Origin of the sequence: Planosporangium mesophilum (assembly GCF_016863255.1) — a bacterium.
GTDB lineage: Bacteria > Actinomycetota > Actinomycetes > Mycobacteriales > Micromonosporaceae > Planosporangium > Planosporangium mesophilum.
Window position 1 is genome coordinate 1 of the sequence record NZ_BOON01000031.1, and the last position, 113,066, is coordinate 113,066.

At 71.7% G+C, this 113,066-nt stretch carries 110 protein-coding genes and 1 pseudogene (1 of these 111 running past the window's edge); 60 read left to right on the forward strand and 51 right to left on the reverse strand.

The features are described 5' to 3' along the window. Positions 1-35 precede the first annotated feature (35 nt). The 5 genes from Pme01_RS16150 to Pme01_RS16170 form a co-directional block, all read right to left on the reverse strand. Entirely contained in the window at positions 36-296 is a 261-nt protein-coding gene (locus tag Pme01_RS16150; RefSeq protein WP_168114311.1) for a hypothetical protein, read from the reverse strand. A 70-nt stretch (positions 297-366) separates the two neighbouring features. After that, positions 367-1,968, reverse strand: coding sequence for a rhamnogalacturonidase (locus Pme01_RS16155; protein WP_168114310.1), 1,602 nt, complete (start codon positions 1,966-1,968; stop codon positions 367-369). 360 nt (positions 1,969-2,328) lie between these two features. Continuing rightward, a complete protein-coding gene (locus Pme01_RS16160; protein WP_168114309.1) occupies positions 2,329-3,336 on the reverse strand; it encodes an ABC transporter permease in 1,008 nt (335 codons plus the stop codon). Beyond that, positions 3,329-4,897: a sugar ABC transporter ATP-binding protein gene (locus tag Pme01_RS16165; RefSeq protein ID WP_203935665.1), complete on the reverse strand. Its 1,569-nt coding sequence runs from the start codon at positions 4,895-4,897 to the stop codon at positions 3,329-3,331. The genes Pme01_RS16160 and Pme01_RS16165 overlap by 8 nt, the downstream gene beginning before the upstream one ends. Beyond that, complete coding sequence (locus tag Pme01_RS16170) at positions 4,894-5,931, reverse strand: ABC transporter substrate-binding protein (RefSeq protein ID WP_168114308.1); 1,038 nt, start codon at positions 5,929-5,931, stop codon at positions 4,894-4,896. Before Pme01_RS16170 ends, Pme01_RS16165 begins: the two co-directional genes overlap by 4 nt. Positions 5,932-6,151: 220 nt before the next feature. Between Pme01_RS16170 and Pme01_RS16175 the strand changes: the two genes are divergently transcribed. From Pme01_RS16175 to Pme01_RS16190, 4 genes are read left to right on the forward strand one after another with little or no spacing between them, the layout of a single operon-like run. After that, positions 6,152-7,336: a glycosyltransferase family 4 protein gene (locus tag Pme01_RS16175; RefSeq protein WP_168114307.1), complete on the forward strand. Its 1,185-nt coding sequence runs from the start codon at positions 6,152-6,154 to the stop codon at positions 7,334-7,336. Next, positions 7,329-8,387: a glycosyltransferase family 9 protein gene (locus tag Pme01_RS16180; RefSeq protein ID WP_168114306.1), complete on the forward strand. Its 1,059-nt coding sequence runs from the start codon at positions 7,329-7,331 to the stop codon at positions 8,385-8,387. Before Pme01_RS16175 ends, Pme01_RS16180 begins: the two co-directional genes overlap by 8 nt. After that, a complete protein-coding gene (locus Pme01_RS16185; protein WP_203935666.1) occupies positions 8,372-9,409 on the forward strand; it encodes a glycosyltransferase family 4 protein in 1,038 nt (345 codons plus the stop codon). Before Pme01_RS16180 ends, Pme01_RS16185 begins: the two co-directional genes overlap by 16 nt. Further along, entirely contained in the window at positions 9,406-10,167 is a 762-nt protein-coding gene (locus tag Pme01_RS16190; protein ID WP_168114305.1) for a class I SAM-dependent methyltransferase, read from the forward strand. The genes Pme01_RS16185 and Pme01_RS16190 overlap by 4 nt, the downstream gene beginning before the upstream one ends. Here the strand turns inward: Pme01_RS16190 and Pme01_RS16195 are convergent. Beyond that, the gene (locus Pme01_RS16195) at positions 10,161-11,678 is read right to left on the reverse strand and encodes a hypothetical protein (RefSeq protein WP_168114304.1); all 1,518 of its coding nucleotides are present in this window, start codon (positions 11,676-11,678) and stop codon (positions 10,161-10,163) included. The genes Pme01_RS16190 and Pme01_RS16195 overlap by 7 nt on opposite strands. Before the next feature lie 199 nt (positions 11,679-11,877). On the opposite strand from Pme01_RS16195, the gene Pme01_RS16200 reads away from it, so the two are divergent. Further along, positions 11,878-12,870 carry a glycosyltransferase gene (locus Pme01_RS16200; RefSeq protein WP_168114303.1) on the forward strand — a complete coding sequence of 331 codons (993 nt, stop codon included), beginning with the start codon at positions 11,878-11,880 and terminating at the stop codon, positions 12,868-12,870. 5 nt (positions 12,871-12,875) lie between these two features. Here the strand turns inward: Pme01_RS16200 and Pme01_RS16205 are convergent, their stop codons facing one another. Both Pme01_RS16205 and Pme01_RS16210 read right to left on the reverse strand, forming a co-directional pair. Further along, positions 12,876-14,771, reverse strand: a complete 1,896-nt coding sequence (locus tag Pme01_RS16205) for a discoidin domain-containing protein (RefSeq protein ID WP_168114302.1) — start codon at positions 14,769-14,771, stop codon at positions 12,876-12,878. A 222-nt stretch (positions 14,772-14,993) separates the two neighbouring features. Continuing rightward, entirely contained in the window at positions 14,994-15,878 is an 885-nt protein-coding gene (locus Pme01_RS16210) for a S1 family peptidase (RefSeq protein ID WP_239088265.1), read from the reverse strand. Between the two features lie 384 nt (positions 15,879-16,262). Between Pme01_RS16210 and Pme01_RS16215 the strand changes: the two genes are divergently transcribed. Continuing rightward, entirely contained in the window at positions 16,263-17,204 is a 942-nt protein-coding gene (locus tag Pme01_RS16215; RefSeq protein WP_168114301.1) for an aldo/keto reductase, read from the forward strand. A 468-nt stretch (positions 17,205-17,672) separates the two neighbouring features. Here Pme01_RS16215 and Pme01_RS16220 read toward each other — a convergent pair whose 3' ends face one another. After that, positions 17,673-18,785: an amidohydrolase family protein gene (locus tag Pme01_RS16220; protein WP_168114300.1), complete on the reverse strand. Its 1,113-nt coding sequence runs from the start codon at positions 18,783-18,785 to the stop codon at positions 17,673-17,675. Positions 18,786-18,814: 29 nt separating this feature from the next. Between Pme01_RS16220 and Pme01_RS31525 the strand changes: the two genes are divergently transcribed. After that, complete coding sequence (locus Pme01_RS31525; RefSeq protein WP_275408533.1) at positions 18,815-18,940, forward strand: hypothetical protein; 126 nt, start codon at positions 18,815-18,817, stop codon at positions 18,938-18,940. A gap of 42 nt (positions 18,941-18,982) precedes the next feature. Then, complete coding sequence (locus Pme01_RS16225; RefSeq protein WP_168114299.1) at positions 18,983-19,771, forward strand: SAM-dependent methyltransferase; 789 nt, start codon at positions 18,983-18,985, stop codon at positions 19,769-19,771. A gap of 8 nt (positions 19,772-19,779) precedes the next feature. Here the strand turns inward: Pme01_RS16225 and Pme01_RS16230 are convergent, their stop codons facing one another. Genes Pme01_RS16230 through iolC form a run of 10 tightly spaced genes read right to left on the reverse strand, consistent with a single transcriptional unit; the run spans position 19,780 to position 30,729 of the window. Then, positions 19,780-20,790: a Gfo/Idh/MocA family oxidoreductase gene (locus Pme01_RS16230; RefSeq protein WP_168114298.1), complete on the reverse strand. Its 1,011-nt coding sequence runs from the start codon at positions 20,788-20,790 to the stop codon at positions 19,780-19,782. Between the two features lie 15 nt (positions 20,791-20,805). Beyond that, on the reverse strand, positions 20,806-21,609 hold the full coding sequence (locus tag Pme01_RS16235; RefSeq protein WP_239088266.1) for an ATP-binding cassette domain-containing protein: 804 nt from the start codon (positions 21,607-21,609) through the stop codon (positions 20,806-20,808). An 8-nt stretch (positions 21,610-21,617) separates the two neighbouring features. After that, positions 21,618-22,670 (reverse strand): ABC transporter permease, encoded by a 1,053-nt coding sequence (locus Pme01_RS16240; RefSeq protein ID WP_168114296.1) that lies wholly within the window; start codon positions 22,668-22,670, stop codon positions 21,618-21,620. 2 nt (positions 22,671-22,672) lie between these two features. Then, on the reverse strand, positions 22,673-23,674 hold the full coding sequence (locus Pme01_RS16245; RefSeq protein WP_168114295.1) for a sugar ABC transporter substrate-binding protein: 1,002 nt from the start codon (positions 23,672-23,674) through the stop codon (positions 22,673-22,675). 19 nt (positions 23,675-23,693) lie between these two features. Beyond that, positions 23,694-24,611, reverse strand: a complete 918-nt coding sequence (locus tag Pme01_RS16250; protein WP_168114294.1) for a sugar phosphate isomerase/epimerase family protein — start codon at positions 24,609-24,611, stop codon at positions 23,694-23,696. Between the two features lie 28 nt (positions 24,612-24,639). Next, positions 24,640-26,151, reverse strand: coding sequence for a CoA-acylating methylmalonate-semialdehyde dehydrogenase (locus tag Pme01_RS16255; protein ID WP_168114293.1), 1,512 nt, complete (start codon positions 26,149-26,151; stop codon positions 24,640-24,642). 11 nt (positions 26,152-26,162) lie between these two features. Further along, the gene (gene iolD / locus Pme01_RS16260; protein WP_168114292.1) at positions 26,163-28,034 is read right to left on the reverse strand and encodes a 3D-(3,5/4)-trihydroxycyclohexane-1,2-dione acylhydrolase (decyclizing); all 1,872 of its coding nucleotides are present in this window, start codon (positions 28,032-28,034) and stop codon (positions 26,163-26,165) included. After that, positions 28,031-28,909 carry a 5-deoxy-glucuronate isomerase gene (gene iolB, locus Pme01_RS16265; RefSeq protein WP_168114291.1) on the reverse strand — a complete coding sequence of 293 codons (879 nt, stop codon included), beginning with the start codon at positions 28,907-28,909 and terminating at the stop codon, positions 28,031-28,033. Before iolB ends, iolD begins: the two co-directional genes overlap by 4 nt. Before the next feature lie 15 nt (positions 28,910-28,924). After that, positions 28,925-29,803, reverse strand: coding sequence for a Cgl0159 family (beta/alpha)8-fold protein (locus tag Pme01_RS16270; protein WP_168114290.1), 879 nt, complete (start codon positions 29,801-29,803; stop codon positions 28,925-28,927). Further along, a complete protein-coding gene (gene iolC, locus Pme01_RS16275; protein WP_239088267.1) occupies positions 29,800-30,729 on the reverse strand; it encodes a 5-dehydro-2-deoxygluconokinase in 930 nt (309 codons plus the stop codon). Before iolC ends, Pme01_RS16270 begins: the two co-directional genes overlap by 4 nt. Before the next feature lie 294 nt (positions 30,730-31,023). On the opposite strand from iolC, the gene Pme01_RS16280 reads away from it, so the two are divergent. Further along, on the forward strand, positions 31,024-31,767 hold the full coding sequence (locus tag Pme01_RS16280; protein WP_275408534.1) for a GntR family transcriptional regulator: 744 nt from the start codon (positions 31,024-31,026) through the stop codon (positions 31,765-31,767). A 7-nt stretch (positions 31,768-31,774) separates the two neighbouring features. Here Pme01_RS16280 and Pme01_RS16285 read toward each other — a convergent pair whose 3' ends face one another. Together Pme01_RS16285 and Pme01_RS16290 are read right to left on the reverse strand one after the other, a co-directional pair. Next, the gene (locus Pme01_RS16285; RefSeq protein WP_168114288.1) at positions 31,775-32,263 is read right to left on the reverse strand and encodes an SRPBCC family protein; all 489 of its coding nucleotides are present in this window, start codon (positions 32,261-32,263) and stop codon (positions 31,775-31,777) included. Between the two features lie 3 nt (positions 32,264-32,266). Continuing rightward, positions 32,267-32,635, reverse strand: a complete 369-nt coding sequence (locus tag Pme01_RS16290; RefSeq protein WP_168114287.1) for an ArsR/SmtB family transcription factor — start codon at positions 32,633-32,635, stop codon at positions 32,267-32,269. Positions 32,636-32,722: 87 nt separating this feature from the next. On the opposite strand from Pme01_RS16290, the gene Pme01_RS16295 reads away from it, so the two are divergent. Together Pme01_RS16295 and Pme01_RS16300 are read left to right on the forward strand one after the other, a co-directional pair. Beyond that, positions 32,723-33,349 (forward strand): alpha-ketoglutarate-dependent dioxygenase AlkB, encoded by a 627-nt coding sequence (locus Pme01_RS16295; protein ID WP_168114286.1) that lies wholly within the window; start codon positions 32,723-32,725, stop codon positions 33,347-33,349. 7 nt (positions 33,350-33,356) lie between these two features. Beyond that, entirely contained in the window at positions 33,357-34,499 is a 1,143-nt protein-coding gene (locus Pme01_RS16300) for an FAD-dependent monooxygenase (protein ID WP_168114285.1), read from the forward strand. Positions 34,500-34,569: 70 nt separating this feature from the next. Here Pme01_RS16300 and Pme01_RS16305 read toward each other — a convergent pair whose 3' ends face one another. The 8 genes from Pme01_RS16305 to Pme01_RS16340 all read right to left on the reverse strand — a co-directional run bounded on the left by Pme01_RS16305 (position 34,570) and on the right by Pme01_RS16340 (position 40,900). Then, positions 34,570-35,241, reverse strand: coding sequence for a response regulator (locus tag Pme01_RS16305; RefSeq protein ID WP_168114284.1), 672 nt, complete (start codon positions 35,239-35,241; stop codon positions 34,570-34,572). Beyond that, on the reverse strand, positions 35,238-36,431 hold the full coding sequence (locus Pme01_RS16310; protein WP_168114283.1) for a sensor histidine kinase: 1,194 nt from the start codon (positions 36,429-36,431) through the stop codon (positions 35,238-35,240). The genes Pme01_RS16305 and Pme01_RS16310 overlap by 4 nt, the downstream gene beginning before the upstream one ends. Before the next feature lie 77 nt (positions 36,432-36,508). Then, positions 36,509-37,345 carry an ABC transporter permease gene (locus Pme01_RS16315; RefSeq protein WP_168114282.1) on the reverse strand — a complete coding sequence of 279 codons (837 nt, stop codon included), beginning with the start codon at positions 37,343-37,345 and terminating at the stop codon, positions 36,509-36,511. Next, entirely contained in the window at positions 37,342-38,283 is a 942-nt protein-coding gene (locus tag Pme01_RS16320) for an ABC transporter ATP-binding protein (RefSeq protein WP_168114281.1), read from the reverse strand. Before Pme01_RS16320 ends, Pme01_RS16315 begins: the two co-directional genes overlap by 4 nt. Before the next feature lie 174 nt (positions 38,284-38,457). Next, positions 38,458-39,453 carry an NAD-dependent epimerase/dehydratase family protein gene (locus tag Pme01_RS16325; protein WP_168114280.1) on the reverse strand — a complete coding sequence of 332 codons (996 nt, stop codon included), beginning with the start codon at positions 39,451-39,453 and terminating at the stop codon, positions 38,458-38,460. Further along, positions 39,450-39,821 (reverse strand): hypothetical protein, encoded by a 372-nt coding sequence (locus tag Pme01_RS16330; protein ID WP_168114279.1) that lies wholly within the window; start codon positions 39,819-39,821, stop codon positions 39,450-39,452. The genes Pme01_RS16325 and Pme01_RS16330 overlap by 4 nt, the downstream gene beginning before the upstream one ends. Then, the gene (locus Pme01_RS16335; RefSeq protein WP_168114278.1) at positions 39,818-40,447 is read right to left on the reverse strand and encodes a GNAT family N-acetyltransferase; all 630 of its coding nucleotides are present in this window, start codon (positions 40,445-40,447) and stop codon (positions 39,818-39,820) included. Before Pme01_RS16335 ends, Pme01_RS16330 begins: the two co-directional genes overlap by 4 nt. Before the next feature lie 30 nt (positions 40,448-40,477). Further along, positions 40,478-40,900, reverse strand: coding sequence for a roadblock/LC7 domain-containing protein (locus tag Pme01_RS16340; protein WP_168114277.1), 423 nt, complete (start codon positions 40,898-40,900; stop codon positions 40,478-40,480). Positions 40,901-41,137: 237 nt separating this feature from the next. On the opposite strand from Pme01_RS16340, the gene Pme01_RS16345 reads away from it, so the two are divergent. After that, on the forward strand, positions 41,138-41,785 hold the full coding sequence (locus Pme01_RS16345) for an HAD family hydrolase (RefSeq protein WP_168114612.1): 648 nt from the start codon (positions 41,138-41,140) through the stop codon (positions 41,783-41,785). Here the strand turns inward: Pme01_RS16345 and Pme01_RS16350 are convergent. Then, on the reverse strand, positions 41,775-42,956 hold the full coding sequence (locus tag Pme01_RS16350) for a hypothetical protein (protein WP_168114276.1): 1,182 nt from the start codon (positions 42,954-42,956) through the stop codon (positions 41,775-41,777). The genes Pme01_RS16345 and Pme01_RS16350 overlap by 11 nt on opposite strands. Positions 42,957-43,219: 263 nt before the next feature. On the opposite strand from Pme01_RS16350, the gene Pme01_RS16355 reads away from it, so the two are divergent. Beyond that, positions 43,220-44,095, forward strand: a complete 876-nt coding sequence (locus tag Pme01_RS16355; protein ID WP_168114275.1) for a DMT family transporter — start codon at positions 43,220-43,222, stop codon at positions 44,093-44,095. A 274-nt stretch (positions 44,096-44,369) separates the two neighbouring features. On the opposite strand, the gene map is transcribed toward Pme01_RS16355, so the two are convergent. After that, a complete protein-coding gene (gene map, locus Pme01_RS16365) occupies positions 44,370-45,206 on the reverse strand; it encodes a type I methionyl aminopeptidase (RefSeq protein ID WP_168114274.1) in 837 nt (278 codons plus the stop codon). A 76-nt stretch (positions 45,207-45,282) separates the two neighbouring features. On the opposite strand from map, the gene Pme01_RS16370 reads away from it, so the two are divergent. Continuing rightward, entirely contained in the window at positions 45,283-45,549 is a 267-nt protein-coding gene (locus Pme01_RS16370; protein ID WP_168114273.1) for a helix-turn-helix domain-containing protein, read from the forward strand. A gap of 85 nt (positions 45,550-45,634) precedes the next feature. On the opposite strand, the gene Pme01_RS16375 is transcribed toward Pme01_RS16370, so the two are convergent. Next, the gene (locus tag Pme01_RS16375; RefSeq protein WP_168114611.1) at positions 45,635-47,509 is read right to left on the reverse strand and encodes a pectate lyase-like domain-containing protein; all 1,875 of its coding nucleotides are present in this window, start codon (positions 47,507-47,509) and stop codon (positions 45,635-45,637) included. A gap of 474 nt (positions 47,510-47,983) precedes the next feature. Next, positions 47,984-51,190, reverse strand: a pseudogene (fdh, locus tag Pme01_RS16380) (formate dehydrogenase); the annotation flags it as partial. A gap of 137 nt (positions 51,191-51,327) precedes the next feature. On the opposite strand from fdh, the gene Pme01_RS16385 reads away from it, so the two are divergent. The 11 genes from Pme01_RS16385 to Pme01_RS16435 all read left to right on the forward strand — a co-directional run bounded on the left by Pme01_RS16385 (position 51,328) and on the right by Pme01_RS16435 (position 63,685). Next, entirely contained in the window at positions 51,328-52,071 is a 744-nt protein-coding gene (locus Pme01_RS16385) for an IclR family transcriptional regulator (RefSeq protein ID WP_203935669.1), read from the forward strand. 149 nt (positions 52,072-52,220) lie between these two features. After that, on the forward strand, positions 52,221-53,717 hold the full coding sequence (locus Pme01_RS16390) for an MFS transporter (protein WP_203935670.1): 1,497 nt from the start codon (positions 52,221-52,223) through the stop codon (positions 53,715-53,717). Between the two features lie 82 nt (positions 53,718-53,799). Continuing rightward, complete coding sequence (gene mdlC / locus Pme01_RS16395) at positions 53,800-55,395, forward strand: benzoylformate decarboxylase (RefSeq protein ID WP_239088269.1); 1,596 nt, start codon at positions 53,800-53,802, stop codon at positions 55,393-55,395. 45 nt (positions 55,396-55,440) lie between these two features. Continuing rightward, positions 55,441-56,322: a LysR family transcriptional regulator gene (locus tag Pme01_RS16400; RefSeq protein WP_168114607.1), complete on the forward strand. Its 882-nt coding sequence runs from the start codon at positions 55,441-55,443 to the stop codon at positions 56,320-56,322. Between the two features lie 7 nt (positions 56,323-56,329). After that, a complete protein-coding gene (locus Pme01_RS16405) occupies positions 56,330-57,205 on the forward strand; it encodes a LysR family transcriptional regulator (RefSeq protein WP_168114270.1) in 876 nt (291 codons plus the stop codon). Between the two features lie 199 nt (positions 57,206-57,404). Then, positions 57,405-58,199 (forward strand): ABC transporter ATP-binding protein, encoded by a 795-nt coding sequence (locus Pme01_RS16410; RefSeq protein WP_168114269.1) that lies wholly within the window; start codon positions 57,405-57,407, stop codon positions 58,197-58,199. Next, positions 58,187-59,026, forward strand: coding sequence for an ABC transporter ATP-binding protein (locus tag Pme01_RS16415; protein WP_239088270.1), 840 nt, complete (start codon positions 58,187-58,189; stop codon positions 59,024-59,026). The genes Pme01_RS16410 and Pme01_RS16415 overlap by 13 nt, the downstream gene beginning before the upstream one ends. Then, positions 59,023-59,913 carry a branched-chain amino acid ABC transporter permease gene (locus Pme01_RS16420; protein WP_168114268.1) on the forward strand — a complete coding sequence of 297 codons (891 nt, stop codon included), beginning with the start codon at positions 59,023-59,025 and terminating at the stop codon, positions 59,911-59,913. Before Pme01_RS16415 ends, Pme01_RS16420 begins: the two co-directional genes overlap by 4 nt. Next, a complete protein-coding gene (locus Pme01_RS16425) occupies positions 59,906-61,036 on the forward strand; it encodes a branched-chain amino acid ABC transporter permease (RefSeq protein ID WP_203935671.1) in 1,131 nt (376 codons plus the stop codon). The genes Pme01_RS16420 and Pme01_RS16425 overlap by 8 nt, the downstream gene beginning before the upstream one ends. A 53-nt stretch (positions 61,037-61,089) precedes the next feature. Beyond that, positions 61,090-62,316 (forward strand): ABC transporter substrate-binding protein, encoded by a 1,227-nt coding sequence (locus tag Pme01_RS16430; RefSeq protein WP_203935672.1) that lies wholly within the window; start codon positions 61,090-61,092, stop codon positions 62,314-62,316. 307 nt (positions 62,317-62,623) lie between these two features. Beyond that, complete coding sequence (locus Pme01_RS16435) at positions 62,624-63,685, forward strand: MBL fold metallo-hydrolase (RefSeq protein WP_239088271.1); 1,062 nt, start codon at positions 62,624-62,626, stop codon at positions 63,683-63,685. Between the two features lie 27 nt (positions 63,686-63,712). Here the strand turns inward: Pme01_RS16435 and Pme01_RS16440 are convergent, their stop codons facing one another. The 4 genes from Pme01_RS16440 to cynS all read right to left on the reverse strand — a co-directional run bounded on the left by Pme01_RS16440 (position 63,713) and on the right by cynS (position 66,367). Then, positions 63,713-64,348, reverse strand: coding sequence for a GntR family transcriptional regulator (locus tag Pme01_RS16440; RefSeq protein ID WP_168114266.1), 636 nt, complete (start codon positions 64,346-64,348; stop codon positions 63,713-63,715). Positions 64,349-64,422: 74 nt separating this feature from the next. Next, on the reverse strand, positions 64,423-65,472 hold the full coding sequence (locus Pme01_RS16445) for a hypothetical protein (RefSeq protein ID WP_203935673.1): 1,050 nt from the start codon (positions 65,470-65,472) through the stop codon (positions 64,423-64,425). 121 nt (positions 65,473-65,593) lie between these two features. After that, entirely contained in the window at positions 65,594-65,854 is a 261-nt protein-coding gene (locus Pme01_RS16450; RefSeq protein WP_168114264.1) for a hypothetical protein, read from the reverse strand. A 66-nt stretch (positions 65,855-65,920) separates the two neighbouring features. After that, a complete protein-coding gene (cynS, locus tag Pme01_RS16455) occupies positions 65,921-66,367 on the reverse strand; it encodes a cyanase (protein ID WP_168114263.1) in 447 nt (148 codons plus the stop codon). A 135-nt stretch (positions 66,368-66,502) separates the two neighbouring features. On the opposite strand from cynS, the gene Pme01_RS16460 reads away from it, so the two are divergent. Continuing rightward, positions 66,503-66,865 (forward strand): DUF2203 domain-containing protein, encoded by a 363-nt coding sequence (locus Pme01_RS16460; RefSeq protein ID WP_168114262.1) that lies wholly within the window; start codon positions 66,503-66,505, stop codon positions 66,863-66,865. Positions 66,866-66,918: 53 nt separating this feature from the next. Here Pme01_RS16460 and Pme01_RS16465 read toward each other — a convergent pair whose 3' ends face one another. Together Pme01_RS16465 and Pme01_RS16470 are read right to left on the reverse strand one after the other, a co-directional pair. Beyond that, positions 66,919-67,545 carry a LysE family transporter gene (locus Pme01_RS16465; protein WP_203935674.1) on the reverse strand — a complete coding sequence of 209 codons (627 nt, stop codon included), beginning with the start codon at positions 67,543-67,545 and terminating at the stop codon, positions 66,919-66,921. Positions 67,546-68,008: 463 nt separating this feature from the next. Continuing rightward, positions 68,009-69,562, reverse strand: a complete 1,554-nt coding sequence (locus Pme01_RS16470) for an FAD-binding oxidoreductase (protein WP_168114261.1) — start codon at positions 69,560-69,562, stop codon at positions 68,009-68,011. Positions 69,563-69,579: 17 nt separating this feature from the next. Here Pme01_RS16470 and Pme01_RS16475 point away from each other — a divergent pair, with 17 nt between their 5' ends. Beyond that, on the forward strand, positions 69,580-70,239 hold the full coding sequence (locus Pme01_RS16475) for a TetR/AcrR family transcriptional regulator (protein WP_168114260.1): 660 nt from the start codon (positions 69,580-69,582) through the stop codon (positions 70,237-70,239). Further along, on the forward strand, positions 70,236-71,855 hold the full coding sequence (locus Pme01_RS16480) for a glycerol-3-phosphate dehydrogenase/oxidase (RefSeq protein WP_168114259.1): 1,620 nt from the start codon (positions 70,236-70,238) through the stop codon (positions 71,853-71,855). The genes Pme01_RS16475 and Pme01_RS16480 overlap by 4 nt, the downstream gene beginning before the upstream one ends. 20 nt (positions 71,856-71,875) lie before the next feature. On the opposite strand, the gene Pme01_RS16485 is transcribed toward Pme01_RS16480, so the two are convergent. Then, a complete protein-coding gene (locus Pme01_RS16485) occupies positions 71,876-73,291 on the reverse strand; it encodes an MFS transporter (protein ID WP_168114258.1) in 1,416 nt (471 codons plus the stop codon). A gap of 174 nt (positions 73,292-73,465) precedes the next feature. Between Pme01_RS16485 and Pme01_RS16490 the strand changes: the two genes are divergently transcribed. After that, the gene (locus Pme01_RS16490) at positions 73,466-73,969 is read left to right on the forward strand and encodes a ferredoxin (protein ID WP_203935675.1); all 504 of its coding nucleotides are present in this window, start codon (positions 73,466-73,468) and stop codon (positions 73,967-73,969) included. Between the two features lie 6 nt (positions 73,970-73,975). Here the strand turns inward: Pme01_RS16490 and Pme01_RS16495 are convergent, their stop codons facing one another. The 6 genes from Pme01_RS16495 to Pme01_RS16520 form a co-directional block, all read right to left on the reverse strand. Next, a complete protein-coding gene (locus Pme01_RS16495) occupies positions 73,976-74,323 on the reverse strand; it encodes an STAS domain-containing protein (RefSeq protein WP_168114257.1) in 348 nt (115 codons plus the stop codon). A 221-nt stretch (positions 74,324-74,544) separates the two neighbouring features. Then, on the reverse strand, positions 74,545-75,834 hold the full coding sequence (locus tag Pme01_RS16500) for an NAD(P)/FAD-dependent oxidoreductase (RefSeq protein ID WP_168114256.1): 1,290 nt from the start codon (positions 75,832-75,834) through the stop codon (positions 74,545-74,547). A 24-nt stretch (positions 75,835-75,858) separates the two neighbouring features. Continuing rightward, positions 75,859-76,758, reverse strand: coding sequence for a ferredoxin (locus Pme01_RS16505; RefSeq protein ID WP_168114255.1), 900 nt, complete (start codon positions 76,756-76,758; stop codon positions 75,859-75,861). 60 nt (positions 76,759-76,818) lie between these two features. Continuing rightward, positions 76,819-77,667 carry a DUF4142 domain-containing protein gene (locus Pme01_RS16510; RefSeq protein ID WP_168114254.1) on the reverse strand — a complete coding sequence of 283 codons (849 nt, stop codon included), beginning with the start codon at positions 77,665-77,667 and terminating at the stop codon, positions 76,819-76,821. A 195-nt stretch (positions 77,668-77,862) separates the two neighbouring features. After that, positions 77,863-78,612 (reverse strand): zf-HC2 domain-containing protein, encoded by a 750-nt coding sequence (locus tag Pme01_RS16515; protein ID WP_168114253.1) that lies wholly within the window; start codon positions 78,610-78,612, stop codon positions 77,863-77,865. Continuing rightward, complete coding sequence (locus tag Pme01_RS16520; RefSeq protein ID WP_168114252.1) at positions 78,609-79,196, reverse strand: sigma-70 family RNA polymerase sigma factor; 588 nt, start codon at positions 79,194-79,196, stop codon at positions 78,609-78,611. Before Pme01_RS16520 ends, Pme01_RS16515 begins: the two co-directional genes overlap by 4 nt. A 272-nt stretch (positions 79,197-79,468) precedes the next feature. Between Pme01_RS16520 and Pme01_RS16525 the strand changes: the two genes are divergently transcribed. Together Pme01_RS16525 and Pme01_RS16530 are read left to right on the forward strand one after the other, a co-directional pair. Next, the gene (locus Pme01_RS16525; protein WP_168114251.1) at positions 79,469-79,960 is read left to right on the forward strand and encodes a hypothetical protein; all 492 of its coding nucleotides are present in this window, start codon (positions 79,469-79,471) and stop codon (positions 79,958-79,960) included. A 115-nt stretch (positions 79,961-80,075) separates the two neighbouring features. Beyond that, positions 80,076-80,927, forward strand: a complete 852-nt coding sequence (locus Pme01_RS16530; protein WP_168114250.1) for a CAP domain-containing protein — start codon at positions 80,076-80,078, stop codon at positions 80,925-80,927. Between the two features lie 62 nt (positions 80,928-80,989). Here the strand turns inward: Pme01_RS16530 and Pme01_RS16535 are convergent, their stop codons facing one another. Further along, positions 80,990-82,495 (reverse strand): M1 family metallopeptidase, encoded by a 1,506-nt coding sequence (locus Pme01_RS16535; RefSeq protein WP_239088272.1) that lies wholly within the window; start codon positions 82,493-82,495, stop codon positions 80,990-80,992. Positions 82,496-82,784: 289 nt separating this feature from the next. On the opposite strand from Pme01_RS16535, the gene Pme01_RS16540 reads away from it, so the two are divergent. Beyond that, on the forward strand, positions 82,785-83,999 hold the full coding sequence (locus tag Pme01_RS16540; protein WP_168114248.1) for an ROK family transcriptional regulator: 1,215 nt from the start codon (positions 82,785-82,787) through the stop codon (positions 83,997-83,999). A gap of 33 nt (positions 84,000-84,032) precedes the next feature. Here the strand turns inward: Pme01_RS16540 and Pme01_RS16545 are convergent, their stop codons facing one another. Beyond that, positions 84,033-84,839, reverse strand: coding sequence for a DeoR/GlpR family DNA-binding transcription regulator (locus Pme01_RS16545; protein WP_168114247.1), 807 nt, complete (start codon positions 84,837-84,839; stop codon positions 84,033-84,035). A gap of 300 nt (positions 84,840-85,139) precedes the next feature. Here Pme01_RS16545 and Pme01_RS16550 point away from each other — a divergent pair, with 300 nt between their 5' ends. The 5 genes from Pme01_RS16550 to Pme01_RS16570 are packed head-to-tail and all read left to right on the forward strand — an operon-like array spanning position 85,140 to position 91,065. Beyond that, a complete protein-coding gene (locus Pme01_RS16550) occupies positions 85,140-86,963 on the forward strand; it encodes an ABC transporter substrate-binding protein (RefSeq protein ID WP_168114246.1) in 1,824 nt (607 codons plus the stop codon). A 10-nt stretch (positions 86,964-86,973) separates the two neighbouring features. Then, positions 86,974-88,038, forward strand: coding sequence for an ABC transporter permease (locus Pme01_RS16555; RefSeq protein WP_168114245.1), 1,065 nt, complete (start codon positions 86,974-86,976; stop codon positions 88,036-88,038). Further along, positions 88,038-88,949, forward strand: a complete 912-nt coding sequence (locus Pme01_RS16560; RefSeq protein ID WP_168114244.1) for an ABC transporter permease — start codon at positions 88,038-88,040, stop codon at positions 88,947-88,949. Before Pme01_RS16555 ends, Pme01_RS16560 begins: the two co-directional genes overlap by 1 nt. Further along, a complete protein-coding gene (locus Pme01_RS16565; RefSeq protein WP_168114243.1) occupies positions 88,946-89,977 on the forward strand; it encodes an ABC transporter ATP-binding protein in 1,032 nt (343 codons plus the stop codon). The genes Pme01_RS16560 and Pme01_RS16565 overlap by 4 nt, the downstream gene beginning before the upstream one ends. Further along, complete coding sequence (locus tag Pme01_RS16570) at positions 89,935-91,065, forward strand: ABC transporter ATP-binding protein (protein WP_239088273.1); 1,131 nt, start codon at positions 89,935-89,937, stop codon at positions 91,063-91,065. Before Pme01_RS16565 ends, Pme01_RS16570 begins: the two co-directional genes overlap by 43 nt. Here the strand turns inward: Pme01_RS16570 and Pme01_RS16575 are convergent. Beyond that, entirely contained in the window at positions 91,016-92,038 is a 1,023-nt protein-coding gene (locus Pme01_RS16575) for an N-acetylglucosamine kinase (RefSeq protein WP_168114242.1), read from the reverse strand. The genes Pme01_RS16570 and Pme01_RS16575 overlap by 50 nt on opposite strands. A gap of 160 nt (positions 92,039-92,198) precedes the next feature. Beyond that, complete coding sequence (locus tag Pme01_RS16580) at positions 92,199-93,221, reverse strand: N-acetylglucosamine kinase (protein ID WP_168114241.1); 1,023 nt, start codon at positions 93,219-93,221, stop codon at positions 92,199-92,201. 209 nt (positions 93,222-93,430) lie between these two features. Here Pme01_RS16580 and Pme01_RS16585 point away from each other — a divergent pair, with 209 nt between their 5' ends. The 21 genes from Pme01_RS16585 (at position 93,431) to Pme01_RS16685 (ending at position 111,048) form a co-directional block, all read left to right on the forward strand. Further along, positions 93,431-94,819, forward strand: coding sequence for a C39 family peptidase (locus Pme01_RS16585; RefSeq protein ID WP_168114240.1), 1,389 nt, complete (start codon positions 93,431-93,433; stop codon positions 94,817-94,819). A gap of 4 nt (positions 94,820-94,823) precedes the next feature. Then, the gene (locus Pme01_RS16590; protein ID WP_168114239.1) at positions 94,824-95,657 is read left to right on the forward strand and encodes a M55 family metallopeptidase; all 834 of its coding nucleotides are present in this window, start codon (positions 94,824-94,826) and stop codon (positions 95,655-95,657) included. Further along, positions 95,650-97,047 (forward strand): M20/M25/M40 family metallo-hydrolase, encoded by a 1,398-nt coding sequence (locus Pme01_RS16595; RefSeq protein WP_168114238.1) that lies wholly within the window; start codon positions 95,650-95,652, stop codon positions 97,045-97,047. Before Pme01_RS16590 ends, Pme01_RS16595 begins: the two co-directional genes overlap by 8 nt. An 84-nt stretch (positions 97,048-97,131) precedes the next feature. Continuing rightward, a complete protein-coding gene (gene frdA / locus Pme01_RS16600) occupies positions 97,132-98,871 on the forward strand; it encodes a fumarate reductase (quinol) flavoprotein subunit (protein ID WP_168114237.1) in 1,740 nt (579 codons plus the stop codon). A 5-nt stretch (positions 98,872-98,876) separates the two neighbouring features. Beyond that, a complete protein-coding gene (gene sdhB / locus Pme01_RS16605; protein ID WP_168114236.1) occupies positions 98,877-99,614 on the forward strand; it encodes a succinate dehydrogenase iron-sulfur subunit in 738 nt (245 codons plus the stop codon). Continuing rightward, entirely contained in the window at positions 99,611-100,015 is a 405-nt protein-coding gene (locus Pme01_RS16610; RefSeq protein ID WP_203935676.1) for a succinate dehydrogenase/fumarate reductase transmembrane subunit, read from the forward strand. The genes sdhB and Pme01_RS16610 overlap by 4 nt, the downstream gene beginning before the upstream one ends. Next, the gene (gene frdD, locus Pme01_RS16615) at positions 100,012-100,371 is read left to right on the forward strand and encodes a fumarate reductase subunit FrdD (RefSeq protein WP_168114235.1); all 360 of its coding nucleotides are present in this window, start codon (positions 100,012-100,014) and stop codon (positions 100,369-100,371) included. Before Pme01_RS16610 ends, frdD begins: the two co-directional genes overlap by 4 nt. A 34-nt stretch (positions 100,372-100,405) precedes the next feature. Continuing rightward, on the forward strand, positions 100,406-100,873 hold the full coding sequence (locus tag Pme01_RS16620) for a hypothetical protein (RefSeq protein WP_168114234.1): 468 nt from the start codon (positions 100,406-100,408) through the stop codon (positions 100,871-100,873). After that, a complete protein-coding gene (locus Pme01_RS16625; protein WP_168114233.1) occupies positions 100,870-102,099 on the forward strand; it encodes an NRAMP family divalent metal transporter in 1,230 nt (409 codons plus the stop codon). Before Pme01_RS16620 ends, Pme01_RS16625 begins: the two co-directional genes overlap by 4 nt. 2 nt (positions 102,100-102,101) lie before the next feature. Continuing rightward, complete coding sequence (locus Pme01_RS16630; RefSeq protein WP_168114232.1) at positions 102,102-102,470, forward strand: hypothetical protein; 369 nt, start codon at positions 102,102-102,104, stop codon at positions 102,468-102,470. Further along, positions 102,457-102,723 (forward strand): PRC-barrel domain-containing protein, encoded by a 267-nt coding sequence (locus Pme01_RS16635; RefSeq protein ID WP_203935677.1) that lies wholly within the window; start codon positions 102,457-102,459, stop codon positions 102,721-102,723. The genes Pme01_RS16630 and Pme01_RS16635 overlap by 14 nt, the downstream gene beginning before the upstream one ends. 29 nt (positions 102,724-102,752) lie before the next feature. Then, positions 102,753-103,421 carry a GntR family transcriptional regulator gene (locus Pme01_RS16640; protein WP_168114230.1) on the forward strand — a complete coding sequence of 223 codons (669 nt, stop codon included), beginning with the start codon at positions 102,753-102,755 and terminating at the stop codon, positions 103,419-103,421. A gap of 44 nt (positions 103,422-103,465) precedes the next feature. After that, positions 103,466-104,167 carry a (Fe-S)-binding protein gene (locus Pme01_RS16645; protein WP_168114229.1) on the forward strand — a complete coding sequence of 234 codons (702 nt, stop codon included), beginning with the start codon at positions 103,466-103,468 and terminating at the stop codon, positions 104,165-104,167. Beyond that, on the forward strand, positions 104,164-105,618 hold the full coding sequence (locus tag Pme01_RS16650) for a LutB/LldF family L-lactate oxidation iron-sulfur protein (protein ID WP_239088274.1): 1,455 nt from the start codon (positions 104,164-104,166) through the stop codon (positions 105,616-105,618). The genes Pme01_RS16645 and Pme01_RS16650 overlap by 4 nt, the downstream gene beginning before the upstream one ends. After that, positions 105,615-106,235 (forward strand): LutC/YkgG family protein, encoded by a 621-nt coding sequence (locus Pme01_RS16655; protein WP_168114228.1) that lies wholly within the window; start codon positions 105,615-105,617, stop codon positions 106,233-106,235. The genes Pme01_RS16650 and Pme01_RS16655 overlap by 4 nt, the downstream gene beginning before the upstream one ends. A 58-nt stretch (positions 106,236-106,293) precedes the next feature. Further along, positions 106,294-106,962 (forward strand): formylglycine-generating enzyme family protein, encoded by a 669-nt coding sequence (locus Pme01_RS16660; protein ID WP_168114227.1) that lies wholly within the window; start codon positions 106,294-106,296, stop codon positions 106,960-106,962. Positions 106,963-107,145: 183 nt separating this feature from the next. After that, positions 107,146-108,168 carry an ABC transporter substrate-binding protein gene (locus Pme01_RS16665; protein WP_239088275.1) on the forward strand — a complete coding sequence of 341 codons (1,023 nt, stop codon included), beginning with the start codon at positions 107,146-107,148 and terminating at the stop codon, positions 108,166-108,168. A 16-nt stretch (positions 108,169-108,184) separates the two neighbouring features. Further along, on the forward strand, positions 108,185-109,003 hold the full coding sequence (locus Pme01_RS16670) for a class I SAM-dependent methyltransferase (protein WP_168114226.1): 819 nt from the start codon (positions 108,185-108,187) through the stop codon (positions 109,001-109,003). Positions 109,004-109,035: 32 nt separating this feature from the next. Then, the gene (locus Pme01_RS16675; protein ID WP_239088276.1) at positions 109,036-109,755 is read left to right on the forward strand and encodes an ABC transporter permease; all 720 of its coding nucleotides are present in this window, start codon (positions 109,036-109,038) and stop codon (positions 109,753-109,755) included. After that, entirely contained in the window at positions 109,752-110,501 is a 750-nt protein-coding gene (locus tag Pme01_RS16680; protein ID WP_168114224.1) for an ABC transporter ATP-binding protein, read from the forward strand. Before Pme01_RS16675 ends, Pme01_RS16680 begins: the two co-directional genes overlap by 4 nt. A gap of 94 nt (positions 110,502-110,595) precedes the next feature. After that, positions 110,596-111,048 (forward strand): flavodoxin family protein, encoded by a 453-nt coding sequence (locus Pme01_RS16685; RefSeq protein ID WP_168114223.1) that lies wholly within the window; start codon positions 110,596-110,598, stop codon positions 111,046-111,048. Positions 111,049-111,089: 41 nt separating this feature from the next. Here Pme01_RS16685 and Pme01_RS16690 read toward each other — a convergent pair whose 3' ends face one another. Then, positions 111,090-111,845: an IclR family transcriptional regulator gene (locus Pme01_RS16690; RefSeq protein ID WP_168114222.1), complete on the reverse strand. Its 756-nt coding sequence runs from the start codon at positions 111,843-111,845 to the stop codon at positions 111,090-111,092. Between the two features lie 80 nt (positions 111,846-111,925). On the opposite strand from Pme01_RS16690, the gene Pme01_RS16695 reads away from it, so the two are divergent. After that, positions 111,926-112,306 carry a metal-sulfur cluster assembly factor gene (locus tag Pme01_RS16695; RefSeq protein WP_168114221.1) on the forward strand — a complete coding sequence of 127 codons (381 nt, stop codon included), beginning with the start codon at positions 111,926-111,928 and terminating at the stop codon, positions 112,304-112,306. Next, a protein-coding gene (locus Pme01_RS16700) for an amidohydrolase family protein (RefSeq protein WP_168114220.1) crosses the window boundary here: on the forward strand, positions 112,303-113,066 show its 5' portion. The gene runs 244 nt beyond the window's last position; the window shows 764 of its 1,008 coding nt (coding positions 1-764); the start codon lies at positions 112,303-112,305; its stop codon lies beyond the right edge, outside the window. The genes Pme01_RS16695 and Pme01_RS16700 overlap by 4 nt, the downstream gene beginning before the upstream one ends.

Here is a 113,066-nt window from a genome sequence, read left to right on the forward strand (position 1 = left end):
GGAGGGAATCCCCGCCCTTTAGGGCGGGGAGAACGTCAAAGATACGGACCCGTCGTATCCGCCTCGCCCATCGTCGTCACCCGTACGGACACGACGTTGGCAAGGTTGAGGACCATGGCGCTCTCGCTCGCCCCGAGACCCTCCTTGGTATGGGACAGGACGAGGCTGCGGCGCTCGTCCACGGCCCGCGCGATCGCCTCCAGGGCGTCTTCGGGCCGGGCGAAGTCGGTGCTCAGCAGGGAGACGTCGTCACCGCCGACCGGGTGGAACCGGATGACCAGTTCGTTGTCAGCCATGGCCGGCCTCCTTCCGTCCATCCCATCCTTCCGGTCATGCCCGGTCTACGGCTAGTGACACGGAATCCGCTCAGAGCTCCTTGTGGTCCACGTGATCGAGGCGGGTGTCCGCGATCGGGCGGCTGGTGGTGACGATGAAACCGTCGACGTCGTCGAGCACGAAGGTCGGTACGCCCGGTACCTTGTCCGCCCGGTTGTGGTGGAAATCGACATCGGCCACGTCCCGGAGCGCGCACGCCGGCCTGGTGTCCGTCTTGTCGAACCTGACCTCGACGTCGTCCAGGGTGATGCCCCTGGCGTGCCGGATGAAGAATCCGAAGGCCGGCAGCGTGCCGAACATGCTGGGCTCGGGGTACGCGTCCTCCCGCTCGGGCGGGTTCGCCGGGGCGTCGTTCATCGACAGGCCGCCGACCATGTGGTGGCGGACGTTGCTGATCCGGATGTCCTCGACCTGGTGGTCGGGGATGCCCGCGATCGTCGACGGGTAGCGGGGGTCGGCGTCGTGGGCGATGACGTTGCTGATGCTGACCCGGCGCAGGGTACCGACGGGCAACCCGGCCGGGCCACGCATCCGGGCGCCCAGCCGCAGGAAGATCGGCATCTGCACGTTGCGCATGGTGATATTGCTGATCGTGACGTCCTCGAGCGCCCCGCCGTCGACGGTCTCCAACGCGAGCCCCCGGCAGTACTCGAAGACCACGTTCGAGATGGCGATGTTCTTGAACCCGCCGTTGGACTCGGTACCGAACTTGATCCGCCCGGTGCGCCCATACGGTGCGGTCTTGAACGTACCGTCGACCAGGGTGCCGAGGTCGTAGCCGCTCACCAGGCAGTTGTCGATCGTCACGTTCTCGGTGTCGCGGACCTGGTTGAGCGCGTACGAACTCTTCAGCACGATGGCGTCGTCGTTGGGCGAGTTGACCGTGGTGTTGGAGATCCGCACGTTCTTGCAGCAGTCGAGGTTGATCCCGTCGCGGTTGGTGTCTATCACTACGCTGTCGATCCGGAAGTTGTCGACTCCGGTGGGCAGGATGCAGAAGTGGCCGCCGTTGACCATCGTGACGTCGCGGATGGTGACGTTGCGGCACCACTTCAGCGCGATCGCCTTGTTGCCCTGCAACGGTGCCGACTCCTGGCTCCCGCCGCTGACCAGCCCCTTCCCGTCGATCGTGCCCGGGCCGTAGATGGTGATGTTCGTCAGGCCCTCGCCCCAGATCAGGCTGTTGTGCCAGTGGCTGTGCCCGAAGTCCTGGTACGGGTTGCCCGCGCCCGGTTCGGCCGGGTCGTAGCCCTTCCCGTTGGCCGGGGCGGCGGCCAGGACGGTGGCGTTCTGCGCGAGGTAGAGCGCGACGTTGCTCTTGAGATGGATCGAGTAACTCGCGTACGTGCCGGCCGGGAAGTAGACGGTGCCGCCCGGCTTCCCTCCCGGTCCGGGCGCGGCGGCAGCCTCGATGGCCCGGTTGATGGCGTCGGTGTCGATGGTGACCCCGTCACCCTTCGCCCCGAAGCGCCTCACGTCGAAGACGCGCCCGAGCCCGTCCGGCGGTGTGCCGAATTCCGTCTCGACCGCAGCCGCCAGGGCCGGACCACCCCCGGCGAGCGGCAACGCGGCCCCGGCCACTCCGGCCGCTCCCAGCGTGACAACGCGACGACGACTCAACGACTCACTCATCGCGGCTCCCTTCGCCTCCCCTGCCGTCGACTATCAGCTTGCATCCATATTCATGAATGTCCACGGCACTTTCTCGCCGGGCGGAAGGATCAGTGACCATGAACGGATCGCACGCACGACAGGCCAACGGACACCGGCGTCCGTACATACGATCTCCGCATGGCGACCTTCCACGGCTCCGACGGCACGCGGCTCACCTACCACCAGACCGGCGAGGGTGACGCGCTGATCTGCCTTCCCGGCGGCCCGATGCTGGCCTCGGCGTACCTCGGTGACCAGGTCGAGCCGGTCGGGGATCTGGGCCGACAGGCAGAACGGGGGGGCCGGCCGTGCCGTCGGGCTGGAGTCGGCTGTCGCGGTTCAGCCACTCCTGGCGGCCGCCCGGGTGTTCCACTGGTCGAACGCGACCGCGACGATGATCAGTACGCCGATCGCGATCTGGAGATAGAAGGCGTTGATCGCGAGCAGGTTCCCGCCGTTGTTGAGTACGCCCATGATCAGTGCCCCGGTGGCGGCGCCGAGCGCGCTGCCCTTGGCGCCGAACAGGCTCGCGCCTCCGATGACGCAGGCGGCGATGGCGTTGAGCTCGAAGCCGGTACCGGCGGTCGGGATGCCCGCACCGAGCCGGGAGGTGAGCAGCACCCCGCCGAGCCCGGCGAGCAGCCCGGAGATCGCGTACACGGAGACGGTCACCGTCCGCACCGGTACGCCGGCCAGCCGGGCCGACTCGGGGTTGGAGCCGACGGCGTAGACATAGCGGCCGAACACGGTACGGGTGAGCACGAACCACGCCGCCGCGGTGACCCCTGCCGCGATGATGAGCAGGTTCGGTACCCCCAGGACGGTGCCGTTCGCGATGGTCTGGAACCCCTGCGGCAGTCCGCTCCCCTGCACCGTCTTCGCGTCGGTGATGACCAGGACGATCCCCCGCGCGATGCCGAGCATCCCGAGCGTGGCGATGAACGGCGGCAACTTGAGCCGGGTCACCAGCATCCCGTTGACCAACCCGAGGACGACCCCGACCGCGATCCCGACGCCGATCGCCAGCGGTACGGGTACGCCGGCCACGAGCAGTTGCGCGGTGACCGCGCCGCTCAGTGCGAGGACCGACCCGACCGACAGGTCGATGCCGGCGGTGAGGATGACCAGCAGTTCCCCGACCGCGATGATGCCGAAGATGGCCACCTGCCGGGCCAGGTTGGACAGGTTTCCACCGGTCAGGAACTCGTTGCTGACCAGCGCGAGGATACCGACGGCGACGAGCAGGACGACCAGGCCGCCGCTCTCGCGACCGGCGACGGCCCCGAGAGTGACGACGCGAGGGCCGGTAGCGGTCCCGACAGGCTCGCGCCAGAGCAGCTTAGGCATGGGTGGCCCCCTCCTCGTCGGTACCGGCCGGATCGGTGGATGCACTGCTCGCGAGGCGGAGAACGTCCTCTTCGGACGCACCGCTGCCGAGCTCCCCCGCGATCGCCCCGTCCCGCAGGACCAGCACCCGGTCGGCCAGCCCGAGCAGCTCCGGCAGGTACGACGACACCACCACGATCCCCAGGCCCTGCCTGGCCAGGTCACCGATGACGGTGTACAGCTCGCCCTTCGCCCCGACGTCGATGCCCTTCGTCGGCTCGTCGAAGAGCAGCACCTTCGGTCTGGTCAACAGCCATCGGGCGAGCAGCACCTTCTGCTGGTTGCCGCCGGACAGCGTCGACACCGGCTGGTCGTACGAGCCGGCGCGCAGCCGCAGGCTGTCGAGCAGCCGGTCGGCCTCCTCTGCCAGGTCGCGGCCCGGCAGCAGCCCGCGACGGGAACCGGCACGCAGACTCGCGATCGTCACGTTCTCCCGGATCGACAGCTCGGGCAGCAGGCCGAGCTCCTTCCGGTCCTCCGTGAGCAGGCCGACGCCGGCCTCCATCATGCTGCGCGGCCCGGACGGCTTGACCATGCGACCGTCGATCTGGATCTCGCCGGTGCTGATCGGGTCGGCGCCGAAGATGGACAGCAGGAGTTCGCTACGTCCCGAGCCGAGCAGGCCGCCGAGGCCGACGATCTCGCCGGCCCGGACGTCCAGGTCGACGCTCGGCGCGTCGGCGGTGCGGCGCAGCCCGCGTACCCGCAGCACCGGAACGCCGGCGTCACCCTGCGTCTGCGCCGACGGCGACTCCGGGTACAGCGAGGTCACCTCCCGGCCGACCATCGCGGTGATGAGCCGGTCCTCGTCGTAGTCGCTCATCGGCCCGGACTCGGACAGCCCACCGTCGCGCAGGACCGTCACCCGGTCCCCGATCTCGAACATCTCCTCGAGGCGGTGGGTCACGTACAGCACGGCCACCCCACCGTCGCGCAGCCGGCGGATGTGGTCGAGCAGCCGCGCCGACTCCTCCTCGGTCAGCGCCGTCGTCGGCTCGTCGAACACGATCACCTTGACCGATTCGGCGGTCAGCACCTTGGCGATCTCCACGAGCTGGCGGGTGGCGGCGGGCAGCCGCTCCACGACGGTGTCCGGGTCGACCGCCGCCAGGCCCACCCCGTCGAGCGCCTCGCGGGCCCGGGTCCGCAGCCCGCGCCGGTCCAGCAGCCCCCGGCGGGCCGGTAGCCGCCCCATGAAGAGGTTCTCCGCCACCGACAGGTGGGGCAGGAGGCTCAGCTCCTGGTACACGGCCTGCACCCCGGCCGCCCGCATCGACGCCGGGGTGGGTGCGACGACCGGCTCCCCCGCGATCTCGTAGTCGCCGCCGTCCCGGCGCAGCGCACCGGTCAGCACCCTGATCAGGGTCGACTTGCCCGCGCCGTTCTCGCCGGCCAGGCAGTGCACCTCCCCCGACAGCAGCCGCAACGAGACGTCGGTGAGCGCCCGGACCGGCCCGAACGACTTCGACACGCCCTTCAGGTCCAGGACGGGAGCCGAGCTCGTCAACGGCGCCGCGCTCACTTCCCCGCCTTCGCGGTCGGCGGTTCGAGCAGGGACTTGATCTCCGGCTGGTTCATGTTCGCCTTGTCTGCCACGACGGCGCCCGGGTCCATGTCGCGGGGCGGTACCCGGCCGACGCTCGCCATCGCCGCCGCGACCACGCCCTGATAGCCGAAGAAGTACGGGTTCTGCACCACCAGCGCGTCGATCGCGCCCTCGGCCAAGGCGGCGTTCTCCTGCGGGTCCGAGTCGAACGCCACGACCGGGACGGTCTCGATGGCGTTGTTGTCCTTGATCGCCCGCGCCGCACCGACCCCGGAGGTGTTGTTGTCGGCGAACACGCCCAGCAGTTCACGGTTGGCCGTCAACGCGTCGTTCACCTGAGCCGTCGCCGTGTTGATGTCGTTGTTGTTGAAGCGCTGGAGCGAGGCGTCGACGCCCGGACATCCCTCGGCCACCCCCTGCCGGAATCCGCGGTCCCGGTCGACCAGCGACTGGATGCCCGCCACCGAGGACTCGACCAGCACCGCACCGCTGGTCCGGCCCTTCGCCTTGAGCAGGTCGCACATCCGCCGGCCGGCCTGGGCGCCGGCCTTGACGTTGTCGGTACCGATGAACCCCTCCGACTCGGCGGTGACCCGGCTGTCCACAGTGACCACTTTGATGCGGTCCCCACGGGCCCGGCCGATGACCGAGTTCAGCGCGGTGGAGGAGTTCGACGCGATGACGATGCCCTGCACGCCACGGGAGATCGAGTTCTCGACCAACTGCACCTGCTCGTCGATGTTCGTCTCCGACGTCGGGCCGAACATGTGCACCTCGACCCCGAAGTCGGCGCCGGCCTGCTGCGCGCCGGCCAGCATCGCCTGCCAGAACGACGAATCGCTGGCCTTGATGATGACGTCGACCTTCTTGCCCGTCGCCGCACCACCCGGGCCGCCACCCGACGCGCTCGTCGTACCGGTCGCCCGTCCGGTGACCACCCCGACCACGAGCGCCACCAGCGCGACGACCGCCACCAGGGAACCAGCGAAGACAGTTCGGGTCCGGGCCATGTCGACCTCCCTACGTCAGCCGCGCGGCCACGCCCGGCGACACGATCTGCCAGGCGTGATCCGGGACGCGGCAGGGCGTCCGGTCGGCCGCTGGACGCTTCACGCTACGCCTCAAGGCCCCGCCCCGGAAGACGGTCGTCGATGGCTCGCCGCCCCGTGACGGCGGTTTATCGCTGGCAGCGGTGGGAAGAACGCGCTGCGGTGCGGAGGGAGGTGGGGTATGCGTGCTGGCGGCCGCGTCCGGGTGGCCATGGTCCACGGTCCGGGCCGGCCTGACCACGACGGGGTCAGCGACTACGTCCAGCACCTCATCACCGCCCTCGCCGACGTGGACGTACAGGTGGAGCCGGTGCCGGTACGACCGACGGAGCAGGAGTCGGGGCAGTGGCTACCGGCCACGCGCCGGGCCGCCGACACGGTACGGCGCCTGCACCCGGACCTCGTCCACGTGCAGTACGCGCCGTCGGCATACCGGTTCTCCGCGGTACCGGGGCTGTTGCCGGTGCTGCTTCCGGGGTGCATCCCGCTGATCACGACCGTGCACGAGTACGGTCCGTGGGCGGCGCCGAGATGGGTACCGGAGTCGTGCTGGCGGCCACTGGAGTGGGTCCGGCTGTGGGATCGCGGGACCGGCCGGCTGGTACCCGCCAGCGCGACCGTCCTGGTCTCCAACCCGGAGCACGCGGCGCAGGTGTGGGTGCGCACCGGCAGGCGTACGACCGAGGTGCCCATAGCGTCCAACGTGGAGGAGCACCCGGCCGCGCCGGACGCCCGGCCGGCGGTCCGCCGGCGCCTCGGTCTGGCCCCGGACGCGCGACTGCTCGCATTCTTCGGCTTCGTCCACCCGGTCAAGGGGCTGCGCTACGTGATCGAGGCGCTGCCCGCCCTGCGGGCGGCCTGTCCCGACCTGCACCTGCTGGTCGTCGGCGGGTTCACCTCGCAGGCGCTGCCGGAGCCGCAGGCCCGAGCGTACCGGCGCGACCTCGACAGTCTGGTACGCCAGCACCACGTCACCAAGGTGGTGACGTTCACCGGCCACCTGCCCGCCCCCGAGGTCTCGGAGGCGCTGCACGCCGCCGACGCGGCAGTCCTGCCGTTCACGTCCGGCGTGACGACCAGGAGCGGCGCCGTGCTGGCCGCCCTCGCCCACGGGGTGCCCACCGCCGTGACCGCCGCGGACGACCCCGACCCGCGCCTGCGCGACGGGGACACCGTCGCGGTGATCCCCGAACGTCGCGACGCGTCGGCGGTCGCCCGTACCGTCGAACGGCTCCTCGCCGATCCGGACCTGCGGCTGCGGCTCGCCGCCGGTGGACGCCGGCTGGCCGCCCGGTACACCTGGCAGCGGGTGGCCACCGCCCACAGGAGCGTGTACGACGGTGTGTTGAGGGCCGACCATGGCTGACCGGTACCGCGACATCCTCGTGGTCGAGCTGCTGGGCGGGATCGGTGACCTGCTGATGGTGCTCCCCGCCGTACACGCGCTGGCCCGCCGCAACCCCGGCGCGGCGCTGCGGTTGCTCACCGACGACCCCGGTGCCGATCTCGTGCGGGGCGACCCGGCGGTCACCGAGGTCCTCACGCCGCGACGCGGCCGAACCGGGTGCGAGCGGGCAGCGGTGGTGGCGGCCCTCGCCGTGCGACGCCCCGACCTCGCCATCACGACCGCCCGGTACGACGGCATCCCCGACCTGCTGGCCGCCTCCGGCGCCCGCTGCGTCACCGACCTGTGGCGCCGGCCGCCGCCGGACGAGCGCATCGGCGACCGGTACCTGCGGATCCTGTACGCCGAGGGCCTGGTCAGCGCGGAGGATCTCAGCGTGGCGCCGTGGGTACGGCTACGCCCGGACGAGCTGGCCCACGGCGAGCGGACCATCGCCGACCTGGTACCTCCGACCGCGGCACGGCCGCCGGTCGTGTTCGTCACCGACTCGGGAATGGCGGTGAAGCTGTGGCCGCGACCGCGCTGGCGCCGGCTCGCCGTGGCCCTGGTGCGGCGCGGTCACCCGGTCCTGAGCGTGACGCCGGTGGACGCCGCTCCTGTCGACGCCGCGGTCGTCGCCCTGCCCGGGATGACCCTCCGGCAGCTCGCGGCCTGCTTCCGGGCCGTCGCCCGGCGCGGCGGCATCGTCGTCGGGGGCGACACCGGACCGGTCCGGCTGGCCGCCGCCGCTGGGGCCCGTACCGTCGGGCTGTTCGGCCCCACCCTGGCGGTCAGGTACGGCGTCGGCGGCGGCGCCGACCTGCAGGGGCTGCCGGCGTGCCGGCACCGGCTCCCGACCCGGGTGACCGAGCAGGTGTGTTGGTGGGACGCCCGGTGCCCGCTGTCGGCCGCCGGGCCGGCCTGCATGGCCGACATCCCGGTGTACCGGGTCGTCTCGGCCGTCACCCGCCTGGCCGAGTCCGGTTCGACCGCGCCCGGCCGGCCCGGGAGGATGCGTTGGCCGGCCGGCTGAGGCTGGCGATGGTGGTCGACAGCGACGCCTTCGGCGGCGCGGAGGCCTACGCCCGGCACCTGCTGCACCGCGCGCCGGAATGGGTCGACCCCACGCTGCTGGTCGCCGCGCCGCTCGCGCCGTACTTCGGCCCGACGGCGACGCTCCTGCCCCTGGGCCTCAACGCCGACGAGGCGCCGGCTCTCGTGGACGCCCTGGCCGGGGTGCGGCCGGACGTGGTGCACGTCAACCTCGTCAACCCGGCCAGCAACCGGGCGGCGCTGCGCGCGGCCCAGGCGTGCGCGCCGACCGTGGCGACCCTGCACGATGTCGGCACCGGCCTGGCCGGGCTGCGCCGGCTGTACGCGAACCTGGCCGCCGTCGTGGCGCCCTCGGCGGCGATCGCGCAACGGCTGCACGACGACCTGGGGGTACCGGCCAGAGCCGTCCACCGGATCCGCAACGGCGTCGACCTGCCGGCACGGGTCGCGCGCCCGCACGGCCGGTACCCCCTGGCCGTCGGCGCGGTCGGGCGGCTCTCCCACGAGAAGGGCATCGACCTGTTCATCCAGGCGGTGTCCACGCTGGGCCGGAACGACGCGCGGCTGCGGGTGGTGATCGCCGGCCAGGGGCCGCAGCGGGAACGGCTGGAGCGGCAGGCCGGCGGCCTGCCCATCACCCTCCTCGGGCAGTGCCGCGACGTGCCGGCACTGCTGCGCGGGCTCGACCTGTTCTGCCTGCCGTCGCGGCGGGAGGGGTTGCCGCTGGCGCTGCTGGAGGCGATGGCGCACGGGCTGCCGTGCGTCGCCACCGCCGTGGGTGACGTCCCGGACGCGGTCGGGCCGGACGCGGTGGTGGTACCCCCGAACTCCGTCGACGCGCTCGCCACCGCCCTCGACCGGCTGCTCGACGACCCCGAGCTGCGCCGCGACCTGGGCCGGCGGGCGCGGCTGCGGGCCCTGCGTGACTTCGACGCCGAGCGGATGGTCACGCAGACGGTACGGGTACTGGCGGGAGCGGCCGGCCGGGTCCCCGGGGCATGAGCTGGCACTGGGAGGACCCCGACAGCTTCTGCCGGACGGCGGCGCGGGTCCACGCCGACCATGGCCGCCGGGCCCGGCTGGATCCGGTCGCCGCGGCGACGCCCGTGTTCACCCGGGCGGACCTGGTCGACCTGCCGGTGACCGGGGTCGAGTTCGGCACGCTCACCACCGAGCACCCGACCGGGCTCGCGGCCGACCTGGTCCGCCTGCACGCCGACGGCGTCTCCACCGAACCGGGCACGCTGTACCGGGTCGACGACGCCCGGTACTTCACCGCGCTGGACGTGACGGCACCGCTGCCGTTCGAGACCGGCTGCGTGGACTGGGTGTACGCGGAGCACCTCATCGAGCATGTGCAGCCGACCGCGGCGATCGCGTGGCTGGGTGAGGTCAGGCGGATCCTCTCCCCCGGCGGCCTGCTCCGGCTGAGCACGCCGGACCTCCGCCGGTACGCGGAGTGCTACCTGCGCGGCGGCGGGTTCTTCGCCGAGCACCGCCGCCGCATGGACAGCGTCATCGACGCGGAGGCCCCCATGCCGGCCCGGCCGGCGTACATGGTCAACCAGATCTTCTACCTGTACGGCCACCGGTGGATCTACGACGCGGACGAGCTACGCCACGCGCTGCGGGCGGGCGGGTTCGGCGACGGCACGATCACCCTCCGGGCGTACCGGGAGGGTGCGTCGCCGCAGGTCGCGCGCCTGGACCGGCCGCTGCGCAACGACGAGTCGGTGTACGTGGAAGCGATCAATCAGTAGGAGAGCCTGAGCAGCCGCGCACGACCGGGGCCGTCGACCACGGTGTCGGCGTACCGGTCCGCCCAGCGCCAGCCGCCGTGCAGGGCCAGCACCCAGCGGACCCGGTAGTGCCGCAGCAGGCCGAGCCGGTCGCTCAGCGCCCTCGCCGGCACCGGCCCTCCCCAGCCGGCCATCACCCGGCGGTCCGCCCACCGCCGTTCCTGGTCGACCAGGAACGGGTCCGGCCGCGGCGGGGCGACCAGCCGAAGACCGTACGCGAGCAGCGTCAGGTCGGCCTCCGGGACGTCGGCCACCACGGTGTCGCCCGGCGCGGTGTGCCGCGCGACCCAGGCCAGGTCGCGGATCGGCGCCGGCTGCGGCGCGGATCCCGGCAGGGCGACGACGACGTTCGGATACTGCCGGACGGCACCGCGTACGCACAGCCAGAGCGTCGCCGTCCACCAGAGCCGGGCCCGGGCGAACCCGAGGCGCGAGAGTTCCAGCGCGAGCGCGACCTGCGCCGCGAGCAGGGCGACCGGCCACAGCCGGGCCAGCGGCGTGTACCCGCGCCGCCAGCCGACCGCCAGCGGTACCGCGCTGAGGACGAAGAGCAGCACCAGCGGGTCGCGCCGGTCCCGGCGCAGGCGGATCAGCAGGGCCGGCAGCCCGATCGCGGCGTAGCCGTACCGCCGGGCGATCCGGTCGTACAGCGGCCGCTGGGTGTCGTGCAGGGTCCGCGCCGCCGACGCCAGCGTGGCGACGGAGAAGTACGGCCAGCTCAGCACCGTGCCGACGGCCGCCGCGGCCGCCAGAGCCGGGCCGTGCCGGTCGGTACGCCGCAATCCGCGCCCGAGCAGCGCGAGTACGCCCGGTGCCGCGCACAGCGCGGTGAACGGGTGGATCAACGTAATCGCGCCGCCGAGCACCCCGACCGCGATCCAGCGGGCCGGTGCGGGGTTGTCCAGGGCCGCGCGGAGCGAGGTCCAGCAGAGCAGCATGAGGCCGGTGGCGAGGGTGCTCGGGTACGGGGTGATCAGGGGCAGGCTCCGCAGGTTGAGGAAACCGCTCCAACACGGTGCGTCGGCGCCCCACAGCAGCGTCAGGAACGCGAGCGCGAGCACCGGCGCCCACGGGTCGTCGCTGAACAGCTCGGTGAACCGCCGCACCCCGACGAGCAGCACGGCGAGGCAGGCCGGCGCCGCGTACGTGAGGATCGTCAGCCCGCTGCACCCGGTCACCCGGGCCAGCAGTCCGAGACCCACCGTGTACGGAGTGTAGTCGTTGTACGGGCTCGGGGTGGCCGCGTCCACGATCGGGTTGCCCGGGCGGCGGAGGTTGGCGCGGATCCGTTCGATGCCGGCCGCGTGGACGCCGAAGTCGCTGTCCCACGGCCGGCGCAGCGCGATCGCGGTGAGGGCGGCGGTCAGGGCGCTCGCCACCACCCGGTACGGCGTGACCCGCACCCGCCGCGTCCGTACCATCCGCACAGCCCGGCCGAGCGCGCCCAGGATCGGCGTGACCGATCTCCGCACCGCTCTGATCAGGGCTGCTCCGGGTAGGGGCATGGCGCTCTGGTCCTCTCAGCCGGCTCCCACCGCCGATGGTGCCCGCCGTGACCGGGCCCGGCAACGCGACGGCCGCCCGGCGCGACAGCGCGGCGCCGCGACCGTAGTCGCACACGCCTGCCGGAGGTACCGTCGGCCTCGGGGGACCCTGAGGGGGACGCTGACCATGCCGCGCATCTCGGCCGTTCTGAACGTGCGCAACGAGGCGGCGCACGTGGCGGCCTGCCTGGCCTCCTGCGAGGGCGTCGAGGACGTCGTGGTCGCGGACATGGAGTCGACCGACGGGACGGTCGCGATCGCTGCCGCGGCGGGCGCCCGGATTCTGCGGCTGCCCGACGCCGGGTACTGCGAGCCCGGCCGGCAGCCGGCCATCGACGCCGCCGCCGAGGAGTGGGTACTTCTCATCGACGCGGACGAGCGGCTGTCCCCGGGTGGCGTGGAGCGGTTGCGGGCGCTGGCTGCCGCGGCAGGACCCGACGTCTCGGCGTACCTCCTGCCCTGCCCCACCTACCTCGGGTCGCGGTTGATCCGCGGTACCGGCTGGGGTCTCGACGTCGAACGCCACCCACGCTTCTTTCGCAAGGCCGATGTCACCTGGCCCAGCACGATCCACGTGCCGCCGTGCTTCACCGCCGCCGCGGTCGACCTGCCCCCGGACGTCGACGTCGCGCTCAAGCACCTGAAGTTCGACTCGTACGAGCACGCGATCGCCAAGTTCAACCGCTACACCTCGGTCGAGGCCGACGAGCGCCGGGCCGCGTCGCGGGGGTCCACGCCGGCCGAGGCCATCACGGACGCCGTCGCCGAGTTCGGCCGGCGCTACTCACCGGACGAGGACGGGTCGCTCTCGCTCGCCCTGAGCATGGGCTTCTTCGTGTACCGCTTCCTCACCCACATGAAGACGATCGAGCGCTCCGACTGGCCTTCCGACGGTGTACCGGCGGAAGCGTCGATGCGCACGGCGTGGGGCGCGTTCCTCGACACGCTCGGCGCGGCCGAGCACGAACAGGCGCGGGCCGCCGCCCGTTACGAGTACGCGCGGGGCCGGCTCGATGCCGCGGCGGCGCGCCTGCGCCAGGCCGTCGCCTGCTGGGGTTCCGACGCCGCGACCCTGTCCGACCTCGCGGCAATCGAGATGGCGCGGGGCCGCGGACACTGACGGCGTCACGCCCGGCTCGGGTACGCCCCACCGACCCACAGCTCGTCGATGCGCAGCTTCTTGTCGTACTCCGGAAGGGTCGCCGCCGCCCACGTGCTGGTGACGGTCAGCCGCACGTACCGGGCGCCGGCCACGTCGAGGTCGATGAACTGCACCGCGCGGGCGCTACGCATCGTGTCGGACCTGGCGGGCGTCCACGTGACGCCGTCGGTACTGACCTCCACCGTGTAGTCCTTGATGCGGGCGGAGTCCTCGGGATGGCCGAACGAGGTGCGCGGCTGGGTGGGCGACCACTCGCGCTGGTTGACCGCGACGTAGGCGACCTTGCGTACCCGGCCGAGGTCGAGGGTGATACTCGCAGGCACGGTGGCGGCGTTGTCCCAGTACTTCGTGTGGTCGCCGTCGACGAGCGCCGACGCGTCGTGGCCGGGCGCCGACACCGACGCGGTCGCGGTGACACCACGGTAGATGCCGGTACGGCCGTGGGTCTGCACTCTGAACACGGTGTCGTACGGGTCCCAGGCGGTGATGCCCTTGATGGTCAGGAACCCGTCGCGCTGGCTGAAGTCGAACTTCTTGCCGCTACGCACGTCGTGCACCGTCGTCACCACGTACCCGTTGTCGCGGACCTTCAGATCCGTCCCGGTTGCCGGCTTGTCGATGACGTGGATGTAGTGCCGGTCCCGGTCGTACCGGCCGATCGTGGTGTAGCCGTAGGCGCCGTCGTTGAACGCGCCCGGCTGCAGGCCGCCGTACAGATACCCGCCGCCCTCGACGCCGTGGACCGATTCCCAGATCGGTGTCAGGTACGTGCTCATGAAGGCGTTGAACTCGGCCTGGTTCGGCGGGAAGCTGCCGTCCAGTGTGGACGTCTCGGCTTCGAGTGCCTTACTGGAGGCGCCGACGTTGGAGATGAACCGGCCGACGTTGAGCTTCTTGTCGACCTCGGCGCCGCCGGCCCGGTTGGGCCCCTCGCCGTCGTACCACCAGGCTCCCCTGGCCGGAAGCTTGTAGCAGGACTCGGTCAGCCGCGGCATCGACGTCCACAGCGCCGAGTTGTAGTCGTACGGCGGGGTCATGCCCGTCTTCTGCTCGTTGCTGACGGTGTCCATCTCCGGCGTGTCCTCGTTGTTGTTGGACAGCAGCATGCGCGGCCGGAGCTGGTGGACCTGCCGGTAGAGGTCGTGGTCCTCCCAGTACTTGTTGTCGTTGTCGATCCAGAAGCCGGCCAGGTCCGGGTAGTTCCGCATGACCTCGAAGAAGTTGTCGTAGCTGAACTCGCCGAAGCCGTCCCGGGTGGTCAGGTTGACGGGCCTGCCCTTGTACGCCGAGTAGGCGTGCGAGTCGAACCAGTTCGGCCTGTCGACGTCGCCGGGGTCGGGATTCTTGGGATCCACCGGCCGCTCCCGCAGGCCCTCCCAGTACCACTGGGGATCGTCGGTCATGTACAGGATGACCTTCAGCCCCTTGGCCCTGGCCGCGGCGATCGTCTCGCCGAGGAAGTCCCGCCTGGTCGAGCAGCTACCGGGGATCTGCGACGGCCAGGCCCGGGCGTACCCGAGCCGGCTGTGGAAGCTCGCGAGCACGAGGTACTGGGCGTGCAGTTGCCGGGCGGCGGTCACCCACTTCCCGGCGCTCCAGCCGCTGCCGGTGACCTCGGCCTCCCACGCCGCGCAGTCGGCGTCGGTGAACGGCGGGGCTGCCGGGTCGCTCCTGGTGGTCCGCAGCCCCCAGTGCAGGAACAGGCCGGCGGTGGCGTCGCGCATCCAGAGCTGGCGCGGGTGGAACACTTCGGCGCGGGCGGGCGGGGCGCCGAGCGCGGCGAGCAGCATGCCCAGGATCGTCGTGAACACGCCGAGCCGAGTGATCCGACGTCTGCCGGATCGCAGGTTCCTGGCCATCGGTGCACCTCCCCCGCCGCGTGGCGAGTTCGTCCTTGACATCGCGCAGGTCGCTGGTGGTACGACCAGTGACATCGTCGCTGACGTTCCATGGAGACGACACAAAGATAGGATGTCTTTCGCCGCCGAGTCAACGCATCGACCATCCACGATGTCAGCCTGCGCGCGATGTCAGCCCGCCCTGCCGCGCGGGCTGACATCGTCACAGCAGAGATCGGACGGTCAGCTGCCCGGCTTGGTCAGCATGCAGCCCGGCACGTTCAGGTCGATCGTGTTGGAGGCGGTCAGGCAGGTGGTGAACCAGTACGTCTGCTGGCCGTAGCTCTGCCCCTTGGTGGCGGTGGTGCTGCCGTTCGGGGCGACCTCGCACGGGTTGTTCAGCGTGCACATCTCACCGTTGTCGTTACCGGTGTTGTTGATGCCGATGACCTGGCCGGTGGCGGTACTGATGATCGGGGAACCGGACGTCCCGTGGGTCGTGGTGCAGCCGGTGTTGTACCGGATCGAGTCGCGCCAGGTCCAACTGGACTCCCGCAGGGTGGGCACGAACCCGTTGATCGAGCACTGCCAGACCTGCTTCCAGTACCCGGACGGGACGAACATGGCGGTGCCGTTGGACGGGTGGCTGGCGGAGATGGTCTTCGCGGAGATGCCGGTGGCCGACCTGATCGACGCGAAGGTCCGAGTCAGCCGGTACAGCGCCACGTCGGTGCCGGTCATGGTGGCGTAGAGCAGCCGGTCCGCCCCGACGGTGGCGACGGCGGTGCCGGAGGCGTTCAGCAGCGAGCCGCTGCGGCTGCTGGCCCGATTCGTCAGCACGACGCCGGCGCCGGGCATGCCACCCTCGTAGCAGTGGCCGTTGGTCAGCATCATGGCCCGGTCGGTGTCGGCGGACCCGGGGAAGCGCACCAGCGAGGCGGAGCAGTTGTTCAGCTGGATGGTGGCGGTGAGGTCGGCCGCCACGGCGACGTTGGTTCGAGCCGGTGCGGCCGGGCTGGCAGCGGCGGGCGCGGCGGTGGCCAACCCGACGCCCATGGTCGATCCGAGGGCCATGGTCACGCCGAGCAGGACCAGCGTGCCGCGGCGGAGGGTGGTTCGAAGATGCATCAACGGCTCCAGACATGTCGCACGGACGGCTAGCGACCGACCAGGGGCGATGGCCACCGGTACCCGAGTGGGGCGGGGATGGCCGCGACCGTGGCACCATCTGCGGCGGCCCGGGTCACGGACCGGCAGGTCGCGATGTGGTGGTCCGAATTATCAGTAGATCTCGATATGTACGGCAATGTTTGAGCGGGTCGACGGCGGTGCGGCGAGGGTCCGGAGTGGGGTGGTGGCCGCATCGGCCGCCGTCACGCTCCGACCGTCCAACTGGTGACCGTCGCTTGCCCGGCCGGGCACACATCGCCGTGCTTGACCTGGTGCGCGCTCCAGATGCCAGCCTGCTGTGAGAGCGGCCGGTGCATGGCCGGGCGCGAAGGGAGTGTGGACATGGATCGGGCAAACCTCGTACTGGGTGCCATGTTCTTCGGCACCCGGCAGGACGAGCGAACCTCGTTTGCCCTGCTGGACAGGTTCGTCGACGCTGGCGGCACGATGATCGATACCGCGAACTGCTACTGCTTCTGGGAGGGTCCGAGCGGATGGGGCGGCGCGAGCGAGCGGGTCATCGGCTCCTGGCTTGCGGCTCGGCCCGGAATGCGGGACCGGGTGTTGCTCAGCACCAAGGTCGGCGCGGAGCCGACCGTGGCCGGGCAGTGGCCCCGACACCGGGAAGGCCTGTCGGCGGCGGTCGTCAAGGCGCAGTCGCGTGCCAGCCTGGAGCGGCTGAATACCGACCGCATCGACCTGTACTGGTCGCATATGGAAGATCGGTCCGTCCCGCTGGAGGAGACCGTCGGCGCGCTGGCCGAACTGGTCGAGGAGGGCGTGGTTGCCCGACTGGGCGCATCGAACCACCCGGTGTGGCGGGTGGAGCAGGCGCGGCAGATCGCCCGGGCCAACGGCTGGACCGCGTACACGGCGCTGCAGCTGCACCACACGTACGTGTCGGCCAGGCCAGGCATCCGTAGGGATCCCAATCACCGCTTCGGTGTGGCAACCGACGAGACCCTCGACTACGTCGAGGTGGAGCAGCTGTCGCTGTGGGCATACGGAACGCTGCTCAACGGCGGGTACACGCGGGCCGATCGGCCCCTGCCGGATACCTACGAGCATCCCGGCACGGCACGCCGGCTCGCGGTGCTCGCGGAGGTCGCGGATGAGATCGGCGTCAGCCGCAACCAGGTGGTGCTCGCCTGGCTGACAGGTGGCGTACCGGCGGTGACGCCGATCGTCGGTGTCAGCACGCCACAGCAGCTGGACGAGGCGCTCGCCGGGGTATCGCTGCGGCTGAGCGACGAGCAGCGCGCCAGGCTGGACAACACCCGGTAGAGGTCCGTCCGGGGTGAGGACCGGAGTCTGGTAGCCCTGTTCCGGGCCGCCGATCCTGATCCGGATGGCTTGAGGACACCAGGCTCCGGCCCACCACCCGAACCAGAGGGGGCTGGACCTGACCGTTCATACCGTCGAGCGGTCGCGGTCGCGCACTATGGACAGGTGAGCAACGGCTCGAAGCATGATGAACCGTCCCCTGCCGGAAGTACGGGCCGGCCGGAGACACCAGTCGAGATCGTGCGTCGGTGGCAGGAATCCGGTGCCATGTGGAGAGTGGTGGGGCAGGCCCCGTCAGGAATTTCGATCGCTTTGATGACGTGCGACGGCGGGGAGGAGGTTCACCGGTTGACGTCGAACGATCCGGAACTGCTCGCCTTCATCGGCACCCGGTCCAGTAGTGAGCTGTAGCAGAAATATTCTCGCCGTACCCGTCAGAGACTCAACGTTTGGACCGCAAGCGCCGCACTACGACTGCTTGGCCAGGCGGGCCGGGGTGTGCTCGATGCCATCGCACCAGACGCGGCTGATCGACCGCACGGCGCGGATGTCGTGCAGCGGGTCGCCGTCGACGAGCACCAGGTCGGCCCGCCGGCCGGGCGCGACGACGCCGCGGTCGGTGAGGCCGAAGTGTTCGGCGGGCAGCACCGTCGCGGCGCGCAGTGCGTCGATGGTGCTGAGGCCGGCGTCGACGAGCAGTTCCAACTCGTGGTGCAGGCTGTCGCCGAAGGTGAAGGTCCCCGCCGCCTCAGCGTCCGTGTTGGTGTCGGTGCCGGCCAGGACCGGCACACCGGCGCGGTACGCCGCGGCGACGCTCGCCCGCGCGCTGTCGTAGCTTGCGCCGGGCATCGCCCACTCCGCCAGCATCTCCGGGGGCGTCGACGGCGCCGTCAACGCCTCCATCATGACCAGCGTGGGGATCAGTATCCGGCCCGCGGCCGCCATCCGGTCCGCCGCGGTGCGGTCCAGCTGCCGGTCCAGCGGCGTGTGGGTGAGCGCGTCGACCCCGGCCGCTTGCGCCACCTCGGCGGCCTCGTACGAGAGGGCGTGCGCCACGACGAGCCGCCCGAGCCCGTGCGCGGTGGCGACGAGCGCATCGATGGTGGCCCGGTCGGGGCTGGGCCCGGGCAGATCGATCAGGATCTTCAGGAAGTCGGAGCCCTCGGCGAACCGTTCGGTCACGAACCGCTCCGCTTCGCCGGCGGTACGGATCAGGCCGCGCTCGCCGATCTCCGGGATGTGCGAGTGGACGCTACCCGGGGCGAGCGCAGCCGTGCCGGCGCTGCGGATGTCGGGTAGGCCCCGGACCCCGCGCATCGAGTCGACGAACTCCGGCGGGGCGTTGGCCATGTCCAGGGCGGTGGTCACCCCGTAGCGCACCAGACGTTCGAGCGCGGACCGCCCGTCGAGGTGCAGGTGGGCGTCGGTCAGCCCGGGCAGGAGCACCGCCCCCGCGCCGTCGACGACCATCGTGGCGCCCGAGGTGTCGGATCCGATGCGGTCGCCGTCGAGCACCACCGTGCCGGGTGAGAGGAGTTGCCTGCCGTCGAACACGCGGACGTTGCGCAGTGCAGTCTTCATGGGTCCGCAGATGCCCACTTTCCGCGCCGATGAACAGCCGTCGGGAGGACGCGACATACCTTCGCCCGAGCCTGAGCGTGGACCGGATCCTGGCGGCCGACGAGGCGGCCCACTGGCTGAGCATGGTCAAACCCTCGCAGCGCGAGCCGGGTTAATGCCATTGCCGTCGGTGACGGCAATCCCTACTCTTCGCCCGCATGACCGGCCTGTTCGACGCCGCGGCCATGTACGACGACGACTACCTCCACTTCTTCGCCGCGCCCCGGGGCGCGAGCGAGTTCGCGGCGCACGGGCCCGTCCTCCCCGGCGCTGACTCCCCTGGCGAGGCCGTCGCGGAGTTGACCTGGCGGTTGCTGGACCTGCGAGCCGGCATGAGGGTGCTGGACCTGGCCTGCGGGCACGGGGACCTGGCCAACCGGCTGGCCGCCCGCGGCTGCCGGGTCACCGGCCTCGACTCGTCGACGGTCTTCCTGGACCGGGCCCGCGCCGACGCGGCCGCCGCCGGAGTCAGCGTCGAGTACGTGGCCGGCGACATGCGCCGGATACCGTGGACGGATCGCTTCGACCGGGTGGTCAACTGGTCCACGGCGTTCGGGTACTTCGACGACGCCACCAACCGGGCCGTCCTGGACGGGATCGTGCGCGCCCTGCGACCGGGGGGCCGGCTGGCCATGGACCTGGACAACCTGACGGCGTTTCTCGCCTCGTACTGTCCCTCACGGGTGGTGGCTGCCCGCGACGACGGCGACATGCTCGTCGACCGGTACCACCTCGACGCGCTGACTGGCCGGTTCGAGGCGGAGCGGACGGTCGTCCGCGACGGCCGGACCCGGACGCTGACCTTCGTCAAGCGGCTGTTCGGCTTCCCCGAGCTACGGGACTGGCTGCTCGCCGCCGGCTTCGCCACGGTGAGCGGGTACGGCGAGGACGGGCGGCCGCTGACCGCCGACCACAAGCGGATGATCGTCGTCGCCGACCTGCGATAGCGCCTTCGTCAGGCGTACAGGGTGGGCCGGTCGACCAGCCCGACGGCGGTACGGGCGCCACTGGACAGCGACGCCACGCAGGCCTGGGCGACGGCGGTAGCGGCGTACCCGTCCCAGGCGGAGGACCCTCCCCCGCCGCCGTTGCCCGAGGCGACCCCGTCCACCCACTGCTGGAGTTCGTCGAGGTAGGCGGGCGCGAACCGGACCCGCCAGTCCTCGGGTACGGCCTGCTCACGCCGGCCGCTCCTGGTCAGCGCACCGGTCGTCGGGGTGTCCAGGCTGACCGTGCCGTTCGCGCCGACGACCTCGCAGCGCACGTCGTACCCGTACTGGCAGTGCAGGAACACCTCGACGTCGACCACGGCACCGCCGGCGGTCTCGAGCAGGACCAGTTGCGGGTCACGCATGCCGTTCGTGGCGAGCGGGCTGGGCCGGACCGCCACCACGGTGGCCGCGACGATCTCGTCGCCGAGCAGCCACCGGGCGGCGTCGATCTCGTGGATGACCGAGTCGGTCAGCGACATGTCGCTGGTGAAGCCGGCCGGTACCGACGCGTTGCGGTGCACGCAGTGCATCAGCAGCGGCTCCCCCACCGACCCGTCGTCGACGGCGACCTTGACCGCCCGGTACCCGGGGTCGTGGCGGCGCATGAAGCCCACCCGGGTCAGCCGGCGCCCGTGCGCGACCTCGGCCTCCAGTACCTTCAGCGCGGACTCGACCGTGGTGGCGAGGGGCTTCTCGCACAGCACCGGCTTGTCCGCCGCCACGCAGGCCAGGACCAGGTCGGCGTGGGTGTCGCCGGGCGAGGCGATCACGACCGCGTCGACCTGGATGTCCTCGATGACGTCGGCCGCCTGGCTGTGGACGCGGGCACCGACGCGGTCCGCGACCGCGCCGGCCCGCTCACCGTCCACATCGAACAGAGCAGCGACGCGGGCGCCGGACACCTGGGTGGCCAGCCGCCGGACGTGGTCACTGCCGATGTTGCCGGTACCGATGACCCCCACGTTCAGTACCACTGCCGATCCCCCCTCCTACACCTGCGCGCGGCGAAGCTCGGAGGTGAGCGCCTCAAGCTCGTCGCCGCCGGCCATCTGCTGGGTCAGCTCGTCGAGAGTGATCTCGTCGCGCTTGCCGTCCAGGCTCATCTGCCCCCGCTTGAGCACCACGAAGTGGTCACCGACCAGGTACGCGTGGTGCGGGTTGTGGGTGATGAGGACGACGCCGAGGCCGGCGTCGCGGGCCCGGGCGATGTACCTGAGCACCACCCCGGACTGCTTGACGCCGAGGGCCGCGGTCGGCTCGTCGAGGATGAGCACCCGCGCGCCGAAGTAGACGGCGCGGGCGATCGCGACGCACTGGCGCTGGCCGCCCGAGAGCGTGCCGATCGGCTGGTTGACGTCGTCGAGCTCGATGCCCATCTTGGACAGCTCGGCCCGGGCGGTCCGACGCATGCCCTCGGCGTCGAGCGGGTTGAACGGCCAGAGCCGCTTGCGTACCTCGGAGCCGAGGAAGAAGTTGCGCCACACCTCCATCAGCGGGACGACGGCCAGGTCCTGGTACACGGTGGCGATCCCCCGGTCGAGCGCCTCCCGGGGCGAGCCGAACCGGACCTCCTCGCCGTCGACCCGCAGCGCCCCCTCGCTCTGCTGGTGCAGCCCTGACATGATCTTGATGAGGGTGCTCTTGCCGGCGCCGTTGTCCCCCAGCACGCAGGTGACCTCGCCGGCGTTGACCCGCAGCGAGACGCCCCGCAGCGCCTGGATGACGCCGTACGACTTGCCGACGTCGACCATCTCGACCAGCGGCACGCCCGCGTCGACCGCCATATCGACCATCGCCGCCATCACCCTCTCCGGGTCGCGAGCCGCCGCACCCACAGGTTCGTCACCGTGGCCAGCAGCAGCATGATGCCGAGGAAGAACTTGAACCAGTCGGGGTCCCAGCCGGCGTAGACGATGCCCTGCGTCGTCATGCCGAAGATGAACGCCCCGATCGCCGAGCCGATGGTCGACCCGTACCCGCCGGTCAGCAGGGCACCGCCGATGACGGCCGCGATGATGTACCGGAACTCGTTGCCGACCCCCTCACCCGACTGGACGGTGTTGAACGAGTACAGCAGGTGCATGCCGGTGAACCAGGCCAGGAAGCCGACGGTCACGAACAGCCCGACTTTGACCTTGTTGACCGGTACGCCGACGGCGCGGGCACTGTCCGCATTGCCGCCGACGGCGAGGATCCAGTTCCCGATCCTGGTCCTGAGCAGCACGTAGCTCGACACGGCGACGAACAGCAGCCACCACAGTACCGTGACCCGGATCGCGACGCCCCCGATCGTGAACTGGGAGGCGAAGACGGCCCGCAGCGAGTCGTAGCCGTCCATGTCGGAGATGTTCCTGGTGGCGACCGTGCCGGTGATCATCTTGGTCACGGCGAGGTTGAGCCCCTGGAGCATCAGGAACGTGCCCAGCGTGACCAGGAAGCTCGGGATCCCCGTGCGGACCACCAGGTAGCCGTTGACCCACCCGATCGCCAGAGCGACCACGAGCGCGACGAGCGTACCGACCCAGAGGTTGAGCGACAGCTCGTAGCTGAGCATCGACGCGGTGAGGGCCGCGGTGACGACGGAGACGCCGGCCGAGAGGTCGAACTCGCCGCCGATCATCAACAGCGCCACAGCGATGGCCATGATCCCGATGGTGGAGCTGGCGTAGAGCACCGTCGCCGCCGACGTGAGCTGCCGGAACGGCGGGGCGACGGCGGCGAAGAAGATCAGGATGGCGATCGCGCCGACGAGCGAACCGGTCTCCGGCCGGACGAACGCGCGGTACAGCAGCGACGGCCGCGCGGGCCGCTTCGGTACGGCGGCCTCGGGCGGGCGTTCGAGAGTCTGGCTCATGTCTACCGCGTACCGTTGTTCGCATACGTGGCGATCGCGTCGACGTTCTTTTTGTCCACGAAGGCCGGGCCGGTCAGCACGGTCTGCCCGCCACCGATGGTGTTGCCGTTGTTCAGGTACAGCCAGAGCGCGTCGACGGCCAGGTACCCCTGCAGGTACGGCTGCTGGTCGATGGCCCACTGCACGTCGCCGGACCTGATGGCGTTGACCAGGTCCCGGTTGGTGTCGAAGGTGGCCACCTTGGCGGTGCTGCCGGTGTCCTTGGCCGCCTGCACGGCGGTCAGCGCGAACGGGGCGCCCAGCCCGATGACCCGGTCGATGCCGCGGTCCTGCTGGAGCTTGGCCGTCAGCGTCTGCTTCACCGAGGGCATGTCCGTGCCGGTCACCGTGACGTTCTCGACCGTACCGGCGCCGGCCAGGCCCTTGGCCACGCCCGCGCACCGGGCTTCGAGCGCCACGCTGCCCTGCTCGTGGATGACGCAGAGGACCTTCTTGGCACCCTCGGTGGCCAGCCGCCGGCCGGCGGCCTCGCCGGCGACGCTCTCGTCCTGGCCGAAGAACTCCATGGCGCCGACGTCCTTCCACTGTTGCTGCCCCGCGTTCAGGGCGACCACCGGGATCCCGGCGGCGACGGCGTTCTGGACCGCCCCCTTGAGCGCGTCCGGTTTGGACAGTGTCACCGCGATGCCGGCGACCTTCTGGTCGACCGCGTTCTGCACCAGCGTGGACTGCTGTGCCGCCTGCGGGTCGTTGGTGTAGACGAGCTGGACGTTGTCCTTGGCTGCGGCCGCCTCGGCGCCCTTGCGCACCAGGCTCCAGAACGTGTCGCCGGGCGCCTCGTGGGTCACCATCGCGATCTTGACCCGGGGGGTGTTGGCCTTGCCGGCGTTCGCCGCCGCGCCGCCGTTCTCCTCCTGCTTGCCGCCCGTGCTGCTGCAGGCCGCCGCCGCCAGGGCGAGCGCGGAGGCGAGCACGAGGGCGGCCGTCCGCCGATGACCGGACATGTGGGGGTTCCTTTCGTCGTCAGGACTGCTGCCGGGGGTCGGGGCGCAGCCCGCACTGGTTGAAGTACTGCCGGGTACGCATGGCGATCGGCAGCGGTGCGTCGGGCGCGCACGGGTACAGGTCCTGCTCGACGATCGCGAACAGGTCCCGGTCGAGCGCGGCGAGCGCCGCGAGGACGGGCGGCATCTCCGGGATTCCGGCGGGTGGTTCGACCATCCCGCCGCGCCGCACCGCCTCGGCGAACGACAACCCTTCGGCCTCTACCTGCGCCACGATCGCGGGGGCGGCCTGCTTGAGGTGGACGTACCCGATCCGTTCGGGGTACTTCCGGATCAGCGCGAGGTTGTCGCCGCCGCAGTACGCGATGTGCCCGACGTCGAGGCAGACCGAGACGGTCTCCGGGTCGGTGTCGTCGAGGAACCGCTCGACCCGCTCCTGGGTGTCGACGTGGGTGTCGGCGTGCGGGTGGAACACGAGCGCCACCCCGTACTCGTCGGCGAGCACACGCCCGAGCCGGCTCGCTCCGGTGACCAGGTTCTTCCAGGCTTCGGTCGACAGCTCGTACGGCTCCAGCCGCTGGCCGCTGATGTCATCGCGGTACAGCGCGGGCAGGTACACGACGTGCCGGGCGCCGGCGGCCGTGACCAGCTCGGCGACGCGGCGGAAGCGCGCGAGGGCGTCGTCGTACGCGTCGGGCCGGTGCAGGGCGGCGAACTCGGCCTGGCCTGACGCGCGGAGCCCGCGGGTGTCGAGCTCGTCGCGCAGCTGCCCGGCGTCGGTGGGCAGGTAGCCGTACGGGCCCAGCTCGATCCAGGTGTACCCGGCGACGGCGACCTCGTCGAGGAACCGGCGCCAGGGCAGCTGTACCGGGTCGCAGGCGTGCCAGACCCCCCACGAGTCCGGTGCGGTGCCGAGCGTGAGCTGCGACAGCGTCATGACGTCCCTCCCCTACACGACCGTTGGGCTATGAGGCTGTTGGAAAGTGGTAGCTGGCCCCCGCTGCGTGGTCGACGTGCGGCCACCGGGCGGTGACCACCTTCCCCCGGGTGTAGAAGGCGACACCGTCGGCACCGTGGACGTGCCTGTCGCCGAAGAGCGAGTCCTTCCAGCCGCCGAAGGAGTAGTAGGCCATCGGTACCGGGATCGGGACGTTGATCCCGATCATGCCGACGTCGACCCCGCGCTGGAACCGTCGCGCCGCCTCGCCGCTGCCCGTGAAGATGGCCGTCCCGTTGCCGTACGGGTTCGCGTTGACCAGGCTGATCGCGTCGTCGACGGTGTCCGCGCGCAGCACCGACAGCACCGGCCCGAAGATCTCCTCGCGGTAGACGTCCATGTGCGGGGTGACCCGGTCGAGAACGGTGGGGCCGACGAAGAAGCCGCCGGAGTGGCCGGGTACGACGAGCCCCCGCCCGTCGACGGCGGGCCGGGCCCCCTGCCGGACACCCGCGTCGATGAGGCCGACGATCCGGTCCCGGGCCTGCGCGGTCACGATCGGGCCCATCTCGCTGTCCGGGTTCCGGCCGGGCCCCACCCGTACCCTCGACGCCTTGTCGGTGAGCACGGCCATCAGGTCGTCCGCGGCCGCGCCGACCGCGACGGTGGCCGAGACCGCCATGCACCGCTCGCCGGCCGAGCCGAACGCGGCCGCGACGAGGTGGTCGGCGGCGAAGTCCAGGTCGGCGTCGGGCAGCACGATCGCGTGGTTCTTCGCCCCACCCAGGGCCTGCACCCGCTTGCCGGTCGCGGAGGCGCGCTGGTGGATGTACCGGGCGATCGGGGTGGAGCCGACGAACGACACCGCCGCCACGCCCGGATGGTCGAGCAGCGCGTCCACCGCCACCTTGTCGCCGTGCACCACGTTGAACACGCCGTCGGGCAGCCCCGCCCTCGCCCACAGCTCGGCCACCAGCATCGACGCGGACGGGTCGCGCTCGCTGGGCTTGAGCACGAACGCGTTGCCGCAGGCGATCGCCACCGGGTGCATCCACATCGGCACCATCGCCGGGAAGTTGAACGGGGTGATGCCGGCGACCACGCCCAGCGGCTGCCGGAACGAGTACATGTCGACCCCGCCGGAGACCTGGTCGGAGTAGTCGCCCTTGAGCAGGTGCGGGATGCCGCAGGCGAACTCCACCACCTCCAGGCCGCGCTGCACCTCGCCGCGGGCGTCGGAGACGACCTTGCCGTGCTCGTCGGAGATGATCCCGGCGAGCTCGTCGGCGTGGGCGTTGACCAGTTCGCGGAACGCGAAGAGAACCTTGGTCCGCGCCGACAGCGAGGACTGCGACCAGTCGGCGAACGCCACCGTGGCCGCGCGTACCGCCTCCTCGACGTCCTCGGGGCCGGCGAGGGCGACCTCGGCCTGCTGGGCGCCGGTCGCCGGGTTCCACACCGGGCCGTACCGCTCCGTCCGGCCGGCCGTCGCTGTGCCGCCGACCGCCTTGCCGCCGATCCAGTGGTTGATGGTGCGCACCGAACTGCCCCCTACAGGTGAAGCCGCTGGTTGGCCTTTTTGGTCTGGTACAGCTTGCGGGCCTGGGCGGTCGATTCCAGCCGCGACACCTCCGCGACCGGCACATCCCACCAGGACTCGCTGCCCGGCGCGGGTACCAGCGGGTCGGTCTCCACGTGGACGAGCACCGGACCGCCGTCGTGCCGCTTGGCCGCTTCGAGGGCGGCGCGCAGGTCGTCGACGGTGCCGGCGCGCAGGACCCGTACCCCCAGGCTCTCGGCGTTGGCGGCGAGGTCGACCGGCAGCACGTCGCCGTCGAGCCGGCCGGATCCGGGGTCGCGGAAGCGGTACCGGGTGCCGAAGCGCTGCGAGCCGAGGCTGTCGGAGAGTTCGCCGATCGAGGCGAAGCCGTGGTTCTGCACCAGCACCACGATCAGCTTCACCCGCTCCTGGACGGCGGTGACCAGTTCCTGGGCCATCATCAGATACGAGCCGTCGCCGACGAGGACGTACACGTCCCGATCCGGGCACGCCAGCTTCGCGCCGAGGCCGCCGGCGATCTCGTACCCCATGCACGAGTAGCCGTACTCGACGTGGTAGCCCTTGGGGTCGCGGGTACGCCACAGCTTGTGCAGGTCGCCGGGCATCGAGCCGGCCGCGCAGAGCACGACGTCCCGCGGCCCGGACGCCTCGTTGACCGCCCCGATCACCTCCGACTGGGCCGGCAGCGGCCGGTGGCCGAGCCGGTAGGCCCGCTCGACCGTGTCGTCCCACTCGGCGGCCAGCCGTCCGGCCTCCGCCCGCAGGCCCGGGTCGGCCTCCCAGCCGCGCAGCGCCGTCGTGAGGGCGGTCAACGCCTCCCGGGCGTCCGCGACGAGGGCGATGCCGGCCTGCTTGGCCGCGTCTCCGGCGGCCACGTTCACGTTCACGAACCGCACCCCGGGGTGGGCGAACGCGCTGCGCGACGCGGTGGTGAAGTCGCTGTACCGGGTGCCGATGCCGATCACCAGGTCGGCGTCGCGGGCGATCCGGTTGGCGGCGGAGGTACCGGTGGCGCCGACCGCGCCGAGGCTCAGCGGGTGGTCGTAGCGCAGCGACCCCTTGCCGGCCTGGGTCTCGGCGACCGGGATGCCGGTGGCGTCCACGAAGGAGCGCAGCGCGTCGGTGGCCTCCGAGTAGCCGACGCCGCCGCCGGCGACGATCAGCGGCCGGCGGGCCGACCGGATGGCGTCGACCGCTCGGGCCAGCGCGGCCGGCTCGGGTACCGGTCGCGGCACGTGCCAGACGCGCCTGTCGAACAGTGCCTCCGGCCAGTCGTACGCCTCCGCCTGGACGTCCTGCGGCAGCGCCAGGGTGACCGCGCCGGTCTCGACCGGGTCGGTCAGCACGCGCATCGCGGCCAACAGCGCGCTCGGCAGCTGCTCGGGCCGCCAGACCCGGTCGAAGTAGCGCGACACCGGCCGGAGCACGTCGTTGACCGACACGTCCTGGCTTCTCGGGTCCTCCAGTTGCTGGAGGACGGGGTCGGCGACCCGGGTGGCGAACACGTCGCCGGGCAGCAGCAGGACCGGCAGCCGGTTGATCGTTGCGAGGGCGGCGCCGGTGACCATGTTGGTCGCGCCCGGCCCGATCGAGGTGGTACACGCCAGCGTGGACAGCCGGTTGCGCATCCGGGCGTACGCCGCCGCGGCGTGCACCATGCCCTGCTCGTTGCGGGCCTGGCGGTACGGCATCGACCCCGGCTCGTACAGCTCGGCCTCCAGCAGCGCCTGCCCGATGCCGGCGACGTTGCCGTGGCCGAAGATGCCGAAGCAGCCCTCGACCAGCCGGTGTCGGACCCCGTCGCGTTCGCTGTACTGCGCGGCCAGGAACCTCACCAGGGCCTGCGCCACCGTCAGTCTCATGCTTGCCTCCTCCCGGTCGGCAGGCGCGGGTCGACCGGCCGGCCTTCCCAGGTCTTGCGGATCCAGGCGTGCACCGGGTCGTCGCAGATCAGCCAGGCCCGCTCCGCGCCCGGTCCGGCCATCACGTTCAGGTAGTACAGGTCGTAGCCGGGGACCGCCATGGACGGCCCGTGCCAGCCGTGCGGGATCAGCACCGCGTCGCCGTCGCGCACCTCCGCGAGGACGTCGGTGGTCCCGTACACCCGCTGGTAGGCGATCCCGTTGTCGCCGGCGATCTCGTAGTAGTAGATCTCCTCCAGGACCGACTCGCCGGGGCGGTCGGTGTCGTGCTTGTGCGGCGGGTACGACGACCAGTTGCCCGCCGGGGTGACCACCTCGCAGGCGATCAGCCGGTCGGCGTCGAGCGCCTCGGGCGTACCGAAGTTGCGCACCTCGCGCGAGCACACACCGGCGCCGCGCAGCTCGACCGGGATCTCGCCGGCCGGCACGTACCGGGGTTCGAGCCGCCGCCGGGCCCGCGCGGCAGGGAACGCGAACCGGCCGCCCTTGTCGCTGCTCACCGTGACGGTCGCGTCCCGCGGCGCGTACACGAGATCGGTCGGGCCGTCGAACACGCTCCCTCTGCCGGCCAGCTCGAACCGTTGCCCCTCGAACCGTTGCCCCTCGAACCGTTGCCCCTCGCAGGTGACGACGCACGAGCCGGCCAGCGGCAGCACGATCACCTCGTCCTCGCCGGTACGCAGCTCCTGCGAGCCGCCCGGGGGCAGGCCCAGCACGCGCAGCCCGGAGTAGTTCCAGCCGGCCGACTCGGGCGTGATCACCAGCGGGTACGGGCCCTCCGCGGTGCTGCCCGCCGTCAGGTGGAGCTTGGTCATCCGGCATCCCTCCCGTTACAGCAGACCGACCGCGGTGTCGACGGCGCTCGCGACGTCGTCGTCGGGCGGGTACAGCAGGGAGCGCCCCACCACCAGGCCCTTGACGGTGGGCAGTTGGAGCGCCTTGCGCCAGGACTCGAAGGCGGCCTCCGGGTCGGCCGGCACCTCGCCGCCGAGCAGCAGGGCGGGCAGCGTCGCGGCGGCCATCACCCGCTCCATGTCCGCGACGACGGGGACCTTGAGCCAGGTGTACGCGGAGGTGGTACCGAGGCCGGACGAGACCGTGATCGCGCGGATCATCGCCTCCGGGGCGAGATCGTTGTGGACCCTCCCGTCGACCCGGTACGAGATGAACGGCTCGACCATCGCCACCAGCCGGCGCTCGGCGAGTGCGCTGACCGCGCGGCCGCAGGACTCCAGAGTGGACGCGGTGGCCGGGTCGGCGGGGTCGACCCGCAGCAGCATCTTGCCGCCGTCGAAGCGCATCGCGGCGATGGCGGCCGCGTCGAGGCCGGTGAACCGGTCGTCGATCTCGAAGACCGTACCGGCGAGGCCGCCCCGGTTCATCGAGCCGATCGCCAGCCGGCCCTCCAGCCTGCCGAGCAGCAGCAGGTCCTCCAGGATGTCGGCGGTGCCGAGCACCCCGTCGACGCCGGGGCGCGACAGCGCCACGCACAGCCGTTCGAGCAGGTCGGCGCGGTCGGCCATGGCCAGCGGCCGGTCGCCGGCGCGCAGCGCGCCGCGGGCCGGATGGTCGGCGGCCACCAGCAGCAGTCGCCCGCGCGTGCCGGGGACCGCCGGTCGACGTACCCGCCGGGCCGCCGCCTCCGCGATGGCGTGCGGCCGGTGTACCCGGGTCTCGACCAGGTCGGCGAGCCGGTCGGCGAAGCTCACAGCAACTCCTCCACCTCGGCGGTGGTCGGCATCGCGTCCGAGCAGGCCAGCCGGGAGGCGACGATCGCGCCCGCGGCGTTGGCGAAGCGCATGACGCGCGCCGGGGGCCAGCCGGCCAGCAGGCCGTGGCAGAGCGCGCCGCCGAAGGCGTCGCCGGCTCCGAGCCCGTTGACCACGTCGACCGGTACCGGCGGTACCTCGACGGCGCCGGTACCGTCGACGGCCAGGACCCCGCGCGGCCCCTGCTTGACGACGGCGAGGTCGACCCCCAGGTCGCGCAGCGCCTTGGCGGCAGCAGACGGGTCGCGCTCGGCGACCGCCGTCTCGCACTCGTCGAGGTTGCCGACCGCGACGGTCACGTGGGCGAGGGCCTCGCGTACCCAGCGCCGCGCCTCCTCCCGTGAGGGCCAGAACATCGGCCGGTAGTCCAGGTCGAGCACGGTCGGCCCGCGCCGGCCGCGGGCGTGCAACGCCGCGAGCGTCGCCGAGCGGCTGGGCTCGGCGGACAGGCCGGTCCCGGTCACCCAGAACACGCCGGCCGACCGGATGGCGTCGAGGTCCAGTTCGTCCGGGCCGATCTCGAGGTCGGGCGCCTTGGGGAAGCGGTAGAAGTACAGCGGGAAGTCGTCGGGCGGGAAGATCTCGCAGAAGGTGACCGGCGTGGGCAGGCCGGCGACCGGGGTGACGAAGCGGTCGTCGACGCCGTACCCGAGCAGCGCCCGGTGCACGAAGCGACCGAACGGGTCGTCCCCGGTACGCGTGATGACGGCGGCCCGGCGGCCGTGCCGCGCCGCCGCGACCGCGACGTTGGTGGCGCTCCCGCCGAGGTACTTGCCGAACGTCTCGACGTCGCAGAGGCCGACGCCGACCTGGAGCGGGTAGATGTCGACGCCGACCCGCCCCATCGTCAGAACCTCGAACGACACCGTCATCGCTCCTCTCCAGCCGCTGCGTGGTGGGGCTCTTCCCGGACGTGCTCCGGTTACGCCGGCGGCGGATGCCCGCGGGCGTGAGAGGTGGGTCGTGGCTGCGTCACGTCGACACGGCGTATAGAGGGATGTAACCGTCCGGTGACCGGGGTGTCAATGGTTTGTCCTGACGTAATGACGAAGCTGCTCAATGCTGTTACCGTCGCCGCATCGGCACGACCGGCCGGGACGGCGGTGGTCCACTGTGGAAGACCCGACGATCGGCATCCGCCTGCTGAGCGAGGAGGTGTCGTGGACCGCGTGACCCCGTCGATCCCGATCGACCGGTCCAGCCCGGTGCCGCTGTACTTCCAGGTGGCGCAGCGGCTGGAGGAGTTGATCGAGTCCGGCGAGCTGCCGCCGGGTGCCCGGCTGGCGAACGAGATCGCGCTCGCCGACCGGCTCGGGCTGTCCCGCCCGACGATGCGCCAGGCGATCCAGCACCTGGTCGACAAGGGCCTGCTGGTACGCAAGCGGGGTGTGGGCACCCAGGTCGTACACGCCCGGCTGCGCCGCCGGGTCGAGCTGAGCAGCCTGTACGACGACCTCGTCCGGGCCCGCCGCCAGCCCCGTACCGAACTGCTGTCCTTCGGCCGGGTCGCCCCGCCCGACGACGTCGCGGTGGCGCTGCGGCTGCCGCCGGGTACCGAGGTCGTCGCGCTCGAACGACTCCGGTACGCCGGCGACGAGCCGCTCGCCCTGATGCGCAACTACCTGCCGGTCGGCGTCGCCGACCTGACCGCCGACAAGCTCGCCGAGCGGGGCCTGTACCGGCTGCTCCGCGAGTCGGGCGTGCAGTTGCGGGTGGCCGACCAGACGATCAGCGCCCGCAAGGCCACGGCGGGCGAGGCGCGGCTGCTGCACGAGGCGCGCGGCGCACCGCTGCTGACGATGCTGCGCACCGCGTACGACCACGCCAACCGGGCGGTCGAGCACGGCAACCACCTGTACCGGGCGTCGCGGTACTCGTTCGAGCTGACCCTGGTCGCTCGCTGACTCAGCGTCAGGCGTCGGCGAGCACGCCGTCGATCTGGCCCATCGCCAGGCGCAGGCCCTCCTCCATGCCCATCGCCAGCACCCGCTCCATCTGCTCGGTGTCGGCGAACGTGGTCACGGTCGTCATGCGCGTCCCGCCGCCGGTGGCCTCGAGCGTGACAACCATGCGCATGGGCTCCATGGTCGTGAGGGGTTCGCCGTCCTCGCCGGAGAAGCCGTCGTCGAACTCCAGCCGGCGCGGCGCCTCGATCGCGGTGATGGTCCACCAGCCACGCGCCTTCTCACCCTCGGGGCCGGTCATGTGGTAGCGGGACCCGCCGCCGACCACGAAGTCGTGCCGGTCGAAGGTGGCCGGCCACGTGGGCGGCCCCCACCACCGCTCGAGCTGGCGCGGGTCCTCCCACACCTGCCACACGCGTTCGACGCCGGCGTCGAACTCGGCGACGAGGGTGAACGTCAACGCCTGTACGTCCTTCTGCGAGCTGACCACGGTCATGGCTCATTCCCCTTCTCGGTCCGGTTCTCGGTCTGACTCTCGGCCCTCGGCCAGGATCTGCTCGATGCTCCGGGCACGGTGCCGCCACAGTTGCTCGTACGCGTCGAGCAGGCGGGCCGCCCGGCTGAGCACGGTCACGTCGATGTGCACGACCTGCTCCCTCCCCCGCCTCTCCTTGGTGACGAGCGCGGCCCGCTCCAGCACCGAAACGTGCTTCTGCACCGCGGTGAGGCTCATCGGGTAGTGCCGTGCGAGGGCGGACACGGACTGCTCCTCGCGGATCACCCGGGTCAGGATGTCGCGGCGGGTGGCGTCCGCGAGCGCGTGGAAGACGCGGTCGGCGTCCGCCCCACCCAGCAAACCTACAACCATGTGGTTGTACATTAGTGCCGGCGATCCCCGATCGCAAGACGTGCGGATAATCAGACATCTGTTCGAAGATCCGCTATCCTGGCCCGCATGACGGTCGAACTACAGGGCTCCCTGTTCGACACGGTCGAGACGGTCGGCCTCGGGCCGCTCACCGCGATCGGGCGCACGACGCTGCGCCGCGGCGCGTGGATCGACGTCCTCCCCGGCTGGCTGACCGGCGCCGACACACTGTTCGAGCGGCTCGACGCCGACGTGCCGTGGCACGCCGAGCGACGGCAGATGTACGACCGCGAGGTCGACGTGCCCCGGCTGCTGAGCTTCTACGGCGAGGGCGAGCGGCTGCCCCATCCGGTCCTGGACGAGGCACGGGCGGCGCTGACCGCCCACTACGCCGCCGAGCTCGGCGAGCCGTTCCGCACCGCCGGCCTGTGCTACTACCGCGACGGCCGGGACAGCGTGGCCTGGCACGGCGACACGATCGGCCGCGGCAGTACCGAGGACACCATGGTCGCCATCGTGTCGGTCGGCGCGGCCCGTCCGCTGCTGCTGCGCCCCCGGGGCGGCGGCGAGACCCTGCGGTACGCGCTGGGCCACGGTGACCTGATCGTCATGGGCGGCTCGTGCCAGCGCACCTGGGAGCACGCGATCCCCAAGACTGCGCGAACGGTCGGCCCACGGATCAGCATCCAGTTCCGTCCGCGCGGGGTGCGGTAGCGTCCGGTTGATGCGGGCTCTGATCATCGGTGGCGGCATCGCCGGGGCGGCGACGGCGATCGCGCTCCGCAAGGCCGGCCTCGACGCGGCCGTCTACGAGGCGTACCCGACCGGGGCGGACGACGTCGGTGCGTTCCTGACCATCATGGACAACGGCATGGACGCGCTGCGCGCCATCGACGCGGACGAACTCGTCCGCGCCGGCTCGTACGCCGCCACCGGCGTCGAACTCTTCAACGACAGTGGCAGTCACCTGGGACACCAGGACGTCGACGGGCGCACCCTGAGGCGCGCCACCCTGTACCGGCTGCTGCACGACGAGGTCACCGCGCGGGGCGGTCGCCTCGAACATGGCAAGAAACTGGTCGGCGCGCGGCCGGCGCCCGGTGGCGGCGTCGTCGCCTCCTTCGCCGACGGCAGCCATGCCGAGGGCGACCTGCTCATCGGCGCCGACGGCCTGCACTCGGCGATCAGGTCCGTCATCGACCCCGGCGCGCCCCGGCCGCGTTACACCGGGGTACACATCGTGTACGGGTACAGCCCCTGCGATGGTCCGGCCAGAACGGAGCCCGGCGCGTACCACATGATCTTCGGCAAGCAGGCGTTCTTCGGGTACACCACCGTCCCCGATGGACAGACATGGTGGTTTGCCCGCCTCCCGGGTGCCGAGCTGACCGATACCGAACGCACGCCGGATCAGTGGAAGCAGCAGGCGATCGAGTGCCTTGCCGACGACGACACGCCGGCCGCGGAGATCGTCCGGACCGCCGGCGACGACGTGGTCGGCGGCAACGGCTACGACATCCCGGCCACGCCACGATGGCACCGCGCGTCGATGGTGCTGGTGGGCGACGCCGCGCACGCCGCGTCACCCGCCGCCGGCCAGGGAGCGTCCATGGCCCTGGAGGACAGCGTCGTGCTCGCCAAGTGCCTGCGCGACCTGCCCGAGGTGGAGTCGGCGTTCCGGGCGTACGAGCGGCTGCGGCGCGAACGCACCGAACGGCTCGTGGCGGCCAGCGCGCGGCAGACCGACGACGCGACGCCGTCCGGAAGGGACCGACGCCGCCGCGAACCCGCCGCCGGCCCGGCCGAGTACCGCATCGACTGGGACACCCCGGTCAGGCCGGCGGAGACGCTCCACGGTCGGTGATGACCGATCCATAGCAAGCGTTTCACTAGTTGCCGAGCGGCGCCGCCTTCCTCACCTATGCCCGCGCCGCCTAGGACGGCTGGACCAGGCCGGTCTCGTACGCATAGACGACGGCCTGCACCCGGTCCCGCAGGCCGAGCTTGTTGAGGACCCTGCCGACGTGCGTCTTGACGGTGGCCTCGGACAGCACCAGACGCTCGGCGATCTCGGCGTTGGACAGCCCGGCGGCGACCTCCCGCAGGATCTCGCGTTCCCGGGTGGTCAGCCGTTCCAACTCCGGGGGCGACTTCCTCGGTTCGCCGCCCGTGGTGGGCAGATGGGGCATGACGGTGTCGAGCAGGCGGCGGGTCACGCTCGGGGCGACCACCGCGTCGCCGCTGGCCACCGCCCGGATCGCCGACAGCAGGTCGGACGGCGGCACGTTCTTGAGCAGGAACCCGCTGGCCCCCGCGCGCAGCCCTTCGTAGGCGTACTCGTCGAGATCGAACGTGGTCAGGATGAGGACGCGGGAGGCGCCGGCCGCGACCACGCGGCGGGTGGCTTCGATCCCGTCCATGCCCGGCATGCGCACGTCCATGAGTACGACGTCGGGGGCCAGTTGGGCGGTCAGCCGGACGGCTTCGGCGCCGTCGCCGGCCTCCCCGACGACGGTCATGTCGGGCTGGGCGTCGAGCACGAGATGAAAGCCCATCCGCAGCAGCGGCTGGTCGTCGACGAGCAGGATCGTCGTTGCGGTGGTCATCGGAGAACGTCGGCTCCTTGCAGGTGCAGGCGGGTGCTCACGCGCCAGCCGCCGCCGGCCCGTGTACCCGCGTCGACGGTACCGCCGAACACGGCGGCCCGCTCACGCATCCCGGCGAGTCCGTGCCCACCCGGTGCCGGTGTGCCCGAGGCGCCTCGGCCGTTGTCGGTGACCTCGACCTGCAGCACGTGCCCCGGACAGTAGTTGAGGCACACCTCGGCACCGGTGGCGTCGGCGTGTTTGAGGACGTTCGTCAGCGCCTCCTGTACGAGTCGGTAGACGACCAGTTGGGCGCTGGACGGCAGGCTGAACGGCTCCCCGGTGACGGTGAGCCGGGTGGGCAGGCCGGTGGCTCGGACCGTGTCGAGCAGCTCGTCGAGGTCGCCCACGGCCGGCTGCGGCGCGAGCGCGGGCTGGGGGCTGTTGTCGCGCAGGACCCCGAGGAGGCGCCGCATCTCGTCCAGGGCCTGGCGGCCGGTGTCGGACACCCGGCCCATGACCTCCTCGGCCTTGTCAGGATCGGTACGGGTGGTGAAGCCCGCGCCGTCCGCGAGGGCGATCATGACGGAGATCCGATGGGCGACGATGTCGTGCATCTCGCGGGCGATGCGGGCCCGTTCACCGGCCACGGCGAGCTGGGCTTGCTGGTCGCGGTCGCGTTCGAGTCGCGCGGCGCGGTCCTCCAGCGCGGCGAGGTAGGCCCTGCGGGTACGCATGTTGGTGCCGATGACGCCAGCGGCGGTGATCATGCCGGAGATGAGGATCCAGGCCCACGCCTTCGTGCCCTCCGGCGCGAAGCGTGCGGCGGCGAGCACCGCCCCGAGCTCCAGAACGCCGGCGGCGAGGAGCACCCGCCGGGCGGTGGCGTAGGTGGCCACCGTGTAGAACGAGATGAGCAGGGCGACGTCGGCCGCGAGCAGTCGATCCGTCAGCCACTGGGCTCCGGCCACCGCCGCGATCGTCAGGAAGACCGCCGTCGGGGCCTTACGCCGCCACACCAGCGGCAGGACCAGGGCCGCCTGGAGCGCCCAGGACAACGCCAGCGGCGGAGGGCTTATCAGTACCCGCGGAGCGGTGACCAGGAAGACCAGCGCGGCGAAAGCGGCGTCGGCGGCGACCGGGTGCGCACGCAGCGCCGCGGGTGCCGCGTCCAGTCGCACGGCCGCGACGGCTTTTCGTACCCGGTTCATGTCACCTCCGTCCCGGGATGCGCCGGCCCGCCGGCACTCGCGAGGAGTGCCGGCGGGAGCCGTACGCGCTGGTCAGGTTACGCGTCGCGGCGCTTGAGCAGGATCGCACCGGCGATGATCGCCGCCACGGCGTAGCCGCAGAAGACCGCGAACCCGGTCCACGGAGCCAGGTCGCCGGGTGCCTGGTGGACGGACATGACCGCCTGCCCGGCGTTGGACGGCAGGTACGGGACGATGTGCGTGGCCCAGTCCGACGGCAGGACCGCGCCGAGGATCGGCAGCACCAGCAGCACTCCGAACAGGGTCGCGATCGCGCCGGCCGTGTTGCGGATGATGAAACCGAGCCCGACCCCGAGCAGCCCCACGACGGTCAGGTACAGCCCGGCGCCGACGACGGCCCTGGTGACGCCGGCCGCGCCGAGGGTGGTGCCGTGCGTACCCAGCAGGGCCTGGCCGCCGAGGAACGCCGCGAACGACGCCGCGACCATCAGGACGGCCGCGACGACAGTGAACAGGCCCGCTTTGGCCCACAGCACCGGCAGCCGTTTGGGTACCGCGGCGAGGGTGGCCCGGATCATGCCGGTCGAGTACTCGCCGGTGATCAGCAGGACGCCGAGCACGCCGATGGCGAGCTGGGCCAGGAACACCCCGCGCAGGCTGACGCCCGTCGGATCGAAGTGCGCGAGCTCCCGCGGGTCGAGCCGCGACCAGCGGTTGGCCATCACGCCGGAGAACAGCATCCCCAGCCCGACGGTTATCACGATCGCCGCCAGCAGCGTGTACACGGTCGACCGCAGCGACCGCAGCTTGATCCATTCGGAGACCAGGACCCGGCCCTGAGTGACCTTGTGGTGCTCCGCGGCCCTGCCCTGCCCCGCCGAGTGCCGGGGCGCGGTGACGGTAGTGGTGCTCACGCCGCACTCCTTTCCGCGCCGACCAGCTCTCCGGCCGTGACGCCGTGGTACTCGACCGAGTCGCGGGTCAGCTCCATGAACGCCTCCTCCAGCGACGCGTGTACCGGGGTCAGCTCGTGCAGCGTCATGGCGTGCTGGGCCGCGATCTCGCCGATGGCCGCGCTGTCGAGGCCGTGCACCTCGAGGACGCCGGCTTCGCTGCTCGCGACCGTCACGTCCGGTCCGGCCAGCAGGTCACGCAGCTGGGCTGCCTGCGGAGACCGTACCCGCGTGGTCTGGCGGGAGGAGCTGCGGATGAAGTCCGCCACCGACACGTCGGCGATCAGCCGCCCGCGTCCAATGATGATCAGCTTTTCGGCGGTCAGCGCCATCTCGCTCATCAGGTGCGATGAGACGAAGACGGTACGCCCCTCGGCCGCCAGATCCTTGAGGAGGTTACGGATCCAGAGGATGCCCTCGGGGTCCAGTCCGTTGACCGGCTCGTCGAGGATGAGCGTGGCCGGATCGCCCAGCAGCGCCGACGCGATGCCCAGCCGCTGGCCCATGCCGAGCGAGAACCCGCCGGCCCGCTTGCGCGCCACCTCGCGCAGCCCGACGAGGTCGATCACCTCGTCGACCCGCCGGCGGGAGATGCCGGTGGTGGCGGCCAGGGCGCGCAGGTGGTTGTACGCCGACCGGCCGGTGTGGATGGCCTTCGCCTCCAACAGCGCGCCCACCTCGTGCAGCGGCGCGGCGTGCCGGGCGTAGTGGCGGCCGTTGACGGTGACGTCTCCGGCGGTCGGAGCGTCCAGTCCGAGGATCATGCGCATGGTGGTTGACTTGCCCGCCCCGTTGGGGCCGAGGAAGCCGGTCACGATCCCCGGTTTGATGGTGAAGCTCAGGTTATCGACGGCGACCTTGTCGCCGTAGCGCTTGGTCAACCCGCGCGCTTCGATCATGGTGAAACCCCCCGGTTGGTGGTGTATCCCCAAGCTACGGGCGGGCCGCCGCTGCCCTCGACCGCCGCGAGGGCGAATTCTCCCCGCCACGGTCTGCGACCACCGAGGTACGGAGTACGCCGCAGGTCGTACGCGGCGGGTGCTCACGGTCCCCGCGCGGAGGGCGCAGTCGCTCTAGCGAATTCCCGCGTCAACTGCGGCGGGATTCCGGCTCCAGGCCAGTTGGCGGCGTAGGCCCTCCGCTAGGCGGATGTGGGGTTGGTAGCCCAGCAGTCGGTACGCGGCGGACACGTCGTAGCTGGCTGTGGCCGGATCGCGCGGTGGTGGGGGTCCTGCGGTCGTGACGTCGATGCCGAGGTTGTCGCGCATGGTGTCGAGCAGTTGGGTCAGGTTCGCGGTGTCGGGGCCGCTGATGTTGACGACCGCCGAGGTGACGGGCGCGGTGGCGGCGGCGAGGGCGGCGCGGACGGCGTCGGTGACGTAGACGTAGCGGCGTGGGCCGGTGGGGGTGTTGTACAGCTCGAGCGGCGCGCCGGTGTGCGCGGCGGCCACGAGGCGGGCGATGAGGTGGTGCGGGGGTTGGCGGGGGCCGTAGATGCCGGCGTAGCGCAGCGCCACGACCGACAGTGGGCTGTGCGGGTCGCGGCCGTAGGAGCCCGCCAGTTGTTCGGCCATGGCGGTGGCCAGCGCGTCGACGGTGGCGGGCCGGGCGGGGTGGGTGTGGTCGGCGTAGCCGGTGGTGGGGCCGTAGAGGTCGGTGGTGGAGGCGTAGACCAGCCGGCGGACGTGGGCGAGGTCGCAGGTGACCAGCAGGTTGGCGGTGGCCGTGACGTGGGTGGTGACCGTGGCTTCGGGTATCGGATGGTCGGGGCCGGCGAGGTGGTAGACGGTGTGGCAGCGGGTGACCGCCGGGCTGAGGTCGTGGCCGTCGAGGTCGGCGTGGACGAACGTGAACCGGGGATGCTGGCGGGCGCGTGCGAGGTGGGCCGCGGCGGTGGGGTCGTGGTCGGGGTGGCGGCGGTCGAGTCCGCGGACGGTGTGGCCGAGGACGAGCAGGGCGTCGACGAGGTTCGAGCCGAGGAACCCGGCGGCGCCGGTGACCAGTACCGGCGTGTCGCGGTCGGGTGCGGTGGTGAGGGCGGGGCCGTAGAACTGGCTGTCTGCGCTCACGAGCATGTCCTTGTGGTTGTCTGGTTGAACGGGCACGTGGCGCACAGGGGGCTGGGTTTGTCGGGCCGGGGGTGCGCCTTCGTGGGGTCCTGGTGCGCGCAGTGGAAGCCGAGTTCGGCGTCGGTGGTGGCGCCGAGGGCGGCGCGGTAGTGGTCTTGTGGCCAGTGGCGCAGGCCGCGTTCGAGTCGTTTGATGTAGTCGGCGTCGCGGCAGACCACGATTCCGCTGGTGTGGTACAGCCACGCGTTGGCCGCGTCGGCCAGTTCCTGCCGTGACAGTGGCCGGCCCGATCCGGACGGGGACAGCAGGGCGCGTCTGGCCTGCCGGAGCAGGTGGTTGGGTTGCCCACGGTGAGCCGCTTGGGTCATCGGTCCTCGCGTTCTGGCTTGCTCGCAGTCCAGTGGGGTGGGCGCCGCATCGGCAACAGCGGTTCGCCGTCGTGGGGCAGCTCCAGGGCGGGGCCGCAGTCGACGTAGCCGTGGCGGGCATACAGCTGTCGGCTGCGGCCGGAGCCGGCCAGCAGAAAGGCCGGACGGTCGGCGTGGTCGAGCACGGCGTGGCGGTTGGCCAGCAGCGCGCTGGCCAGGCCCTCGTGTTGGCGTTTCGGCAGTACGGCCAGCAGCGCCAGACACTCGTGGTCTGCACGGTCGGTCGAGTACGCCTGGCGCATCGCCGTGTCCAGGGCCTGGAAGCGTGGTGTTGAGGGTCCGTAGACGGCGGCGAGTGCCGCGTCGCGGCCAGGGATGTCGGCCGCGTGCGAGGGCAGCCAGACCGCGACGGCGCTTCGGTCGGTGACGGTTTCGACCGTGCCGTAGGCGATGGCGTGGTCGACGATGATGCGCAGGTACCCGACCAGCATGCTGGCGCGGTCGTCGGGTTCGGGGATCAGCCACCGGCATACGTCCAGGTCACCGATGGCGGTGGCGATGACGTGGGTGACGGTGGTGGCGTCGGCGCGGATGGCGCGGCGGATGGTCTCGGTCGGCGGTCTCACAGCGTCCTCCGTTGGGTGGCGGGGTGCTCGCTACGGCTTGTCGGCGGCTATCGGTTGCCGGGCCGGCGTGGTCAGGTACGGGCGGGCGCTCTTGACCAACTGCGACATCTCGTAGCCGAGCACGCCGGCGTCGACGCCGCGGGCGGCCAGCACCGCCAGCACCGCCCCGCAGCCGGCCGTCGACACGAACAGCAGGGTGTCGTCGAGTTCGGCCACCACCTGCCGGACCATTTCGCTGGCACCGAAGCAGCCGGCGGCGCTGCGGGCCAGTGAGAACAGTCCGCAGGCGATCGCGGCCAACTGGTCGGCACCGTCGTCGTCCAGGCCGTGGGCGGCCTTCGCCAGCCCGTCCGACGACAGCAACACCGCGCTTCGGGTGTGGGGCACGCGCTGCACCAGACCGGCCAGCAGCCAATCCAGATTCGTCGCCTGGCCCGCGGCTTCGCTGAGCATGAGTTGACCCCCCGGCGAATGGATTCGCTATCTGTACGTGATCGACCATGACGGTTCGTCTCATGCCGGTCGATACCATCGATGCGGACAGCTGACCTGTCCGCATCGACCGTGCCGCGACGGATGCTGGACAGCACAGCCGGACCGGAAACAGGCTGGTGGCAGGTCCGGCCGAGGCGATGGTGTCGACGGTCGCCGTAGACCGGGCAGGAGAAGGGACGAATGGTCCGACCGGTAATGATCAGATCTGCGGTGTTCGACGTCGGTGAGACGCTGCTCGACGACACGCGCGAGTTCGCCGCGTGGGCAGACTGGATCGGCGTACCCCGCCACACGTTCTCGGCGGTGCTCGGTGCCGTGACCGCGCAGGGCCGGAACAACGCCGAGACGTTCCAGTACTTCCGGCCTGGCTTCGACCTGATCCAGGAGCGAGAGCGCCGGGAGGCGGCGGGACTGGGCGAACAGATCGACGCGGCCGACCTCTACCCGGACGTGATACCAGCGCTGACACGGCTGCGGGCCGGCGGGCTGTGGGTCGGCGTAGCGGGCAACCAGACCGCGCGCGCCGCTGCCCTGCTGCGCGCGCTGAACCTGCCGGTCGACGCTGTCGCCACCTCTGGTGAGTGGGGAGTCGTCAAGCCCGATGCAGCGTTCTTCGACCGGGTCGCCGAATACGCGCCGGGCAAGCGTGGCGAAATCCTCTACGTCGGGGATCACCGTGACAATGATCTGATCCCGGCGCACGCCGCGGGCTTCCGGACGGCGTTGATCCGCCGGGGCCCCTGGGGATATCTGTGGGCCGACGAGCCGCGGGTGCAGCAGACCGCGGACTGGGTGGTGGACTCGTTGACTGAACTCGCCGACGTGCTGGCGCCTACGACCTGAATTCAGCCACGACGCCGGTCCACCGTGTCAGTTCGCTCAACGCGAGCGGCGGCGAGCGAAACCGATGACTGAGGGACAGCAGCGTCGACTTGACCTGTGGGTGATAGCGGACGTGCTGCGGCGCGACTTTCCGCGCGACCTGGAGCGTCGTGACGGCATCCTCGTCCCGGCCGCAGCGGGCCTGAGCGTCGGCAAGGTCAACGAAGAAGTGAGAGCGTCGCTCGGCGGGCACCGCCAGCGGGGGTACCCAGCCGGAGGCTATGCGCAGTGCGTCAGCCGGATCACCGGCGTCCACCGCAAGCGAGACGTGATGAATACGCACCGAGGCCGGGCCGAACGCTGTGCCGGTGTAGATGTTCTCGTGTACATGCGTGGCAGCCGCTGCGGCCTCATCGATATGATCGCGTGCCCGGTCTGGGCGCCCGGCGCGCGCTGCCAACACGGCCGCCCGCATGTGCAGGGCTCCGTATGCGGCTGCGACAGGGCCGCCGCCATCCAGCGTCATCGCGGCCGCGGCTCGCTCCAACATGCGGCGACCGGTGTCACAGTCGCCGCTGGCGAAAAATAGCTCCGCTCGGACGTAGGCCGCGGCGGCGACAGTTGGTCCGTCGCCGGACTCCTCGGCCAGGAGGTTCAGGATGCCGATGATGCGCGCGGAGAGGTCGTAGAACCCAAACTTATCCGCGATCGCATCCGCAGCCCGGAATGTCTGGGCAAGCAGGCGAGCCAGGTCTGCCCGCCGCCGGCCATCGGCTGCGTGGTAGGCGCGCAGATACACCGGTAGCGCGGACGGCAACTCCTCGGCAAGCCCGACGTACTGCGGGGCCAGCCGCATCTCGACGAACCGCTCGACACCGAACCGCACCTCGGCGAGCGGAGGCAACGGCCCATCGTCGGGGAGATCGTAAGCGTCAAGTACTCGCCGCAACGCTGGCAAGTGCGCCACCACTATCTCCCGCTCGAAGGCACCGGGTGCGGCGCGGACACATCGGTCTTCAGCCTCGGCAGCGCACCACAGTTCGATGAGGTCGCCATCGCAGGCAAGCGTCTGATCGCAGCGACCGACGAGATCGTGATTCGCGCGGCGCTCACCCTTCTCCACCTTGCCGATGAGATCCCCGCTGACATGCACCAGCAGTCCGAGCGCCTGCTGGGACAGTCCGCGCTCCATCCGACGCTAGCGCAGCCGGGCGCCGAAGAGATGCATCGCCGACAGCGACGGCTGTAGCGACCGTGGCCTCTGTCCCATGGCTCCTCGCCTCGAGCCTCAGCTACGGCAGGTTCCGTGGACCTGTCCTGCCATCCCTAGAACACTGGTACCGATGGATGTTATGGCAGTTCAACACTGCATGGCTGCCCACATCGGACACGGTTGTGTCCGGCGGGTCCTGCTTAACTTAAAGGCGTGCATGGCGCTCATCGGACCTGTCGACGGTGAGCCGCCGCGCCTGGCTGCAACTGCTCACCCTCGCCGCGCTATGGGGCGCGGTCTACCCGCTCATCGCGGTCGCCCTACAGGGGTTTTCCCCAGTCGCGGTCGTCTTCGGCCGCGTCGCACTCGCCGCCTTGTTGCTCACTCCCCTTGCGGTCCACCGAAACGCGCTCCGGCCGTTATGGAAGCACCCCCGCGCGATTATCGAGACTGTGCTCGTCCAGTCCACCGCGCCACTGCTGCTGCTTGCGTTCGGCCAGCAACACGTCGGCTCGGGCCTGGCCGGGATCCTCATCGGCGCCCAGCCCCTGTTCGTCGCGCTGCTGGCCAGCCGCTACGCTCCCGAAGAACGGCCGCAGGGCTGGAAAGGCAGGGCCGGCCTCACCCTCGGGCTGCTCGGGCTGATCCTGATTTTCGGCGTCGACCTACGCGGTGGTCAGCTCGCTCTAGCTGGTGGATCCCTGGTATTGCTGGCGGCGGTCTGTTACGCGGGCGGCGCCATCATGATCCATCGCCGGCATGCAGATGCCCCACCCCTCGGCGTCGCCACGTCGGCCATGCTCGTCTCCACCGCTGCGCTGGCGATACCCACCGCGTTCAGCCTGCCCGCGCACATCCCGGGCGGCCGCGTGCTGGCCGCCCTGGCCGTCGTCGGCGTCGTATGCACTGGCGCGACTCTGGCCCTGTTCTATGCCCTCATCGTCCGCATCGGCCCGGCCCGCGCAGCCCTCGCCTTTTACCTGTCGCCCGGCTTCGCCGTCACATTTGGCGCCGTGTTCCTCTCCGAAACAATCACTCCGAGCGCGATCGCCGGCTTGTGCGCCATCGTTGTCGGGTCCCTCCTGGCCGCCCAACGGACCGAGCCCACGCCCCCGTAAGCCAGCCCGACCGGGCGGTTGCGTCGACCACCCCCAGCCGTCCTGACGACGGAACTCCTCGGGGCACTTGCTCTGCCGAGTGCACTCGATTCCTGCTCGGCAGGATGCCAAGTCAGCAGTTGCCTGGCCCCAGGGGGTCACTTCAGTTGAGCCGACCGTAGCAGCCCGTACGAGGGAGTCATACGTCTGCTGCTTGCCGCGTAGGCCTGCCCAACGCTGAGATCGCTCGGCGGATCGGGATGACCCGGCAGACGGTGATCTCGTGGCGGGCCCGCTATGAGGCCGGAGGTACTGACGCCCTGACCGATCTTGCCCGCTCGGGTCGTCCGCCGGTGGCGCCGTCCGTGGGGCGGCTGGTCAGGACCTGGGGGCCGGAAGCCGTGATGGCGACTGTGTGTTCGGAGTGGGCGGTGCGGGAGCCGTCGGCGGAGCGGATCGTCCAGCCGTCGTTATCGAACGTGATTTTGTCGGTGGAGCGGCAGAACCAGGGCTCGATGGCGATAGTGAGGCCGGGGTCGAGCTTCATGCCGCGGCGGGCGCGGCCGTTATTGGGGACGTGCGGGGCCTCGTGCATGGTGCGGCCGATGCCGTGGCCGCCGAACTCGGCGTTGACGCTGTAGCCGTAGGAGTGAGCGACCTCGCCGATCGCGGCGGAGATGTCGCCGAGGCGGCCGCCGGGCTGGGCGGCGGTGATGCCGGCCTGCAGTGCGACCTCGGTGGCCTCGATCAGCTTCAGGTCGGCCGGGTCGGGGGTGCCGACGATGACGGAGAGCGCGGAGTCGGCGACCCAGCCGTCGATGCCGACCGCCATGTCGATGCTGAGCAGGTCACCGTCCCGCAAACCATAGTCGTGCGGCAGGCCGTGCAGCACCGCGTCGTTGACCGACAGGCACAGCACGTTGCGGAACGGTCCGCGGCCGAACGAAGGGGCGTAGTCCCAGTAGCAGGATTCGGCGCCGCGTTCGGAGATCCGGCGGCGGGCGTGGTGTTCGAGGTCCATCAGGTTGACGCCGACTGCGGCGACACCGCTCAGCTCGGCGAGCAGCTCACCGACGAACTGGCCGGTCACCGCCATCCGGCCGATCTCCTCGGCGGACTTGAGCTCGATCACGACAGCCTCCCGCTCCGAATGCGGTATTTTTATACCACGCCCGGTCGGGAATGCTCCGGAGGGATATCCTGCTGGCATGGTTCGCCACCCACTCACCGCCGAACAGATCGCAGCGGGCCAGCGCCTCGGAACCGCCCTCCGGGCCGCGCGGACCGGCCGCAGCCTCGTCGAGGTGGCCCTGGCAGCCGGCATCTCCCCCGAGACGCTGCGCAAGATCGAGGCGGGCCGCCTTCCCGCACCGGCGTTCGGCACCGTGGTCTGCCTCAGCCAGGCCCTCGACGTCCCCCTCAGCGACCTGGCCGACGTCTGGCTGGCCGACATGCCCATCCGCCAGGCGTCCTAGAGACCAACCGCCGTGCCCGATACCCGGGAACGGACCGGCGGGCCGTTGCGTGAAGCTCCGACCCGCCGGACCTTGCAGGGGGTTCTTACGGGGCGGGGTACTCCGCGACGTACACGGGCTGGCCGATCTTCGTGGTGTCGGCCGGGCCACCCACGCCGTTGACGACGTGGTCGATCGTGCCGGCGCTGAGGTTGACCGTCATGATGTGGTGCAGCTTGACGCCCGGCGTCTGCGGTACCTCGAAACCGTTCTCCGTGTGGATCGACGGGTTGTTCTGGTTGAAGACGTACACGCCCGCGCCGTACAGATTGTGGTTCTTCACCAGGTCGCCGACCTTGTATCCGGCGTAGCCCTCGACGTCGCCGTTCATCCAGTCGGCCTGCGTCGGCGGGTCGTACGGCAGCTCGTTCTGGTACAGGATGGTCGTGCCCTTGTCGCCGTTCCAGACGGTGTTGTACCGCTGGAAATGCTCGACGAACAGGCCGGTTGCGGTCACGTTGTCGCCGTTGATGACGGCGCCGTAGCGGCCGGTGTTGGTGTTCCAGCGTTGCGTGTCGGTGAAGCCCTCGACGCCGTGGTCGCCGCGCCACACCCAGGTGTGGTCGATGAGCACGTTGTCGCTGTTGACCTCGAGCGCGATGTTCGCCTTGCCGACGTGCGGGCCGCCGACCCGGAAGTACACGTCGGACAGGGTGGTCGGGTTGCTGGCCTGGCTCAGCCCGTGGCCGTGCTGCTTGCCGACCCGCAGCAGGACCGGCGACTCCTTGAGCCCCGCGTCGATCGTGACACCGGCGACGATGACGCCGGGGACGCCGGCGACGTCGAGCGGGATCGAGCCGTCGACCGCGGTGAGGGTGGCGTGCCCGAGGCCGAGGACCACGGTGTTGGGGCGTCGCACCTCGATGCTCCGCGCGATGTCGTACACCCCGGGGGTGAGCAGCAGGTTCTTGCCCAGCGCGAGCTGGACGTTGATCGTCTTCACCGAGTCCGACGGCTTCGCGATGTAGAAGTCGGAGAGCGGAATGGTACGGCCCGGCGTCATGCCGTTGGCCCACGAGACGCCGCTGGTGTTCTTCTGGGCGGACGGCACGCGGACGTTGGCCGTGCCCTTCGCGTCGACGAAGAGGTACGGCTTCTCACGGCTCAGGGGGGTGGTGGCAAGCGTCGTGTACGGCGGGTTCGGGAAGGCGGCGTCGTTCGGAGCTCCGACGACGCCCGAGAAGACCTGGTTCCACACGCCGTTGGACCAGCCGGCAACCTCGCTGTTGCGGGTCAGCCATTGCTGCTGCGACCCGTTGTTGACGGACGGCAGCTTGGAGTCCGCGATGAAGCCGCCGCTGGCGTACTGCGGGCCGGCCGTGCAGTAGTCCATCAGCGACAGGTTGGCGCCGGTGATGTTGAGCCGGCGCAGCGACACCGCCTGGGAGACGGCCCAGAAGTTCGCCGTGGACCGGCAGCCGTCCTGTCCGGCCGAGTTTACGTTGATCGACACGTTGGACAGGGTGCGCCAGAAGTTGACGAGCGCCAGGCAGTTGCTCGTACCGCCGTCGGCTAGGCAGCGGTTGTAGACCTCGACCTTGCCGTTGATGACGACATCGGTCGGCGAGGCGCCCAAGCCGGCGATCTCGGTGTAGTACCCGACCTTGATCTGCAGCGGTCGCTCGGCGGTGCCGTAGGTGCCGGGCTTGAACAGGAAGGCGTACCGGTTGGTGCCCATCTCGTTGTTGACCTGTGCCGCGTGCGTCGCGTCGAGCGCCGCCTGGATCTGGCTGACCGGCATGCTCGGGTCGAAGACCGTGACGTTCGGCCCGAAGTCCCGGGTACCGGAGTGCGGCGGGGAGGCCGCGGCGGCCGTCACCGTCGTGGCGGTCACGGTCGTCAGTACGAGGCCGAGCACCATGGCCAGGCCGATGAGCCGGCGGCTGGGGTGCGGCCTCGCGGGGTACCGGCTGCCATGCATCTGGGTCGTCATGTGGTTCGTCCTCTCCGCCGGGCGAGCAGCGTCGGCTGGACAAGAAGCGTGGGGGTGGGACGGAGCAAGGGGGTTCGACGAGCGCTATCGCGGGCCGAGATGGTTCACGGTTGACATCGACCTGTCTCTCCGGGGACTCGGCTGACAAGTCGGGCAGTCGTGAGAGCGCTCTCCCTACGATGCCGACTCGGTTCAAGCCGTTGAAGATGTTGGATGGGATGTTTCTACCGTGTGAATCGGCTCCGCGCCATGCCCCCGGAGCTCTTGATTTCGGTACGGGCCGTGACTGCACGATATCGACCGGTTCACGCCAAGGACGGGTTCGGCGGTCCGGATCAGGCCGGGACGAAGTAGCGCAGCCACAGGTAGGGCGTGGCGGGCATTCGAGGACGCAGGCCATCCCCAGCCGGGACATCCGGCGGGGTCGTGTGCGGTTCCACGAGCCCTCTACGGGCCCCCCGCGATACCGGCCCGGCGCCGGTAGTCGGCCACGTACTCCAGCAGCGCCTTGCCGGTGGGCCGGCGCCCGGGCCGGATGTCGCAGGTGCCGACCTTGCTCTCCTGGATCAGCACGTTCGGATCGAGGGTGATGCCGAACAGGTCGTTGGCGGAGTCGCCGGTGGTCAGGCCCTCGCTGCCCCAGTGGTAGGGCAGCCAGATCTGGTGGATCACCCGGCCGTCCACCCGCAGCGGGGTGAGGCGGTCGGTGACGAGCACCCGCGCCTCGATGGCCGCCCGCGCCGTGACGACGTGCGCCCAGCCCAGGTGCTCCAGCCCCCGCTCGGCCGCCAGTTCCGGCGACACCTCCACGAACATCGCCGGTTGCAGCTCGGCCAGGTGCCCCACGGTGCGGCTCATGCCACCGGCGGTGTGGTGCTCGGTGAGCCGGCTGACGGCGAACACGTACGGGAACACCTCGGCGCGCCGGTCCGGCGCGCTCGGGTTGACCGGGTTGTCCTCCCGGTCGTACACCTTGCGGGTCGGATTGGCCTGCTGCTTGTACAGCGGATTGGACACCGGCGACTCGACCGGCTCGTAGTGCGTCGGCATCGGGCCGTCGATCAGCCCGGCCGGCACGAACAGCCAGCCCTTCCCGTCGCCCTGCATGATGAACGCGTCGTCACCGGCGATGCCTTCGACCCCGGGAGTGCCCGGTTCCGGCCGGTACGACGGCGGCTTCGTCTTCTCGAAGTCGGGCACGTCGTGGCCGACCCACTCGCCCTTCTCGGCGTCCCACCAGACGTACGCCTTGCGCTCGCTCCACGGCCGCCCGTCCGGGTCGGCGGAGGCGCGGTTGTACAGCATGCGCCGGTTCGCCGGCCAGGCCCAACCCCACTCGCCGGCCACATAGTCCTGCTCCGTGCCGGGCTTGCGCCGGGCCGCCTGGTTGACGCCGTCCTTGTAGACCCCGGTGTAGATCCAGCAGCCGCCGACGGTGGAGCCGTCGTCTTTGAGCTCCATGAACGTCGACAGTGGACGGCCGGTGCCGACCTCGTACCCGTTGATCTCGCGCAGCACCGCCTCGGCGCTCGGCTCGTCGTGCTCCCCGTGCGTCGGGTAGTCCCAGGCCAGGTCGAGGATCGGACGGTCCCGCCGCTCCGTCGAAGCGGCCAGCTTCTGCCGGATGATGCGGCCCAGGTGGTAGAAGAACCACAGCTCGGACCGGGCGTCGCCCGGCGGCTCGACGGCCTTCTCCCGCCACTGCAGCAGCCGCTGGGTCTGGGTGAAGGTGCCTTCCTTCTCCACATGGGACGCCGCCGGCATGAAGAACACCTCGGTGCGGCACTCCTCCGGTACGATCTCGCCGGTCTCGATCTCCGGGCTGTTCTTCCAGAACGTGGCACTCTCGATCATGAACAGGTCGCGTACGACCAGCCAGTCGAGGTTGGCCATGCCCAGCCGCTGCGCCTTGCCGTGCGCGGAGCCGACGGCCGGGTTCTGCCCCAGCAGGAAGTACCCCTTGATCTTGCCGTCGATCATGCTGAGGACCTGCTGGTACGTGCCGTGGTCGCCGGTCAGGCGCGGCATGTACCCGTAGCAGAAGTCGTTCTCCGGCGTCGCCTTGTCGCCCCAGTACGCCTTGAGCAGGCTCGAGCAGAACGCTCCCGCGTTGTGCCAGAACCCCTTCTGCTCCGGGTGGCGGATGCTTTCGACCCAGTCGGAGTACGTGGCGTGCTGCTCGTGGTGCGGCATCGGCAGGTAGCCGGGCAGCAGGTTGAACAGCGTCGGGATGTCGGTCGAGCCCTGGATGCTGGCGTGCCCGCGCAGCGCCATGACACCGCCACCCGGCCGCCCGGTGTTGCCCAGCAGCAGCTGGATGATCGCCCCGGCGCGGATGTACTGCACGCCCACGCTGTGCTGGGTCCAGCCCACCGAGTACACCAGCGCGGTCGTGCGCTCCCGGCCGGAGTTCTCCGCCCAGGCCCGCGCGATGTCGAGGAACTTCTCCCGCGGGATACCGCAGACCTGCTCGACCACCTCGGGCGTGTAGCGCGCGTAGTGCCGCTTGAGGATCTGGTACACGCAGCGTGGGTGCTGCAGCGTCTCGTCGCGGTCGGGGTCGCTGGGCACCCCCGGACCGTGCGACTCGTGCTGCAGCGCGCTGGCGGTCTCCCGCTGTGTCTGCGTGTCCTGCTGGTCGCCCTCGCCCTCGTGACCGTCGTAGTGCCAGCTCGACGGGTCGTAGGTCCGCGTCTCCGGATCGAAGCCGGAGAACAGGCCGTCGAGGTCCTCGGTGTCGCGGAAGTCCTCGCTGACGATCGACGCCGCGTTGGTGTACGCGAGCACGTACTCCCGGAAGTCCAGGTCGTTGCTCAGGATGTAGTTGATCACGCCACCGAGGAACGCGATGTCCGAACCCGCGCGGATCGGCAGGAAGGTGTCCGCGACCGCGCTGGTACGCGTGAAGCGCGGATCGACGTGGATCACCCGGGCGCCGCGCCGCTTGGCCTCCATGACCCACTGGAAGCCCACCGGGTGGGCCTCGGCCATGTTGGAGCCCTGGATGATGATGCAGTCAGCGTTGGCGAGGTCCTGCAGGAAGTTCGTGGCGCCGCCGCGACCGAAGCTGGTCCCCAGACCGGGGACGGTGGCGGAGTGTCAAATCCGGGCCTGGTTCTCGATCTGGATAGCCCCCACCGCCGTGAAGAGCTTCTTGATGAGGTAGTTCTCCTCGTTGTCCAGCGTCGCGCCACCGAGGCTGGAGATCCCGAGGGTACGGTTGAGCGGCCGACCCTCGTCGTCGACGTCCTCCCAGGTCGCGGCGCGGGCCGCGATGACCCGGTCGGCGATCATGTCCATCGCCGTGTCGAGGTCGAGATCCTCCCACTCCGTCGAGTAGGGCCGGCGGTACTTGATCGTGGTCTGCCGCAGTGGGCTGGTCACCAGGCTCTTGCTCGCCGAGCCCTTGGGGCACAGGCGCCCCCGCGAGATCGGCGAATCCGGGTCGCCCTCGATCTGGGTGACCTGGCCGTCTTTGACGAAGACCCGCTGGCCACAGCCCACCGCGCAGTACGGGCACACCGACCGGGCCATCGAGTCGGCCTTCCCGGTCCTGGCCGAAAGCTGCTCGGACCGCGGCGACCTGGCGGCCGTGCCCCGGCCGAGCGGGTCGGTGCCGGTCAGTTGACGATAGACCGGCCAGCCTTCGATCCAGGTACGCACACCCATGGATCATGAATACCACACAAGACTCGATGCGCCGAGCGGGTACGCGCCCTGGTCGGCATCGACTTGATCACCGACCCGGACGTACTGCTGGCCGGCGCGCTGCGGGACGCATGCTTCCAGGAGTAGAACGGACACCGATGAAGAGCGCGGACGAGACCCGGAGCGTGCTGGGCCGCGCGCTGGCGATCCTCGAGACGTTCAGCAACGAGCGGCCGGAGCAGACGCTAGGGATGATCACTCGGTCGACCGGCCTTCCCGCGGCGACGGTCCATCGACTGCTGGCCGAACTGGTGGGCTGGGGCGCGGTGGAGCGGGTGGGCCGGGGCCGCTACCAGGTCGGCATGCGGCTGTGGCAACTCGGCTCGCTCGCGCCGGGCGGCAGGGGCCTGCGCGATGCGGCGCTGCCGTTCCTCGAGGACCTGTTCGAGGCGACCCATCAGGTGGTGCACCTGGGCGTCCTCGACGGCCGGAGCGTGCTGTACGTGGAGAAGCTGATGGCGCGGCCCGAGGTGGAGGTCGTGTCCCGGGTGGGCCGGCGGCTGCCGCTGCACTCGACCGGCCCGGGCAAGGTGCTGCTCGCGTACGCCCCGCCCGTACTGTTCCACGAGGTCGTCGCCGCCGGCCTGCCCAGGCTGGCAACCAACACGATCACCGACCCGGACGTACTGCGGCAGACGTTGGCGGAGATCCGGAGGACCGGGTTCTGCGTGTCCCGCGACGAGATGACCCAGGGGGCGTCGTCGGTGGCGGCGCCCGTCTTCGGCCCCGGCCGCGACGTCGTCGCCAGTATCTCCGTCGTCGTACCGAGCAGCACGACGAACCTGCACTCGCTGGTGCCCGCGGTCCGGATGGCGGCCTCAGGCATCTCCCGCGCCCTGTAGTCAGTGCCGGGAGGTAACCCGCCCAGGGGCCACGGCCCATCTTCTTTTCCGTTGGGTGGGAGATCGGGTCGCGTGGATCCATGGTGCCCCGCACGCTCAGCCCAACACTCGTTCGGGGCGTGCCCCCCACTCAGATTTCGGGAGCGTCGATGCGGGACAACATGCGGACGGCCGACGCCACCGGCGAGCAACCCACGACCGGCTGGAAACCCTGGTACACGCTCTGGGGTTTCCTGTTCCTGGGGTGGACCTTCAGCGCCGCGGACCGGGCGCTCACCGGCCCGGTCGTCACCTACATGATCCAGCACAAGGTCGACTTCCTCGCCACGGCGCCCAACCCGCACGGACTGGGCGGGCTGATCGGCGGCCTGTTCTTCGCCGGGTACATGCTCACCCAGCTACCGGGCGGGTACCTGGGCGACCGGTTCGGCCACCGCAGCGTCATCGTGGTCAGCCTGGTCTGGGCCGGGATCGCGACCCTGCTGACCGGGCTGATCAGCGGCCTGATCCTGTTCATCGTGATCCGGGTGCTCACCGGCCTGGGCGAGGGCGCGTACTACTCCAACGACCGCTCGGTCATCAGCTCGTCCACCCCGGTACGACAACGCAGCATCGGCATGGGCGTGGCGATCACCGGCCTGGCCGTCGGCATCACGATCGCGACGGTCGGCACGCCGTGGCTGATCCAGTGGGGCCGGCCGCTGGTGTCGGCCGGCCAGGAGTGGCGCTCGCCGTTCCTGATCCTCGGCGTGGTCACCCTCGTCGTCGGGCTGGGCATCTACGTGTACTTCCGCGCCGGCGGCCACCGGATGCAGCTGGGCAAGGCGACGGTACGCCTGCTCGGCACCTCCGCGATCGCGCTCGCCGCCGTCATGGCGGTGTACTTCGCCGGCCGCGCCCTGCACTTCGGTGACATCGCGATCGCGGTCGTCGAGGTCGGGCTCGCCGTCGCGCTGATGGCGTACTTCCTGTTCGGTCGGGGCGCGGACCGCCACTCGCAGGCCACCCGCAGCCGGGACCTCTGGCTGGTGTACCTGTCGATGTTCGCCGTCCTGTGGAACCTGTGGTTCTTCGGCTTCTGGTCGGTGGCGATCATCGCCGATACGGCGAAGGAGCTCGGGTTCGCCCAGGCCGCCCTCGTCGCCGGGTTCAACGCCGGGGCCGGCATCCTCGGCTTCCCGACCGGCGGCTGGCTGTCGGACTACGCGGTGCGCCGTGGCTGGGGCCGCAAGCCGATGCTGCTCACGTTCACCCTGATCCAGGGCGTACTGACGGCCGTGTTCGGCTACACCGCCACCACCGGCAAGCCCAACGTCGTCCTGCTCGCCGTGCTGCTCTTCACCGCCAGCCTGTTCTTCAACGCCCTCCAGCCGATCTCGCACGCCCTGCTCGCCGACCTCGCCAGACCGGAGGTCCGGGGCACGGCCTTCGGCATGTCGAACCTCGTCGGCGAGACCGGTGCCGTGCTGTCCCCCGCGATCAGCGGGGTGCTGCGGGACGTGACCGGGAGCTGGGCAGCCGCGATCTACCTGGACGCGGCCATTATCCTGACCAGCTTCGTCCTGATCACGTTCGTACGCGAGCGGCAGTTCGCGCACCGTGAGGACGAACTGCCGGCAACGGACGCGGCGGTCGAGCCGGTGTAACGGCGCCGGCCACCGACAACACCGGCGCCCCGGAAACCGATGGACAGCACGACGTAAGGAAGATATGGCCACCGTCCGAGACGTGACGTTCGATCTGCTCCGCCGCCACGGCCTGACCACGATGTTCGCCAACCCCGGCTCCACCGAGATTCCCCTGCTCACCGACCTGCCCGACGACCTGAACTTCATCCTCGCGCTGCACGAGGGCTCGGTCATCGGCATGGCGACCGGGTGGGCGATCGCCAACGAGCAGCCGGCGCTCGCGATCCTGCACACCACCGCGGGGCTCGGCAACGCCGTCGGCGCGATCGCCACGGCCCGCCTCAACCGGGCCCCGATGGTCATCCTGGTCGGCCAGCAGGACCGCCGCCACCTCGCGTTCGAACCGTTCCTCACCGGGCACCGGCTCGACGACCTCGCCAGACCGTACCCGGTCTGGACCGGCGAGCCGGCCCGCGCGCAGGACGTACCCGGAGCGGTGGCCCGGGCCTGGCACGCCGCCCGCGACCTCCGCGGCCCGGCCGTGGTGATCGTCCCGATGGACGACTGGCAGGCGCCCGCCGACGACCTGGAGATCCCCGCCCCGGCCCGACTGCGGCGCGCCGACGCGGTCGCCGCCGAGACGGTCAGCGAACTGGTCGACCTGCTGACCGGTGCGCGCTCCCCCGCGCTGGTCGTCGGCGCCGGGGCGGACGGCGAGCGGGCGTGGGCCGCGCTGACCGCCCTGGCGGAGCGGCTGGGCTGCCCGGTGTGGCAGGAGGCGTTCAGCGCCCGAGCCGGTTTCCCGCAGGACCATCCGCTCTTCGCCGGCTTCCTGTCGCCGAGCCGGGCCGAGCTGCGCAAGCAGCTGGCCGGCCACGATGTCGTGGTGTCCGTCGGGGCACCGGTGTTCCGGCAGTACCAGTACGAGCCCGGCCCGCTGGTCGAGCCCGGTACCCGCCTCGCGATCGTCACCGACGACCCGGACGAGGCCCACCGCAGCCCGGTCGAGCTGGCCGTCCTCGCCTCCCCGGCCGCCGTGTGCGAGCTGCTCGCCGAGCAGGTCCCGGCCCGGTCGGGCGACCCGGACGCGGTCGGCCGGCAGATCCACCTTCCCGCGCCGCCGGAGCCCGGCGTACCGCTGCGCGGGCGGGACGTGCTGGCTGCGCTCGCCGCCCGGCTGCCGCGCGAGACGGTCCTCGTCGAGGAGACCCCGTCGAGCCGGCCGGACCTGCACGCCCTGGTACCCGCGCGGACGCCGCTCGGGTTCCTCAGCGCGGCGATGGGCGGGCTCGGGTTCGCCCTGCCGGCGGCGGTCGGGGTGCGCATGGCCCGCCCGGACCGCCCGGTGGTGGCGGTCGTCGGCGACGGCGCCTCGCTGTACGGGATCCAGGCCCTGTGGAGCGCCGCGCACTACCGCGTCGGCGTCCTGATCGTCGTGCTCGCCAACGGCCGGTACGCCGTCATGGACCAGCTCGCCCGGGGCCACAGCGCTGGCGGGTCGCCGGCCTGGCCCGGGTTCGAGGAGGTCAGCGTGCGGGGCCTGGCCCACGCCCTCGGCTGCCCAGCGGTCCGGATCAACAACTACGACCAGCTCGTGCGTATCCTCGACGACACGCTGCCCACGCTCGCCGACCGCGACGAGCCGCTCGTCCTCGACGTCGCGGTGGAAGCCGCACCGGGCACCTACAGTGGGTAGCATCAATATCGACTAGCGACGGTACCGACCGAGACAGTGGAGTCATTGGACGTACGGCAGGTCTCCTACTTCCTCGCCGTGGTCGAGCACGGCGGCTTCGGTCGCGCGGCCTCCGCTCTTGAGGTCGCGCAGCCGACCCTGTCGCAGTCGGTACGCGCGCTCGAACGGGAACTCGGCGCCGACCTGTTCCACCGGGTCTCGCACGGCGTGGTGCTCTCCTCGGCCGGCCGGGCCTTCATCGGCCCGGCCCGGCAGGTTCTGCGCGGCATCGCGGCCGCCCGCCAGTCGGTGGACTCGGGCGGGCGGTCCGGCCTCTCCCTCGACCTGGTCACCGTCCCGGTGCTGGCCGTCCACCCGGGAGCGGCGCTGGTCGGCTCGTTCCTGCGGGCGAACCCGACGATGTTTGTCCGCATCGACGAGCCGGACACCGACGACCAACTTCACCTGCTGGTACGCGACGGGCAGAGCGAGCTCGGGCTGAGCCACCTGCCGCTGCCCCACCTCGGGCTCGACGTCATCGAGCTCGGCGTACAGGAGCTGTGGCTGGCGTTCCCGCCCGGTACCGACGTCGGCACCGACAAGGCGGTGCCCTTGACCCGGCTCGACGGCCGCGACGTCATCGGGGTGCCGCGCAGCAGCTGGCAGCGCGGGTTCGTCGAGCGGGCCCTGCGCGACCAGGGCGTACGCACCCGGCTGGCGGTCGAGGCGGCCCCCCGGGAGGCCGTCGTGCCGCTGGTCCTCGGCGGCGTCGGCGCGGCCTTCGTGCTGCGGGAGAGCGCCGAGACCGCCGCCGGCCTCGGCGCCGTCGTACGGCCGACCGACCCGCCGCTGCGCCAGGCGTACGGGCTGGTGCACCGGCCGGGTCCGCTGTCCACGGCCACCCGCGCGTTCGTCGCGCACGCGCGCGCCTTCTGCGGGTCCGGGTAGGCGGCCCGTGGATCTGCGTCAGGTCGAGTACTTCCTCGCCGTCGTCGACCACGGCGGGGTGACCCGGGCCGCCGCGGCCATCTGCATCGCGCAGCCGTCACTGTCACAGGCGGTCCGGGCCCTCGAGCGTGAGCTGGGCTCCGAACTGTTCCACCGCACCGGGCGGGGGCTGGTCCTCACCGCCGCCGGGAAGGCGCTGACCGGACCGGCCCGGCAGATCCTGCAGGACGCCAACGAGGCCCGGTCGGCCGTCGCCGACGTCGCGGACCTGCGCGCCGGCCGGCTCGAGGTGGCCGCGCACGCCGCGCTCGCGGTGGACCCGCTCACATCGGCCCTCGCCGCCCTGCGGCGCCGCTTCCCCGGCGTGTCGGTACGCCTGCTGGAGCCGCGCGACGACGAGGAGATGGCCCGCCTGGTCCGCGACGGCAGTTGCGAGCTGGCCCTGACCTACCTGCCCATCCCCGACCTCGGGCTGCCGGTACGGGAGCTGGGCTCGCAGGAGGTGTGGGGGGTGCTGCCGCCCGGCACGTCGGTCCCGGACGGCCCCCTGCCGGTGCGCCTCCTGCACGACACCCCGGTGATCGGGATCCAGGGGCACAGCGCGCTGCGCGCCACTGTGCTGGCCGCGCTCGACCGGGCCGGGGTACGCATGCGTCGCGCGACCGTCACCCGGCACCGCGAGGCCGTCGTACCGATGGTGCTCGCCGGCGCCGGCGCGGCGTTCCTGACCCGGTGGTACGCCGACCAGGCGGCCCGCGGTGGCGCGGTGGTACGGACGCTCGCCCCGCCGATGGTCTGCAGGTATGGGCTGGTCCACCGGACGGGGCCGCTGTCGCCGGCCGCCGCCGCGCTGCTCGACCTGCTGCTCCCGGCGAGCGGCTGAGGCGGCTAGGCGGCTGAGGCGGCGATGCCGCGGTCACCCGGGCGGAGTGCCCGGCCGACTGCGCCGACGCGCTCGGGCCGCGCCTGTCCAGAGACGTCACCCACCCCATAGGCGCCGCTTATGGGGTGGGTGACGTCTCGTCTTTGATTTCCCCGGGCCGCCGGTCTTCGATCAGGTGACCATCGACGCGGGGAGTCACGTGGCCGAACCTGAACCGAGCCTGGAGATCCGGGATCTGTCCGTGCGGTACGGCGGGGCGGTGCACGCCCTGCGCGGCGTGTCGCTGCGGGTGCCCGCGCGCGGCGTGGTCGCGGTGCTCGGCAGCAACGGCGCAGGCAAGACCACCCTGCTTCGCGCCGTCTCCGGCACCCTGCCGATGCACCGCGGACGGGTCGACGGCGGTGAGGTGACCTTCGGCGGCCGGTCGCTGCTGCGCCGTGACCCGGCCGACGTCGTCGCGGCCGGCGTGGTGCAGGTACCCGAGGGGCGGCGGGTGTTCGGCCGGCTCACGGTCGACGAGAACCTGCGCGCCGGCGCCATCGGGGCGCGTGACCGCCGCGCGAGGGCAGCCGCCCGGGACCGGATGTACGAGACGTTCCCGCGCCTGGCGCAGCTTCGCGGCCAGCGCGCCCGACTGCTGTCCGGCGGCGAGCAGCAGATGCTGGCGATCGCCCGCGCCCTGATGGCCGGGCCCACCCTGCTGCTGCTCGACGAGCCGTCGCTCGGGCTGGCCCCGCGGATCGTTGAGCAGGTGGCCGAGGTGGTCGGCCAGGTCAGCGCGCAGGGCACTGCCGTGATGCTGGTGGAGCAGAACGCCGCGATGGCGCTCGCGGTGTCCGAGCACGCGTACGTGCTGGACCTGGGGCGGGTCGCGGTGGAGGGCCCGTCGGCGGAACTGTCCACGTCGGACGAGATGCGCAAGCTGTACCTCGGTGAGACCAGCGGTATCGACTCGTCGGCGGCCGCCCCGAAGCTGGCCCGGTGGTCGGGGTGAGCGCGCTGCGGGTGGACGGGGTGACGGTACGGTTCGGCGCGCTCGTCGCCCTCGACGCGGTGTCGTTCACCGTCGAGCCCGGCACCGTCCACGCCGTCATCGGGCCCAACGGCGCGGGCAAGTCGACCTGCCTGAACGTGCTGTCCGGGGTGTACCGGCCGCACGCCGGCAGCGTGTACCTCGGAGACCGCGAACTGACCCGGTTGCGGCCGCACCACATCGCCCGCCTGGGGATCGCCCGTACCTTCCAGAACATCGAGCTGTCGGGTACCCAGACGGTCGAGGACAACCTGCTGCTGGGCCGCCACCATCTGATGCGCGCCGGGCTGGTCGCCACCGCCCTGGGGCTGCCGTCGGTGTCCCGGGAGGAGCGCCGGCACCGGGCCAGGGTCCGGGAGATCACCGACTTCCTGGGCCTGTCGGCGGCGATCGACCGGCCGGCGGCGCTGCTGCCGTACGGGCTGCGCAAGCGTCTGGAGGTGGCCCGGGCGCTCGCGCTCGAACCGCGGGTACTGCTGCTGGACGAGCCGGTCGCCGGCATGGACACCGCCGAGACCGCGGAGATGGCCGCCGCCATCCTCGCCGTCCGCGCCGAACTGGACGTCACCGTGCTCCTCGTCGAGCACGACATGGGCCTGGTCACCCGGATCGCGGACCGGGTCACGGTGCTCGACTTCGGGCGGCGGATCTTCGACGGGTCGCCGGAGGCGATGACGTCCGACCCGGACGTGGTGGCGGCCTATCTCGGCGGGGCGCCGCCGTCGGATTCTCCACGCGCGGTTTCGCCCAGTGCCCTCTTGGGCGGAGCACCGGAAGGTGAGAAATGAGCAACCTCGTGGAGCTGTTGATCAGCGGCCTCTCGCTGGGCTCGATCTACGCGCTGATCGCCATGGGGTTCGTGGTCGTCTTCAAGGCGACCGAGGTGGTCAACTTCGCCCACGGGTCGATCCTGATGCTGGGCGCGTACGTCATCGCGGCCACGTACAGCCGGATCGGCTTCCCGGCCGCGGTCGTCGCCGGCCTCGCCGCCGCCGCGACCGCCGGGCTGCTGATCGACCGGCTGCTGGTACGACGGCTGCGACGGCGTACCCACACCGCGCTGGCCATCGTCACGATCGGCGTCGACATCGTGCTCGCCGCCGAACTTGCCCGCCGGGTCGGCACCGACGTGCTGAACATGGGCGACCCGTGGGGCGACGACACCTGGCGGGTGGCCGGGTTCACGTTCCCAGTGGCGCGGTTGGCGGCGATCGCGGTGGCCCTGGTCCTGATCGCGGCGTTCGGCGCGCTGGTCCGGTACACCGACTGGGGCGTGGCGATGCGGGCCGCCGCCGAGGACGCCGAGACCGCCTCCCTCATGGGCATCAGGCTGAGCCGGGTCTCGCTGGTGGCCTGGATGACCGCCGGGGTCCTCGCGGCCGTCGCCGGGCTGTTCCTGGCGACGTTCCCCAGTCCCGGGCTGTCCGCGACGGCCAACACGACCGCCCTCCGGGCGTTCCCGGCCGTCGTCGTCGGCGGCATGGACTCGCTGGGCGGCGCGGTCGTCGGCGGCCTCGTCATCGGGCTCGCCGAGGCGCTGACCGCCGGGTACTCCGATCACCTGCTGTTCCTGGGCCACGGACTGGGCGACGTTGCCCCGTACGCGGTCATGATCGCGGTCCTGCTGTGGCGGCCGACCGGGCTGTTCGGCACGAAGGAGCTGAGTCGTGTCTGACCGCCTGCGTCGTGTCCCCGTCGTCGCCGGCTGGGTGGCGGCCGTCGCGCTGCTGGCCGTCGCGCCGCTGTACGTCGATGCGTTCTGGCTGCAGGCCGGGCTGGTCACGATCGCGGCGGCGGTCGGCGCGGTCGGGCTGACGCTGCTGGTGGGCGCGGCCGGCCAACTGTCGTTCGCGCACGCGTTCTTCCTCGCCGTCGGTGCGTACGGGTACGCGTACCTCAGTGGACGGTCGAGCAGCGGCACGACCGTCGGGCTCGGCGTACCGCCGGTGCTCGGCGCCGTCGGCGCGGTCGCCGTGGCCGGCGCGCTCGGCCTGGCCTTCAGCCCGGTCGCGAGCCGCCTGCGCGGCATCTACCTCGGCGTGGCCAGCCTGTCACTGGTATTCGTGGGGCAGCACCTGTTGCAGAACCTCACCTCGGTCACCGGCGGCTTCAACGGGCGCCCCACCCCGGCGTTCACCGTGGCCGGGTTCGACTTCACCGGTACCGAGCCGGAGTTGACCATCGCCGGCGTGCCGTTCGGGGCCGTCGAGCGGCTGTGGTACCTGAGCCTGCTCGCGCTCGCCGGTGCCTGCCTGCTCGCCCGCAACCTGCTGCGCGGGCGGGCCGGACGCGCCTGGCGGATGATCCGCGACAGCGAGGTCGCGGCCGCCGTCATGGGCGTGGACGTGCGCCGGGGCAAGGCGAGCGCGTTCGTCCTGTCGTCGATGTTCGCCGGGGCCGCGGGGGTCCTCAGCGCGCTCGCCCTGGACCGGGTCGTCCCGGACTACTTCGGGCTGCTGCTGTCCATCGAGTTCCTCGCCATGATCGTCATCGGCGGCCTCGGTTCGGTCGCCGGTGCGGTGACGGGCGCCGTGTTCGTCACCGCGCTGCCGCTCGTGCTGGCCCGCTACAGCGGCGTCCTGCCCCTGGTCGCAGACGCCGGCAGCGGTGGCGTCGACGCCTCCGTACTCGCGCGGTTCTGCTACGGAGCCGCGGTCGTTCTCGTGATCCTCGTCCAGCCCGACGGACTGGCCGGGCTGGGCCGCCGCATCCGGTCGCGGTTGCGCCGCACCACCCCACCGCCCCCACAGTCCGGGCCCGACGCGTGCCCGGCCGGCGTTCTCCAGGAGACCCCATGAAACACCGTGCCGTGAAAAACCGCGCTTTACGTCTCACCCTCGTTGCCGCCGCGGTGACGGTCCTCGTCACGGCGGGCTGCTCCACCAAGGCAGCCAAGACGGGCGGTACGAGCGGCGCCGACGGCGTCAAGACCGGTGTCGGCGTCACCGCCGACACCATCACCCTCGGCGTCCTCACTGACATGTCCGGCCCGTTCGCCCCGATCGGCAAGCAGTTGGTCCAGATCGGTGAGCTGGTACGCACGGACATCAACAACTCCGGCGGCATCTGCGGCCGCAAGCTGGAGTTCCAGGTGCAGGACCACGGCTACAACGTGCAGAAGGCCGTCACCCTGTACAAGTCGATGGAGCCCAACTCGCTGGCGTTCCTGCAGATCCTCGGCGCCCCGGTCAACGCGGCGCTGGAGGAGGAGGTCAAGCGCGCGAAGGTACTGACGCTGCCCGCCACCTTCGCCCAGGCGCTGCTGGCCAACCCGTACGTGGTGCTCCCCGGCGCCACCTACGACCTGGAGCTGGTCAACGGGGTCTCGTACCTCGCCGAGCAGGGCAAGATCGCCAAGGGCGACGCGATCGGGCACATCTACCAGGAGGGCGAGTACGGTGCCAGCGCGCTCGCCGGCAGCAAGTACGCCGCCGAGAAGCTGGGGCTGCGGCTGGTGCAGCGGCAGGTGAAGGCCACCGAGGAGGACATGGCCGGCTACGTCTCCTCGCTGAAGGCCGAGGGGGTCAAGGCGGTCCTGCTGACCTCGTCGCCCAAGCAGACCGCGTCGGTGGCCGCGGTCGCCAAGTCGATCGGCCTGGAGGTGCCGCTGGTCGGCAACAACCCGGCGTTCACCCAGAGCCTGCTCGACACGCCCGCCGGGCCGGCGCTGCGCGCGAACTTCCTGTGGTCGAGCACGGTGGCGCCGCTGTCGGCCGACCGGCCGGGGCCCAAGGCCGCGCTCGCCCTGTACGCCAAGGGGTACCCGAACGAGAAGCCCAGCTCCTCCGTCGCGTCCGGGTACGGCGGCGCCATGGTCTTCATCGAGATCCTGCGCAAGGCCTGCCAGAACAAGGACCTGACCCGCGAGGGCATGGAGACCGCGTTCCGCCAGCTCGGCCAGGTCGACACCGGCGGGGTGTACCCGCCGCTGGACTTCAGCAAGCCGGGCAAGCCGTCGAGCCGCTCCAGCGGTATCGGCCAGCCGGACCCCGCACAGACCGGCGGCCTGAAGGAGCTGCGCGCCCCGTTCGTCTCCGACCTCGCCAAGGACTACCCGGCCGGGGCGGACGCCAAGTAGGACAGTCAACACCCCGTCATCCCCTCCCCCCGGCCCCGCGCCCGGACGGACTCCGTCCGGGCGCGGGGCGCTCCCGTCGGTTGGCCTCCTCGATCTGCGGCGTCCTCGTCGGTGGCGTCCTGGCGGCCCGTGCCCCGTGGAGAACGCCGGATACGTCACACTCGGAAAGTAATGATCGTCACTTAGCGCGAAGTTACGGCCGAGTATGGTTTACGACAATCGGCGGTCCCGGGCGTGCACCCGCGGGCCGCCGGCCTGATCCGCGCAGTGGTTACCGAGGCCGGACCGGGGCGCGCAGGAACAGAGAGTGACGGGGGACGACGCGGTGCTGGTGACCGGTGAGGCGCAACGCGAGGCCTGGCGGGCCAAGACCCTGCCCCCGGTCGAAGCGGTCCGCCCCGGCCTGTGGTCGGTACCGGTACCGATCCCGCTGAGCCCGCTCCGGTACACCCTGTGCTACCTGTTCGCCACCGACGCCGGCGTGGTGGTCGTCGACCCCGGCTGGGACACCGACGACGGGCGGGCCGCCCTCTCCGCCGGCCTCGCGGCGGCGGGCGCCGGGCTCAGCGACGTCACCGGCGTCGTCGCCACCCATGTCCACCCCGACCACCACGGGCTCAGCGGCTGGCTCCGCGAGACCAGTGGTGCCTGGGTCGCGATGCACCCGGCCGAGCGCGACACCCTGCCGGGCCGGATCTGGCGCGCCACCTCGGCCGGGCCCGGCGACCGCGAATGGCTGCGGGCCCAGGGCGTACCCGACGACGAGGCCGACGCCGTCGCCCTGGACCCCGAGGTGATGGAGCCGCTGTTCGACATGGCCGAACCGGACCGGCTCCTGCACGACGGCGAGCGGGTACCCGTACCGGGCCGCGACGTCCGGGCGGTCTGGACCCCCGGCCACACGCCCGGCCACCTGTGCCTGCACGACGCCGACGCCGGGGTGCTGCTCACCGGCGACCACCTGCTGCCCCGCATCAGCCCCAACATCGGGGTGAACCGGGCACAGGACGGCGACCCGCTGACCGCGTACCTGGAGTCACTGGAGCTCGTCGCCGGGTACGCCGGCAGCGAGGCGCTGCCGGCCCACGAGTACCGGTTCCGCCGGCTCGACGTCCGGGCCCGCAGCCTGGTCGACCACCACCGGCAGCGCTGCGAGGAGATCGTCAAGGCGGTGGATGACCTGGGCGAGGCCACCGCCTGGCAGGTCGCCGCCCGGCTGACCTGGTCCCGGGGCTGGCCCGCGCTGCAGGGGATGCTGCGCCGGATGGCCCTCGGGGAGACCGTCGCGCACCTCAACCACCTCCGGACCACCGGCATCCTGCGGTCCGACGAGGGCCGTCCGGATCTGTGGCGCCGGGCCGACGGCTGAGCTGCCGGGCCGCTGGCTGAGGAGCCGTTACGGCTCCTCCTGCGGCAGCTTCAGGTACTGCTGCTGATGGTCACCCAGCAGCCGGGCGCACTCCTCGCTGTCCCCGCGCCCGAACGCCTCCACGATCGGTACGTGTGACTCGGCGGCGGCGTGCAGGTCGACGTGGCCCCGCACCACGGTCGCAATGGTGCGCACCTCGAGGAGCAGGCTGTCCCAGATCTCGAGCAGCAGCCGATTGCCCGTCGCCACGATGACCGCACGGTGGAAGGCGACACTGCCCCGGGCGAATTCCCGCACGTCACCGGCGTCGGCGGCGGTACGCATCCGCTCCAGCGCCTGCCGCAGCGGGGACGGATCGGCGTGCAGCGTCTCCATCGCGTACCGGCCGGCGGTCTCCTCCAGAGCCATCCGCACCAGGTACACCTCGGCCAGGTCCTCCTGGCTGGCGGCGCGTACGAAGGTCCCCCGCCGCGGCGAGTTCTCCACCAGCCGGGTGGCGACGAGCTCGCGCAGCGCCTCGCGCACCGGGCCCTGGCTGACCCCGAACTCGCGCGCCAGCTGCAACTCCACCAGCCGGGTGCCGGGCGGGTACGTGCCGTTTATCACCCGCTCCAGGACGGCCTGCTTGACTTTCTCGCAGAGCGTCTCATGCGGCATCGTCATGCCATCACGGTGCCACATCAACTCGGAGATCCATATTCAATCGCGCCGATTCGTTGCTTCGTGTCGAACACGGCTCACGCTCCGCGGCCGTACCTGGTGACGGCGGCCTTGACGAACTGGAAGGTCGCGGGGTCGGCCGCCAGGTTGTCGTTGGTCATGAAGCTCAGCGCGAAGAGTCCGTCCCGCCGCACGTCACGCACGTAGTCGTCGGTGAAGATCTGGCGTACGTCCGAGGCGAACGTCGCCCGGCTGCCGTTGTTCGGCCGGTAGTGCGCGAGCATGACCGGCCCGTACCGTCCGAGGATCTTCGTCATCGCGCGGATCTGGGCCGGGTTGTGGCCGTTGTCGTCCATCGACTGGAAGCTCTGGAAGTCCGACATCCTCATCAGGTCCTCGAAGTGTCCGATGAGACTGCGCCCGCCGCCCTTCTCCGGATAGTCGTACGTTGCCAGCCAGCCGCCGAACCCCAGCGAGACCCGGGCGTTGGCGGCCTGCTCGTGCAAGATCTGGTACGCCGCCCGGTACTGATCCTTGAGCGCCAGGTAGTAGTTGGTCGACTGTGGATCGGAGCTCCACTCGTTGTCGACGCACGGGTACGTCGAGAACTCCGTGAACAGCGTGACGTACAGCGGCGGTCCGGCCTTCGCGCCGGCGAAGATCCGGGCCAGCTGGCGGATGTCGTCGAGGAACCGGCTCGACACCGGGTACCGGCGCCCGCACGCCGTACCGTACCTGGTCGACACCGGTCCCTCGGTGTCACCTGACCACACCACCACGTGCATCGCGTAGCCCGACCGGTAGAGCCGGGGCACCCAGGTGGTACGCCAACTCGCCATGAAGTCCCCGAGATCTTCGGGCTTGTTGTACCAGCTTGTCAGCATCCTGACCGGCGCCTGCCGGGTCAGCGGGAACGTACTCGCCCGGTCGGCCTCGTCACCGATGCCGATGAGCAGCCCGTCGCTGGTCCCCGATGCCGACGGTCCCGGCGACACCGGCCGCGGCGAGGGGGCGGCCGGGCTTGACGACGGGGCGGCGCGCAGCTCGGCCCGGGAGTCGGGGCGGAGGCCCCAGGCGGCGACGCCGACGACCGCGACCACCACGGCGGCCAGCCCGGCGACTGCCATCGGCGTTAACCGGCCCAGGGGGCGGCGGTGTCGGCTGCTCACCATGGGTCCGCACCCTAGCGGCCCGCCCGCCGCCGGTCTGTCCCGCCGTCGGCCGGTGCCCGGACCCTGACGTGGCGAGCTACTCGACCGGCCGCCGCAGCGAGTAGGTGACCGCGTGCAGGCGAAGCGGCTGACCGATCATCAGAACGGCGCGGTCGTAGGCCTGCCAGCCCTCGGCGCCGGCCCGGTTGAGGTGGCGCAGGTCGCCGAAGCGCTCGTCGGTCCCCCACCGTTGCACGCCCCCCGGGTGGTAGAAGAGGGCGTCCCAGTCCATGAACTTGTCGGTACCGAAGTCACCGGTCGCCTTGTACTCCAGGCGCGCGTACTCCCATCGCGTCACGGATTCATCATGCCGCATGTCCGCCCCGGTGCGGGTACGGCGTCCCCCGACCGGTTGGCTACCCCGTTACGACGGCCATTCGTACGACAGGAACTTGCCGTCCATCGTGATCACGACGCGGTCGCCGGCCGGGTGGTCCCGGCGGGCGATGGAGATGCCGAAGTTGATCGCGCTCATGATGCCGTCGCCGAACTGTTCGTGGATGACCTCCTTGATGGCCGGCCCGTAGACCTGGATCACCTCGTACAGCCGGTAGATCGTCGGATCGGTCGGCACCGCGGTGGGTAGCGCGCCGCGCATCGGTACGGACGCCAGTACCGGGATGGTCTCCCTCGGCAGCCCCAGCCGGCCGGTGACGATCTCCGCGTCGCCGGTGTCGAGCGGGTGCTGGCCGAGCAGGGCGGCCACCGTCCACACGACCGGCTTGCCGATGGCGTCGGCCAGGTCCTGCCAGGACAGCCCGCGCTCCAGCCTGGCTGCGAGCACCGCCTGCGTGATCTCGTCTCGGGTCACGGTCGCACCTCCGCTGCCGACATGACCGCGCCCGGAGCGTTGAAACCCGCTCGCCGTACCCTTGTACGCTGCCGCGCCGGTGGGCGACCGACCGGCACTGAGGTGACCGGCTCGGCCGGGTGGAAGGCTGGAGGCATGGGGTTGTTCACGCTGGCCGAGGCGCGGGAAGAACTGGCGCGGCTGCGACCGGTACTCGACGAGATCGTCGCCGTCCGGGCCGACGCCGCCGAACTGGCCGCGGCCCTGACGATCGGTGGAGCGCCGACCCGGCTCGGTGGCCTGCCCGAGTGGAAGGCCGCCGAGGCCAGGCTGGACGAGTTGATGGCCGAGGTACAGCAGACCGGCGCCGAGCTCAAGAGCCTGGCACCGTTGCTCGTCGACTTCCCCGCCGACCTCGACGGCGAGCCGGTACTGCTGTGCTGGCTGGAGGGCGACGCCGAGCTGACCTGGTACCACCGCTCGGACCTCGGCTTCGCCGGACGGCGTCGGCTGCTCTGACGCCCGTCAGCCCCGTACCGGGGCCGGGTCCACGCCGAGGCGCATCTGCCGTACTACGGCGTGCGCGACAGGTTGACGGCGAGCGCCACGATCAGCAGGCTCGACGCGAGAGCGGTCACCAGGCGCCCACGCGGCCCGGAGAGCGCCCGTCCGACCAGCGCCCCTCCGACTGCGATCAGTAGCTGCCAGCTCACGGACGCCAGGAACGCACCCAGGACGAACAACACCTCGCCCGGTACGGTCAGCCCGTCGGCGGCCTGCCGGCCGAGCACCAACGCTCCGAAGTAGACGATGGTCATCGGGTTGAGCAGCGTCAACCCGAGCAGCCCGCCGTACGCGCGGACGGAAGTGGCGAGCCCGGGGCCTGCCGGCGACGCGCTGTCGGGACCACGACGGTGCCGTAGGGCGCTGGCCGTGGTACGGGCGGCGATGCCGATCAGGACGACCACGGCCAGCCACCGCATGGGCGTGGCGACCGGAGCGATGAGGCCGGCGAGCGCGCCACCGCCGACGACCGCGAGCAGGGCGTAGAGACCGTCGGCCGTCGCGACGCCGAGCGCGGCGGCGGCACCGACCCGAAGCGACGTACGGGCGGTCAGGCCGATGATGAGGACGGCGACGGCCCCCACCGGGACGGCGACGCCGTACCCGGCGACGACGCCCGCCACGAAGGCGGTCATGATCGCAGCAGGGCGACCGGCGCAGCGCTGGGCAGCGTCTGCTGTCGCCGGCCAGGCTCGGCCACGGCGGCAGGGACGTTGACGGCAGCGAGCAACTCGATCACGGGAGCATTGTCGGCCGCCCCACGCCGCGGCGGCGACCGAATTTCCCACCGACACATTTCCCGACGCCACGTTTCCCGGCGCCACGTTCCCCGGCGACAACCGCAGGCGCGCCCGCGGCCGGAAGGTCCCGAGTCACCGTCCGGCCGCGGGTGGGCCTGGCTCCCCTACCAGCGGCGCGGGCGTCGACCACCAACGTCCGCCGCCGTCAGGCAACGGGCGTACCGGCGAGGGCGGTCGCCGGCAGCCCGGTTCGGGGGGTACGGAGCGCGATCCGCTCCGTTGCCTCACTGAAGCAGATCGGCCCCCGCCGCTCCAGGCATCTAAGCTTTTCTTCAGGCAGCGCTCACCGTGCTCTAACTCAGCCGAGCAGAATTCCCGGGTTGAGCACGCCGTGCGGATCCAGGACGTCCTTGACGCCGCGCAGCACCGCCGTCGCCTGAGGGCCGATCTCGGCGCCGTACCACGGCAGGTGGTCGCGGCCGATCCCGTGGTGGTGACTGATCGTGGCGCCGGTGGCCGCGATCGCGTCGCCCGCCGCCGCCTTCGCCGCCCCCCACTGCGCGACCGGGTCGGCCGCCTGGGCCGCCAGCACCGTGAAGTACAGCGAGGCACCGCTCGGGTACACGTGGGAGATGTGACACCAGACCAGGGCCGGGGTGTCGCGACCGGCCAGCGCGGTGGCGAGCGCGTCGCGGACGGCCGGGTAGGTGCCGGGCAGCGCGCTCCAGAACGCCGCGGTCTCGACCGTCTCGACCAGCACACCGGCGTCGAGCAGCGCGTCGCGCAGGTACGGCGCCGCGAACCGGTCCCGTAGCCACGCCCGTCCCGGCTCGGGGCCGAGCGGCCGGCCGCCGAGCCCCGTCAGCCGGTCGGTGAGCGCCGTTTCCGTGGCGGCGACGCGCTCCTCCGTACCCTCAAGGCCTGTGATCATCAGGCAGCCGCCGGAGTCGTCGCCGCCCGCGCCCATGGCGTTGACCGCGGTCTCGACCTCGTCGGAGCAGCGCAGTACGGCCGGCAGCGGACCGTCCTGCGCCAGCGCGCGGGTCGCCTCGGTGGCGGTCGCGAAGTCGGAGAACCGCCAGCCCAGGTAGCGGCGCGCGGCCGGCGTGGGCCGGATCTGCACGGTCACCTCGGTGATGATCCCGAAGACCCCCTCCGAGCCGAGCAACAACTGTCGCAGGTCCGGACCGGCAGCGCTGTGCGGCGCGCGGCCGAGGTGCAGCGTGCCGGTCGGGGTGGCGACCCGCAGGCCGACGACCATCTGGTCGAACCGGCCGTAGCCGGCCGACGCCTGCCCGGACGAGCGCGTCGCGGCGAACCCGCCAAGCGTCGCGTACTCGAACGACTGCGGGAAGTGGCCGAGTGTGAAGCCACGGGTGGCGAGCAACTCCTCGGCCCGGGGTGCGCGTACGCCGGCCTCGAACGTGGCCGTACGCGAGACCGGGTCGAGATCGAGCAACCGGTCGAGCCGGGCGAGATCGAGGGCGACGAGCCCGGCGTACCCGTCCCGGCGTGCTCGCAGACCGCCGACCACCGACGTGCCGCCGCCGAACGCCACGACGGCGATCCGGTTCGCATCGCAGGCCCGCAGCACGGCGACGACCTGCTCGTGATCGGCCGGCTCGACCACCGCGTCGGGGGCGTCTGCGGCCACCCCGGCGCGCAGCCGCAGCAGGTCGACGGTCGACTTCCCGGCGGCGTGGGACAGCCGCGCCGCGTCGTCGGTACGCACCCGCGCGCCGGACTCCTCGAGCGCGCGCAGGCACCGGCCGGGCAGCGCGGCGGGGGGCAGCGCGACGACCGGGACCGGCGGGCGCGGCTCGGGCAGGTCCAGCACGGAGGCGAGGAGGCCGCGTACGGCGTCGGGCAGCGTTGCCGCGCGGCTCGGGTCACCCCACCGGTACACATCCATGAGTTACACTGTGACACATGGCGTCCAGTCGTAACAACGTGGGTCGCGCCCAGGCCGGGCGGACCGAGGAGGACGCGCTGCTCGACGCGGCTCGAACCGCTGTGCTCGCGGTCGGCCTGCGGCGTACCACCCTCACCGACGTCGCGCGCCGGGCCGGCGTCTCGCGCATGACCATCTACCGCCGCTGGCCGGACATGAGCGCCCTGGTGGGCGACCTCATGACCCGGGAGTGGGGCGCGCTCACCCAGGCCGCGCTGGCCGCCGCCGAGGGCACGACCGCCGCCGCCGAGGGCACGACCGCTGACGACGCGACCGGCAACAGCGCAGACCGCGCCGCGCGGCAGCGCTTCGTCGCCGCGATCACCGCGGCCACCCGGGCCCTGCGCCACCACCCGGTGTTCCGCCGCATCGTGGAGCTCGACCCCGAGATCCTGCTCCCGTACCTGGTGGACCGGCGCGGCCGCAGTCAGGACCAGATGCTCGTGATGATGTCGACCGCGATCGAACACGCCGCCGACGGCTCGATCCGGGCCGGCGACCCCGGCCTGCTGGCGCGGGGCGTGCTGCTCGCGACGCAGGGGTACGTGCTGTCGCTTCCGACCATGACCGACGGGTACGACGAGGACGCGCTCGACGACCAGCTGCGACTCCTCCTCGACCGGTACCTGGCGCCATGAGTACCTCGCCGTCGAACACCTCGCTGTCGAACACCTCGCTGTCGGCCGCGCGCCGGTCCCAGGAGCTGGCCGACCTGGCCGACGGGCGCACGGTCGACGTGCTCGTCATCGGGCTCGGGGTCACCGGTGCCGGCGTCGCGCTCGACGCCGCCGCGCGCGGACTGTCGGTCGCCGCCATCGACGCGCACGACCTGGCGTACGGCACGTCCCGGTGGAGTTCCAAGCTCGTCCACGGTGGACTCCGGTACCTCGCGGCAGGCAAGCTCGGGCTGGCGTACGAGAGCGCGGTCGAACGTGGCATCCTGCTGCGGCACACCGCGCCGCACCTGGTCGCACCGCTGCCCTTCGTCATGCCGCTGACCACGGCGACCGGCCGCGGCACCGCGACCGCCACCCGGCTGGCCCTGGCCGCCGCCGACGTGCTGCGCACGGCCGCGGGTACGCCCCGGTCGGTGCTGCCGCCCAGCCGGCGGGTCAGCCGCGCCGAGGCGCGCCGGCTGTTCCCCGCCCTCCGCCCGGGCGACCTGCGCGGCGCGTTCGTGCACTGGGACGGCCAGCTCGTCGACGACGCACGGCTGGTCGTCACGCTGGCCCGGACCGCCGCCGGGCTCGGTGCCGCGATCCTGACCCGCTGCCGGGCCCGGCAACCGAGCTTTGACGCGGCGCCCGGCGTGGTGCCGGCCGTGGACACCCTGACCGGGCGGCGCTTCGATCTTCGCGCCCGCACGGTGGTCAACGCGACCGGCGTGTGGGCCGACCAGCTCGACCCGTCGGTACGGCTGCGCCCGTCCCGAGGCACCCACCTGGTCCTGCCCGCGCGGCTGCTCGGCCACCCGGCGGCGGCGCTGACGGTGCCGATCCGCGGTCACCGCAACCAGTTTGCACTCGTCCTCCCCCAGCCCGACGACCGGGTGTACGTCGGTCTCACCGACGAACCGGTCGACGGGCCGGTGCCCGACGTCCCCCGACCCGAGCCCCACGACATCGCGCTCCTGCTCGACGCCGTGAATGGCGCGCTCCAGACACCCGTCGGCCCCGGCGACGTGATCGGCGCGTTCGCCGGGCTGCGCCCGCTGCTGGCCGGCTCGGCGGCGCGCACCGCCGACCTGTCCCGCCGGCACGCCGTGCGCACCTCGCCGGGCGGCCTGGTCACGGTGGTCGGCGGGAAGCTCACCACGTACCGGCGGATGGCCCGCGACGCCGTCGACGCCGCGGTCGCGGCGGGGCGGCTGAAGGCGGGCCCGTGCCGCACCGCCCGCCTGCCGCTGGTCGGCGCGGGTGAAGCGCCGCCGGCCCGAGAAGCACCGTCGGCCCGAGAAGCACCGTCGGCCCGAGAAGCACCGTCGGCCCGAGAAGCACCGCCGGCCCGGCTGGTGGCGCGCTACGGCGCCGAGGCCGGCGCGGTCGCGGCCCTCGCCGACGGTGACCCGGACCTGCTGCGGCCGGTGGCCGAGGGCGTACCCGTGACCGGCGCCGAACTGCTGTGGGCGGTGCGCCACGAGGGCGCCCTCGACGTCGACGACCTGCTCGACCGCCGGACCAGGATCGGGCTCGTACCCGCCGACCGGGAGCGCGCGCTGCCCGCCGCCCGCGCGATCCTCGCAGCGGAGGGCTGACGCGACCGACGGTCACCGGATCAGGCCGCCGCCTCCTGCTGCTCACGTACGAGCTCGTGCGCCTCCTCCACGTCGGTGGCCACCGGGGGCGCGGTGGGCAGGGGCCGGCCCGCGCTCTCCGGCGTGAACAGCACCGTCACCGCGCCGACCAGTCCGGCGACGGCCAGGTAGTACCCGGGCGCCAGGAGGTTGTGGGTGGCCTGTACCAGCGCCGTGGCGATCAACGGGGTGGTGCCACCGAACAGCGACACCGAGAAGTTGTACGCGATCGACAACGCGCCGGAGCGCACGTCGGTGGGGAACAGCGCGGGCAGGGTGGCGGGCATCGTGCTGTCGAAGCACAGGTAAATCAACCCCAGGAGCAGGCAGCCCGCGAAGACCGAGGTGAGGGTGCGGCGGGTGATCAGCATGAACGTGGGCACCGACCCCGCGACGAGCAGCAGGCTGCCGGTCATCAGCACGGGTCTGCGCCCGACCAGGTCGGACAGGCGCCCGACGAGCGGCAGCAGCACCATGAGTACGACCATGACGGCCAGCACGATCGTCAGGGCGACGGGCTGCGGCAGGCCGAGCCCGGCCGACAGGTAGCTGGGCATGAACGACGTGAGGATGTAGCTGGTCACGTTGAAGACCAGCACCAGCCCGACGCACACCAGCAGCGGGCGGCGCTGCTGGGCGAGGATGCGTCGCAGCTCCCGCCGTGCCCCGAAGACGCGCTGGGGGGCCCGCCCGTCGAGCTGCTCGTACGCCGGGGTCTCCTCGAGCTTGAGCCGCAGGTACAGCCCGGCGAGGCCGAGCGGGCCGGCGATCAGGAACGGGACCCGCCAGCCCCAGGCGAGCAGGTCCCGGCCGGGTAGCGTCGCGGTCAGCACGGTGACCACCCCCGCGCCCAGCACGAAGCCGGCCATCGTGCCGAACTCGAGCCAGCTGGCCTGGAACCCGCGGCGACGATCGGGGGCGTGCTCGGTGAGGAACGTCATGGCCGAGCCGTACTCGCCGCCGGTGGAGAAGCCCTGGACAAGCCGGGCGACGAGCAGCAGCGCCGGGGCCCAGGCCCCGATCTGGGCGTAGCCGGGCAGGAGCCCGATGGAGAAGGTCCCGATCGCCATCATGATGACCGTGACGGCCAGCACCTGTCTGCGTCCGATCCGGTCGGCGAGCGGACCGAAGAAGAGTCCGCCCAGCGGCCGGACTCCGAACGCGACGGCGAACGTGGCGAAGGTCGACAACAGCTGCACCGGTCCGCTCGACGCGGGGAAGAAGACCCGGCCCAGGGTCACCGCGATGTAGCTGTAGACCCCGAAGTCGTACCACTCGACCATGTTGCCGACCGCCGTACCCGCGGTCGTGCGCCGCAGCATCGCCTCGTCGACGATGGTGGGCCTGCCCCACGGTCCGGTGGGGAGCTCTCGGTGCGCCGGCTGTCCTGAAGTCATGACCTTCGGTGGGGTCTACCCGTACCCGGGGGTCACAACCGCGTCAGGGTCGGTTGATCGCGGGCCGGTGAACCCGGCGGCCTCCGGAGACCGGTGCAGACTCCGGTGAAGATCGTCCTAAGTCCCGCTTAAGTGCCTCCTCGCCACCGGGCCGGGCGACATAGCGTGTCCGGCGTGTACTCGGACCCGGTTCTCGTACTGACGCTCATCACCGTCGTGCTCTGGCTGGCGGTGATCGGCTGGCGACTGTGGCGCCGGGAGCGGGCGGATGGCGAAGGCCGGAGCGCCCGTGGCTGGGCCGACGAACCGGACTGGGACGAGACCTACGCGGACGGGTTCGACGAGGCCGAGACCGACGAGGACGAGGCCCCGGACTGGGACGACGAGCCGCGGCCGGCCGAGCGGCCGCTCCCCGCGGCACAGCGCGCCGAGGTCGCGATCAACCCCGGCAAGTGCATGCGGTTCGCGTTCTGCGAGCACGAGGCGCCCGCGGTCTTCAAGCTGACGGGTGACCGGATCGACTACAAGCCGTCGGTACCCGCCGACCAGGTCGACGCGGTCGCGATGGCGGTGAAGGTCTGCCCGGCGCGCGCGATCACGATGAAGCTACCGGGAGTGAAGCCGTACCTGCCGCAGCCGCCGGTCGACGACGACGCGCGGCGGCCGGTGCGCCGGTAGGGGACGTCACGAGGAAGGAACGCCCGGCGCCCTGTCCGGCGCGGGATCGCCGCCGACGACCGCCAGCGCGCCCGTCACGTCGAGGACGCGGTACACCAGCCCGGTCGGGTTCACCACGCGAAGGCAGCAGTGCTCGCGGCGGGCGAGCCGCCAGAGCCGGACGATCACGCTGACCGCGGTCGAGTCGATGAACCGCAACTCGGCCAGGTCGAGTTGGACCGTTCCCGGGCGCCGCCGGGTGATGAGCCGGCGGACCATGGCCTCGAAGCCGTCCGCCACGCTGAGGTCCATCTCGCCGCACAGGGCGATGACCAGCCCCGATCCGTCCGCGCGTACCTGGTGCGTGAACGTCATGGTCCGCCCTTTCCCGATGGTGCGGTGGGGTCCCGCCACGCCCACCGACACTGCGCCCCCCTCGGCCCTCCGCCACCGGTGACGGACCATCCGCCCGGCAACGGACCAGGAATGCGCTGGGTCGGCACCCTACCACCGTGCGCGACGCATTGGTGCACACCGATTCTGGCACCGCCGCGCAAGGGTGCGGCGGTGCCAGTCGCGGGTCGGCTGACGGCGGCTCAGCTCACGGCGGCCAGGCGGCGGCCCGACCCGGTACGGGTCTCCTCCGGCCGGCTCTTCGGCTGCGGCAGCACCCTGACCGGGGTGTCGATGAGCATCGCGCGGGTCGTCTCGGTGAACGCGCGGGCCGCGTTCACCGCGATCAGCCCCACCAGCTCGTCGTCGCGGTAGTAGCTGGCCATGACCCCGGCCCGCGCGGTGTCCCGCCGGCCCGGGCGCATCTCGGTCAGCACGATGTGATCGGTGGGCTTGAAGTCGCCGGCGACCATGACACGCAGGCCGTTCTGAAGCGTCCAGTACCGCGGCACGATGCCGACCGGTGGCACCTCGCGGTCGCCGGCGAGCAGCGTACGGGCGGCGGCGTGGCCCATCTCGACGGCGGCGATCCACTGCCCCACCATCATCGGCTCGCCACTGTAGAGCAGGTTGGGCCAGCGCACCGCGGCGCCCGCCGCGACGACCCCGTCGATGTGGGCGCCGGTGACATCGACCGCGCGCAGGCTCTCGTCGCACAGGATGCCGCGCGAGATGTCGATGCCGGTACCGGAGAGGAAGTCGGTGTCCGGCTTCTCACCCAGCGTCGCCACCACGATGTCGGCGTTGACGTACGAGCCGTCGTCGAGGGAGAGCCGCCAACCACCCCGGCGGCGCTCGACCTCCTTCACCCGGCGGCCCAGCCGCATCTCCACCCCGAACCGGTCATGTTCGTCGGCGATGAGCGCTCCGATCGGCTCGCCGACGGCGCGGCCCATCACGTACGGCTTGGGGTCGATCAGTACCGCCTCGCGGGCGAGCTCACGTACCGCGCAGGCCACCTCGCAGCCGGTGATACCGCCGCCGACGATCGCGACCCGCTCGGCGTGGCGCAGGTCCTGGCGCAGCTGCCAGGCCTCGTCGACGCTGTGCAGCACGTGCATGCCGGGGCCGTCCGGCCAGCCCTTGGGCAGCGTGGCGTAGCTGCCGGTCGCGAGGACGAGCCCGTCGAAGGCGTACTCCTCGTCGGTCTGGGTCAGCACCGTACGCCGGCGAAGGTCGACCTCGACGGCGCGGCGGCCGTGCTCCCACCGCACGTCCAGCCCGCCGTCGATCGGCATCCGGACGTCCTGCGGCCGGGCGTGCCCGGTCAGCAGGCTCTTGGAGCAGGCCGGCCGGTCGTACGGGGCGTCCGGCTCGTCGCACAGCAGCGTGATGTTGCCGGTGAAGCCCTGGCGGCGAAGCTCCTCGGAGGCGGCCATGCCCGCCGGTCCGCCGCCGATCACCAGGACCCGGTCGGACCAGCCGTACTCCATCGATCTCCTTGCGCGACGCATGCGTCACTTACCTCCACGGCGGTGAAACCCGGTCACGTTCGCCAACGTTTCCTTCGGCCGATCAGCGGCCGTCTCCGTCTCCACGGTCTCGTTCTTCGGCATGTACACCCGGGACCCGGCCCGGTTCATCCTGATGGCCCGCGCGGGGCAGAGCCTGACGGCGCGGGCGACGGCCTCGATCTCCTCGGGCGGCACAGTCGAGCGGTACCCGAGCCGGCCGTCGGCCCGCAGCTCGAAGATCTCGGGCGCCTCCCGCTCGCAGAAGCCGTCCCGGGTGCACCGTCCGGCGTCGACGACGACCTCGGCGGTCTGGCCGCGCAGCCGGTTGCTGGCCCGGTCGGTGATCGCCCGCTTGCGCTTGAGCGCCCAGTCGGAGACGCCCAGCCACAGCACGACCGTGCTCAACCACATCAGCAGGACCGGGATCTTGACGAAGAGCGGACCGACGTGGGAGCCCGACAGCAACAGGTGCCCCGTCAGCAGGGTGAAGGCCGCGTACGCGAGCGAGTGCAGCGCCCGCCACCGGCCGTACCCGAGGATCCGCTGCAGCGGCATGGAGATCAGCAGGGCGGTCATGATCTCCGCCGCGAGCACGCCGACTCCGATGCCGATCGGGTCGCGGCCGTTGGCGAACGGGACGAACTCGTCGATGAGGCGGACGGTACCCACCGGGTTGGCCAACTGCGTGAAGGCGTGGACCCAGCCGAGGGTCATGGCGGTCAACGCGAGGGTCATGTGGGTCGCGTACAGCTGCGAGTGCTTGAAGCGGGTCATGGCCCAGCCGCGGCCGAGCATCATGCCCCACAGGATCGTGACCCACAACAAGAGGTACGAGAGGAACCCGGCCGTGTGCGCCACCAGGTGCACGCTCTGCGCGGCGGTGCAGTCGGGGGCGATCACCACGGTGCAATGGGCATCCGCGAGCACGCGGCCGACCTCACTTTCTCAGGGCAGGGGTACGGGTCAGGAACCGCGGACGACGCGTCTGATACTGACCAGGGCCAGCAGGGCCGTGACGATCGCGAGCGCGACAACGGGCAGCCTCAGGACGTTCGAGTCCTTCGGTACCGGGGCCTTCGCGGCGGCCAGCGCCACGGCCGGCGCTCCGATCGCCGCGTGCGGGAGGCTGTCGTACTGGACCAGGCCCGTGCTCTCCAGCAGCGACATGTGCTTGTTGACCATCAGGTTGGCCCGCTCTGCCAGCAGCCGGACCATCTCGTTGCGGGTGTTGGCCCGTATCGAGGCGATGGCCGCGAAGACGCCGCCGTGGGCGAAGCGCAGCCACTTGACGGCCGTCACGTCGAACTCGTGGCCACTCATCGGCCAGAACTCCCGCATCCAGGCCTGCTGCTCGGCGGAGGGCTGGTCGGGTACTGCGACGTTGAGCTGGCGCGCGACGAACCGGCCCTCCTCGTCGAGCTGCTGATGGTCGGAGGCGAGGATCCGGCAGATCTCCTTGACGCGCTCGCTGCCGGCCCGCTCCTGCGCGTGCAGGCAGGTGGGGCGCTCCCAGAGGCCCGCCTGGCGGACCTTGACCAGGAAGACCCGGTCCGTGTCGTCGAGCGGCCCGAAGCGCGTCTGCGTCTCGCCGGCTCCGGGTATCGCGTTCTCCACCACCGCGCCCGCGCCGGGCGGGTTGTTCGCGGGTGGCAGCACGCCCCTGCCGGTGCTGACGTCCCCGGGGACGGCTCCGCCGAACGGATCCGGCTGGGCGGCGTGAGCCGCACCCGGTACCGCGAGGGTCGTCGCGAGCGCGGCGGCCACCACCAGCGTCGGCCTGAACCACAACCCGGCGTTCCTCGGTCCGAACATTCCCACCCAATCCCTGACGTCGTCCGTCGTGCGCCGCCGGTCATCGATGGCGATCACCGGTCGGCGGCCCACCGGAAAAGCTAGGGCTCGGTGAGGTATCCGAACAGATACTTAAGGAGTAGTTATGGCAGAACTTCACGAGGTTTTATGGATCAAGCTGACTACCACCGCTCGCGAGTGGACAGTCACACCTCGTCAGGTGGGTACGGCCACGAGAAGGGTGCCGGCGCCCGTACGGACCTCGAGGCGAGACAGGTCCGACGGCCGCAGGTCGGTGCCTCCGTGCAGGACGAGCGGCCCCGGCCGGGCCGTGGTCCCGTAGCCGCCCGGCGGCACGCTCCACCCCATGACCACCTCGCTGCGCCCGGCCTTGGAGACCGCGACGAGCCGGCACACCAGCGGTCCGTCCACTCTGGTCAGTCGTAGCGTCACCTGGGAGCCCCACTGCTTCGGCTCCATCTGCACGGTGGCGTCGGCACCGGTGTTCGGGTCGGCGGCGTGCAGCCGCTGCGCGACCGGTGACATCGGAGGCACTCCGGGAAGCTCGTTGCCGGTCAGCCCCAGGCTCACCGCCACCGCGCCACCGGCGACGAACAGTGCCAGGCACGCGGCCAGGGTGAACGCCCGGCGGGCTGCGCCGCGGCGACGCGGTCCGGCCGCGCGGGGACCGTTGTTGCGTAGGTCTGGGTGGCGCTGATCTGGGTGGCGCTGGTCTAGATGGCGCGGGTCTGCGTTGCGCGGCTGGGGCGTGGGGCGCGCCGCGAGGACCGGTTCCCGCGGGTCCACCCGCGACAGCAGGGCCGCGACCGGGGAGAGCTCCGCCAGTTCGTGCGGGCACGATCGGCACGCCATCAGGTGTCGCTCGAACCGGGCGGTGTCGCGCGGGTCGAGGACGCCCAGCGCGTACGCGCCGACGTCCCGGTGGACGTCCTCCGGGGTCGTCATGCCGTCACTCCCTGCTCCTCCAGCGCGAGCCGCAACGCCCGGAGGGCGTAGTAGACCCGTGACTTGACCGTGCCGACGGGCACGCCGAGGACCTCGGCGGCTTCCTGCACCGTGCGGCCGCGGAAATACGTCTCGACAACAACCTCGCGGTGGGCTGCGCTCAACGACCGCAGCGCGTCCGTGAGGACCAGCAGTTGCAGCACCCGGTCGGTCTGGTCGGCCGTGGCCACGGTCGCCAGCGGGGCGTCGTCGGTCTCCGGCGGCCGCGCCTTGCGGCTGCGGTACCCGTCGATGACGATGCGGCGGGCCACCGCGACCAGCCACGGCCGTACCGAGGTGTGGCCGCTGGTGGTCAGTTCGCGGGCGTGGCGCCAGGCCCGCAGCAGCGTCTCCTGTACCACGTCCTCGGCGCGCTGGCGGTCGCCGCCGGTCAGCCGCAACACGAACAGCAGCAGCCCGTCGGCGTGCTCGGCGTACAGCGACCGGACCAGTTCCTCGTCGCGCGCCGCCGACCCCGACGCCCGGTCGCGATCCGACGGCCCCGCCCCCTGGTCGCGACCACGTCTGGCGCCTCGCTCCGTCAACGCCGGCACCGGCCGAGTGGGCGCACCGCGACCGTACGGGTCACCGGGACCACCGCCATCACCTCCGTCGACCTCCGTCGACCTCCGTGGACACTCGACGGGAGATACGCACGAGCCGCGCCGTCGGCTCAATCCGCCGGCGATGACTTTCCGTCGGCTCTCAATCGTCGAAGCCACTCACCCGGTTGAACCGCTCGCGCGGGTCGGCGCGTAGGTTCTACCGTCACACCGACCTACCGTCACACCGATCGATCCGACGAAGGAGCGTCCGCGTGCGCCGACCGATCGTGGCAGCCCTGGCCATGGCCGCCGTCCTGTCCGCCACGGCGTGCGGCTCCCCCGACCCGATCGAGGTCGCCGCCCCCGCCAGCCCGCTGCCGGCCGCCGAGATCCGGGGCACGGCTGTGCTGCGCGCCGAGAACCTGCCGCAGGTGGGAGCCGTGGTCGTCGACGGCGGCGGTTACACGCTGTACCGGTTCGACCGGGACAGCGCCCGGCCGCCGAAGAGCACCTGCCTCGAGGACTGCTGGATGAAGTGGCCACCGGTGATCGACACCGGCGACCTCCGGCTGGAGGGCATCGACCAGGGCCTCGTCGGCAGCGTGGTACGCCCGGACTCCACCCGCCAGGTCACGATCGGCGGCTGGCCGGTCTACCGGTACGCCGGTGACGCGGCACCGGGCGAGACCAAGGGGCACGGCGTGGGCAACACGTGGTTCGCCGTGACGCCGCAGGGCCGGAAGGCAACCGGCTCGACCGGCTGACGAAATCATAAATTTCTATTAGATGGCCTTTAAGTCCGTACCAGCGTCCGCGTCGGCCGGGCCGGACCGGATCTACGCTCGGGGTCCGAGAACCGGTCTGAAGCGGAGGTTGCGCGTGGACGCGCCCCACACGACGCCCACGTCGGTCTGGAGCCTCGAGCCGCCCGTGCCGGCGGACCCGCCACGGCACCGGCACCGGTCGCCCCGCCGACGTACCGGCGTGCACCCCGCGCTCGTCGCGGCGGTCGCCGCCGTGGCCGTCGGCCTCTCGTCAGCGGTCGGCGCGCTCGCCTTCGGCACCCCCGCCACCCGCGCGGCAAAGGCGCCGACAACCTCGGGCGTACTGGAGATCGCGACGGCGACGCAGGCGGAATCCCCGGCGGCGGTCGGCCGGTCGGGGCTGGCCGCGGCGGACGGATCAGCCACGGCGAGCCCGGCCGTACCCGTACCCGCGCCCCCGGCAGCCGGAGAACCGGCGGCCGGTGGACCCGCGCCGGCCCCCGCAGCGCCCGCACCGCCTGCCGCCCCGGCGGCACCCGTACCGTCACCACCCTCGGCCGACCCGCCACCGCCCGCCGACGCCGGCGCCGAGTCGCTGCTGCTGACGCTGGTCAACCAGGCGCGGGCCACGGTCAACTGCGTGGCGCTCACCGTCGATCCCCGGCTCGCCGCCGCCGCGCGGGCCCACTCGGCCGACATGGCCGACCGCCGCTACTTCGCCCACGACACCCCGGACGGCGTCGGCGTCGGCACCCGCGTCACCAACGCCGGGTACCAGTGGTCGGCCGTGGGCGAGAACATCGCCAAGGGGCAGCAGGACGCCACCGCCGTCCTGCGGGCCTGGCTGAACAGCCCGGGGCACCGGGCCAACATCCTCAACTGCCGCTACACCAACATCGGGATCGGGCTGGCGTATCAGGACGGTACGCCACTGTGGACCCAGGACTTCGGCGCCCCTCTTCCCTGATCACCGAGAGTTTGTGCTGCCCGGACGACACAAACTCTCGGTGATCATGGGAGGGGCCGCGCTCAGTGGTGCAGCGCGGCGTGCGTCTCCTCGATCTTCTGCCATGACTTCGGCTGCGCGGGGATGGCACGGGCGGCCATCGTGGACGGGCTACCGAGGTTCGGGCGGCCCGGGGTGAACAGCCAGGTCGTGAACAGCGCGTCCAGGTCCTTGCCCGACATCTTCTCGGCCAGTGCCTGGAACTGCTCGATGGTGGCGTTGCCGTACCGGTGGCTCGCGGTCCACTCGCGCAGGATGCTGAAGAACGTGTCGTCGCCGACGGCCAGCCGCAACTGGTGCAGCGTCATCGCGCCCCGGTCGTACACGGCGGCGTGGAACGGGTCCTGCGCACCCGGGTCCCCGGGCTTCACCTGCCAGAACGGGTCGTCCGGCGGGTACAGGGCGTAGGTGTAGTCGAACAGTTCCTGGGCCGTACCCTCGCCCTGCGCCTCGGACCACAGCCACTCCGCGTAGCTGGCGAAGCCCTCGTTGAGCCAGATGTTGCGCCAGTCCGCCACCGACACCGAGTCGCCGAACCACTGGTGGGCGTTCTCGTGCACCACCACGTACATGTTGGACCCGCGCCGGAAGAACCGGCCGTCGTACATCGGCCGGGTCTGGTCCTCAAGGGCGTACCCCATGCTCGCGGGCGGCGTCACGACCCCGCCGCGCGCCTCGAACGGGTACGGGCCGAAGACGGTGCTCTCCCAGTCGACCACCTCGGAGGTTCGCTCGACGCTGGCCCGGGCGGCGTCCGCGAACTCGCCGAGGTTGTCGGAGTACGCGTTGATGACCGGCTGGCCGGACACCGACGTGTCGGTGCGGATCTCGTACTGGCCGATCGCCATGAACGCCAGGTAGGTCGCCATCGGCTTGGTCGAGCGCCAGTACCAGCGGCTCCAGCCGGACAGTTCCCGGACGGGCTGGCTGGGCATCACACCGTTACTGACGACCTGGGTGCCGTCCGGTACCAGTACCGCGATGTCGAACGTCGCCTTGTCGGTGGGGTGGTCGTTGCTCGGGAACCACCACCAGGCGATCTCGGGCTCGCCGACCGCGAGCGCGCCGTCGGAGGTACGCACCCAGGAGGTGAAGCCGTTGACCTTGACGGCCGACGGCGTGTCGGCGTACTGGACGACGACCGTGAGCTGCTGGCCGGCGTTGACCGGCCGGGCCGGCTTGACCACGAGTTCGTGGGCGCCCTGACGGGCGAAGGACGCCTGCCAGCCGTTGACCCGTACCGAGGTGACCGCGAGGGCGAAGTCCAGGTTGAACTGCGACAGGTCCTGCGTGGCGCGGGCCAGGATGGTCGTGGTGCCGGTCAGCTTGTCGGTGTCCGGCCAGTACCGCAGCCGTACGTCGTAGTGCGAGACGTCGTATCCACCGTTGCCGTAGTCGGGGTAGTAGCTGTCGCCGACCCCGGGGCCACCCGGCGCCGGAGCGGCGCGTGGACGCACGGTCGCGCTGGCCGGGGTGCCGGCCAGGGCGACCGCCAGGACGGTCGTGACTGCCACCAGTGCTCGCCGCACGATGGGGCTCCTTCCGTAGCGGGGCGGCGAGCGATGCGGTCCGCGCCGGATCGCCGACCCGGGTTTGGTCGTCCGGCGAAACGTATCGAAGGATGTAAACCTTCGAAACCCCATATCGCACCGATGGGGTACGGCGAGGGCGCGCGGCTGAGCGGAACGTTTCCCGCTGCGCGGAATTTCCTGTTGCACGGATTCACGTCCGTTGTCGTCCCGGTCGTTCCACGCTGCGTATCGCGACCGTTACAGTGCTCGCGTTCGCAAGCCGCCGACCGATGAGGAGGGCCCCGGGGTGCACCGACGCTCCTGGCTACCGGAAGACGTACGTGCGCACAACCGGGGACTGCTGCTGAGACTGCTCGCCGAACAGGGCGCGCTGTCCCGCCGGGACCTGGCCGGCCGGACCGGGCTGAGCATCCCGACCGTGGCCTCGATCGTCACCGACCTCGCCGACGAGGGGTACGTGATCGAGTCCGTCCCGCCGGTCCGCCACACGCGTCGCGGGCCCCGCCCGTCCGTGGTGACGCTGTCGCGGGACGGGTACGCGTTCCTCGGCGTCGACATCGGCGCCGAGGAACTCCGGATCGGCCTGGTCGACCTGTCGGGCCTGGTCGTGGCTGCCACCCGGGTACCGCTGGAGCGCGGCGCGGCCGCGCCGCGGGTCATCGACGCCGCGGTGGCCGCCGCCACCCCGATGCTCGAGTCGACCGAGCGCACCACCGTCGCCATCGGCGTCGGCGTGCCCGGTCCGGTCGACGACGGGCGCCGCCGGTGCATGCTGTCGCTGGCGCTCGGCTGGCGCAACGTGGACATCGCCGACCGGTTCGAGTGCGCGTTCGACCGGCCGACCGTGGTCGAGTACAACGTCCGCGCGATGGCGATGGCCGAGGCGCGGCACGGGCTGGGTCAACGGGCCGAGAACCTGCTGTACGTGCACGTCGGCGACGGCGTCGGCTTCGGGTTCGTGGTGGACGGCCAGCCGTTCCGGCAGGGCGCCCACGGCGTGTCCGAACTGGGGCACCATCGGGTGGCCGCCGACGGGCCGCGCTGCCCGTGCGGGTCGGTCGGCTGCCTGGAGGCGATGCTGTCCGAGCCGAGCCTGCGCGCGCGGGTCGGGCGGGCGGCCGGCGACAGCGCGGTGCTGGCGCGGGCCGAGCGCGAGCACCCCGCGCCGCTGGACGCGCTCGACGCGGCGGCACACGCCGGCGACGAGGCCGCGGCCGCCGTGCTCGACGAGTTCGCCGAGCACCTGAGTACGGCGATCGCCGTCAACGTCAACGTCTTCAGTCCGACCCGGGTGGCGCTGGGTGGCATCGTCGCGACCGCGCCGAAGGAGGTACTGAGGCGGGTACAGGCCGCGACCCGGGAGAAGATCTGCTCGGTCCTGCGCCACCAGGTCATCGTCGAGGCCTCGGCGCTGGGCCGGCACGCCGGCCTGCTGGGCGCCGCGATCGGCGCCCTCGACGAGGTCTTCTACCAGCGGGGCGCGGTACCGGCACAGCCGTAGCGCAGCGAGGTGCCAATGAGCACAGCCGTACTGCTACTCGAGACCCGGCGTCGCGCTGGCGACGATGACCCGGGTCCCCGCCTCCTCCAGGGCGCGGACGACCTCGGGGTCGGCGTCGGCGTCCGTGATGACCGCGGTGATCGCGGCGAGGGCGCAGACCCGGCCGACGGCCACCCGGCCCAGCTTCGAGGAGTCGGCCAGGAGGTAGCTCTCCCGCGCCTGGCGCAGGATGGCCTGCCGTACCGGGATCTCGTCCAGCCGGTCGCCGGTGACGCCGGCCTGCGGGTGGACCCCGTCGGCGGCGAGGAAGGCCCGGTCGGCGAAGAAGTCGGCGAAGAACCGCTCGGCCGCGCTGCCGACGCAGACCAGGTCGTCGCGGCGTACCTGCCCACCGGCCAGGTGCACCTCGACGCCGTCGCGGCCGGCCAGGTCGCCGGCGGTGGCGAGGGAGGTGCACAGCGCGCGCCCGGTGAAGGTGGCCGGCAGCGCGCGGGCCGCCTCTCCGACGGTGGTCCCGGCGTCGAAGACGATCGTCTCGCCGGGCTCGACGAGCGCGCCCGCGGCGGCGGCGATGGCCCGCTTGGGGTCCAGGCGTACCACGTCGCGCCCGTCGACCCCTTGCTCCCACCGGCGGTCGTCGGAGGCAACGGCACCGCCGTAGACCCGGCGCAGCAGGCCGCGGTCCTCCAGGACCTGCAGGTCGCGGCGGATCGTCTCGCCGGACACGGCGTACCGACGGGCCAGGTCGTCGACCCGGACGCGGGAGTCGCGGCGCAGTTGCGCGGCGATCTGCAGGCGCCGCTGCTCGGGGAGCACTGCGGGCAGCAGTTCTTCCTTCATCCGTTGACTCCGCCACTTCGCCGGGGGCTATCACGTCCAGGGTCGCCGCAGCCAGGATCGCCGCAGCCGGAATTGTACGAGTCGCCCCTGGTCATCGCGGCTGTCCCCGCCCCGTCGGAGCCTTCCACGGGGCCCGGTTCACCCGATGATCGTAACCCTTCGATGTGGATTTCTGTCAGTGTCGTTGTGGACTGTTGACGGTTCCTGATCGCGGTGCCAAACTCACCGCCACACCACGTCCACCAGCATCGATCCCGCAGTGCTCCTTGAACGCAGCGCCACACGAACCGTGAGGACGCCATGCCCCGTACCCCGAAACACCGCCGCCTGGCCACCGTGCTCGCCGTGGCCACCGCCTGCGCGGCGCTGGGCTTCCCCGCCGTGGCGTCCGCCGCTCCGGCCGACCAGTCGGCCGGGCCGAAGACGCTGACGATCGCCACCAACGGCAGTGTCGACTCGCTCAGCCCGTTCCTGGCCCAGCGCCTCCTGCCGACCCACATCCACCGGCTGATCTACGACTTCCTGACCAACTACGACCCCAAGGACGACCACGCCGTACCGGCGCTGGCGACGTCGTGGTCGACGTCGCCGGACAAGCTGGTGTGGACGTTCACGATCCGCGACGGGATGAAGTGGTCCGACGGGAAGCCGGTGACCGCCGAGGACATCGCCTGGACCTACAACCTGATCATGACGAGCCCGGACGCGGCCACCGGCAACGGCAACTTCGTGGTCAACTTCAAGAGCGTGGCCGCGCCGGATCCCAAGACGCTGGTCATCACGCTGAGCAAGCCACAGGCGACGATGCTCGCCCTGGACATCCCGGTCGTACCCAAGCACGTGTGGGAGTCGCACGCGGCCGACATCGGGAAGTTCCACAACGACACCCAGTTCCCGATCGTGAGCAACGGGCCGTTCATCCTGTCCGGCTACGCCAAGGGGCAGTACATCGAGCTGACGGCGAACCCGAACTACTGGCGGGGCAAGCCGAAGTTCGACAAGGTGATCTACCGGTACTACAAGGACAGCGACGCGATGGTCGAGGCGCTGAAGAAGGGCGAGGCGCACTTCGTCAGCCCGCTGACCCCGGCGCAGTACAACGCGCTGGGCGACCGGCCGGAGATCACCCGGAACAAGGCCCAGGGCAAGCGCTTCTACGCCCTGGCCGCGAACCCCGGCGCCACCACCAAGTCCGGGCAGGCGTTCGGCGACGGCAGCCCGGCGCTGCGCGATTCGCAGTTCCGCCGGGCGCTGATGTACGCGATCGACTCCAAGACCCTCGTCGCCAAGACGCTGGGCGGCTACGGCGAACCGGGCGCGGGTTACCTGCCGCCGATCTGGGCGAACAACCACTGGAAGCCGGACGCGGCGGAGGCGTACACCCACAACCCGGACAAGGCCGGCGAGATGCTCGACGCCCTCGGGTACCGCAAGGGCGCCGACGGGATGCGCACCACGCCCGACGGCCAGCCGTTGACGCTGCGGCTGTTCGGCCAGACCCAGCGCGTCGACGACACGCAGAACGCCAGCTACATCAGCGAGTGGCTCAAGGGCGTCGGCGTCGGCGTGACGGTCAGCATGATGGACCAGGGCAAGCTCGCCGACGTGGAGACGGCCGGCAACTACGACCTCGCCTTCGACAGCTGGAGCACCAACCCGGACCCGGACTTCGTCCTGTCGCTGCAGACCTGCGCCGGGCGCCCGGACACACCCGGGGCCTCCTTCCTCGGTGACACCTTCGTCTGCGACGCGACCTACGACGAGCTCTACGCCCAGCAGATCACCGAGTACGACCAGGCCAAGCGCTCGGACCTCGTCAAGCGGATGCAGCAGCAGCTCTACCGCGGCGCGTACGTCAACGTCCTGTACTACGCCAATGTGCTGGAGGCGTACCGGTCCGACGTGATCGGCTCGATGCAGAAGCAGCCGCAGCCGAACGGGATGTACTACCCCCAGGACGGCTACTGGGCCTGGTGGTCGGCGACCCCGGCCACCGCGGCGCCGAAGAAGTCCGGGAACACCGGCGCGATCGTCGCCGGCGTCGCCACCGCCGCGATCATCGGCGCGGCGGGCGTCCTCTTCGCCACCCGCCGCCGGCGGGCAGGCGCGGACGACCGCGAGTAGACGCCGCACCATGACGACGACCTCGACCGACCGGCCGCCGGTCCCCCGCCCCGCGAGGCTGCCCTCGCGGGGCGGGGGGCGGCGCCTCCGGCTGGGCCCGCTCCCGCTGCGCTACGTCGCCGCCAAGGTCGGCGGTGCCGCGGTGAGCCTGATCGCCGTGATGCTCACCGCCTTCTTCCTATTCAAGATCCTGCCCGGAGACCCGGTACGGGCCATCACCCACGGCATACCGACCAGCCCGGAGCAGCTGGCGCACCTGCGGCACCAGTTCGGCCTGGACAAGCCGCTGGCGGCCCAGTTCGGCGACTACGCCGTCCGGATCCTGCACGGCGACCTCGGCATCTCGTACCAGTACAAGACGTCGGTCGCCGGGCTCATCGGCGAACACCTGTGGCCGACGATCTACCTGGTCGGCACCGCGACCGTGCTGTCGGCGGCGCTCGGCCTGCGGGTCGGCATCCGCAGCGCCTGGCGCCACGGCAGCACCGGCGACCGGGTCAACACCGGCGTCGCCCTCGCGCTCTGGTCCGTGCCGACGTTCTGGCTGGGCCTGCTGTTCATCATCGTGTTCGCGACCGGGATCGGCCCGATCCCGGGGCTGTTCCCCACCGGCGGGATGAGCACCCCCGGTACCGAGGGCTTCGTCGCGGTGCTCGTCGACCACCTGCGTCACCTGGTGCTGCCCTGCCTGACCCTGGTCGCCGTCATCTACGCGCAGTACGTGCTCACGATGCGGGCGTCCCTGCTGGACGAGATGGGCAGCGACTACCTCACGACCGCGCGGGCCAAGGGGCTGCGCGACGACGACGTCCGGCGCCGCCACGCGGTACCGAACGCGCTGCTGCCGACCGTGACGGTCTTGTTCATCAACATCGGTCGCGTGGTGTCCGGATCGATCCTGGTGGAGACCATCTTCTCCTGGCCGGGGCTGGGCAGCCTGTTCTACGAGGCGCTGACCGTACCCGACCTGCCCCTGCTCGAAGGGCTGTTCATCGTCTTCTCCGGTGCGGTGATCCTCATGAATCTGCTCGCCGACCTGCTGTACCCGGTTCTCGACCCCAGGGTGCGTACGTGATGACCGCGGTCACGACGGCAGCGAGCACGCGGCGGATCGCCTGGACCCGCCGGCGCCGGTCGCTGGCCCGGTTCTGCCGGGAGTACGCGAAGAGCCGGGCGGGGATGTTCGGGCTGTGCGTCCTGGTGCTCGCCGGTGGCGCGGCGGTCGCGGCGCCGCTGTTCATCAGCGCCCACGAGCTCAGCGCCGTCTACGCGCCGGGCAGCCCGCTCCGACCGCCCTCAGCGCGCTTCCCGCTCGGTACCGACGGGTACGGCCGCTCGATGGTGGCCGTCACGGTCTGGGGCGCGCGGATCTCCCTGACCGTCGGCTTCCTCGCCACGTTCATGTCGATCGGTATCGGCACGCTCGTCGGCATCACCGCCGCCCACTTCCGGGGCTGGGCGGACACCGTCCTGATGCGGGTGACCGACTGGTTCCTGGTCCTGCCGACCCTCGTCCTCGCCGCCGCGCTGGCCAGCGTGCTGCCGCGCGGCGTGACGACCGTCGTGGTGGCGATCGGCGTCACCTGCTGGGCCACGACCGCCCGGCTGGTCCGGTCGCAGACCCTGACCGTCGAGTCCCGGCCGTACATCGAGCGCGCCACGGCGCTCGGCGCCGGCCACTGGCACGTGATGACCCGCCACGTCCTGCCGAACGTGATGCCGCTGGTCCTGGCCCAGACCACCCTCATCGTCTCGGAGGCGATCCTGCTGGAGGCCACCCTGGCGTTCCTCGGCCTGAGCGACCCGACCAAGGTCTCCTGGGGTACGACGCTGCAACTCGCCCGGCAGGTGGGCGCGGTCAGCGCCGGCGACTGGTGGGTCCTGCTGCCACCCGGGCTCGCGATCGCCGCGGTGGCCCTGGCCTTCAGCCTGTGTGGACGGACCATGGAGTCGGTGCTCAACCCCCGGCTGCGGGAGCGCGCATGACACAGCCCGGCCGGGCGCCAGAGGCGCGGCCCGACAAGGCGCCTACGGCGCAGCTGCTCGACATCCGGAACCTGACGGTCACCTACCGCACCGGCGGCGGCCCGCTCCCGGCGGTACGCGGAGTGGACCTCAGCCTCGCCGCCGGGCAGAAGCTCGGCCTGGCCGGCGAGTCCGGCTGCGGCAAGTCCACCCTGGCCGCGTCGGTACTGCGGCTGCTCCCGCCCGGTACGACCACCACCGGCGAGATCCTGCTCGGCGGCGAGGACGTGCTCACCATGGGCTGGAGTCGGCTGCGGGCGGTCCGCTGGGCCGGGGCGTCGATCGTCTTCCAGGGCGCGATGCACTCGCTCAACCCGGTACGCCGCATCGCCCACCAGATCGCCGAGCCGATCCTGCTGCACGACAAGGTCTCCGAGACCCTCGCCCACGAGCGCGTCGCCGTCCTTCTGGAACAGGTCGGGCTGGCCGCGGCCCGCGCGTCGGCGTACCCGCACGAACTCTCCGGCGGCCAGCGGCAGCGGGTGATGATCGCGATGGCGCTGGCCTGCTCCCCCAACCTGATCGTGGCCGACGAGCCGACCACCGCCCTGGACGTGATGGTGCAGGCGCAGATCCTGCGCCTCATCGGCGACCTGGTCGCCGCGCAGGGCATCAGCCTGTTGATGATCAGCCACGACCTGGCCGTACTGGCGCAGACCTGCGACCGGCTCGCGGTGATGTACGCCGGCCGGATCGTCGAGGACGGGCCGGCGCACCAGGTCTTCACCGACGGCCGGCACCCGTACACCCGGGCGCTGGCCGCCGCGTTCCCTCGGATCGGCGACCCGTCGTCCCGGCGGGCCCCGCACGGCCTGCCCGGCGACCCGCCCGACCCGACCGCGCTGCCGACCGGCTGCGCCTTCCGGCCCCGGTGCCCGCTCGCGATCGAGACCTGCGCGCACGTCGATCCCGCGCTGTCGGTCGCCGGCCCCGGCCGGGCGGCGGCGTGCGTACACGTGACATCCGTACCGACCGGCGGGGAGCGGTGATGACCGAGCGGGTACCCGTGCTGAGCGCCCATGACCTGCGGGTCAGCTTTCCGGCCCGGCACGGCCACGGTGTCGCTCACGCCGTCGATCGCGTGAACCTCGACGTGTACCCCGGCGAGATCGTCGCGCTGGTCGGCGAGTCCGGGTGCGGCAAGACCACGCTCGCCCGTACCCTGCTGGGCCTGGAGAAGCCGGGTGGCGGCCAGGTGCTGCACCACGGCCAACCGGTCCGGTACACCTCGCGCGGGCTCAAGGCGTACCGCCGCGACGTCCAACTGGTGCTCCAGGACCCCAGTGGCTCGCTGAACCCCCGGCACACCGTGTACGAGGCGGTCGCCGAGGGGCTGCGGATCCATGGCCACACGGCGCTGGGTGACTTCCCCGACGAGCAGGCGAAGGTCGCCGACGCGCTCGCCCGCGCGGGGCTGCGGCCGGCCGAGCGGTTCTTCCTGCGGTACCCCCACGAGCTGTCCGGCGGGCAGCGCCAGCGCGTGGTCATCGCCGGCGCCCTCGTCCTCGACCCCGCCATCCTCGTCGCCGACGAGCCGGTCGCCTCGCTCGACGCGTCGGTACGCGGGGAGATCCTCAAGCTGCTGCTCGGGCTGCGCGACGAGCGGGGGCTCTCCGCCCTCGTCGTCACCCACGACCTCGGGCTGGCGTGGAACATCGCCGACCGGGTCGCGGTCATGTACCTGGGCCGCATCGTGGAGACCGGGCCGGTCGAGAAGATCCTGACCGCGCCGGAGCACCCGTACACGCGGGCGCTGCTGTCGGTGCTTCCCGAGTCCGGGCTTTCCGAGGCCGGTGGAGCCGGGCCGACCATCCTGACCGGCGAGGCGCCCGACCCGACCCGGATCCCGACCGGCTGCCGGTTCCATCCCCGCTGCCCGGTCGTCGCCAGTGGACGCGCCGCGGCCCTGGACATCGAGGCCGCGTGCCGCGGCCGTGACCTGCCGGTCCTGGACGGCGGCGGCGAAGCGCAGGTGGCCTGCCACGCGGTGGGGTCGGATGCGGGAGCGCCCGACCTGAGAACGACGCCTACCCCGCGACCAGGCGCCGGTGCAGCGCCTCGGCGTCGCCGTCGCTGAGCTGCGGCAGGGCGGCCAGCCAGGCGGCGCCCGCCGCGCCGTCGCGGGACACGGCCACCTCGGCCCGCGACCAGCGCTCGGCGATCTCTTTCACCACCAGATCGTGTACCGGGGTCGAAGCGCCCAGGATCGCACCGGCGAGCACGATCGGGGTGTCGGACGCCGCCGGCCGGGTCCGGGACAGCGTCGCCACCAGCATCCCGCCGGCGCGGCGCACGATCTCCTCGGCCACCGGGTCACCGGCGGCGCAGGCCCGCATCACCAGCGGCGCGAGGCCGGCCAGGGCGACGGGGGGCCGGTTGACCACCTCCTGGACGAGGGCGGCCGCGACGCGCCGCTCCGCCCGGTCCAGCCCGGGTTCGACCGATGCGGTACCGGCCGTGTCGGTCTCCGGCAGCACCTCGAAGTACCACTCCAGGACCAGGTCGGCCAGTTCGGTCGGGGCGGCGCGGCCGTCGATGGCGGCCAGGGTCGCGCGGACCGCCTGGCGGCCGATCCAGAACCCCGACCCGTCGTCACCGAGCAGCCAGCCGTACCCGTCGTGGATGCGCACCGGCTCGCGGCCGCGTACCTCGGCGGCCACCGCACCGGTTCCGGCCAGCAGGATCGAGCCGGCGGGCCGGGCGGTACCCGCGGCGTAGGCCACCGCGACGTCGCTGACGACCTGTACCGGGCAGGTGAGGCCGGCGTCCCGCCAGATCCGCCCGAACACCTCGGCGGTGTGCGGCTCGGCGGCGTACTTACTCACCCCGGCCAGCCCGACGACGCACGCTCGTACCGCGGTGGGGTCGCTGCCGGCGAGCGCCGCGCCGAGGGCCTCGGCGACCCGTGCCGCGGCGACCTCGGCGCCGTGGGCCGAGGGGTTGCCCCCGGCCGCCGTACCCGACCCGAGGCGCTCGCCGTCGGAGGTGGCGAGCAGGGCGCGGGTACCCGTACCGCCGATGTCGAGACCGAGAACCCGGAAGTCGGACATGCCCCGCGCGCTCCTTCGTCGTCCGACACGGCGCCGATGTGGCTTCCTGTGGAATCCTGCCAGACCCGACGGGCCAGGCCAAGCATTCACCGACATCCATCAGCGGGGCCTCCCCAAGGTCCGCCGGGTCAGGGCTGGGCGCCGTCGGATGTTGGCCGGGTCAGGGCCGCACCACGGGCGCGGGGGCGGTGAGCCGGGTGTGCGCGTCGACGTCCAGGCCCGGATTCAGCCGCTTCGCAGCCAGCCACGCCGCCCCGCCCGCGGGGCGTTCGGCGTGCAGCGGCTGACCGCCGTGGTGGCCGGCGAGGCGCCGGCCGACCTCGCGGCCGATCAGCCCGGTCCGGCCCAGCAGCGACCCGGCCAGTACCAGCGGCTCACCCGGGTCGTCGTCACCGGCCAGCGCGGTCGCGGTCTCCACCAGCAGGGTGACGGCCCGGTCCACGATCCGCTGGGCGACCCGGTCGCCGGCCTCGGCGGCCGCCGGTACGAGCGGAGCCAGCGCCGCCAGCGCGATCGGCGGCCCGTCGTAGACCGCGTCGCGCAGCAGCTCCACCTGCTCCCCCACCTCGGCCGGTACGTCGTCGTGGCCGGTCAGGGCGGCCAGTACGGCGTGGCGCAGCAGCGTCTGCTCGCCCCGCCGGTCGAGGGCGGCGAACACCGCGCGTACCGCCTGCCGGCCGATCCAGAACCCCGAGCCGTCGTCGCCCACGAGCCAGCCGTTGCCGTCGATGCGGTCGGTGACCTCCTCGCCGTCGATGCGGGCGGCGATCGACCCGGCCCCGGCGATCAGCACCGAGCCGGCGCGGGCGGGCGTACCGGCGGCGAAGGCGGCGACGGCGTCGGCCACGATCCGGATCGGACAGGTCAGCCCCGCCGCGGCCCACACCTGCGCCAGGGTCGCGGCCGAGGCGCCCCGGGAGAACCGCAGGACGCCGGCGGCGCCGACGACCACGCCGTCCACCTCGCCGGGATCGAATCCGGTCAGCGCGTGGGTGACCGCCGCCCGCAGGTGCTCGACGACCTCGGCCAGCGGCAGCGCGGTGGGGTTGGCCGAACCGGACCGCCCGGCGCCGACCGGGACGCCGTCCGCGGTCGCCAGTACGGCCTCGACGAGGCCGCTGTCGGCGTCGACCCCGAGGACCAGCGAGGCACGTGCCGACCCGCCCCTGGTCGTGCCGCGCATGGCGCCCCCCTTCGGAGCCGGGCAGTTGGCGCCGATATTAAGGGGACGGTGCCCGCTACGAGAAGACCGTCACCCGCGTCGGCGCCGCGACCCGGGCCCGGAATGCCCGGGCTCATAAAATCCACAAGAATCAAAGACTAGTCTTGACGACGTTGTCGGCCCGTGTGGATAGTCCTGATAAGACCCGCGCCCCTCACGAGGGAGACCCCATGCACGGCAGCTGGCACCGAGAACTCCCCGTGGTGGCGGCTCTGGCCGCCGTCCTGCTCACCGGCGGCGCGAGCCCCGCCGGCGCGACGACGAACGGCGCGACGACGAACGGCGCGGCGACGAACGACCCGGCGGCCACCACCAGCAAGGCCGCGACCGAAGCCCGGGTCGCGTTCCACGACTGGACCACGACGACGGACTTCGTCGCCGGTACCGCCCGGGGGGTCCTCCCCCTCCCCGGCCCGCGCCTCGGCATCGTCATCGGCCGCTCCGCCGGCACCACGACCTACCACGACCCGTACCTGAACACCGACCGCGGATACGACTACGGCACCTGGACGTCGCCGGTGCGACGGCTGGACTTCGGCGCGACCGAGATGGTCGCGTCCTGGAGCGCCCAGACGCCGCCGGGCACCTGGCTGAAGGTCGAGCTCAACGCGACGATGGAGGACGGCGCCGGTACCGGTTGGCTGGACATGGGGCACTGGGCCGCCGGCGACGGCGACATCCACCGGACGTCGGTCAGCCCGTCCGCCGCGCCCTACGGCGGGGTCGACACCGACACCTTCACCACGTCCGCCGGTCACACGGTCCGCGCGTACCAGCTGCGGGTCACCCTGTACCGGGCGGCAGGCACGGCCGGCTCGCCCCGGCTGTGGCAGGTCGGCGCGTTCGCCTCGGCGACTCCCAACCGGACGGGCGTACCGACCAGCACGCCGGGGCCCGCCTCGGCGGCCGGTATCGAGCTGAAGGTCCCCCGGTACTCCCAGAACGTCCACGCCGGCCAGTACCCGGAGTGGGACGGTGGCGGCGAGGCCTGGTGCAGCCCCACCTCGACCGAGATGGTCGTCGAGTACTGGGGCAAGTACCCGAGCAGGGAGCAGCTCGCCTTCGTCGACCCCGGCTACGCCGACCCGAGCGTCGACGTGGCGGCCCGCGCCACGTACGACTACGCCTACCAGGGCACCGGCAACTGGCCCTTCAACACCGGGTACGCCTCGAGCTACGGCCTGGACGGCCAGATCGTCCAGCTGCGCTCGCTGGACGACGTGGAGCGCCTCATCGCCGCCGGCATCCCGGTGATCACCTCGCAGTCGTTCGAGCGGGGCGAGATCGACGGCGCCGACTACCGGACCAACGGCCACCTCTGGGTCATCGTCGGGTTCACCAAGGCCGGCGACGTCGTCGTCAACGACCCGGCGTCGAACTCGAACCCGGAGGTCCGCAACGTCTACCCCCGGCGACAGTTCGAGACCGTGTGGCTGCGCACCTCGTTCACCCGCCCGAACGGCTCGACCGGGCACGGTACCGGCGGTATCGCGTACGTCATCAAGCCGCACGACAAGCCGCTGCCGCCGGCCATCGACCCCGCCAACCCCTCCTGGTGAGCACATGCGGATCCTGATCTCGGCCGACATGGAGGGCGCCACCGGAGTGACCTGGCCCGCCGACGTCGAGCCGGGTACCGAGCAGTGGCAGCGGTGCCGGGTGATGTTCACGTCGGACGTGAACGCGGCGATCGCCGGGTTCTTCGACGGCGGCGCCGCCGAGGTGATCGTCAACGAGGCCCACGCGACCATGCGCAACCTGCTGCTGGAGGAGCTCGACCACCGGGCGAGCATGCTCACCGGCCGGCACAAGGACCTCAGCATGGTCGAGGGCATCCAGGACCCGGCCGTCGACGGGGTCGCGTTCGTCGGGTACCACACCGGCGCCGGTACCGAGGGCGTGCTCGCCCACACGTACCTGGCCAACTCGATCACCGGCGTGTGGGTCGACGGCGAACCGGCCAGCGAGGGCCGGCTCAACGCGCTGGTCGCCGCCGGGTACGGGGTACCGGTCGTCCTCGTCACCGGCGACGACCGCGCTTGCGCCGACGCGGCTGGGTACGCCCCGGCGGCCGGTACCGTCGCGGTCAAGGACTACGTGAGCCGGTACGCCGCGGTGTGCCGGCCGCCGCAGGCCACGTACGCCGCGATCCGCGCCGCGGCGAAGGAGGCGACGGCGCTGGCGGCGCGGCGGCAAGCCACAGGCGGGCGGGGGTACTCCGTCGAGGTGGAGTTCGACGCCGCGCACCTGGCCGGGGCCGCTGCGCTGGTACCGTCCGTGGAGCGCACGGGAGTACGCCGCGTCGCGTACCGCAGCCCCTCGGCCTACGACATGATCCGCTGCTTCAAGACGGTCACGACGATGGCGCACGCCGCGGTGGAGGCGCACTATGGCTGAACCGGCCGGACCCGCTGGACCCGCTGCGCCCGCTGGGCCGACCGCAGCGGCGGAGCCGGTCGACGACCCCCGTACCGAGGACGAGGTCGTCCGGTTCTGCTCGGACCTCATCCGGGTCGACACCGCCAACCGGGGCGGCGGCGACGGGGTCGAGCGGCCCGCCGCCGAGTACGTCGCCGAGGTTCTCAGCGAGGCGGGCCTGGACCCGCTGCTCCTGGAGTCCGCGCCCGGCCGCGCCAACGTCGTCACCCGGATCACCGGTACCGAGCAGGGCCGGCCGGCCCTGCTCGTGCACGGCCACCTGGACGTGGTGCCCGCCGACCCGGCCGAGTGGCGGATCCCGCCCACCTCCGGTGAGGTCGTCGATCGGGTGATCTGGGGACGCGGCGCGGTCGACATGAAGAACACGGTCGCGATGATCCTGTCCCTGGTACGGAGCTGGGGGCGGCAGGGGCGGCGGCCGCGCCGCGACCTCGTCCTCGCGTTCACCGCCGACGAGGAGGACACCGCGGCCTACGGGGCCCGCTTCCTCGTCGAGCGCCACGCCGACCTGTTCGACGGCTGCACCGAGGCGATCGGCGAGTCCGGCGCCTTCGCCTTCCACACCGACGGCGGTGCCCGGCTGTACCCGGTCGCCACCGGCGAGCGGGGTACCGCCTGGCTGAGGTTGACCGCGCGCGGCACGGCCGGCCACGGCTCCCGCGTCAACACCGACAACGCGGTGGCCAAGCTCGCCACCGCCATCACGCGCATCGCCGAGCACGAGTGGCCGGTACGGCTCATCCCGACCGTACGCGCCTGCCTGACCGGCATCGCCGCGTCCCTCGACAGACCCGCCGGGGACCTGTCCGCCGAAGACCTCGACGAGACGAACGCCGCCGCGCTCGTCGAGGCGCTCGGCCACGCCGGGGCGCTGGTCGCCCCGATCCTGCGCAACAGCGCCAACCCGACGATGCTGTCGGCCGGGTACAAGGTCAACGTCATCCCCGGCGAAGCCGTCGCCTACGTGGACGGCCGGGTCCTGCCCGGTCACCGCGACGAGTTCGAGGCCACCCTCGACGCCCTGACCGGGCCGGACGTCGCGTGGGGGTACGCGCACTCCGAGATCGCGCTGGAAGCGCCGCTGGACACCCCGACCGTGGCCGCGATGGCCGACGCACTGCGCGCCGAGGACCCGACCGGGCACGTCGTCCCGTACTGCATGGCCGGCGGTACCGACGCCAAGCAGTTCGCCCGGCTGGGCATCGCCGGGTACGGCTTCGCGCCCCTCGGGCTGCCGCCGGGCTTCGACTACCACGCGATGTTCCACGGGGTCGACGAACGGGTCCCGATCGACGCCCTCACCTTCGGTGTCCGGGTCCTGGACCGGTTCCTGACCACGGTGAGCTGAAGCATGGTGAGCTGAAGCGTTGGGGTGAGCGGGCCGAACCGCGCATACAACGCCGATTGCGGGTTATCGGCTGACCGAGGAGCCATGTCGACCCGGTACGACGTCGTGATCGTGGGTGGCGGTGGAGCCGGCCTGCGCGCCGCCATCGCCGTGGCCGAGGCGCGCCCGGACCTCAGCATCGCGATCATCTCCAAGGTCTACCCGATGCGCAGCCACACGGTCTCCGCCGAGGGCGGCGCCGCCGCGGTCATCCGCCCGCCCGACACCCTCGACGACCACGCCCACGACACCATCTCCGGCGGCGACTGGCTGTGCGACCAGGACGCCGTCGAGGCGTTCGTGGCCGAGGCGCCCGGCGAACTGCTGCGGCTGGAGCACTGGGGCTGCCCGTGGAGCCGCGAACCCGACGGCCGGATCGCGGTCCGCCCGTTCGGCGGGATGCGGCGGGTACGGACCTGGTTCGCCGCCGACAAGACCGGGTTCCACCTGCTCCACACGCTGTTCCAGACCTCGCTGAGGTACCCCTCGATCGTCCGGTACGACGAGTGGTTCGTCACCAGGCTGCTCGTCGACGACGGCCGGGTCTGGGGCGTGGTGGCGATCGAGGTGATGTCGGGCCGGATCGACGCGATCACCGCCGAGTCCGTCATCCTGTGTACCGGCGGCTGCGGCCGGGTCTACCCGTTCACCACGAACGCCAACATCTCCACCGGCGACGGCCTGGCCCTGGCGTACCGGGCCGGCGCGCCGCTGGAGGACATGGAGTTCGTCCAGTACCACCCGACCGGCCTGCCGTTCACCGGCATCCTCATCTCCGAGGCGGCCCGGGCCGAGGGCGGCTGGCTGGTCAACCGGGACGGGTACCGCTACCTGCAGGACTACAACCTCGGCAGGCCCGCGCCCGGACCGGTGCTGCGCAGCATGGAGCTGGGCCCCCGGGACCGGCTGTCGCAGGCGTTCGTCAAGGAGGTCGATCGGGGGCGGACCACCGACACGCCGTGGGGTCCCGTCGTCCACCTGGACCTGCGCCACCTCGGCGCGGAGGTCATCGAGGCGAGGCTGCCGTTCGTCCGGGAGCTGTGCCGCGACTACGAGCACGTCGACCCGGTACGGGAGCTGATCCCGGTACGGCCGGTGGTGCACTACATGATGGGCGGCGTCTCCACCGACCTGGTCGGGGCAACCGCCCTGGACGGGCTGTACGCCGCGGGCGAGACGGCGTGCGTGAGCATCAACGGGGCCAACCGGCTCGGCTCGAACTCCCTGCCCGAACTGCTGGTCTTCGGTGCCCGGGCCGGCGCGGCGGTGGCCGAGGCCGCCGGCCGGCACACCGGACCGGCCCCGGCGGTCGCCGCCCAGGCCAGGGACGAGGAGCACCGCCTGGAGTCCGACCTGCTGCACCGCGAGGGCGGGCGGGAGCGGCTCGCCACGATCCGCGAGGAGCTGCGGGAGACGATGGAGCAAGGCGTGGGGATCTACCGCTCCGGCGACTCGACCGCCAAGGCCGCGGACAAGCTGTACGAGCTTCGCGAGCGGTGCCGCAACGCCGCCGTCGACGACCACAGCCGGGTCTTCAACACCGAGCTCGTCGCCGCGCTGGAGCTGTCGTTCCTGCTCGACGTGGCGGAGAGCATCGTGCGGTGCGCCTCGCTGCGCGAGGAGTCCCGGGGCGCGCACCAGCGCACCGACTTCCCCGCCCGGGACGACGAGCGCTTCCTGGCCCATTCGCAGATCCGGCGTACCGGGGACGGGGCCTCGACGGTCTCCTACCGGCCGGTGACGATCACGCGCTGGCCGCCGGCCGAGCGGGTGTACGGGAGGTGACGATCATGGCCGACACCATCACGCTGGAGGTCGCCCGGTACCGCCCGGAGCAGGAGGACGAACCGACGACCCAGTGCTACGAGATCCCGATGCGCCGGGAGTGGACCGTCCTGGACGGGCTCAACCACGTCAAGGACCGGCTGGACGGCACGCTCTCGTTCCGCTGGTCCTGCCGGATGGGCATCTGCGGCAGCTGCGGCATGACGATCGACGGTGACCCGGTACTGGCGTGCGAGACGTTCCTGACCGACCACCACCCGGGGCCGGTACGGGTCGAGCCGCTGCGGAACTTCCCGGTGATCCGCGACCTCGTCGTGGAGCTGACCGACTTCATGGCCAAGCTCCCGCACGTGATGCCCTGGCTGGTCGCTGACGAGCCGCCGCCGGATACCGAGTACCTGCAGAAACCGGCGGAGGTGGACGAGTACCAGCAGTACAGCATGTGCATCAACTGCATGCTCTGCTACGCCGCCTGCCCGGTGTACGGGCTCGAGCGTGACTTCCTCGGGCCGGCGCTGATCGCCCTCGCGCAGCGGTACAACCTCGATTCCCGCGATCATGGCGACCACGACCGGCTGGAGATCCTGTCGGCGCCGGAGGGCATCTGGGACTGCACGTTCGTCGGTGAGTGCAGCCGGGCCTGCCCGAAGGGGGTGGATCCGGCCGGCGCCATCCAGCGCTACAAGCTGGAGGCGGCCAAGCGGACGGTACGGTCCCTGCTGCTTCCCCGGGGCCGGCGGTGACCGGGTACACCGGGCTCTACCAGCGCCTGTACCGGCCCCGGGTGCCGATCCTGTGGTGGGTGCGCCGGCGGTCGTACCTGCTGTTCGTCCTCCGCGAGCTGAGCAGTGTCTTCGTCGCCTGGTCGGTGGTGTACACGCTGCTGCTGGTGCACGCGGTCACCGCGGGCGAGCGGTCGTACCGGGGGTTCCTGGCCTGGAGCGCCCGGCCGCAGGTGCTCGCGGTCAACGTGGTGGCGCTGCTCTTCGTGCTCTTCCACGCCGTTACCTGGTTCGCGCTGGCGTCGCGGGCCGTGGTCGTACGGGTGCGAGGCAGACGGGTCCCCGGTGTCTGGATCGTCGCGGCCAACTACGCGCTCTGGGCCGTGGCATCGGCCATCGTCGCGTGGGTGGTGCTGCGATGACGGTCGTCCGGCGACCGGTCGAACCCCTGCTGTGGCTCGCGTTCAGCGCGGGCGGGGTCCTGGCGGCGCTGCTGGTACCGGCGCTGCTGTTGCTGTTCGGCGTCGCGTTCCCGCTCGGCTGGCTGCCGGCCCCCGGGTACCCGCACCTGGACGCCGTGGTCCGCCATCCGCTGGTCCGGCTCGTCCTGTTCGCCCTGTGCGTGCTGGCGTTGTTCCACGCCGCGCACCGGCTCCGCTACACCGTCCGGGACGGGCTGCAGTTGCGGCGGCTGAGCGGGCTGATCGACGCCTCCTGCTACGGCGCCGCGCTGGCCGGCTCCGCCGCCGCCGGATATCTGCTGTTGGCCGCCGGGTGAGTGGATTCGCGGCGTAGCCGGGTAGGCACCTGCCGTGAGTTGGCGCAGCCGCAACGAGGTGGCGGTCGCGCTGGCCCTGCTGGTCGCCTGCTGGTTCGCGCTGGCGATCCCGGGCCGCGGCGGTCCGGACCGGCAGGCGTTCGACACGACGGTGGCCGCGTCGGCGCGGGACGGGCTGTCCAACGTACGGACCGCGTGGCTCGTCGGCGATGCTCACCGGGGCGGTCGGGTCACCCGTACCTACCTGTCTGCGGTGCTGGATCACTCCATCCGGGCCGTGGCGACGGCGCAACTGCGGCTGGCCGAGACGCCCCCGCCCGGGCGGGCGCAAGCCGCCGTCCGCGACGCGTTGAGGACGCTGCTGGACGAGGGCGAACGCGCCATCGGTGACCTGGTGGGGGCGGTCTACCGGGGCGACACCGCGGGCGTACGGGCGGCCGTCGCGGCGCTCGGAGCCATCGGCGACCGGCTGGCCGACTTCGTCGATCGGCACCCGTCGTGAAGCAGCTGCTCGCCCTCAGCCTGGGGATCCTCACCGCCATCGGCGGCTTCGTCGACATCGGCGACTTCGTGGCCAGCTCCCAGGCGGGCGCCCGCTTCGGCATGTCGCTGGCGTGGGTGCTGGTCGTCGGCGTGGTGGGGATCTGCGCGTACGCGGAGATGGCCGGCCGGGTCACGGCGATCAGCGAGCGGGCGGTCTTCGACCTCGTCCGCGAGCGGCTCGGCCCGCGGGTCGCGCTGCTCAACCTCGCGGCGACGTTCCTGGTCACGGTGATCACGCTGGGCGCCGAGATGGGCGGCGTCGCGCTGGCCGTCGAACTCGCCACCAGCGTCCACTACCTGCTCTGGGTGCCCGTGGTGGGTTTCGCGCTGTGGGTCGTGCTGTGGCGGCTGAAGTTCCAGCACCTGGAGCGGATCTTCTCGCTGGCCGGGCTGGCGCTGGTGGTGTTCGTCGTCGCGTTGACCCACCTGAACCCGGACTGGTCCGGCATGTGGCGGCAGGCCAGCCGGCCCACCCCGGCCGACGGGGAGGACTGGCCGACCTACGGGTACTTCGCCGTCGCACTGTTCGCCTCGGCACTGACGCCGTACGAGGTGTTCTTCTTCTCGTCCGGTGCGGTCGAGGACAAGTGGGGGCGCGACCAGATCTCCACCATGCGGGCCAACGTCCTGATCGGCTTTCCGGTCGGCGGGCTGTTGTCGCTCGGCATCATGGCCACCGCCGCGACGCTGTTCCACCCGCTGCGGATCGAACTGGACTCGGTGGGCCAGGCCATCCTGCCGGTCGCGATCGGCCTCGGCAAGCTGGGGCTCGTCGCGGCGATCCTGGGTCTCTTCGCCGCCACCTTCGGCGCGGCGATGGAGACCGGACTGTCGGCGGCGTACACCGTCGCGCAGTACTTCGGCTGGCAGTGGGGCAAGTTGGTGGCGCCCCGGCAGGCGGCCCGTTTCCACACGCTGCTGCTGGTCAGCGTCCTGACCGGGGTGCTGCTGCTGTTGACCACGGTGGATCCGGTGCGGCTGACCGAGTTCATGCTGGTCTTCAGCGCCGTCATCCTGCCGCTGACGTACCTGCCGATCCTGGTCGTGGCCAACGACCACGAGTATCTCGGCGAGCGGGTCAACGGCCCGGTCGCCAACACGGTCGGGACCGTGTTCCTCCTCGTGATCGTCGTCGCCGCGGTCGCGGCGGTACCGCTCATGATCGCCACCGGAATGGGAGGCTGACGATGTTCATCGGCTTCCACCTGCTCGACCGCCAGATCATCGACTGTGACGGCCTGCTGGTGGGCAAGGTCGACGACGTGGAGCTCTCCGACGGCGACCCACCCGAGGTCGCGGCGCTACTGATGGGGCCGCAGGTACTGGGTGAGCGGATGGGCGGCCGGCTCGGCCGGGTCCTCGCCCGCCTGGCCCACCGGCTGCACGCCGCCGTCGACCCCGGGCCGGCCCGGATCCCGTACCGGGACGTCGCCGTCCGCGTGAGCGCGGTACACCTGCGGATCTCCTACCGTGACCTGCCCCGGCCGGCGCTGGAGGGGTGGCTGTGCGACCACGTCATCGAGCGGATCCCGGGAGCCGGACGTGCGGGCGAGTGACCTCATCAGATGTCGGGCGTACGACCGGACCGGGGCGTGCCTGGGCACCGTGGTCGACCTGGTCGCCGCCCCCGACGGGGACGGAACGCTGGTCGTGGTCGCGGTCGTCGTCAGCCGCCGCTGGCACGGCCGGCTCCTCGGACACGAACGCAGCGAGGGGGGCGGGCCGTGGCTGCTCGAACGCGCGATGAGACTCATGTCGCGCGGCATGCGTACGGTCGCCTGGAGCGAGGTCCGGATAGATCATCGCTAACGGCCGCAGCAATCCTATATCATGTACGAATGCGTCCTCTCCCTCGTCTCACGCTCACCGATGACGTGTACGAGGCCGTCAAGTCCCTGATCATGGATCACCGGATCGCGCCGGGCGAGCGGGTCACGATCGACGCCCTGGCCCGGCAGTTGGCCGTCTCCCCCACGCCGGTCCGGGAGGCCCTGGCCCGGCTCGAGTCCGAGGGGCTGGTCCGCAAGCGCGCGATGGCCGGCTACACCACGGCCCCGCTGCTGACCCGTACGGAGTTCGAGGAACTGTTCGAGATGCGGCTGCTGCTGGAGTGCCCGGCGGCGGCGCGCGCGGCCGGGCGCCGCGCCGCCGGGCAACTCGACGTCGACGTCCTCGCCCAGGAGGCCGACCTGCCCGATCACCTCTCCGGAGACGGGTACGCCGGGCACGCGCCCTTCACCGCCCAGGACGCCGTGTTCCACGAGCTGGTCGCGGAGGCCAGCGGCAACTCGATGCTGCACGCCACCTTCGTCCGACTCCATGCCCACCTGCACCTGCACCGCCTGCAGTTCCCCACCGCGCACCTGGGCATCAGCGGCCAGGAGCACCGACGGATCGTCGCGGCGATCGCGGCCGGGACCCCCGACGCGGCCGCCGACGCCATGCGCCGCCACCTCGAAGCCGCCCGGCAGCGGCACCGCGACCATTTCGCGGCGCTGGACACCTAGCGCCTGATGTCCCATGACCGCGGAGAAGAAGAACGGAGGATGACGTGCGGATCGCGCTGTTCGTGACCTGCGTCAACGACCTGCTCTACCCGGACACCGGCAAGGCGGTCGTCCGGCTGCTGGAGCGGCTCGGGCACCAGGTCGACTTCCCCGAGGCCCAGACCTGCTGCGGGCAGATGCACGCCAACTCCGGGTACCGCGACGAGGCCGTCCCGCTGGTGCGCGGCTTCGTCGAGGCGTTCGACCGGTACGACGCCGTGGTGGCGCCGAGCGGCTCGTGCGTCGCGATGGTGCGCGAGTCCTACCCGCGCCTGGTACCGGAGGCGGCCGGGATCGCGGAGCGCGTCTACGAGCTGTCCGAACTGCTCGTCGACGTCCTCGGCGTCACCGACGTCGGCGCCTCGTTCCCGTACCGGGTGACCTACCACCCGACCTGTCACGGCCTGCGCATGCTGCGCCTGGGTGACAAGCCGCTGCGGCTGCTGCGCGCGGTCGAGGGCCTGGAGCTGGTACCCCTCCCCGGCGCCGAGGAGTGCTGCGGCTTCGGCGGCACGTTCGCGTTGAAGAACTCCGACGTGTCCACCGCGATGCTCGCCGACAAGTGCGCGGCGATCTGCGACACCGGCGCCGACGTGATCGCGGCCGCCGACAACTCGTGCCTGGCGCACATCGGCGGCGGCCTGTCCCGCCGCGGCGCGCCGGTACGCGTCATGCACTACGCGGAGATCCTCGGAGGTGGATCGTGAGCGAGCGCCTTCCCCACGGCAGTGGTCGCCTCGCGGGGCCCCGTCCGTTCCCCGACGCCGCCGTCGTGGAGCTGGGCAAGCCGCAACTGCGCGCCAACCTGCACAAGGCCACCCACACGATCCGCAACAAGCGGGCCCGCGTCGTCGACGAGCTGCCGGACTGGGAGAAGCTGCGGCTGGCCGGCAGCGCGATCAAGTCCGACGTGATGGCCCGGCTGCCCGAGCTGCTGGTCCAGTTCGAGGCCGCCGCGACCGCCGCCGGCGCCACGGTGCACTGGGCCCGCGACGCCGCCGAGGCGTGCGAGGTGGTCACCGGGCTGGTCCGCGAGACCGGCGCCGACGAGGTGGTCAAGGTCAAGTCAATGGCCACCCAGGAGATCGAGCTGAACGAGGCGCTCGAGGCGGCCGGCATCACCGCCACCGAGACCGACCTGGCCGAGTTGATCGTGCAGCTCAACGACGACCAGCCGTCGCACATCCTGGTACCGGCGATCCACTACAACCGCAGCCAGATCCGCGACATCTTCACCGAGCGGATGGGCGACGCGCCCGCCGGCCTCACCGACGAGCCGCGCGTACTGGCCGAGGCGGCCCGCCTCCACCTGCGCCGCAAGTTCCTGTCGTCGAAGGTCGCCATCTCCGGCGCGAACTTCGCCGTCGCCGAGACCGGCACGCTCGTCGTGCTGGAGTCCGAGGGCAACGGGCGGATGTGCCTGACCCTGCCGGAGACACTGATCTCGGTGGTCGGCGTGGAGAAGCTGCTACCGTCCTTCACCGACCTTGAGGTCTTCCTCCAACTGCTGCCCCGGTCGTCGACCGGTGAGCGGATGAACCCGTACACGTCGATGTGGACGGGGGTGACGCCGGGCGACGGACCGCAGAACGTCCACATCGTACTGATCGACAACGGCCGGTCGGCCACGCTCGCCGACGAGGTCGGCCGCCAGGCCCTGCACTGCATCCGCTGCTCGGCCTGCATGAACGTGTGCCCGGTGTACGAGCGGGTCGGCGGCCACGCGTACCAGTCGGTGTACCCCGGTCCGATCGGTGCGATCCTGTCGCCGCAGATGACGGGAGTCTCTGCCAGCGGGGTTTCCAGCACGCTGCCGTTCGCGTCGACGCTCTGCGGCGCCTGCTACGACGTCTGCCCGGTACGCATCAACATTCCCGAGGTGCTGGTGCACCTGCGCCAGGAGGCGGTGGACGCCCATCGGGGCAAGCCGTCCGCCGAGCGGACCGCCATGAAGGCGATGGGCTGGGTGATGGGCGACCGGCGCCGGTACGCCCGGGCCCTGCGGGCGGCCCGGGCCGGCAGCGCGCCGCTGGCCGCCGTGCTCCGCCGGCGGAAGGTCCGCCGGCTGCCCTGGCCGATGTCGGCGTGGACGGCGAGCCGCGACGCGCCGCTGCCGGCGACCGAAACGTTCCGTGACTGGTGGCGGAGGACCCGATGAACGCGCGTGACGAGATCCTGGCCCGGCTGCGGACCGCGCTCGGCCCCACCCCGTCGGCGCCCCCGGTGCCGCGCGACTACCGGGTCGACGACGACCTCGACGACGCTGCCCGGCTGGAGACGTTCGTCGACCGGTTGGTCGACTACAAGGCCGAGGTGACCCGCTGTACCCCGGACACGCTGGCCGAGGCGGTCGGCGCGGCGCTGGCCGGGGTCGAGCGCCTCGTCGTGCCCGGTGACGTGCCCGAGGGCTGGCTGTCGGCGTACCCGGGGACAGCGGTGGCCGATGGCCCGCAGCCGCTCACCGTGTCCGACCTGGACGACGCCGACGCGGTCCTCACCGGGTGCGCCGTCGCGGCCGCGCTGACCGGCACGATCGTGCTCGACGGCGGCGCCGGGCAGGGGCGCCGGGCGCTCACTCTGGTACCCGACCACCACGTCTGCGTCGTCACCGCCGACCAGGTCGTCGGCGGCGTGCCGGCCGCGATCCGGCGACTCGCCCCTACCCGGCCGCTGACGTTCATCTCCGGCCCGTCGGCCACCAGCGACATCGAACTCAACCGGGTGGAGGGGGTCCACGGTCCGCGCCGGCTGCACGTGATCATCGTCGAGTCCTGACCCGGCGCGGTGGGCTTGCTCCGCGGCGCACTTACAGCGCGGCTACGATCGGCTACCCATGGATGCGAACGCTGAGATCGCGATGGTCGCCCTCCCGGCCGGGGAGGTGACGCTGTCGGACCGGCGCACCCAGCGCCGCTGGACGGTCGAGCTCGCGCCGTACCGGCTCGCGGCGTTCCCGGTCACCCAGGCGCAGTACGCGGAGGTGACCGGCGAGCGGCCGAGCGCGGCGCGCGGGGACCGGTTGCCCGTCGAGGGAGTCTCCTGGCGGGGCGCGGTCCGGTTCTGCAACACACTGTCGCGAAGGGACGGCCTGACGCGTGCGTACCGCCTCGACGGCGAGCACGTCGAGTGGGACGTCTCCGCCGACGGGTACCGGCTGCCGACCGAGGCCGAGTGGGAGCACGCCTGCCGCGCCGGCACGACGGGCCCGCGGTACGGGCCGCTCGACGAGATCGCGTGGTACCGGGGCAACTCGCAGGAGCGCGTCCACGAGGTGGGTGGCAAGCGGCCCAACGCCTGGGGCCTGTACGACATGCTGGGCAACGTGTGGGACTGGTGCTGGGACGTCTACGACGCCGAGGTCTACGGCACCTACCGCGTCCTGCGCGGGGGCGGGTGGTTCGACGAGCACTGGAGCTGTCGGGCCTCGGTACGGCGGCGAAGCCACCCGACGTTCCGGGTCGACGACGTGGGCTTTCGCGTCGCCCGTTCCGGTCCGTCCTGACCACGGGGACCGGCCGTACGAAGCGATCGGGCCGGATGAGGACCCCCACGGGACGCTAACTCCAGCCGTCATCCGTCCTGTACGAGACAACGGACCGGCGGCGGTACCGGTAAAGTCTGGGCAGGCCCGATAGATCGATCACCACAGATGGGGAGCCCGCACCGACACGAGAGGAACCCCAGCATGAGGCGCTTCCGCTCGACAGCACTCCTGACCATCACCACTCTCATGGTCGCCCTCGCCGGGTGCGGAGGCTCGGCGAAGGACGAGGATCCTTCCGGCGCCAGTTCCAGTCCGGACAAGGTGACCTACCTGACCGCTTTCGGCGCGGTAGGGCGCGACGCGTTCGCCTGGGTCGCCCAGGAGAAGGGTTACTTCAAGGCCGCCCGTCTCGACGTGACGATCCAACCGGGGTCGGCCACGGGTGAGAATCTCAAGAACCTCGCCGCCGGTCAGGCCCAGTTCGCCAGCCTCGACCTCGTCGGCGCCTGGATCCTCGCCGGCAAGGGCGAGTACAAGGACTTCCGGACGATCGCGGTCATCCACCAGCAGACCCTTGTCTCGATAATTTCGCTCGAGGGCTCGGGCGTCGCCTCCCCCGAGGAACTCGAGGGCAAGAAGATCGGCGCGGCCACCGGCTCGGTGAATCAACTGCTCTTCCCCGCGTACGCGAAAGCAGCCGGCATCGACGCGACGAAGGTTCAATGGGTCAACACACAACCGGCGCAGTTGCCCACGCTGCTGGCCAGCAGGCAGGTCGACGCGTTGAGCACCTTCCTCATCGGCCAGCGGGGCATCGAGAAGGCCGCGAACAAGAAGGCGGTCGTTCTGCCGTACAGCCGATACCTCACCGACCTGCTCGGCAACGGGATCATCACGACGTCCAAGATCGCCACCGGCTCCCCCGACCTCGCGGCTCGGTTCCGGGACGCGATGCTCCAGGGCCTGCGGTACACGATCGACCACCCCGACGAGGCCGCCCAGATCATGAAGAAGGCCCAGCCCGCTGCCGACGTCGCCGCAGCGGTCGGTGAGATCACCCTGATGACTCCCTATGTGACGCCGTCGGGATCAAGCTCGCCGATCGGTTCGGTGACCGAGCAACGCGTCGCGCGGGCACTCGGGACCCTGCAGACCGCCAACCTCATTCCGGCCGGGCTCACGCCGAGTGCGGTCGTGGACTTCAGCCTCACGCCCAAGGCCTAGACCACGACGGAGACCGATGACGACAACATCGCACGATCCTGAAGCGCCGCAGTACTCCTTCGACAACAACGACCCCGAAGCGGCCGACCGCCACAACTACCTGGCCGAGATACTCGACGAGTTCACGTTCTCCCAGCTGTCACGGCTGGCACCGCTGACCGGACGGCGTTGCCTGGAGTTGGGTGCGGGTGCCGGTACCGTCGCATCGTGGCTGGCCGGCCAGGTCGGCCCGGCCGGTCATGTGCTCGCCACCGACCTCGACCCGCGCTATCTGCCCTCGGACGCCGGCTATTCGGTCCTGCGCCACGATCTCCGTAATGATCCGGTACCAGGCGGGCCGTGGGACCTCATCCACGCCCGACTGGTGCTGGTGCACCTGCCGGAGCGCCGCGAGATCCTGAAGCGTCTCGTGGCGGCCCTGGCACCGGGCGGCCATCTGGCGGTGGCGGACTGGGCGACGACGCACCGGAGGCTGGTGCTCGCCACACCCGACCCGGAGGCGACCGCGCTCGTCGACGCGTACCACGATGCCCTCGTCACCCAGGTGTTCCCGGGCCGCGGTGCCGACCCCACCTGGGCCGAGAGCATTCACGCGGCGATGCTGGACGAGGGCCTGGTCGACGTGACGACCGAGATCAGCGCCGGTTCCTGGCCTGGCGGCTCGGCCGGTGCGCGGCTCATCGAGGTCAACCTGGCCCAACTCCGCGCCGACTTCGAGGCAGCGGGCTTCACCCCCGACCGGCTCGACCGGCTGCGGGCGGTGGTCAACGATCCGCGGGTCGTGCTGCGCGGCCACTTCACGTACCTGACGGTCGGCCGGCGGCCGGTCTCATGAGAACACCGCGGGTTGTCGCACCGTTCTTCGGCGTGGTCGGCACCGTGGCGGTGTGGTGGCTGGCCACGGCCCTGTTCCACATCCGGCCGCTGTTCCTGCCCGCACCGCCCGACATCGTCTCCGCGTTCCGCCGCCAGCCGGCGTACCTGCTGCACGAGGCGTGGGCGACGGTGACGGAGACGATCATCGGCTTCGGCATCGCGGCGGCCGCCGGGCTCGGTGTCGCCGTCGTCCTCGCCGCGTCGCGTACCGTCGAACGCGCGCTGCTCCCGCTGTTCGTGGCGCTCAACTCCGTACCGAAGGTGTCGGTCGCGCCGCTGCTGGTGGTGTGGCTCGGATTCGGCCCGCGCCCGAAGATCTTCATGGTGGTCCTGATCTGCTTCTTTCCGGTCGTCGTCGCCACCATGGCCGGCCTCAGCTCCACCCCGGCCGAATTGAGCGACCTCGTCCGGTCGCTGTCCGCGTCGTGGTGGCAGACCTACGTGAAGGTCCGCCTGCCCTGGGCACTTCCGCAGATCTTCGTCGGACTGAAGGTCGCGGTCTCGCTCGCGGTGGTCGGCGCCGTGGTCGCGGAGATCAGCAACCCGAACCGTGGCCTGGGTGCGGTCATCGTCCTGTCCGGAACGTCATTCGACACTCCCCTCGCGTTCGCCGCGATCGTGCTGCTGGCGCTCATCAGTGTCGTGCTGTTCTACCTGGTGGCGAGCGCCGAGCGGCTGTTGCTGCCGTGGGCGAGGGCGATCACCGGATGATCTCTCTCGTCGAGGTGTCCCATGCGTTCCGCGGACGCGCCGGTGCGGTCGAGGCGCTGGCCGAGGTCGACCTCGAGATCGGCGAGGGCGAGTTCGTCGCGGTGATCGGGCGCTCCGGCTGCGGTAAGTCGACCCTGCTGCGCCTCATCGCGGGGCTGATCACCCCGTCTTCGGGTCGCGTCCGGGTGGACGGTGTGATGGTCACCAGGCCACGGCCGGACGTCGCGATGCTGTTCCAGCAGCCCGCGCTCCTGCCGTGGCGCTCGGTACGCGACAACGTGCTGCTGCCGGCCGAGATCCTCCGACTGCCCCGACCGGCGTACGCCGAGCGCGCGCAGGAACTGATCGAGACCGTCGGCCTGGCCGGCTTCGAGAAGCGGCTCCCGCACGAGCTGTCGGGCGGCATGCAGCAGCGGGCCGCGCTGTGCCGGGCGCTGCTGCACCGACCTCGGGTACTGCTCATGGACGAGCCGTTCTCCGCGCTGGACGCGCTGACCCGCGAGGAGCTTGCGGGTGAACTCCAGCGCATCCACATGGACCTCCGCCCGACGACCGTCTTCGTCACGCACTCGATCCAGGAGGCCGTCCTGCTCGCCGACCGGGTGGTGGTGCTGAGCCCGCGCCCGGGCCAGGTACGCAAGATCGTCGAAATCGCGATCCCACGCCCGCGCTCGTTCGGACACAACGCGCACCTCGAGGAGGTCACCGAGCACGTGGCCGAACTGCACGAACTGCTGCTCACCTGAGCTACCAGGCGCCGGGCCACCACCTTCGGCCCCACCCGGCTCGGCGAAGGCCGGCCGGGCCGCCGCGCCGAGCAGGGTCGGTACGCTCGGCGCGATGAAGAGACTGCTGATCGTCCACCACACGGCGTCGCCCACGCTGCAGGCGATGTACGAGGCGGTGCGTGCCGGCGCGAGCGCCGACGGGATCGAGGGCGTGGAGGTCGTCTCCCGGCCGGCGCTCACCGCCACCGCCGTCGACGTGCTGGAGGCCGACTGCTACCTGCTCGGCACGCCGGTCAACATCGGGTACATGAGCGGCGCGTTGAAGCACTTCTTCGACCAGGTCTACTACCCGTGCCTGGAGGCGACCGCCGGCCGGCCGTACGCCGCGTATCTGCACGGCAACAACGACGCGAGCGGGGCGGTACGCGCCATCGAGGCGATCACGACCGGGCTGGGGTGGAAGCGGGTACGGCCTCCGGTGGTCGTCCTCGGCGAGCCGGGCAAGGCCGCCCTGGAGCAGTGCTGGGAACTGGGCGCGACGGTCGCCGCCGAACTGGCCGGCTGACGCGCCGTACCTGACCGCACCGGTTGGCCGAGCCGGTGCGGTCAGGTACGGCCGGGGCGGCCGAGGTCCGCGGCGGCGCCGCGCAGGTGGGTCAGCAACTGGTCGGGCAGGTCCATCCCCCGCGTCGACACGCCCACGGCCCACCAGCCGACCGGGTCGTCGGCCGGGGTGACCACGCTCGCGCAGGCGACGTTCTCGCGGAACTGACCGCGTTCGATCACCACGTCCCCCGGCCGGAGCTGACGCAGCTCGGCCTCGACCGCCGCCACCTCGGTCGGGGTGTCACGGGTGAACCGGCGCAGGCCCTGCGCGGACAGGATCCGGCGCAGCGCCCGCCTGGGCAGCGTGGTCAGCAGCGACTTGCCGAGCGCGGTGGCGTGCGCGGCGGTCTCCAGACCGACCTGGAGATCCTCCAACCACGGCGAGTGCGGCCCCTCCACCACCTCCACGACCACCATCCGGTCGCCGGCGATGCGGGCGAGGTACGCGGTGTGCCCGCCGACCGCCGCGAGGTGCCGCAGCACGGTCGCCGCCGACGGCGGGCGCTGGAACGAGCCGACCAGCTCATGGAAGCGCTCGGCCAGTCGTGACCCGAGCGCGTACGTGCCGTCGACCTGGCGGATCAGATAACCCTCGTAACACAGGGTCCGGACGAGGTGATAGGCGGTCGACAGGTTGAGCCCGCACCGGCGCGCGATCACCTTGACCGGCAGCGGCCGCTCGGCCTGCGCGACCTGTTCGAGCACGCGCAGCGCCCGCGACACGCTCTGGACGAAGTCGGTGGGCTCCGACCGCATGCATACCAGGATGTGGCCAGCCGCAGGCATTTGAAAAGTACGGGGTTTCATGCGGGTCAAGCGGACCCGACGATCGACGTATGTCCGTACCGACCTGGGCGCGGGATGCGCTCGCCGACGTGTACGACCCCTGCTGCCAGGAGAAGGGCATCTCGGTCATCGACATGGGGCTGGTCCGGTCAGTCCATGTCGATCAGGGCCGGGCCCGGGTGGAGCTGCTGCTCACCTCGGGGTGGTGCCCGTTCGCCGCCAGGGTGCTGACCGACGTGAAGGACCGGATCCTGGCGCAGCCCGGGATCAGCGACGCCGAGGTGGAGATCGTGTGGGACGAGGCGTGGACCACCGACCGGCTGTCCGAGAAAGCGGTCCGGGTCCTTCGCTTCCTGCCTCCCCCCGCGGCGGTGCCCGATCGGGACGGGTACATCGCCGCCCACTCACTGGGAAGGAGTGACAAGTCATGATCGATGATGTCTTCGTCTTCGACGGCGTCGCGCACGTGTTCAACTTCGAGTCCAAGAACGCCTTCGGTACGCCAGGCGAGATGTTCTCCAACCACCTGTACGCGTTCCACAACACGCTGACCCCGGACGGCGAGCCGCACCTGCCGCCCGAGGAGTTCCTGCGCCAGTGGACGGTCTCCGACATCCGGAAGATGGTCTACGACGAGTCGGACACCGACATGCTGGTGGCGATGCCGCTGCCGCTGACCGACCTGTACCACGACGGCCTGTCCGCGTGGGAGAGCTGCGCCGAGCTCGCCAGCCGGGACCCCGACCGGACCGTCTTCTGGGGCTCGGTCAACCCTCTCGAGGGCCGCAAGGCGCTGGATCTGATGGAGCGCCAGGTCGGCGAGTTCGGCGCCAGGGCGTTCAAGTTCTACAACGTCCGGTACGACTACGGATCGCCGTACCCGTGGCGCATGGACGATCCCCAGGTCGCCTTCCCCATCTTCGAGAAGGCGCAGGAGCTGGGCGTCAACCTGATCGGCGTGCACAAGGGCGTCCCGCTCGGGCCGCAGCCGATCGAGCACACCCAGACCTGGGACATGGACGGGGCGGCGGCCAACTTCCCCGACCTCAACTTCATCATCTACCACGTCGGGCTGCCGTTCCTCGACGAGACGTGCTGGCAGCTCATCCGGTACCCCAACCTGTACGCCTCGCTGGCCGCGACGATCAACTTCCTGGTCCGGGCGCCCCGCATGTTCGCCGAGATCCTGGG

Excerpts from the sequence above, each read along its gene's own strand:
- Pme01_RS16485 (WP_168114258.1), bottom strand. The coding sequence starts at position 73,291 with ATGACTTCAGGACAGCCGGCGCACCGAGAGCTCCCCACCGGACCGTGG.
- Pme01_RS16515 (WP_168114253.1), bottom strand. The coding sequence starts at position 78,612 with ATGACGACCCCGGAGGACGTCCACCGGGACGTCGGCGCGTACGCGCTG.
- Pme01_RS16235 (WP_239088266.1), bottom strand. The coding sequence starts at position 21,609 with ATGGTCGATATGGCGGTCGACGCGGGCGTGCCGCTGGTCGAGATGGTC.
- Pme01_RS16550 (WP_168114246.1), top strand. The coding sequence starts at position 85,140 with ATGCCCCGTACCCCGAAACACCGCCGCCTGGCCACCGTGCTCGCCGTG.
- Pme01_RS16190 (WP_168114305.1), top strand. The coding sequence starts at position 9,406 with ATGAGCTGGCACTGGGAGGACCCCGACAGCTTCTGCCGGACGGCGGCG.
- Pme01_RS16640 (WP_168114230.1), top strand. The coding sequence starts at position 102,753 with ATGCGTCCTCTCCCTCGTCTCACGCTCACCGATGACGTGTACGAGGCC.
- Pme01_RS16565 (WP_168114243.1), top strand. The coding sequence starts at position 88,946 with ATGACACAGCCCGGCCGGGCGCCAGAGGCGCGGCCCGACAAGGCGCCT.
- Pme01_RS31525 (WP_275408533.1), top strand. The coding sequence starts at position 18,815 with ATGAACAGCCGTCGGGAGGACGCGACATACCTTCGCCCGAGCCTGAGC.
- Pme01_RS16250 (WP_168114294.1), bottom strand. The coding sequence starts at position 24,611 with ATGACGCTGTCGCAGCTCACGCTCGGCACCGCACCGGACTCGTGGGGG.
- Pme01_RS16205 (WP_168114302.1), bottom strand. The coding sequence starts at position 14,771 with ATGGCCAGGAACCTGCGATCCGGCAGACGTCGGATCACTCGGCTCGGC.
- Pme01_RS16575 (WP_168114242.1), bottom strand. The coding sequence starts at position 92,038 with ATGTCCGACTTCCGGGTTCTCGGTCTCGACATCGGCGGTACGGGTACC.
- Pme01_RS16180 (WP_168114306.1), top strand. The coding sequence starts at position 7,329 with ATGGCTGACCGGTACCGCGACATCCTCGTGGTCGAGCTGCTGGGCGGG.
- Pme01_RS16285 (WP_168114288.1), bottom strand. The coding sequence starts at position 32,263 with ATGACCGTGGTCAGCTCGCAGAAGGACGTACAGGCGTTGACGTTCACC.
- Pme01_RS16695 (WP_168114221.1), top strand. The coding sequence starts at position 111,926 with ATGTCCGTACCGACCTGGGCGCGGGATGCGCTCGCCGACGTGTACGAC.
- Pme01_RS16680 (WP_168114224.1), top strand. The coding sequence starts at position 109,752 with ATGATCTCTCTCGTCGAGGTGTCCCATGCGTTCCGCGGACGCGCCGGT.
- Pme01_RS16560 (WP_168114244.1), top strand. The coding sequence starts at position 88,038 with ATGACCGCGGTCACGACGGCAGCGAGCACGCGGCGGATCGCCTGGACC.
- Pme01_RS16375 (WP_168114611.1), bottom strand. The coding sequence starts at position 47,509 with ATGCATGGCAGCCGGTACCCCGCGAGGCCGCACCCCAGCCGCCGGCTC.
- Pme01_RS16685 (WP_168114223.1), top strand. The coding sequence starts at position 110,596 with ATGAAGAGACTGCTGATCGTCCACCACACGGCGTCGCCCACGCTGCAG.
- Pme01_RS16510 (WP_168114254.1), bottom strand. The coding sequence starts at position 77,667 with ATGTTCGGACCGAGGAACGCCGGGTTGTGGTTCAGGCCGACGCTGGTG.
- Pme01_RS16330 (WP_168114279.1), bottom strand. The coding sequence starts at position 39,821 with ATGACCCAAGCGGCTCACCGTGGGCAACCCAACCACCTGCTCCGGCAG.
- Pme01_RS16660 (WP_168114227.1), top strand. The coding sequence starts at position 106,294 with ATGGATGCGAACGCTGAGATCGCGATGGTCGCCCTCCCGGCCGGGGAG.
- sdhB (WP_168114236.1), top strand. The coding sequence starts at position 98,877 with ATGGCCGACACCATCACGCTGGAGGTCGCCCGGTACCGCCCGGAGCAG.
- Pme01_RS16210 (WP_239088265.1), bottom strand. The coding sequence starts at position 15,878 with ATGCATCTTCGAACCACCCTCCGCCGCGGCACGCTGGTCCTGCTCGGC.
- Pme01_RS16290 (WP_168114287.1), bottom strand. The coding sequence starts at position 32,635 with ATGGTTGTAGGTTTGCTGGGTGGGGCGGACGCCGACCGCGTCTTCCAC.
- Pme01_RS16500 (WP_168114256.1), bottom strand. The coding sequence starts at position 75,834 with ATGGAGTACGGCTGGTCCGACCGGGTCCTGGTGATCGGCGGCGGACCG.
- Pme01_RS16475 (WP_168114260.1), top strand. The coding sequence starts at position 69,580 with ATGGCGTCCAGTCGTAACAACGTGGGTCGCGCCCAGGCCGGGCGGACC.
- Pme01_RS16440 (WP_168114266.1), bottom strand. The coding sequence starts at position 64,348 with ATGACGATGCCGCATGAGACGCTCTGCGAGAAAGTCAAGCAGGCCGTC.
- Pme01_RS16160 (WP_168114309.1), bottom strand. The coding sequence starts at position 3,336 with ATGCCTAAGCTGCTCTGGCGCGAGCCTGTCGGGACCGCTACCGGCCCT.
- Pme01_RS16595 (WP_168114238.1), top strand. The coding sequence starts at position 95,650 with ATGGCTGAACCGGCCGGACCCGCTGGACCCGCTGCGCCCGCTGGGCCG.
- Pme01_RS16420 (WP_168114268.1), top strand. The coding sequence starts at position 59,023 with ATGAGCAACCTCGTGGAGCTGTTGATCAGCGGCCTCTCGCTGGGCTCG.
- frdD (WP_168114235.1), top strand. The coding sequence starts at position 100,012 with ATGACGGTCGTCCGGCGACCGGTCGAACCCCTGCTGTGGCTCGCGTTC.
- Pme01_RS16310 (WP_168114283.1), bottom strand. The coding sequence starts at position 36,431 with ATGAACCGGGTACGAAAAGCCGTCGCGGCCGTGCGACTGGACGCGGCA.
- Pme01_RS16445 (WP_203935673.1), bottom strand. The coding sequence starts at position 65,472 with ATGGCAGTCGCCGGGCTGGCCGCCGTGGTGGTCGCGGTCGTCGGCGTC.
- Pme01_RS16170 (WP_168114308.1), bottom strand. The coding sequence starts at position 5,931 with ATGGCCCGGACCCGAACTGTCTTCGCTGGTTCCCTGGTGGCGGTCGTC.
- Pme01_RS16480 (WP_168114259.1), top strand. The coding sequence starts at position 70,236 with ATGAGTACCTCGCCGTCGAACACCTCGCTGTCGAACACCTCGCTGTCG.
- Pme01_RS16295 (WP_168114286.1), top strand. The coding sequence starts at position 32,723 with ATGACGGTCGAACTACAGGGCTCCCTGTTCGACACGGTCGAGACGGTC.
- Pme01_RS16670 (WP_168114226.1), top strand. The coding sequence starts at position 108,185 with ATGACGACAACATCGCACGATCCTGAAGCGCCGCAGTACTCCTTCGAC.
- Pme01_RS16350 (WP_168114276.1), bottom strand. The coding sequence starts at position 42,956 with ATGGAGCGCGGACTGTCCCAGCAGGCGCTCGGACTGCTGGTGCATGTC.
- Pme01_RS16585 (WP_168114240.1), top strand. The coding sequence starts at position 93,431 with ATGCACGGCAGCTGGCACCGAGAACTCCCCGTGGTGGCGGCTCTGGCC.
- Pme01_RS16150 (WP_168114311.1), bottom strand. The coding sequence starts at position 296 with ATGGCTGACAACGAACTGGTCATCCGGTTCCACCCGGTCGGCGGTGAC.
- Pme01_RS16460 (WP_168114262.1), top strand. The coding sequence starts at position 66,503 with ATGGGGTTGTTCACGCTGGCCGAGGCGCGGGAAGAACTGGCGCGGCTG.
- Pme01_RS16240 (WP_168114296.1), bottom strand. The coding sequence starts at position 22,670 with ATGAGCCAGACTCTCGAACGCCCGCCCGAGGCCGCCGTACCGAAGCGG.
- Pme01_RS16345 (WP_168114612.1), top strand. The coding sequence starts at position 41,138 with ATGATCAGATCTGCGGTGTTCGACGTCGGTGAGACGCTGCTCGACGAC.
- Pme01_RS16655 (WP_168114228.1), top strand. The coding sequence starts at position 105,615 with ATGAACGCGCGTGACGAGATCCTGGCCCGGCTGCGGACCGCGCTCGGC.
- Pme01_RS16215 (WP_168114301.1), top strand. The coding sequence starts at position 16,263 with ATGGATCGGGCAAACCTCGTACTGGGTGCCATGTTCTTCGGCACCCGG.
- Pme01_RS16465 (WP_203935674.1), bottom strand. The coding sequence starts at position 67,545 with ATGACCGCCTTCGTGGCGGGCGTCGTCGCCGGGTACGGCGTCGCCGTC.
- Pme01_RS16155 (WP_168114310.1), bottom strand. The coding sequence starts at position 1,968 with ATGAGTGAGTCGTTGAGTCGTCGTCGCGTTGTCACGCTGGGAGCGGCC.
- Pme01_RS16245 (WP_168114295.1), bottom strand. The coding sequence starts at position 23,674 with ATGTCCGGTCATCGGCGGACGGCCGCCCTCGTGCTCGCCTCCGCGCTC.
- Pme01_RS16305 (WP_168114284.1), bottom strand. The coding sequence starts at position 35,241 with ATGACCACCGCAACGACGATCCTGCTCGTCGACGACCAGCCGCTGCTG.
- Pme01_RS16385 (WP_203935669.1), top strand. The coding sequence starts at position 51,328 with ATGAAGAGCGCGGACGAGACCCGGAGCGTGCTGGGCCGCGCGCTGGCG.
- Pme01_RS16590 (WP_168114239.1), top strand. The coding sequence starts at position 94,824 with ATGCGGATCCTGATCTCGGCCGACATGGAGGGCGCCACCGGAGTGACC.
- Pme01_RS16320 (WP_168114281.1), bottom strand. The coding sequence starts at position 38,283 with ATGATCGAAGCGCGCGGGTTGACCAAGCGCTACGGCGACAAGGTCGCC.
- Pme01_RS16225 (WP_168114299.1), top strand. The coding sequence starts at position 18,983 with ATGACCGGCCTGTTCGACGCCGCGGCCATGTACGACGACGACTACCTC.
- Pme01_RS16200 (WP_168114303.1), top strand. The coding sequence starts at position 11,878 with ATGCCGCGCATCTCGGCCGTTCTGAACGTGCGCAACGAGGCGGCGCAC.
- Pme01_RS16470 (WP_168114261.1), bottom strand. The coding sequence starts at position 69,562 with ATGGATGTGTACCGGTGGGGTGACCCGAGCCGCGCGGCAACGCTGCCC.
- Pme01_RS16370 (WP_168114273.1), top strand. The coding sequence starts at position 45,283 with ATGGTTCGCCACCCACTCACCGCCGAACAGATCGCAGCGGGCCAGCGC.
- iolD (WP_168114292.1), bottom strand. The coding sequence starts at position 28,034 with ATGAGACTGACGGTGGCGCAGGCCCTGGTGAGGTTCCTGGCCGCGCAG.
- Pme01_RS16495 (WP_168114257.1), bottom strand. The coding sequence starts at position 74,323 with ATGACGTTCACGCACCAGGTACGCGCGGACGGATCGGGGCTGGTCATC.
- frdA (WP_168114237.1), top strand. The coding sequence starts at position 97,132 with ATGTCGACCCGGTACGACGTCGTGATCGTGGGTGGCGGTGGAGCCGGC.
- Pme01_RS16390 (WP_203935670.1), top strand. The coding sequence starts at position 52,221 with ATGCGGGACAACATGCGGACGGCCGACGCCACCGGCGAGCAACCCACG.
- Pme01_RS16175 (WP_168114307.1), top strand. The coding sequence starts at position 6,152 with ATGCGTGCTGGCGGCCGCGTCCGGGTGGCCATGGTCCACGGTCCGGGC.
- Pme01_RS16690 (WP_168114222.1), bottom strand. The coding sequence starts at position 111,845 with ATGCGGTCGGAGCCCACCGACTTCGTCCAGAGCGTGTCGCGGGCGCTG.
- Pme01_RS16665 (WP_239088275.1), top strand. The coding sequence starts at position 107,146 with ATGAGGCGCTTCCGCTCGACAGCACTCCTGACCATCACCACTCTCATG.
- Pme01_RS16340 (WP_168114277.1), bottom strand. The coding sequence starts at position 40,900 with ATGCTCAGCGAAGCCGCGGGCCAGGCGACGAATCTGGATTGGCTGCTG.
- Pme01_RS16580 (WP_168114241.1), bottom strand. The coding sequence starts at position 93,221 with ATGCGCGGCACGACCAGGGGCGGGTCGGCACGTGCCTCGCTGGTCCTC.
- Pme01_RS16220 (WP_168114300.1), bottom strand. The coding sequence starts at position 18,785 with ATGAAGACTGCACTGCGCAACGTCCGCGTGTTCGACGGCAGGCAACTC.
- Pme01_RS16545 (WP_168114247.1), bottom strand. The coding sequence starts at position 84,839 with ATGAAGGAAGAACTGCTGCCCGCAGTGCTCCCCGAGCAGCGGCGCCTG.
- iolB (WP_168114291.1), bottom strand. The coding sequence starts at position 28,909 with ATGACCAAGCTCCACCTGACGGCGGGCAGCACCGCGGAGGGCCCGTAC.
- Pme01_RS16630 (WP_168114232.1), top strand. The coding sequence starts at position 102,102 with ATGTTCATCGGCTTCCACCTGCTCGACCGCCAGATCATCGACTGTGAC.
- Pme01_RS16555 (WP_168114245.1), top strand. The coding sequence starts at position 86,974 with ATGACGACGACCTCGACCGACCGGCCGCCGGTCCCCCGCCCCGCGAGG.